This window comes from Lawsonella clevelandensis, assembly GCF_003241315.1.
Lineage (GTDB): Bacteria > Actinomycetota > Actinomycetes > Mycobacteriales > Mycobacteriaceae > Lawsonella > Lawsonella clevelandensis_A.
The window spans coordinates 1-89,200 of sequence record NZ_QFOZ01000011.1; the positions used below are offsets into that span (position 1 = coordinate 1).

73 protein-coding genes, 2 tRNA genes and 2 pseudogenes are annotated in these 89,200 nt (G+C 55.2%); 30 read left to right on the forward strand and 47 right to left on the reverse strand.

What is annotated here, in order from left to right; all coding sequences use genetic code 11:
- Positions 1 to 485: 485 nt before the first annotated feature.
- Positions 486 to 1,580, forward strand: a complete 1,095-nt coding sequence (locus DI579_RS06085) for a triacylglycerol lipase (RefSeq protein ID WP_303678928.1) — start codon at positions 486 to 488, stop codon at positions 1,578 to 1,580.
- Between the two features lie 181 nt (positions 1,581 to 1,761).
- Here the strand turns inward: DI579_RS06085 and DI579_RS06090 are convergent, their stop codons facing one another.
- Both DI579_RS06090 and DI579_RS06095 read right to left on the reverse strand, forming a co-directional pair.
- A complete protein-coding gene (locus DI579_RS06090) occupies positions 1,762 to 2,028 on the reverse strand; it encodes a GlsB/YeaQ/YmgE family stress response membrane protein (protein ID WP_290598875.1) in 267 nt (88 codons plus the stop codon).
- 68 nt (positions 2,029 to 2,096) lie between these two features.
- Positions 2,097 to 3,008 carry a Dyp-type peroxidase gene (locus DI579_RS06095; RefSeq protein WP_290598873.1) on the reverse strand — a complete coding sequence of 304 codons (912 nt, stop codon included), beginning with the start codon at positions 3,006 to 3,008 and terminating at the stop codon, positions 2,097 to 2,099.
- A 69-nt stretch (positions 3,009 to 3,077) separates the two neighbouring features.
- Between DI579_RS06095 and DI579_RS06100 the strand changes: the two genes are divergently transcribed.
- Positions 3,078 to 4,253: a serpin family protein gene (locus DI579_RS06100; RefSeq protein WP_303678929.1), complete on the forward strand. Its 1,176-nt coding sequence runs from the start codon at positions 3,078 to 3,080 to the stop codon at positions 4,251 to 4,253.
- Here DI579_RS06100 and DI579_RS06105 read toward each other — a convergent pair.
- The 5 genes from DI579_RS06105 to DI579_RS06125 form a co-directional block, all read right to left on the reverse strand.
- Positions 4,241 to 4,316, reverse strand: a tRNA-Thr gene (locus DI579_RS06105). The genes DI579_RS06100 and DI579_RS06105 overlap by 13 nt on opposite strands.
- 71 nt (positions 4,317 to 4,387) lie before the next feature.
- Positions 4,388 to 5,692: a DNA polymerase III subunit delta' gene (locus DI579_RS06110; protein WP_303678930.1), complete on the reverse strand. Its 1,305-nt coding sequence runs from the start codon at positions 5,690 to 5,692 to the stop codon at positions 4,388 to 4,390.
- Between the two features lie 62 nt (positions 5,693 to 5,754).
- Positions 5,755 to 7,155: a dicarboxylate/amino acid:cation symporter gene (locus tag DI579_RS06115; RefSeq protein ID WP_303678931.1), complete on the reverse strand. Its 1,401-nt coding sequence runs from the start codon at positions 7,153 to 7,155 to the stop codon at positions 5,755 to 5,757.
- A gap of 129 nt (positions 7,156 to 7,284) precedes the next feature.
- Positions 7,285 to 10,095 carry a type I DNA topoisomerase gene (gene topA, locus DI579_RS06120; RefSeq protein WP_303678932.1) on the reverse strand — a complete coding sequence of 937 codons (2,811 nt, stop codon included), beginning with the start codon at positions 10,093 to 10,095 and terminating at the stop codon, positions 7,285 to 7,287.
- 203 nt (positions 10,096 to 10,298) lie between these two features.
- On the reverse strand, positions 10,299 to 10,913 hold the full coding sequence (locus DI579_RS06125; RefSeq protein WP_290598868.1) for a hypothetical protein: 615 nt from the start codon (positions 10,911 to 10,913) through the stop codon (positions 10,299 to 10,301).
- Positions 10,914 to 10,954: 41 nt separating this feature from the next.
- Here DI579_RS06125 and DI579_RS06130 point away from each other — a divergent pair, with 41 nt between their 5' ends.
- From DI579_RS06130 to DI579_RS06140, 3 genes are all read left to right on the forward strand, one after another.
- Entirely contained in the window at positions 10,955 to 12,238 is a 1,284-nt protein-coding gene (locus DI579_RS06130; RefSeq protein WP_303678933.1) for a dicarboxylate/amino acid:cation symporter, read from the forward strand.
- A gap of 129 nt (positions 12,239 to 12,367) precedes the next feature.
- On the forward strand, positions 12,368 to 12,679 hold the full coding sequence (locus tag DI579_RS06135) for a rhodanese-like domain-containing protein (RefSeq protein ID WP_290598867.1): 312 nt from the start codon (positions 12,368 to 12,370) through the stop codon (positions 12,677 to 12,679).
- 43 nt (positions 12,680 to 12,722) lie between these two features.
- Positions 12,723 to 15,239 carry a DEAD/DEAH box helicase gene (locus tag DI579_RS06140; RefSeq protein WP_303678934.1) on the forward strand — a complete coding sequence of 839 codons (2,517 nt, stop codon included), beginning with the start codon at positions 12,723 to 12,725 and terminating at the stop codon, positions 15,237 to 15,239.
- On the opposite strand, the gene DI579_RS06145 is transcribed toward DI579_RS06140, so the two are convergent.
- Together DI579_RS06145 and DI579_RS06150 are read right to left on the reverse strand one after the other, a co-directional pair.
- The gene (locus tag DI579_RS06145) at positions 15,236 to 15,619 is read right to left on the reverse strand and encodes an Rv3654c family TadE-like protein (protein ID WP_290598866.1); all 384 of its coding nucleotides are present in this window, start codon (positions 15,617 to 15,619) and stop codon (positions 15,236 to 15,238) included. The two genes, DI579_RS06140 and DI579_RS06145, sit on opposite strands and share 4 nt — an antisense overlap.
- 83 nt (positions 15,620 to 15,702) lie before the next feature.
- A complete protein-coding gene (locus DI579_RS06150; RefSeq protein WP_303678935.1) occupies positions 15,703 to 16,119 on the reverse strand; it encodes a TadE family type IV pilus minor pilin in 417 nt (138 codons plus the stop codon).
- Positions 16,120 to 16,407: 288 nt separating this feature from the next.
- On the opposite strand from DI579_RS06150, the gene DI579_RS06155 reads away from it, so the two are divergent.
- The gene (locus DI579_RS06155) at positions 16,408 to 17,271 is read left to right on the forward strand and encodes an ABC transporter ATP-binding protein (RefSeq protein WP_290598864.1); all 864 of its coding nucleotides are present in this window, start codon (positions 16,408 to 16,410) and stop codon (positions 17,269 to 17,271) included.
- Entirely contained in the window at positions 17,268 to 18,086 is an 819-nt protein-coding gene (locus DI579_RS06160; RefSeq protein WP_303678936.1) for an ABC transporter permease, read from the forward strand. The genes DI579_RS06155 and DI579_RS06160 overlap by 4 nt, the downstream gene beginning before the upstream one ends.
- A 238-nt stretch (positions 18,087 to 18,324) precedes the next feature.
- Here DI579_RS06160 and DI579_RS06165 read toward each other — a convergent pair whose 3' ends face one another.
- From DI579_RS06165 to DI579_RS06180, 4 genes are all read right to left on the reverse strand, one after another.
- Positions 18,325 to 19,665: an MFS transporter gene (locus DI579_RS06165; protein ID WP_303678957.1), complete on the reverse strand. Its 1,341-nt coding sequence runs from the start codon at positions 19,663 to 19,665 to the stop codon at positions 18,325 to 18,327.
- A 235-nt stretch (positions 19,666 to 19,900) separates the two neighbouring features.
- Complete coding sequence (locus tag DI579_RS06170; RefSeq protein ID WP_290598882.1) at positions 19,901 to 20,107, reverse strand: DUF4244 domain-containing protein; 207 nt, start codon at positions 20,105 to 20,107, stop codon at positions 19,901 to 19,903.
- A 250-nt stretch (positions 20,108 to 20,357) separates the two neighbouring features.
- A complete protein-coding gene (locus DI579_RS06175; protein ID WP_290598862.1) occupies positions 20,358 to 21,212 on the reverse strand; it encodes a hypothetical protein in 855 nt (284 codons plus the stop codon).
- Complete coding sequence (locus tag DI579_RS06180; RefSeq protein ID WP_290598861.1) at positions 21,205 to 22,371, reverse strand: CpaF family protein; 1,167 nt, start codon at positions 22,369 to 22,371, stop codon at positions 21,205 to 21,207. The genes DI579_RS06175 and DI579_RS06180 overlap by 8 nt, the downstream gene beginning before the upstream one ends.
- 773 nt (positions 22,372 to 23,144) lie before the next feature.
- Here DI579_RS06180 and DI579_RS06185 point away from each other — a divergent pair.
- The 3 genes from DI579_RS06185 to DI579_RS06195 all read left to right on the forward strand — a co-directional run bounded on the left by DI579_RS06185 (position 23,145) and on the right by DI579_RS06195 (position 25,966).
- Positions 23,145 to 24,149, forward strand: coding sequence for a glycoside hydrolase family 25 protein (locus tag DI579_RS06185; protein ID WP_290598860.1), 1,005 nt, complete (start codon positions 23,145 to 23,147; stop codon positions 24,147 to 24,149).
- Between the two features lie 211 nt (positions 24,150 to 24,360).
- Positions 24,361 to 24,876 (forward strand): phage holin family protein, encoded by a 516-nt coding sequence (locus tag DI579_RS06190; protein WP_303678937.1) that lies wholly within the window; start codon positions 24,361 to 24,363, stop codon positions 24,874 to 24,876.
- Between the two features lie 85 nt (positions 24,877 to 24,961).
- The gene (locus tag DI579_RS06195) at positions 24,962 to 25,966 is read left to right on the forward strand and encodes an alpha/beta fold hydrolase (protein WP_290598858.1); all 1,005 of its coding nucleotides are present in this window, start codon (positions 24,962 to 24,964) and stop codon (positions 25,964 to 25,966) included.
- A 67-nt stretch (positions 25,967 to 26,033) separates the two neighbouring features.
- On the opposite strand, the gene DI579_RS06200 is transcribed toward DI579_RS06195, so the two are convergent.
- Positions 26,034 to 27,269 (reverse strand): MarP family serine protease, encoded by a 1,236-nt coding sequence (locus DI579_RS06200; RefSeq protein WP_290598857.1) that lies wholly within the window; start codon positions 27,267 to 27,269, stop codon positions 26,034 to 26,036.
- A 142-nt stretch (positions 27,270 to 27,411) separates the two neighbouring features.
- The gene (gene nth, locus DI579_RS06205; protein WP_290598881.1) at positions 27,412 to 28,104 is read right to left on the reverse strand and encodes an endonuclease III; all 693 of its coding nucleotides are present in this window, start codon (positions 28,102 to 28,104) and stop codon (positions 27,412 to 27,414) included.
- A 162-nt stretch (positions 28,105 to 28,266) separates the two neighbouring features.
- Between nth and DI579_RS06210 the strand changes: the two genes are divergently transcribed.
- The 3 genes from DI579_RS06210 to DI579_RS06220 all read left to right on the forward strand — a co-directional run bounded on the left by DI579_RS06210 (position 28,267) and on the right by DI579_RS06220 (position 29,692).
- Entirely contained in the window at positions 28,267 to 28,536 is a 270-nt protein-coding gene (locus DI579_RS06210) for a hypothetical protein (protein ID WP_303678938.1), read from the forward strand.
- A 175-nt stretch (positions 28,537 to 28,711) separates the two neighbouring features.
- Positions 28,712 to 29,347, forward strand: coding sequence for a Crp/Fnr family transcriptional regulator (locus DI579_RS06215; RefSeq protein WP_290598880.1), 636 nt, complete (start codon positions 28,712 to 28,714; stop codon positions 29,345 to 29,347).
- A 183-nt stretch (positions 29,348 to 29,530) separates the two neighbouring features.
- On the forward strand, positions 29,531 to 29,692 hold the full coding sequence (locus DI579_RS06220) for a hypothetical protein (RefSeq protein WP_303678939.1): 162 nt from the start codon (positions 29,531 to 29,533) through the stop codon (positions 29,690 to 29,692).
- Here DI579_RS06220 and DI579_RS06225 read toward each other — a convergent pair.
- The 4 genes and pseudogenes from DI579_RS06225 to DI579_RS06240 form a co-directional block, all read right to left on the reverse strand.
- Complete coding sequence (locus tag DI579_RS06225; RefSeq protein WP_290598854.1) at positions 29,689 to 30,147, reverse strand: RidA family protein; 459 nt, start codon at positions 30,145 to 30,147, stop codon at positions 29,689 to 29,691. The two genes, DI579_RS06220 and DI579_RS06225, sit on opposite strands and share 4 nt — an antisense overlap.
- Positions 30,148 to 30,303: a DUF4177 domain-containing protein gene (locus DI579_RS06230; protein ID WP_094067051.1), complete on the reverse strand. Its 156-nt coding sequence runs from the start codon at positions 30,301 to 30,303 to the stop codon at positions 30,148 to 30,150.
- A 311-nt stretch (positions 30,304 to 30,614) separates the two neighbouring features.
- Positions 30,615 to 30,935 (reverse strand): annotated as a pseudogene (locus DI579_RS06235) (WhiB family transcriptional regulator); the annotation flags it as partial.
- Between the two features lie 55 nt (positions 30,936 to 30,990).
- A complete protein-coding gene (locus tag DI579_RS06240; protein WP_290598853.1) occupies positions 30,991 to 31,125 on the reverse strand; it encodes a hypothetical protein in 135 nt (44 codons plus the stop codon).
- Positions 31,126 to 31,270: 145 nt separating this feature from the next.
- Between DI579_RS06240 and DI579_RS06245 the strand changes: the two genes are divergently transcribed.
- Both DI579_RS06245 and DI579_RS06250 read left to right on the forward strand, forming a co-directional pair.
- On the forward strand, positions 31,271 to 32,167 hold the full coding sequence (locus tag DI579_RS06245) for a metallophosphoesterase (RefSeq protein WP_290598852.1): 897 nt from the start codon (positions 31,271 to 31,273) through the stop codon (positions 32,165 to 32,167).
- 79 nt (positions 32,168 to 32,246) lie between these two features.
- A tRNA-Pro gene (locus DI579_RS06250) sits at positions 32,247 to 32,323 on the forward strand.
- A gap of 59 nt (positions 32,324 to 32,382) precedes the next feature.
- Here DI579_RS06250 and DI579_RS06255 read toward each other — a convergent pair.
- Positions 32,383 to 34,452 (reverse strand): hypothetical protein, encoded by a 2,070-nt coding sequence (locus tag DI579_RS06255; protein ID WP_290598851.1) that lies wholly within the window; start codon positions 34,450 to 34,452, stop codon positions 32,383 to 32,385.
- Between the two features lie 113 nt (positions 34,453 to 34,565).
- Between DI579_RS06255 and DI579_RS06260 the strand changes: the two genes are divergently transcribed.
- From DI579_RS06260 to DI579_RS06285, 6 genes are all read left to right on the forward strand, one after another.
- Positions 34,566 to 37,754: a DUF4040 family protein gene (locus tag DI579_RS06260; protein WP_290598850.1), complete on the forward strand. Its 3,189-nt coding sequence runs from the start codon at positions 34,566 to 34,568 to the stop codon at positions 37,752 to 37,754.
- Entirely contained in the window at positions 37,751 to 38,086 is a 336-nt protein-coding gene (locus tag DI579_RS06265; RefSeq protein ID WP_303678940.1) for a sodium:proton antiporter, read from the forward strand. Before DI579_RS06260 ends, DI579_RS06265 begins: the two co-directional genes overlap by 4 nt.
- A complete protein-coding gene (locus tag DI579_RS06270) occupies positions 38,083 to 39,618 on the forward strand; it encodes a monovalent cation/H+ antiporter subunit D family protein (RefSeq protein WP_290598847.1) in 1,536 nt (511 codons plus the stop codon). The genes DI579_RS06265 and DI579_RS06270 overlap by 4 nt, the downstream gene beginning before the upstream one ends.
- Positions 39,615 to 39,953 carry a Na+/H+ antiporter subunit E gene (locus DI579_RS06275; protein WP_303678941.1) on the forward strand — a complete coding sequence of 113 codons (339 nt, stop codon included), beginning with the start codon at positions 39,615 to 39,617 and terminating at the stop codon, positions 39,951 to 39,953. The genes DI579_RS06270 and DI579_RS06275 overlap by 4 nt, the downstream gene beginning before the upstream one ends.
- Positions 39,954 to 40,059: 106 nt before the next feature.
- Positions 40,060 to 40,329, forward strand: coding sequence for a monovalent cation/H+ antiporter complex subunit F (locus tag DI579_RS06280; RefSeq protein ID WP_290598845.1), 270 nt, complete (start codon positions 40,060 to 40,062; stop codon positions 40,327 to 40,329).
- Positions 40,326 to 40,865 carry a monovalent cation/H(+) antiporter subunit G gene (locus DI579_RS06285; protein ID WP_290598844.1) on the forward strand — a complete coding sequence of 180 codons (540 nt, stop codon included), beginning with the start codon at positions 40,326 to 40,328 and terminating at the stop codon, positions 40,863 to 40,865. Before DI579_RS06280 ends, DI579_RS06285 begins: the two co-directional genes overlap by 4 nt.
- A 217-nt stretch (positions 40,866 to 41,082) precedes the next feature.
- Here the strand turns inward: DI579_RS06285 and DI579_RS06290 are convergent, their stop codons facing one another.
- The 4 genes from DI579_RS06290 to DI579_RS06305 all read right to left on the reverse strand — a co-directional run bounded on the left by DI579_RS06290 (position 41,083) and on the right by DI579_RS06305 (position 46,478).
- Complete coding sequence (locus tag DI579_RS06290) at positions 41,083 to 42,585, reverse strand: catalase (protein ID WP_303678942.1); 1,503 nt, start codon at positions 42,583 to 42,585, stop codon at positions 41,083 to 41,085.
- 277 nt (positions 42,586 to 42,862) lie between these two features.
- A complete protein-coding gene (locus tag DI579_RS06295) occupies positions 42,863 to 43,915 on the reverse strand; it encodes an aspartate-semialdehyde dehydrogenase (protein ID WP_290598842.1) in 1,053 nt (350 codons plus the stop codon).
- Between the two features lie 68 nt (positions 43,916 to 43,983).
- Positions 43,984 to 45,249, reverse strand: a complete 1,266-nt coding sequence (locus DI579_RS06300; protein ID WP_290598840.1) for an aspartate kinase — start codon at positions 45,247 to 45,249, stop codon at positions 43,984 to 43,986.
- Between the two features lie 206 nt (positions 45,250 to 45,455).
- Positions 45,456 to 46,478: a hypothetical protein gene (locus DI579_RS06305; protein ID WP_303678943.1), complete on the reverse strand. Its 1,023-nt coding sequence runs from the start codon at positions 46,476 to 46,478 to the stop codon at positions 45,456 to 45,458.
- A 225-nt stretch (positions 46,479 to 46,703) separates the two neighbouring features.
- On the opposite strand from DI579_RS06305, the gene DI579_RS06310 reads away from it, so the two are divergent.
- On the forward strand, positions 46,704 to 47,564 hold the full coding sequence (locus DI579_RS06310; protein WP_303678944.1) for a DMT family transporter: 861 nt from the start codon (positions 46,704 to 46,706) through the stop codon (positions 47,562 to 47,564).
- 39 nt (positions 47,565 to 47,603) lie between these two features.
- Here DI579_RS06310 and DI579_RS06315 read toward each other — a convergent pair whose 3' ends face one another.
- Entirely contained in the window at positions 47,604 to 48,698 is a 1,095-nt protein-coding gene (locus tag DI579_RS06315) for a cation diffusion facilitator family transporter (RefSeq protein ID WP_369680258.1), read from the reverse strand.
- Between the two features lie 347 nt (positions 48,699 to 49,045).
- Between DI579_RS06315 and leuA the strand changes: the two genes are divergently transcribed.
- A complete protein-coding gene (gene leuA, locus DI579_RS06320; RefSeq protein WP_303678945.1) occupies positions 49,046 to 50,848 on the forward strand; it encodes a 2-isopropylmalate synthase in 1,803 nt (600 codons plus the stop codon).
- A 42-nt stretch (positions 50,849 to 50,890) separates the two neighbouring features.
- Positions 50,891 to 51,583, forward strand: a complete 693-nt coding sequence (locus DI579_RS06325; protein ID WP_290598835.1) for a trypsin-like serine protease — start codon at positions 50,891 to 50,893, stop codon at positions 51,581 to 51,583.
- A gap of 28 nt (positions 51,584 to 51,611) precedes the next feature.
- On the opposite strand, the gene DI579_RS06330 is transcribed toward DI579_RS06325, so the two are convergent.
- Complete coding sequence (locus DI579_RS06330; RefSeq protein ID WP_303678946.1) at positions 51,612 to 53,363, reverse strand: aspartate:alanine exchanger family transporter; 1,752 nt, start codon at positions 53,361 to 53,363, stop codon at positions 51,612 to 51,614.
- Between the two features lie 200 nt (positions 53,364 to 53,563).
- On the opposite strand from DI579_RS06330, the gene DI579_RS06335 reads away from it, so the two are divergent.
- The gene (locus DI579_RS06335) at positions 53,564 to 54,895 is read left to right on the forward strand and encodes a MurT ligase domain-containing protein (RefSeq protein ID WP_290598833.1); all 1,332 of its coding nucleotides are present in this window, start codon (positions 53,564 to 53,566) and stop codon (positions 54,893 to 54,895) included.
- On the forward strand, positions 54,892 to 55,710 hold the full coding sequence (locus tag DI579_RS06340; protein WP_290598832.1) for a type 1 glutamine amidotransferase: 819 nt from the start codon (positions 54,892 to 54,894) through the stop codon (positions 55,708 to 55,710). Before DI579_RS06335 ends, DI579_RS06340 begins: the two co-directional genes overlap by 4 nt.
- 198 nt (positions 55,711 to 55,908) lie before the next feature.
- Here DI579_RS06340 and DI579_RS06345 read toward each other — a convergent pair whose 3' ends face one another.
- From DI579_RS06345 to DI579_RS06370, 6 genes are all read right to left on the reverse strand, one after another.
- Positions 55,909 to 56,949 carry a triacylglycerol lipase gene (locus DI579_RS06345; RefSeq protein WP_290598831.1) on the reverse strand — a complete coding sequence of 347 codons (1,041 nt, stop codon included), beginning with the start codon at positions 56,947 to 56,949 and terminating at the stop codon, positions 55,909 to 55,911.
- Positions 56,950 to 57,295: 346 nt separating this feature from the next.
- Positions 57,296 to 58,765, reverse strand: a complete 1,470-nt coding sequence (locus DI579_RS06350; RefSeq protein ID WP_290598830.1) for an NAD(P)(+) transhydrogenase (Re/Si-specific) subunit beta — start codon at positions 58,763 to 58,765, stop codon at positions 57,296 to 57,298.
- Positions 58,765 to 59,103, reverse strand: coding sequence for an NAD(P) transhydrogenase subunit alpha (locus DI579_RS06355; protein ID WP_290598829.1), 339 nt, complete (start codon positions 59,101 to 59,103; stop codon positions 58,765 to 58,767). Before DI579_RS06355 ends, DI579_RS06350 begins: the two co-directional genes overlap by 1 nt.
- A 3-nt stretch (positions 59,104 to 59,106) precedes the next feature.
- Entirely contained in the window at positions 59,107 to 60,204 is a 1,098-nt protein-coding gene (locus tag DI579_RS06360; RefSeq protein WP_290598828.1) for a Re/Si-specific NAD(P)(+) transhydrogenase subunit alpha, read from the reverse strand.
- 104 nt (positions 60,205 to 60,308) lie between these two features.
- Complete coding sequence (purT, locus tag DI579_RS06365; protein WP_303678947.1) at positions 60,309 to 61,526, reverse strand: formate-dependent phosphoribosylglycinamide formyltransferase; 1,218 nt, start codon at positions 61,524 to 61,526, stop codon at positions 60,309 to 60,311.
- An 87-nt stretch (positions 61,527 to 61,613) separates the two neighbouring features.
- Positions 61,614 to 63,104 (reverse strand): sodium:alanine symporter family protein, encoded by a 1,491-nt coding sequence (locus tag DI579_RS06370; protein WP_303678948.1) that lies wholly within the window; start codon positions 63,102 to 63,104, stop codon positions 61,614 to 61,616.
- Here DI579_RS06370 and DI579_RS06375 point away from each other — a divergent pair.
- The gene (locus DI579_RS06375) at positions 63,103 to 64,530 is read left to right on the forward strand and encodes a sodium:alanine symporter family protein (protein ID WP_290598822.1); all 1,428 of its coding nucleotides are present in this window, start codon (positions 63,103 to 63,105) and stop codon (positions 64,528 to 64,530) included. The two genes, DI579_RS06370 and DI579_RS06375, sit on opposite strands and share 2 nt — an antisense overlap.
- Before the next feature lie 150 nt (positions 64,531 to 64,680).
- Here DI579_RS06375 and DI579_RS06380 read toward each other — a convergent pair whose 3' ends face one another.
- The 3 genes from DI579_RS06380 to DI579_RS06390 all read right to left on the reverse strand — a co-directional run bounded on the left by DI579_RS06380 (position 64,681) and on the right by DI579_RS06390 (position 68,195).
- The gene (locus tag DI579_RS06380) at positions 64,681 to 65,979 is read right to left on the reverse strand and encodes an adenylosuccinate synthase (RefSeq protein WP_290598821.1); all 1,299 of its coding nucleotides are present in this window, start codon (positions 65,977 to 65,979) and stop codon (positions 64,681 to 64,683) included.
- 187 nt (positions 65,980 to 66,166) lie between these two features.
- Entirely contained in the window at positions 66,167 to 67,306 is a 1,140-nt protein-coding gene (locus DI579_RS06385) for an aromatic acid exporter family protein (RefSeq protein WP_290598820.1), read from the reverse strand.
- Positions 67,299 to 68,195 (reverse strand): DedA family protein, encoded by an 897-nt coding sequence (locus tag DI579_RS06390; RefSeq protein ID WP_290598819.1) that lies wholly within the window; start codon positions 68,193 to 68,195, stop codon positions 67,299 to 67,301. The genes DI579_RS06385 and DI579_RS06390 overlap by 8 nt, the downstream gene beginning before the upstream one ends.
- 250 nt (positions 68,196 to 68,445) lie before the next feature.
- Here DI579_RS06390 and fbaA point away from each other — a divergent pair, with 250 nt between their 5' ends.
- Positions 68,446 to 69,480, forward strand: coding sequence for a class II fructose-bisphosphate aldolase (gene fbaA / locus DI579_RS06395; protein WP_303678949.1), 1,035 nt, complete (start codon positions 68,446 to 68,448; stop codon positions 69,478 to 69,480).
- 147 nt (positions 69,481 to 69,627) lie between these two features.
- On the opposite strand, the gene DI579_RS06400 is transcribed toward fbaA, so the two are convergent.
- From DI579_RS06400 to DI579_RS06430, 7 genes are all read right to left on the reverse strand, one after another.
- Positions 69,628 to 71,064 carry a lipase family protein gene (locus DI579_RS06400; protein WP_290598817.1) on the reverse strand — a complete coding sequence of 479 codons (1,437 nt, stop codon included), beginning with the start codon at positions 71,062 to 71,064 and terminating at the stop codon, positions 69,628 to 69,630.
- Between the two features lie 44 nt (positions 71,065 to 71,108).
- Positions 71,109 to 72,548, reverse strand: a complete 1,440-nt coding sequence (locus tag DI579_RS06405) for a lipase family protein (protein ID WP_303678950.1) — start codon at positions 72,546 to 72,548, stop codon at positions 71,109 to 71,111.
- A gap of 206 nt (positions 72,549 to 72,754) precedes the next feature.
- Positions 72,755 to 73,999: a glycoside hydrolase family 76 protein gene (locus tag DI579_RS06410; protein ID WP_303678951.1), complete on the reverse strand. Its 1,245-nt coding sequence runs from the start codon at positions 73,997 to 73,999 to the stop codon at positions 72,755 to 72,757.
- Between the two features lie 31 nt (positions 74,000 to 74,030).
- Positions 74,031 to 74,681: an RNA methyltransferase gene (locus tag DI579_RS06415; protein WP_303678958.1), complete on the reverse strand. Its 651-nt coding sequence runs from the start codon at positions 74,679 to 74,681 to the stop codon at positions 74,031 to 74,033.
- Positions 74,682 to 74,691: 10 nt separating this feature from the next.
- Positions 74,692 to 75,264 (reverse strand): orotate phosphoribosyltransferase, encoded by a 573-nt coding sequence (pyrE, locus tag DI579_RS06420; protein WP_303678952.1) that lies wholly within the window; start codon positions 75,262 to 75,264, stop codon positions 74,692 to 74,694.
- A gap of 31 nt (positions 75,265 to 75,295) precedes the next feature.
- Positions 75,296 to 77,965 carry a hypothetical protein gene (locus DI579_RS06425; protein ID WP_303678953.1) on the reverse strand — a complete coding sequence of 890 codons (2,670 nt, stop codon included), beginning with the start codon at positions 77,963 to 77,965 and terminating at the stop codon, positions 75,296 to 75,298.
- Positions 77,966 to 78,039: 74 nt separating this feature from the next.
- On the reverse strand, positions 78,040 to 78,885 hold the full coding sequence (locus DI579_RS06430; RefSeq protein ID WP_290599325.1) for a sulfurtransferase: 846 nt from the start codon (positions 78,883 to 78,885) through the stop codon (positions 78,040 to 78,042).
- Positions 78,886 to 79,129: 244 nt separating this feature from the next.
- Between DI579_RS06430 and DI579_RS06435 the strand changes: the two genes are divergently transcribed.
- Entirely contained in the window at positions 79,130 to 80,050 is a 921-nt protein-coding gene (locus tag DI579_RS06435) for a hypothetical protein (RefSeq protein WP_290599322.1), read from the forward strand.
- A 161-nt stretch (positions 80,051 to 80,211) separates the two neighbouring features.
- On the opposite strand, the gene clpB is transcribed toward DI579_RS06435, so the two are convergent.
- Positions 80,212 to 82,797, reverse strand: coding sequence for an ATP-dependent chaperone ClpB (clpB, locus tag DI579_RS06440; protein ID WP_303678954.1), 2,586 nt, complete (start codon positions 82,795 to 82,797; stop codon positions 80,212 to 80,214).
- Between the two features lie 320 nt (positions 82,798 to 83,117).
- Between clpB and DI579_RS06445 the strand changes: the two genes are divergently transcribed.
- Complete coding sequence (locus DI579_RS06445) at positions 83,118 to 84,359, forward strand: FAD-binding oxidoreductase (protein ID WP_290599319.1); 1,242 nt, start codon at positions 83,118 to 83,120, stop codon at positions 84,357 to 84,359.
- Between the two features lie 23 nt (positions 84,360 to 84,382).
- On the opposite strand, the gene DI579_RS06450 is transcribed toward DI579_RS06445, so the two are convergent.
- The 4 genes and pseudogenes from DI579_RS06450 to dnaK form a co-directional block, all read right to left on the reverse strand.
- Entirely contained in the window at positions 84,383 to 84,772 is a 390-nt protein-coding gene (locus DI579_RS06450) for a heat shock protein transcriptional repressor HspR (RefSeq protein ID WP_290599317.1), read from the reverse strand.
- Positions 84,769 to 86,004: a molecular chaperone DnaJ gene (gene dnaJ, locus DI579_RS06455; RefSeq protein ID WP_303678955.1), complete on the reverse strand. Its 1,236-nt coding sequence runs from the start codon at positions 86,002 to 86,004 to the stop codon at positions 84,769 to 84,771. The genes DI579_RS06450 and dnaJ overlap by 4 nt, the downstream gene beginning before the upstream one ends.
- A gap of 231 nt (positions 86,005 to 86,235) precedes the next feature.
- Positions 86,236 to 86,808 (reverse strand): annotated as a pseudogene (gene grpE, locus DI579_RS06460) (nucleotide exchange factor GrpE); the annotation flags it as partial.
- A gap of 79 nt (positions 86,809 to 86,887) precedes the next feature.
- The gene (gene dnaK, locus DI579_RS06465) at positions 86,888 to 88,747 is read right to left on the reverse strand and encodes a molecular chaperone DnaK (protein WP_303678956.1); all 1,860 of its coding nucleotides are present in this window, start codon (positions 88,745 to 88,747) and stop codon (positions 86,888 to 86,890) included.
- Positions 88,748 to 89,200: the final 453 nt, after the last annotated feature.

The window sequence follows — 89,200 nt, forward strand, 5'->3', positions numbered from 1 at the left end:
GTTACCAGTCTTTTTCCTGCAGATACAGGCTTCATCACACCACTAATCTTCTTCTCGATCTTCGTCACCAAAATAATGACCGCGCACAGTAAACCACACTCCTTTCTCCCATGGAGGTCCTACTTCTCCTTGCTTCGCACCACAGAAGCCTATGAAAGTTCCTATTTTTCTGTGCGAACTGCAGAATTTTTCTTTCGCTGATGGTCGATTATTTCTTCAGTAATGGCAGGCCATCCTTTTGGGACTTGCAGACTATTTCCTCAAGGCTGTCAGAATCTGTTTACGACCAGCAGAATGTTCCTTGCCACCAGGGTATTTCTTAGAAAGACCATGTTGAAAAAGGCCTATAGTGTTTGTTCTCTGCGCCATATAATTGCCACTGGTGGTAATAGCGCTTGACCGATTCACAGTATTTGTCAACTATTACTCATATACGTTTATTAATCTGTCCAGACCCGACGGGGTCACGTCCCGAGGATTACCTCATGCACAGCAAGATTATTCGTACTGCGGCTGGTTTCTTTGCTAGCTGCGCTGTTCTTACCGGCACTGTTACTGTTGCCCAGGCGACTCCGCTTACAGACCTACCAACTAACCTGCCAGCTGAACTACCAGCTGCAGGTGAAGGTTTCCTCCGGACCGCCCCCAATGTTCCTGTCCACAAGGCCAGCTACGGTCCTGACACCTCACTTGCGCAGGCCCGCAAAGCGGCTGGCGTTACCACAGGTCAGCCCTGGCCCTATGCCGATCCGCAAAATACTGAGATCCCGGATCCCAGTGTTTACAGCACTGTCCCGGAAATTCGTACCCCGGGTTGTAAACTGACCAAGCAGCACCCGTACCCGGTTGTTCTTGTTCATGGTACGTGGGCCAATGCGCAGAAGTGGGAGGATCTTGCTCCTTTCCTGCAGCAGCAGGGCTACTGCATCTTCGCCATGAACTATGGTTTTGATGCGCGTTCCGCCATCTATCACAACGCTAAGGCCGGCAAGTTCGCCACCAACAATATTTATTCTTCTGCCATTGAGCTGAATAACTACGTCAATAAGGTTCTAAAGCTTACTGGCGCTAAAAAAGTTGACCTCATTGGCCATTCACAGGCTGGTCTAGTCTTCCACCTGTGGATGCATGATTTCCGCGGAAACCTTCGCACTAAGCATTCCATCACCCTTGCCGGTACTAACCACGGCACCACTATGATGGGTCTTTCCGCTTTCCCCGTGTGGCAGTTCCCCACTTTGGCCAGGGATCTTTCCGCTATTCTTTCAAGTGCCGCTATCCAGCAGCTAGTGGGTTCTCCGATGGTGCGTTACATTAATTCGCTTCCGGATTCCATGCCCGGCGTGCGCTACACGGCAATTGCTACGAAGCATGACATGACGTCTACCCCTTACGATGCAACCTTCTTGAAGGCTCTTCCGGGTGCGGTTGTTCATAATGTGACGGTTGAGGATGTGTGTAAGCCTGGTGAGACGCTCAGCCACAATAAGCTCACCACGAATAAGTCCGTGCAGGTTCTTATTCTTCGTGCTCTGCAGGATGCGCAGATAACGTGTGCTGGCACTCAGTGGGCTCGCTAAACCTAGTTATCCCCCACAATTGCATCTGTAATGCGTATACATACTGATAATGCATAAGAGCTGCAGAAAAGTTATGCCCCCGCTACCAATTGAGCGGGGGCATAACTTTATTTGTGTGCCGATATGTATCCGTATTGGCACTTATTTACGTGTTTGTATCGGCGTGTGTTTGTGGTGATGGCTAATTCTTGTGGGTCTTGATGGCCTTGACAATCCAAATGATGAGGCAGGCACCCAGGAAAGCGGTGACGAAACTCCAGAAGAATCCGGCGCTGTCTTTGCCAAGGGCGAAGCCGAGAATAGCTCCGCCGATTAAACCGCCTGCTACGCCGGCGCCAATGTTGGCCCATACGCCCATCTGCTCATCGGTCTTCATGACCTTTGAGGCAAGCCAGCCTGCAAGTCCACCAAAAATAATCCAGCCTAGGAATCCAAAGGCGAGATGCATGAGCTATTCCTTCCGTGAGTTTCTACAGTTATTACGGTCAACACCAGAGCGGTGATGTTTAATCCTCTTTAGTCCTCGTCGTCATCCTCGGGGAGGAATTTCAGCATGGCTTCCACGCTGGGGATGACGAACCAGGCGGAACCGGTGACGTGCATAAAGTTCATGATGGTGTCGTGGACACCGTCGGAGCCTGTCATGCGGTCGATCATGTCTTCTAGTTTCCACTGCTCGTTGGTGAAGCCAACGAAGAGGGTGCCGTGGTGGTGCATGTCTCCGTAGGCGACGTTGCGGCGCCATACTTTTATTTCGCGTTCGTCGGTGTCAATGTTGGTGCGGGCAACGTGAGCGGAGACGGGTTTTACGTCGTCATCGAATTCAATGTTGTCCAGTTTGGTGCGGCCGATTGCTTGTTCTTGTTCCGGCACGCTGGTTTCGTACCAGTTGAATTTTGTGTGCTCGAAGGGTTGGAAGAGGAGGATGGAGGATCCGGCGCCTGGCTGTCCATCTGGTACAGCCACATGCTGCGGGGCTTCTAGACGGCCGGGGTTTTCGGTGCCGTCAACGAAACCGGTAAGGTCCAGGTTTCCGTGGTAGCCCCAGCCGCGATGCTCGGAGGTCATGCGAACATTATTTCCGAAGTTGATAATGATTTCCCGGGCCCAGTCCCAGCATGCGTCCATTCCTGCGGCACTGATCCAGATCCAGAAATCGTGTTGCTCGGCGGGCATGGTGAAACCGTCTTCGCCTTTTGCCTCAGAAAAGTCGTGCACGTTTGCTGGGATGTCCTCTGCATCTGCTATTTCTGCCCAGAGACTGGGGCGGACGCCCACCACCACATTCACCATATCGGTGGTGGCGGGGTTGCCGGCTACGGCGAGAGTTTGTAGTGCTTCTTGCACGTTAGCTCCGGCGGTAAGGTCAAAGGTAAGAAAGAGATGTTCTGTTGCCCCGAAGGCAAATAGTCCAGACTGTGCGTTCATGGCTTACATTCTACCCATCGCACTACGCTCATTCCTGGTATTAGGCTGGCAAAGACGTAGGGTATAAGGGTGAATCAAAACGCTTTTCCCACGTGTAATGGTCCGTTGCGTAGTGCGCTTGCCCCGAAGGCGTACCAGTTAGGCCTTACCGCCGTGCAGTCCATGGCGAAGCAGCCTGGCTCTATAGCCGACCGAGTGGCGGAAAGCCGTAATTTTCTTACGTCTCCTGTGTGTCTCAACATGGCGTTGGTTACCGCTGCGGCGGGTGCCGCCGGGCATACTCTGGACGACATACTAGATGTATTGTGTGTGTCCCATAAGGCTAATCTACGGGAAATTTCTGACACTATTGCTGCTATTTCTGATGGTGTTTCTACCGCCACGCGGGCGGTTTCCCAGCGGGGGCTTCCTCTTCAGCGAGGTTTTGCGGCCACGATGGCAACGCTGGGTGGCACGATGCATCATGTTAACTTTGCTGATACGGAAAAGGCCCGCCATAATCTTGATAATTGGGTGTACCGCAACACAAAAGGACTTATTCCCACGTCTGGTATAACGGTTACTGCCGACACTGTTATTGTGTTGCAAAGTGTTATGGCACTCACTGCGTCCTGGGAGGAGCCCTTCCCCGTCAACAACACGGAGGATACTGATTTCTTCCTGATGAGTGGGGAGCGTAGTCGCTGCCGCATGATGTCCCTTACCCATAATCTTCTCTATGGGGAATATGAGGGCTGGCGTGCCACAACACTTCCCTACGTGGGGGGCGTGAGCTGCGATATTATTGTTCCCCCGGAGGGTGCCAGTCCACTGAAGGCAACCCCGGGAATTATTATTGGTGCTCTTCAGGCGGTGAAGGAGTCCTCACGTTTACCGCTTACGGTGAAACTTCCCCGGATTCATACGAGTTCTTCGGATAGTCTTCGGTCTTCTCTTGGTTGTATGGGGTTGGCGAGTCTTTTTGAGAACGCTGACTTTAGCGCAATGTCGCCGCAGGTAAAAGGCATCGACGATTATGTTCAGCAGGTAATACTTGATGTTGACGAGCACGGTACGCAGGCTGCTGCAGCTGTGGAAATGATGTCATTCACGTCTGCCCGCATTGGGGCGCGCACACCCCACCCGCCGTTGACGTGCGACCACCCGTTCCTTCTTGTTATTCGGGACGAGACAACGGACGTGCCAGTGTATATGGGGGCTATTCACAAGCCAGATAATAACGAGCCAGATAATGGAGCCGCTTAGGAGAATCGAACTCCTGACCTATTCATTACGAGTGAATCGCTCTACCGACTGAGCTAAAGCGGCACGCACTCACGAAGGAGTGCACGTTAACTTTAGCGGAGGATAGCAGTTAAAGAAAAATAATGCCGTCAATTTTACCGTGCGACTAAAGCCAGGCTAATGCGGGCTACCATACCACCCACGGCCACTTCTGGCTTCACATTCTGGCTAATTTCTGCACGTGTCGCCATCACAACATCAATGCAGCGTAGTAGCGCCTCTGGCGAAAACGCACGAGCCATAGCAGCCGTCGCCCGCTGCGCATCCACGTGTACCACCTCTACTGATGCACCTGTGGCCTGCATTAATGCATCGCGGTAGAAGGTTGCCAAATCGGTTAGCGACAAATCTATGGAATCCCGCATCATGCGGGTTTCGCGACGTTTCTGCGCATCCGCTAAATCTTTCAGCGCACCTGCGGAGCCGCGTAAAGCACCAGCCGCACTCTTTCCGGTTCCTCCTGCCCCAAGCGCTGTGCGTAGTTCCTCAGTTTCTTGCTCTGATATGTCCTTATTAGCGGCCACGGCAGCGGCCCGCGCGTCCTGTACCATGCGTACAGCCAGATCGTATCCGTGGCCGGGCCGCATTGTTGCCTGTCCCAACTCTAGGATACGGTGCCGGCGGTTACGCGCCTCCTCCGAGCGGAGAAGAGCCCGCGCCCGCCCAATATGGGCGCCCGATACTGCCGCCGCCCAGCGGGCCTGCTCCGGACTGGCTCCCTCCCGCTCTAGTAACTCTGCTATGGCATCTGTACTGGGCATGCGAATATAGACGTGCCGGGTGCGGGACCGGAGTGTCAACATGATGTCCTGCGGATCATCGGAGGGGGCACAGAGAATAAAAACCGTATGTGAGGGAGGCTCCTCCACCGCTTTTAAAAGCGCATTCCCGGCCTGCTCCGTGAGCCGATCCGCGTCCTCGATAATGACGATCTGCCAGTGTCCGGTGGCGGGGAACGTACTGGCACGCGTCACAATGCCGCGGATTTCTTTTACCGAAATGGTGAGACCTTCGGGGCGCACTACCGTGACATCGGGGTGACGGTCCTCCATTACCGCACGGCAAGAATCGCATGTTCCGCAGCCGGGTTCGTCTGCGTTATCGCATTGGAGTGCCGCCGCGAAACACCGTGCCGCCACGGAACGCCCCGAGCCGGGCGGGCCAGTAAAAAGCCACGCGTGCGTCATCTCCGCACTGGCTTTACCCGTCTTACCAGCAGACGTTAGCGTGGACGTAGGCGCGCCCACAGATGTGGACTCAGATTGTTGAGCCGGTGCGACAGTACCACCGGTTGTGCTGGTACCGTCGGCCGCTACTATCATTGCGCGGGCGGCGCGGGCAGCAGCGCGTAGTTGCGTGACAACATCTTCCTGGCCTGCCAGGCGATCAAAAACACTCACGCGACACTACCTCAACGTCTTCTTGTGCAAGTGCATACTTGCTGTACTTGCCATACTATCCGCTAGTGCTGCGGCTTTTCATCCTCCTGCTGTTTATTTCTCCGTTGCTTATTTCGTCGTACACGGCAAGGTTGTGGCGCAGTCTCTGCAGTCTCAATACCTGCAGCGGCGGCGTCAGAGTGTGCAAGCCCGGTAGCATCGGCGGTGGCTTGCGCATTCGCCATATTTTCCGCCGTGGTAGGCATGTCCAACTGTTTACTGCTCATACCTTCCAGAATTGCGGCGAGAGCACCATCACCGGTCACGTTCGTGGCGGTACCGAAGGAGTCCTGCGCTAAATGCAGGGCAATAATAAGAGCGATCATAGTGGGACTAAAGCCCAGCATGGACTGCAGTGCACCTACCGCGGTCATGACGGCGCCGCCGGGAACACCGGGGGCAGCCACCATCATCACACCCAGAACCAGGATCAGCGGAATCATGGAACTGAATCGGGGAACGTGGCCTTGCACCATGGTGGAGACGGCTGCCGAACAGCTCGTAATAGTAATCATGGAACCGGCCAGGTGAATATTGGCATTTAGAGGAATAGCGAAGTCAGCAATGCGGGAATGCACGCCGGCTTCTTTAGCCGACCGGAGGGTAACGGGAATAGTGGCGGCGGAAGATTGCGTGCCCAGGGCTGTTACATAGGCGGGCATCATGCGTTTCAGGAAGGTAAAGGGATTCCGTTTGCGCACTAGTCCAGCAACACCGTAGAGCAGGAGGAGGAAAACCCAGTGCAGGACCAGAACCATCACAAACACTTTGCCGAACACGCGGAGAATGTGCTGTACTTCCCCGGCATACGTCATGTTGGCGAACACGGAGAGAATGTAGATAGGGAGTAGCGGAATGATGACGTAGCTGAGGAATTTCTCAACAATGGACCGGAAGTCCTCCGCCAGGTCATACATGCGGGTGGAGGACAGCCCCGTCATACCAAGCCCCAGGAGGAACGCGAAAATGAGGGCGGTGGTAACGGACATGATGGGTGGAAGTGTAAACGGTAGATTTTCCGTTCCGTTTGCGTCCACGGTAACGCCATAGGGTTTAACGAGCGAGGCGGAAGGATTGGTGACGGCTGCCGCTGTGGACCCATTGAGGATATGCGGGTACAGGAGGGACGCCACAATAAGTGCCATAAAGCCGGCCAGAATTGTGGACACGTAGGCGATGGCGACGGCTTTGCCAAGCATTTTCCCTGCGCCACGGCCAATGGAGCCAATACCAGGGGCGATGAATCCCAGGATAATGAGCGGAATGGCGAAGCCTAAGAGCTGGTTAAACAGCATGCCAAAAGTGGCGAAAATACGTACTGGTATGTCGGTGTTACCACGGTGGCTTGCCCACCCTACGAGGATGCCTAACAGAATGGCAACAAGGATCCATACCAGTAGCGGAATCTTACGAATTATACGCACGGAAAAACATTACCGCGGAGGGGAAAATTCTCTCCTATAGCGTGAAGCAATATGCTTGTCACGCTATGCGTTATTTTCGTCACGCTTCTATTGTGGCGATATATCTTGTCACACAAGTGAAGCAGAACACTATGCGGTGGTGGCTTTCGCGCTAGCAGCTTTTGTACTGGCAGCTTTCTTTGTTGTAGTCTTCTTCGCCGTGCTCTTCTTGGTGGTCTTCTTCCTGCCACCACCGGCCGCGATACGCGCCCGCCTATCGGACAAGAGTTCACTGGCACGCTCAGCCGTCATAGTTTCCACACTGTCGGCCTTCCGCAGGGACGCATTCACTTCCCCGTCCGTTACGTAGGGGCCAAAGCGGCCAGTTTTCACCTCAATGGGTTTACCTGTGGCCGGGTCCTCACCGAGGGTACGCAGTGGCCCCGTTGCTTTCTGGCCGCGTCGCGTCTTCGGAGCAGCCAGTAGCTTCTTCGCCTCGTCGAGGGTGACGGTGAAAAGATCCTCTTCTTTTTCCAGGCTGCGGGATTCCTTGCCCTTCTTAATGTAGGGACCGTAGCGGCCGTTGAGGGCAACAATTTCTTCGCCGTCGTCATCAGTTCCCAGGAGACGCGGCAGGCTCAGTAGGCGCACTGCTTCATCCAGAGTGACAGTTTTCGCATCCATGGATTTAAAAAGCGAAGCAGTTTTTGGTTTACCGGGGTCCTCCTCCGGCAATACTTCCTGCACGTAGGGGCCGTAGCGACCATCTTTCACAAGGATTTCGTAGCCGGTTTCCGGGTGGCGGTCCAGTTTTCGTCCCTCGGAGGGGACGGCGAAAAGTTCTTCCGCTTTCTCCCGCGTTAGCTCGTCGGGAGTGACGGCGTCGGGAATGTTTGCGCGTTCCACAACTGGGGCGGCTGTGTCGGATTTTATGGTCCGCTCCAGGTAGGGGCCGTAGCGGCCGACACGCACATAGACGGGAACACCATTCTCGTCGTCGAAGAGGTGTAGGGAGTTAATTTCGCGGGCGTCTAGGGATTCCAGATTCTGCTCAATAAGGCCTTTCAGTCCGCCTTTGCCTGGCACGGATTTTTGCAGGGCGGCATCATCGGCACCGAAGTAGAAGGCGCTTAGCCAGCGACTACGGTTTTCTTTACCTTCCGCAATGGCGTCCAGTTCATCTTCCATATCGGAGGTGTAGTTGTAGTCCACAAGGCGTTCAAAACCGCGTTCCATCAGGCCGACAACGGCGAAAGCGACCCAGCTGGGTACCAGTGCGGAACCGCGTTTTACCACGTAGCCGCGGTCGTTGATGGTGCGGATAATGCTGGCGTAGGTGGAGGGGCGGCCGATGCCGAGCTCCTCCATTGCCTTCACTAGGCTTGCCTCCGTGTAGCGGGCTGGCGGGTTGGTGATGTGGCCTTCTGGGGTGGCGGAGGTGACGGCCGCCGTGTCCCCTTCCGCCAGCTGCGGCAGGTGTACGTTCTTCCCGGACTCTGCATCATTCCCACGGTCGTCGCCGCGTTCATTACTAAACCCGGCACCATACACTTTGAGGAAACCGGGGAAAGTAATGGTGCGTCCGGAGGCGGTAAGGGCAACAGGAGTAGCGGGAGCGGTGGGGGCAGTGCCTTCCAACCGCACTGTCATGGTGGTGCCTTTAACATCAGCCATCTGTGACGCTAGAGTACGCTGCCAAATAAGCTGGTAGAGCTTAAATTCTTCGGGGCCGAGAACAGTTTTCAGCGAGTCCGGGGAGGCGAAGTGGTCGCCGGCGGGGCGGATAGCTTCGTGTGCCTCCTGCGCATTCTTCACCTTGCGGTTGTATTGACGCACACTCGGGTAGAGGTATTCCTCGCCGAAGAATTCACGCACCTGCTGCCGGGCAGCATTAATGCCGGCGGTGGACAGGGTGGTGGAGTCCGTACGCATGTAGGTGATGTACCCGTTTTCGTAGAGTTTTTGGGCAATACGCATAGTGCGGTCAGACGAGAAGTGCAGTTTATTAGCAGCGTCCTGCTGCAGCGTGGACGTCATGAAGGGCGCGTAGGGGCGGCGCGTGTAGGGTTTTTCTTCCACGCTGGTGACGGCTAGGCCCTGGCCTGCACCACCCTGCAAGCCCTGCAAGGCTTCTGCCAGACTGTGGGCACCGGCCTCATCAAGCACCATGACATTCTGGGTGGCCTTGCCGGATTTCAGCTGGCCTTTATCGTCAAAATCGCGGCCTTGTGCAATGCGCTGACCATTCACTTCCACCAGTTTGGCGGGGAAGGTGGTTACCGCATGAGTGTCGCTTGCCCGGTCGGGGGCGGATAGTTGGGCGGTAAGGTCCCAGTAGCCGGCGGAGACGAAAGCCATGCGTTCCCGTTCGCGTTCCACAATCATGCGGGTGGCGACGGACTGAACGCGGCCGGCGGAAAGACGCGGCATTACTTTGCGCCAGAGAACAGGAGAAACCTCATAGCCGTAGAGGCGGTCAACGATGCGTCGTGCCTCCTGTGCCTCCACCAGATCGAGGTCCAGGTCGCGGGTGTTGGTGATGGCATCATTAATGGCTTCGGGGGTGATCTCATGGAACACCATGCGTTTAACGGGCACCTTAGGTTTTAAAACTTCCAGTAGGTGCCAGGCGATGGCTTCACCCTCACGGTCGGGGTCTGTGGCGAGAATCAGTTCGTCGGCGTCTTTCAGCAGTTCTTTCAACTCGCGCACTTTAGCTTTGCGGTCGGGATTCACCACGTAGAGGGGGGTGAAATCATCGTCAACATTAACGCCGGTGTGTGCCCATTTTTCTTTCTTGTATTTGGCGGGAACGTCGGCGGCGCCGGAGGGGAGATCGCGAATGTGGCCAATGGATGCGGTCACAATGTAGCCATCACCTAGATAATTCTGAATCTTGTCGGCTTTTGTTGCCGATTCGACAATCACCAGATGGTACTTACCTGCTGCCTGTGCTGCCACTAAACTGCGACCTTTCCTCAAATGGAGTGAGCTGTTATGTCCACTCGCCCCTATGCTTCGCTAGCATAGGCCAAAAATAAAGGCTTTGAAACTACACCTTATATATAAGGGCAGAAAAAAGTGCAACCTTTTGGCATCTAAAACCCACAAACATATTTCTAGGCATCTGTCATGCGCCTTGCTAGGCCCCCACTGGATGTACTTTAGGCGTCCCAGGAGCCGTCTTCTGGGGGCTCCCCCACAATAGTCATAACGTTGGCAAGACGCCGCTGCCCCACTACCCGCAACGCTGGCCCTCCAGCCCGCGGGCCCACATAGCTCGATGCCGCACCCAGTTTCTGCAACGCCTCCGCCGCTCGTTTCCGCAGTTCTTCATGCTGGGCGATATGCGCATCTAGGCCAAAACACATGCCGGATTCATCTAGTACACCCGCCACAAGTGCCCACACTTGCAATGCTCTATCCGAGAGCCTCCACTGTGCGGGAACAGTTTTAACCGCACCTTTTGTCCACTCCTGCGCCACGGGAAGAAGTGCTGGCCCCTCCATACGCACCAGCCAGCTATTGTCATCAGGGGTTTCCTGGGAAACCGTGACGTCTACCATGCTCGCTAGTTCGCAGAGTTGACGCGCTCGCCACTCACTATGCAGCAGCACAGAAAGACGCGCCGACTGCGGAACTGGTTTCCGACGCCGTCCGCGTGTCGTATCCGAATTTCCAAAAAGCAGCTGGCATTGTCCCTGGGCAACAAGCATCGCTCCCAGGTCAGCGGGGGTGACGGGGACAAGACCCGTATCGAAGAAAGTCAGCTGTTTCACGTTCTACAGGATACCTTCCACTCCTAGGGTAGGGTTTTACCATGCGACTAATCCGGAAGATCCCACTACTGGCATGGATCATCATTGCAATCCTTCTAGGAATCCTAGTGGGATGGGCAAGCCGCCAGGGCGGCACTGATGTTCCCGTCCGTGTCTTTGCCACCTTCGGCATGGTGTTCAGCGAACTACTGGGGTTCGCTATCCCACTGATCATTCTGGGGTTTATTGCCCCCGGTATTGGGTCCATTGGCCGTGGTGCAGGAAAACTTCTCGGTAAAGCAGTTGCTATAGCCTACACCTCTACCGTTCTTGCCGGCATTATGGCATTACTGTCGGCACTTGCCCTCTACCCGCATATTCTGAAAGGCGCTACCGCCACCGCTATCTCGGATCCTTCTGCCTCACTTGTTAAACCTTATGGGGTGACGGTGGACGCCAACGGGGTGGAAACGTTGCCGTTTACGTTGCCGCCGATGATGTCTGTTACCACGGCCCTCATTTTTGCGTTCCTTTTGGGGCTGGGAATGGCAGGACTCTCCTCCACCCGCATGTATGACCTGGCGGAGGACTTCCGGTCCATTATTGAGAAATTCCTCAGCTACGTCATCATTCCCCTGCTGCCCATCTATATCCTGTCTGTTTTTGCCAACATGACGTACGCCGGCCAGGTGCAGCATATTCTCCGCGTGTTCGGCAAAGTGTTTGTAATGGTCCTGATCCTGCACTGGGTCTTCCTGCTAATTGTTTATGCCATCGCTGGGCTAGTTCGTAAAGAAAACCCCTTCACCCTGCTTGGGCGCATGATGCCCGCTTATGTGACGGCCCTAGGGACGCAGTCCTCCGCTGCCACTATTCCTGTTACTCTTCGGTCTGCGAAGGAAGCCGGCGTGCACCCCCGCATTGCTGACTTCGCTATTCCTCTGAATGCCAATATTCACCTGGCGGGGTCCATGATTACTATTACCGGTTGTTCCGCCGCGGTCGTGACAATGACGCATGGCCACACTCCCAGTTTCAGCTCCATGCTTCCGCTGATCCTGGTCCTAGGTGTCATGATGGTGGCTGCCCCTGGCGTTCCCGGTGGTGCTGTTATGACGGCGTTGGGCGCGTTACAGTCCATGTTGGGGTTCAACCCCACCATGATCGCCCTCATGATTGCCCTCTACCTTGCCCAAGACTCCTTCGGCACTGCTACGAACGTAACCGGTGACGGCGCCCTAGCCACGATCCTGGAGGGCATGAGCCGTAAGCAGTTAGCCACCACAGCCACAGCGAGTACAAATAGCGTGAACAGTGCAACTCCGATATTGATGCCGCTGGCCTAGAATCCGTGTCCGACGACGCACCCCACGTGAAGAAAACACCACGCAGTAGACGCCGTCAACAGACACACAAGCGCTAACAACACAACACAAGACAACACAAGAAATGGCGGAAAGAGGACAATAATGCCAGTGACGGTAAACACCTTCCGAGATCTTCAGGAGCGTCTCAATAATGGCACCACGCCACCACTTATCCTTGATGTGCGCGAGCCGGACGAATGGGATGAAAGCCATCTCCTGGCCGCCACTAACATTCCCCTCGGGGACATTCCCAGCCGTACCAAAGACATTCCGGCCGGTGAAGTGTGGGTGCATTGCCGCATGGGTGGGCGCGCCGGAAAAGCCTGCGACTACCTCCGTGACAACCGGAGTGACCTCGATATTCATTGGATTAACGAGCCCTACACTAACGCCGCGCTGGCGAACATTCCCGTCAGTTAATATGTAAAGTCCTAAGTAGCCATTCGGTACTGTTGTAACCACTATGACATTTGAGCAAACACCCCACACGTATGGGCGGAGTTTGCTCTCCTACCTCCTACGCGACACTAACCCCACCCACGATCCCAATAAGCACAGTCTCAACAAGCACAGTCCTATCACCCACGTGCGGGATCTTCCCGGCCGCGACCCTCACTATGCACCCTGGCCCACGTGGATACTGCCCGCGGCGAAAGACTGGCTTAACGAGCAGGGTATTGCGGAACTCTATACACACCAGGTTGCTACCGCTAACCTTGCCTGGGAGGGGAACCATGTTGTTGTTGCCACCGGCACGGCCTCCGGCAAAACCCTGGGCTACCACCTTCCCATCATCACCCAGCTAGCCGCGGACCCCAACGCCACAGCCCTCTACCTCTCCCCCACGAAAGCACTGGGGGCGGACCAACTGCGTGCTTTTACAGAATTCCTGGACGGTGCCGCACACATGGCCACTGACCCCACAGTCAGCCAGCGGCTTCGCGACTCCTCCCCCGCCCAATACGATGGCGACACCCCCACCGAAACACGCACCTGGATCCGCGACCACAGTCGCTTCATTCTCACCAACCCAGACATGCTGCACCTCTCCATCTTGGGGAAGCATAAAAGTTGGCTGCGTCTCCTCCGCAATCTCACCTATGTAGTTATTGATGAATGCCACGCCTACCGGGGTGTTTTCGGCAGCAATGTTGCTATTGAAGTACGTCGGCTGCTGCGGCTTGCCGCACACTACGGGGCCACACCCACCATCATTTTGGCGTCCGCCACCACCTCCCACCCGGAGGAGGCCGCCAGCACTCTCATTGGTATGCCCGTCACTGCTGTTACAGAAGATGGGTCACCACAAGGGGAACGCACCATTGTTCTATGGGAACCGCCCATTATTCCCCGCTTGGAGGGAGAAAACGGGGCGCCGGTACGTCGAGCAGCCACAAAAGAAGCCGCCACACTTATGGCAGATTTGGTGACGGAGGGTGCCCGCACGCTAGCGTTTGTGCGAAGCCGACGCGGCGCCGAAGATACCGCATTGGCTGCCCAACATGCTCTTATACGCTGCGGTGAGCAAGGAGAGCTACCCCTCGACCGCGCCACTGACCTAGCGCAGCACATTGGCGCCTACCGGGCTGGATACTTAGCGGAGGACCGCCGCCAACTGGAGCAGGATTTAAACGATGGCACCCTGCTTGCTGCCGCCACCACTAATGCTCTTGAGCTAGGTGTTGATATTGCTGGCGTTGACGCGGTGATTATTGCGGGTTTCCCCGGCACGGTTGCTAGTTTTTGGCAGCAGTCCGGCCGGGCGGGACGCCGCAATCAAGGGTCACTAGTTATTCTTATTGGTCGGTCGGATCCGCTAGATAGTTACCTCCTCCACCACCCGGAGACACTACTTGATAAGCCGGTGGAGGCTACTGTTACAAACCCGGCAAACCCTAATCTTCTCGTCCCACAATTGTGGTGTGCTGCTGCGGAAATGCCGTTGCGTGATGATGAAGTGGTAGCGTGGTCAGCCCGTGATGGGGTGGATGTGGAGGAACTGCTTGGGGAAATGCAGGACCATGGCATGGTGCGTCACCGCAAAGTGTCTGCGGCTACGGGTGCGTGGTATCCGGCGGGCTACTATGATTCGTCCTGGCAGAATGTTTCCTTGCGGGGTGGGTCCGCTGACGAGTTTTCCATTGTTTGTATAGATGACGGGCAGCTTCTTGGCACTGCTGATGCTGCACGTGCATTCGCGCAGCTTCACCCTGGCGCTATCTACTTGCACCAGGGCGATAGTTACCTTGTTACCGAACTCGATTTAGAGAATGGTATTGCCTGTGTCACAAGCGATGTCCCACCGTGGACAACCTATTCCCGCGCGAATACCCAGATACATGTGGAGCGGATTCGGGAGGAACGCCACTTCGGTTCGGGAGCAAGCTCTGTCACTATTGGCTTAGCTGACGTTACAGTGGTCCGCCAGGTGAAAGAGTATGAGCGGAAAGCAGAGACGGGGGAAGTTATTGATGTGGTGGATGTGGACATGCCGCCCACGGAACTATACACGCAGGCTGTCTACTACCATGTGGATCCACTATTCTTCCACCACTTCGGTATTGCGGAGCAGGATGTGCCGGGTGCACTGCATGCGGCGGAGCATGCCGCCATTGGAATGTTGCCCCTCCTGGTGGGGTGTGATCGTGCGGATATTGGGGGTCTGTCAACGCCGCTTCATGAGGATACGGGGGAGGCAACAGTGTTTGTGTATGACGGCTACCAGAGCGGGGCGGGCTATGCGCAGCGTGGGTATAGGGAGATGACCACGTGGCTGCGGACTACCCGGGACGCTATTGTTGCGTGCTCTTGCGAGGATGGCTGCCCTAGCTGTATTCAGTCTCCTAAGTGCGGTAATGGAAATCGTCCTTTATCAAAGTCCGGTGCTGTGGCGCTTCTTGGCGCATTGTCGAGTGTTCTAGGGGATATGCCCGACGCGGCTCCGGATCAGGCTCTCAACCCGACGCCTAGCGTGCGTTAGCCTGGCATGGGCCCGGCGCAGGCTCTTCCCTCCACGGTGAAATGTGCTAGGGGACGGAAAGTGTGAAAGGGGCGTGTGACCACTACTTTTAGAGCCGGCATGTGGGTGTCCGGGTGGGTAATAAGAGTGCAGTTTTGCAGTGTTGATGTGTCATCGTGGTGGGCCAGGTAGGTGGCGGCGGCAGCGCAGGCTGTATTTTCTCCTTCGCGGACGTGGGCGGCGCCGGCTAATGCGGCACCATCTGCCCAGAAAGATACGTGGTGGCGGGTCTGTACTGCGGTAACGAGTAGCAATATAACCCCTAGTAGGGTGATGACGGCAACGCATGCGTATGCTGCCCATACTGTTGCCGCGCCGCGCTCATCCGTCTGCAGGGACACTATGCGGGATGTCGGTATTGCCTCCGGCGCTGTCCTGGGTATTCCCCTGGTGCGACTTCTAGTACAACTTCTAGTACGGAGTGTCATTCGGCGATTCTTTCCAGTGGCATACTTGCTTGCGCATGCAAGGTGAGGGGGAGAACGGTGGCGGGGGCTTCTACTTGTACCTGCGCTAGTGACGTGGTTGTGGTGATGTGAATATGGGCTTCGCTGGGGAGATGAAGTTCCTCTGCTCCCGGCGGTGTTTCACCACGTGAAACACTGCGTGCCACGGTGTGTGCAGCGTCAGTAAGACGCAGTTGGGTAATTCCTGCCCCGAAGCCAGCTAAACACCCCACTAGAACAACCATGAGGGAGATATAAGCTAGTGCTGCTTCCACCGTCACCATGCCAGCATCATCTACTGTTGGCGGCATGGGCGAGTGTGGTGGGTCGTATTGCACAGTTGCTTGTGCGGGGCGGTTGCGGCGTGGGGAAAGTCGTTGCAGCAGCGTATCCATACCCACTAGTGTCCTGCACGGTGGTAGCCGCAGCGACGTCGGAACAGCGTCAACCCCCGATTATCCACATTCCTCACAAACGTGGATAACCAAGCATCTATGCACACATAACAGAAGCGTTTTAGCACTATATATGCTTCAATTCATGCTTGTGCAGAGGATAAACGAGGAAGTAGTCTTAACTCGGAAATCTGGATACATAACTCCATGTTGGTCATAGAAAGCACAAATTAGTGGATAGCAAAAGAAGTGCTCCCCCCCAGAACGGCAATACTGTCTGCTTGTTCTTTGTCTAAAAGCTTCGGAGACGTCCAAGCTTTAAAGAATGTCAGTTTTGATGTTTTCCCCGGTGAACTGGTTGGTGTTCTCGGTGAAAATGGGGCTGGAAAATCGACTCTCTTCTCACTTATCAGTGGTCTTAACAAACCCACTTCTGGAACTGTCACACTTCTCAACCGTAATCCGCGTCTACCCGAGACACGTCGCTATATCGGTGTAACACCCCAGGGAACGGGTGTTGATCCACGTATGAAGGTACGGAACTTCCTCAACTTTGTCGCCTTCCATTTCGGGACTCGTTCCTTGGTAGACGAGATTATGGAAAAGTTCCGCTTGACGGATCATGCTTCCAAAACTATCGGCAATCTTTCTGGTGGGCAGCAGCGTTTAGTGTCCGTAGCATCAGCTTTTCTCGCCGATGCGCCACTCACTATTTTGGATGAGCCCACTACCGGGCTCGACACCATGACCAGATCAGCTATCTGGGAATCAATCAAAACGATCACTGGCGAAAATCGTGCCCTACTAGTGTCGAGTCACTATATCGAAGAAATTGAACAACTTTGTGATCGCGTGATTGTCCTCCACAAGGGGAATCTCATTGCGGACTCGGAAACAAAAGCGCTTCTCGGCTCTGCACAAGCCTCAATTATAAAGATCAGCGATGTTCCGGAAGGAGCCCTATCTGGGGAGGGCAGCGCTTTTGATATTCTTTCCGCAAATAGTACTGATACTCTTTTGCGGACAACGGATATAAAAGCTGCACTTACCTCTCTTGCGAAAGATGGGTGGCCATTCACACAGATTGAGATTTCGCACCCCTCATTGGAGCAAGCTTTCATCACCCTAAGTAGTGAGAAGGAACAGCGATGACTACCAACTGCGAACAGCGCTGCGAACAAAAAAACCTCTTCGCCGTGGATAAACGTGACTTCCCATCAGCTTTTTCAGTAACCAATCTATGGTTAAAAAATGAGATAGTGGCCTGGCTCAAAGAACCCGCAGCAGTTTTGCTCAACATGGCATATCCACTGCTCATGATGGTGTTTCTTTTTGTTATCGGTGGGGCTTCCGTCCGTAACTCTGCAGATATTTCGTCCCCGGCCGTCGCCCTCCTGGCTTTAACAGGTGTGCTGATGGTGGGTATTAACTTACCGGCTAACGGAATTAACCATGTACGAGGTAGCGACTATTACTACTACCTACGCACGTTGCCAACGGGTGTAGGAACACGGCTAGTGGCATGGAGCGGGGCGCCCTTCCTCCTTGCCATACTCAGTGCACTCATTGGGATTGGTGTGGGTGCAGCAGCAAGCGCAGCACACTTCTCAGGGTCCCAAATAGGGTTGCTACTGCTTGTTTTCTGCGTGTTTGGATTGTGCACCACCGCTATTGGGGTGTGCTTCGGTTTTACACTCTCCTCGCGGACATCTCTGGCTGTTTCTCTAGGAGTTTCTTTTATCTTCCTACTTCTTAGCGAGGCACGGGAACTTACCGATCTTCCGCAAGTATTGGACTACATTGCGAAGATTCTTCCCTCAACTGCTGCTATTGAACTCTGTCACTCAATTCTGGACAGTACTCAAGCCAATGGATGGTGGATAGCGTCGCTCTGTATATGGGTTGTGGTGGCGATCCTCGGGGCAGTGGCAGCCATCAAACACGACGAAAATAGCAAGTTTTCTTAATGGTGCCTTCACAGCAACACCTTTTAACAACAACTTATCTCACACCCGAAAAGGAAAAAGTAATGAATAAAAAACTCATTCCCTACGTGTGCGTAGCCGGAACGTTACTCCTCTTCGTCATCATCTACCTGCTGACATAGCACTGCTGTGTTTTAACGCTGTGCTACGCCTTGCCGCAGTGTGTTCCATGTTCTGCAGTTGTCATGTTTTACGTTTTAATGTTTTACATTTTGGTGTTTTACACTGCGGCAAGGTCAACGTCGCTGGTCTCTTGGGAGAGAAGTAACGCGATAATTGTGAGCACGGCAAGGCACCCCATGTAGATGCCTACCCAGAACACTCCATGGGTGCTAACGAGCCAGGTGGCAACGAATGGGGTGAGGGCGGCGCCAAGAATTGAGGCCACATTGTAGGCAATGCCGGAGCCGGTATAGCGCACGTTCGTGGGGAATAGTTCTGGCAGGAGGGCGGACATGGGGCCGAAGCTGAGCCCCATGAGGAACATGCCCACTATCAGCCAGCTCAGAACGTCCCCTTTGGTTGCTGTGGCGGGAATCCATGCGCCGAAAGTAAAGCCGTAGAGAACAATGATCGTCGTGATAATGAGTAATGGTTTCCGACGCCCATATTTGTCTGATAGCCAGTTGGATAAGGGTACTCCCGCAATGAAAAAGAGAATCCCAATAAGCTGCAGTGGGAGGAATTCCCCGTAGGGTATTCCCAGTCCACCATTGTCGGGTTTGGCGATCCCGTAGGAGAGCATCCACGTGGTGGTGATGTAGAAAATGGCGTAGGTACCCACCATGATGAAAGTGGAGAGAATGAGGGGCCGCCAGGCAGTGCGAAATGTTTCCTTGATGGGGGAAGCAACGCGCTTGCCGTGGGTGACGGCATGTTGGAAAACGGGGGTTTCTTCCAGTTTCATACGCACGTAAAGGCCGAGGATAACCATCACAATGGAGAGGAGGAAGGGTATGCGCCATCCCCACACCATGAAATCACCGTCGAGTGCGCCTTCGGTGTGATTGAGCGCATGGACGAGGATAAGGAAAAGGCCGTTTGCGAGGAGGAAACCGAGGGGTGCCCCTAATTGTGGCCACATTCCAGCCCACCCGCGTTTGCCTTTGGGGGCTGTTTCGGTGGCGAGGAGGACAGCGCCGGACCATTCCCCTCCCAGGCCTAGGCCTTGGCAGAACCGCAGGATGGAGAGCATTGCGGGGGCCCACACACCAGCCTGTACATAGGTGGGGAGAAGCCCTATGAGGAAAGTAGCGATACCCATGGTGAGGAGGGACGCTACAAGTGTTGCTTTGCGGCCAACACGGTCCCCGAAATGTCCGAAGATGAGGGAGCCGAGGGGGCGGGCGATAAACGCTAAACCAAATGTTGCGAATGAGGATAGTAGCGCGGCGGTGGCGTCAGCTTTGGGGAAGAAGAGTGCTGGGAAGACGGCGACGGCGGCGGTGGCGTAGACGTAGAAATCGTAGAACTCGATGGTGGTGCCGATCATTGAGGAAAGAATGATGCGGCTACGAGGAATACGTTCTGCGTAGTCGTTGAGGGCGGCGGCTGCGGTCATTTCCGGCGCTGCTGATATTTGGCTGCCGGGTAGTGTCTCTGTGGGGGGAGTAGTCACGGATCCCCTCTTTCTGCTGGTTGTGCGTGTGCTACGGGTAATAGGGAAAGTCTATGGGGCAGAATTTTCGCACAACAAGGTTTTCGTCACTTTTGCTTACCGTGAGAAGAAATACAGCATTCCGAGGGGATTTCCGCTCTCATTCACTACTTAGCTACTACTGCTTAGCGGATACCGTTTAGTGAATGTTGAGTGCTTGCTGAATGATATTCAGCAATGATTGTTGAACACTATCCGATTTCACGACGGCAATAAGAACCGCCCCGAATGCTGCCGCAGCAATAGTGCCGATTGCGTATTCGACGGTGCTCATACCGGATTCATCACTCCACATGCTAACGGTATGCACACGGATAGCCTCATAGGTCCTGTAGAGCCACTGCATAATTCTGTGCAGCATATTCTGCAGTGCACCTCTGCACTGGGCCATGCTACGGCGCACAATACTGTGTTGTTCAGTATTGTTCTGGTCAGTATTGTGCTGTTCAATACTGCGCGGTTCATTACCGTGCTGATTACTGCCGTGCTGGGCAATGGTGCTCTGGCATTGGGTGGACATTAATACTCCTTCATATTCTTTTTCTGTTGGGTCTGAACTGGGCCGCATAGGGATGGACCAGATAGGGACGAGCTAGTTAGGTGAAGTGCTGCATGTAGCTCCCTCCTAGTTCCAGAACGGTGGGGACGACCCCTAGCAGCATGAATGCGGGAAGAAAACAGAGTCCCAGTGGACGGGCGAGAAGGACACTCATTTCTTCTGTTGCTTCTTCACAGTGAGCTAGGGCTTGGGCTTGTTGGTCGCGGGCGAGGGCATCTAGTTGTGCGGCTATGGGTGCGCCTTGCCGGGAAGATAATCGGAGGAGAGTTTCACAACAGGTGGGTATGGGGGAAAGGTGTGCGCACGCGTCATCTACGTGCATACCGGCGCGCAGGAGTGCCGCCAGGAGGGGGAGTTTCAGTGCGGCATCGTTATTGGGTGGGGGAAGGTGGCCGACCATGTGGTGGATCCACCACAATCCGGTTGTTTGCAGTGCCACGCCGGTAAGGAGGGCAAGGCTCCCCCACCCGTGGGTGAGGAAGTGCAGCGGGTGTGCACCAAGGAGATACCCCACGAGAATTCCTACGCCGGGGAGGGCCTCCATAATGAGGGCGGTGGCGCGAACACCGGCGAGGACAGAACGCTGGTGCGAATGGGCATGTAGTTTAGTGCGGAGAGTGTCTTCAGCAGCAGCTAGAACACCATCGAGGGGACTGCCGCGCCGGATAAGGGAGTCAAGAAGTGCGGGTGGAATGCAGTCGGCAGGTATTGCTGCGGATAGTGCGGGGGTGGCATAGTCACCGGCGGCGAGGGTAATACGGGCAGTTTGCAGTGTGTGTAGCTGGTTGTTCCACTGGTTGCGTTCGTGTTCGTGTGTTCCACTCCAGTGGTGGGTGTACCAGCAGCCCGTAGCGAGGAGAGTGAGGGCAAGGAGAACCACAATACTACTCATCACACGCCATCTCTTCCCTACTGTTTTCGCAGGCTTCCCTGTTTTCGCAGGCTTTATTGTTGTCGCTAGCGTCGCTGCTCCTGCTGATGTTTCTGCCAGAGCTATCGGCGTAGTCGTCACCGTATTTGTCGCTCATACACCAGCTACCCACCGTGTGCCAGGTATTACGTGCGTGCCAGATGTCGCTAATATGCCGCTGGCCGGTGTAGGAGTCGCGGGCAAGGTGGACGATAACGTCAAGTGCGGAGGCAATAGTGTGCTGTGCAGCAGCTTCTGGCATTCCTGCGGTAAGGGCCAGAGTGAGCAGGCGATGGGGGACGTCACGGGCACTATTAGCGTGGATGGAGGCAAGGCTTCCCCGGTGGCCGGTGTTGAGTGCGGTAAGGAGGTCAACGGCTTCATTGCCGCGTACTTCTCCGACGATAATACGGTCGGGTCGCATGCGAAGTGCCTGCCACACCAGGACAGACATGGGAATGCCACCGCGTCCTTCCGTATTGTTATCGCGGGTAACGAGTTGGACGAGTTGTGGGTGGTACAGGTTAAGTTCGGCAGTGTCTTCAATGCAGATAAGCCGCTCTTGCGCGGGTAGTGATGTTGCTAGCGCACCAAGGAGAGTTGTTTTTCCTACTCCGGTGGCCCCGGAAATAAGAATGGAGTGGCGGGCTTCAAGGTCCCGTACAAGTTCCGCGCACTGTCGTGAGGTGAGGAACCCGGAGGTGACAAGGCTGGGGAGGGTGTGGGTGGATGTGCGGAGGGCACGTAGGGAGATAGTTGTTCCGGTGGTGGCAAGAGGTGCCAGTACGGCGTGGACGCGCATACGGGTAGTGGGGTTGAGGGGAAGTGTGGCGTCTGCCCAGGGGTGGGCGTCATCAAGACGGCCGCCGGTGCTACGGATAAGCCGTACTGCTAACGATCGGCAGTCTTCTTCGCATAGTGGCGTGTGGGGTAGACGGTGGAGCCCGGGGTCGTGTGCGCAGTCTACCCAGATGGTTCCGCGGGGTCCGACGATGAGGTCAGTGAGGGTGGTGGTGATGGCGGGATCGTTGAGGATACTAGCGAGGGGCCCCCAGAGGTCTGCGTGTGCCATCATGTTTTCTTTCGCTCCTTTCTGGTCTTTCTTGCCCACCCCCAGAGAATGTTTCACAACGTGAATCATGTAGTGGTGGTGCCACCTATAGTGACATGCCTGGAGGGGTGATAGTCTTCCGCAAACCGTATTAATGGGCGTTTCTGTGGATAACTGGGGACCTGTGAATAAGTTGGATCTACATATTGTGTGATCTACGTCATACTTAATGGCAACTTTTTACTATTCCTCTGCCACTACATACGTCCCCCACGCCTTAACCCCTGGAAAATCTGTCAGCACTCTCGAAAAGAAATCACGTTTAGAGCTACTACCTGCACTATCCCTTTCATCGTTCTACCGACACAGCAAAAGACGGTACAGATACACCTGCCATTGTTTTTTTATCCCGTTTCCTACCAGCCAGTTTGTAATAAATCACAATGGCTGTCCCCTACGGTTCGAGTGATGATGAAAGTACGGAAAACGAAGACAGCTAGGGACGAATCAGAAGAGAAGGTTTTTCCTCCTGTCACGGTTTCCTGCACGGCAGTTAAACACCCACGTGCCGCCCGTTTCGGCGGGCATCTACAGGCGGGAGATTGCCGGTCCCACGGAGCTGGAGAGTTTTGTGGGAGCGCCGGCTGAACCTCAGAACCGACCCTACGTTGGCACGAACTGATCGTTTAAATGCCGTGCGGCGGCGGACGATGCGTTCGCCGCTTTTTTATTTCTTATGCCCCCTTCCCGCTTCCCCTGCTTCTTTCACAGTTTCTTCCGCGGGCACGCATCTACAACGCATATCGACAACACGCGTCATAAGTATTGATAATCTCACCAGTAACATTGGTAACATTATTCACATGAGTCATTGGTCTCGCCGCACGACGATGCTGCTTACGTCGGGAATTGCCGCCGTCAGCGTCGCCCTCGCCGCACCCGCTATCGCCCTCCTCCCCGGATCTGACGTCGCCAGCCACCAACACCCTGGCTCCATGGCCATCGACTGGGCTCGCGTGAAAGCCGCCGGACAGCAATTCGCCATCGTCAAAGCCACCGAAGGCCTCAGCTACGTCAACCCGCACTACCAGGAGGATTCCACCTCCATGCGGGCAGCCGGCCTTATCCGCGGCACCTACCACTACGCCCTGCCGCAATACTCCGCCATTCTGCAAACACAGCATTACGCCGCCGTCCTTGCCACTAACACCACCAGCCTGGACCTTCCCCCCGCCCTCGACCTAGAAGAAACAGGTGGATTAAGCCCCGCCGCCCTCCAAATATGGGTGCGAGCCTTCCTCACCACCCTCGATAAGCTCACCGGCCGGCAGACCATTATTTACGTCTCCCCCGGATTCTGGCGTTACCAAATGGGCAACACCACCGAATTCTCCGAACGTCCCCTCTGGATTGCCGACTACAACGGCGGTACCTCCCCCACCATGCCGCTTCCCGGTGGCTGGACAAAATGGACATTCTGGCAATACACCGGCAATGGTTCTGTTGACGGCGTTGCCACCCCCATTGACCTCAACACGTTCAACGGCAGTAAACAGGAACTTCTTGCCCTCACCAGGCTTGGGGCATCCCAGAAAACTATCCTCAGTGACGGTATTGATCCCGACGCCCTTCCCCCGCTGCCGGAATTGCCCGCCATAGACAAGAACGACATTCCCGATATTCGCGCATTCATTCCCCCAGATGTGCAGCGAAAAATCGAGCGAGATGCCCGCAAGCAACTCCGCAATGCCATCCCGAAGAGCGTGCCCACAAAGATACCTGCAAACGTATCTAAAAAGGTGCCTACGAACGTGCCGAAGAACGTACCAAAAAACTTCCCTAAAGGTGTTCCCGCACCACGCCACTAACAGCAACTAACAGCACTTTCCCAACCCCTCAATCGTGTGGAAAAGTGCTTTTAGTCACCCCTATTGCGGGAAACTAGCAGCGTAGAATATAGGTAAGCATTACAGTAGCTGCTACGCACACAATATTGTTTCCTAAAATCTAGGTATAGCTCGACAATTCGTGGCACGATGGACAGTACGGGATTTCCCATACGTTATTTTTGGAGGAACAGTGAGTATCAAAGACCGCTTCGGAGAAAAGTCAGCTGACGATTCAGCCTCCTCCGCTAAGATCTCCGGCATCGCCATGTACGATGCCGTCCCACAGCCCAAGGACGCCAGCATCGGACAGCTTGTTAAGACTGCCACCGAACAAATCTCCACTCTTATCCGCTCAGAATTCGAGCTCGCTAAGACCGAAATTGGCGTCCAGGTAAAGCGCGGCGCCATGGGCAGCATCTTCTTCATTATCGCTGCCGTCTTCGCCCTCATGTCGTTCCTGCCATTCACCATCATGTGGGCCAAGCTCTTTACCCTCTGGCTCGGTACTGTCACCTGGGATTGGTGCGGCTACCTTATTACCTTCCTGCTCCTTCTCGTCTTTGCGGCAGTCTTCGCCGGCATTGGCCTATGGAAGATGAAGCAAGTTGAAAAGCCAGAAAAAACCATTGAGTCCGTCGAAAAGCTGAAAGAAGTTGTTCCCAGCAGCAGCAAGACTGCCCCGAAGGAATACACTTACCTGCAGTAATAGCAGCACTCTGTAGTAGTGCTAAGCAATGCTGCCTTTCACCCCTCACGACACTAACTCTACTGGTTAATTATTTTCTCTAACTATGAACGATAGCCGCCACGGCACCCCTCCTGCACCGCCTGAACCGGACAGTGTATGCCTCCCGGGACCGTGGCGGCATCGTCTTGTCTCCACCAACGGTATCCACCTCCACACCGCTGATCTTCTTCCCCACAACTGGGAAGAAACACACCCCCCAAACGAACTACCACCACTCGTCCTCCTCATACACGGCTATGGAGAAAACTGGTGGACATGGCACAACCAACTTGTCCCCCTCTCCCGCGCCGGCTACCACGCTATGGCCGTTGACCTCCGCGGCTACGGGGACTCCGATAAACCACCACGCGGCTACGACCTCACCACCGCCGCCAACGACATGGCCGGATTAGTACGCGCCACCGGCCACCGCAACGTTACCGTCGTAGGCCACGGGCTAGGCGGAACTGTAGGCTGGACCATGGCCCGCATGTTCCGAAGCGGCGTTACCACACTTATTGCAGTCGATGCGCCACACCCCCTCACCCAGCGAATCGACTACGTGAAACAGGCCTTCACCCACGCCACCACCGTCGGTCCCTTCCTAAGCGCCCAAATACCGCGTCTGCCCGAATGGCGTATGCAGCAACCCCACTGGATTGAGGACTACATTAGCCACCGCACATACAACAATTGGGTCGATACCCCAGAGGGGCAAGAAGCACTCCACATTTTCAGCGACGCGCTTCGCATTAGACACGTATCCTACTGCGCAAACGAATACCTCCGTTGGATGGGACGCTCCCGTCTACGCGCTGACGGAATCCGCTACAACCGAAAAATGACGCGGCGCCTAGCGCTCCCCGTTGTTGCGTTCCGCGGTGAATACGATCCCGTCGTCTCCGAAGACGTCCTTGCCGGGTGCAAACGCTACACCGAAAACTTCACCATTATGACGGTGCCACAGTGCGGCTTCTACCCACAGTTAGAAAATCCGCAGGCTTTTTCTACACTTCTTCTCCAAAGCCTCTCCGGCTCTCCCGCACGCATAAACAGCTCAGACGACTGATCGCACTAGCGCGCGTCGTACACACTAGATACTTGTGCCTGTGCGCGCTAGATGCGGGTGCCCGGCACTAATTAGGCGTCATTGTTGTTGTTACCTCCGCGTCTAGCGGAACACACCGCCCCGTAGACACTCTTTCACGCGTCCTCATTCCCTTTTGAAGCACCGGCTCAATCTCCCGGTAGCTTAATGCGTAGGCAACGTTCTTCTTATCCGTCGCCACACCAAACACCATTCCCGCATAGTGTCCCTGCACATCAAGCAGCGGACCCCCAGAATTACCACTCATCAAATTCGCGAGCAGTGCATACGCCTGCCGCTGCACTGTGGTCGTCCCGTAAATACCGGGACCCTGCAAAATAAAACGCTCCTGCAGACGAGCTGGCGTTACCCGGTAGGGGCCATTGTTGGGGAATCCCGGAATAGCCATCGCCTGGCCCGCCTGCACACTATTGTCACGGACGGGCTGCAACGCCGGCAGCATAAGCCGCTTAGTGGATGAAATAGCCGGCACCCACAGCACCGCAACATCGCGCAGGGCATCAAAAGCAACTGGCTGAGCAGTAAATATCCCCTCCACAGTATGCACATGGATAATACGGGCACCAGCCACCACATGGGCATTAGTAGCAACCAGACCGGGGGCATACACAAACCCCGTACCCTCCAGATCCCGGTGGCACCCCGTAGCCTGCCCCACAATCTTCACAACACTCCGGCGGGCTTTCGCAAGAGACGACGTTTCCACAATGCTCTGGTCTGGAATACCTGCACCAGCAGAACCGCCAGATCGATCCGTCATCTGCTGTAGTGACGCAGTGCGTGCCGCGTCATCGAGCATTTCTGGAATTTTCTGCACAGCATTCGGGGACAGCATGGTGATGGCCGACATCACCCGCGAATCGTGCATTGTTTTACCCAAGCTACTGTCGGGCTGCACAGCAAGCGGCGCAAAGAAAACCCAGGTAAGAATAGCGGCAAGGACAACCTTAACGATGGCCCCCGCGGACCGCGATCCCCGCGTCTCCTGAATTTTCGCATGATTGCGGATATAAAGCCCCACAACTTCCGCACCGGCTGCGCACAAAACAACCAGCACAAAACCGTAAATGAACCCCACAACAAAACGAATCTGAATATTTTCCGTGGCATCAAGAACCGGCTGGAGGGTGAAATACTCAATAATGATGCCAATGATGGCACCACACACGGCACCTAGACTGGGGATAAAACCCGTCACCCAGCCGTAGAAACCAAAAATCGCAAAAACAAGCAAGACGACAATGTCAAAAGCTACCGCAGACACTCGCGCCTCCTTGCCCTTACTTCCCGCGTCCCTGCTTAGTCCCGCTTCCCGTGCTTATCTCCCCAAAATCCTACCGGACGCACCCGTCCGCAAATATTTGGACACGGGACATGCTGGCACAGACCCGCAGGTTAGTTGCGATTTAATTCTCGTCCTCAATACCTGCCATACGCAGTAATTGTTCCCTATTCTCGCCCTTGACGAGAGCCTCAGCAGTACCCGGGTCGACGGGGCCAAGACCATAGCTGGGGCAGTCCGCCGCCAAAAAACATGCACCACAAGCGGGGCGTCGTGAGTGGCACACTCGCCGCCCATGGAAAATAATGCGATGCGATAGCACTGTCCACTCCGGCCGTGGAATAAGCTCCCCCACTTCCTTTTCCACCTGGACAGGATCCTCGCTTTCCGTCCACATCCACCGGCGCGCCAAACGCCCAAAGTGGGTATCAATGGTTAGACCCGGCGTGTCGAAGGCATTCCCCAGCACCACATTGGCAGTTTTCCGCCCCACGCCGGGAAGTGTGACAAGATCCTCCAAGCGGGGCGGTACTTCCCCATCCCACTTCTCCACCAGCTGGGTGGAAAGACCATGAATATTGGAGGCTTTCGCACGGAAGAATCCCGTGGGGCGAATAATCTCCTCAATCTCCTCGATACGGGCGGCGGCCATGGCGTGGGCAGTGGGGAAACGGCCAAAAAGCTGCGGCGTTACCTGATTAACGCGCACGTCGGTACACTGTGCAGACAAAACCGTGGCCACCACAAGTTGGAATGGTGTCTCAAAGTTCAGTTCGCAGTAGGCCTCCGGGTAGGCGACGGCAAGGGTACGCGCCATACGCCGCGCACGCGTCACCAGTCCACGCCGTGTTTCCTTGCCGGTGACGGCTGGGTGTTTCGCACCACGCGGGCGCACATCTGCGGGGGACGGGGTAAGAGAGTGAGAGGCGACCATAGTGACAAGGATACTTTTTTCACGCAGATAGTGTTTACTTAGGGTATGGGTTTATATGCACTAGCTCTTGTCCTTATTCCCTTCGTCGTGGGTGCTTTCGCACTCATCATGGATCGCGTTGAGCGCGCTATCGTAAATCCACCAGCGGATACTGCCACGAAACCCGCCGTTGCTTCCCTCCCCGCCGCACCCCTTCCTACAGAGTCTGCTTCTCCCACCGCAGGCACTTCCGCGCCTTCCGCGTCTTCTGTCCCCTCTGCAGAAACACCAGCGGCAGAATCGCCAGAAGAGAACAACACCTCTACCGCAAAGTAACCGTCAAACTGAAGGAGAAAGTCTCTTTCCACCAATATGTGGGGCATTCCATAGCACGGCCACTGAATATTCAGGAAAGACTGTGCTATGCGCTAAACTTTGCGTAGTAGTTCAAGTTGAGAAGAGGTTACACGTGGACGAGGACATTCTCGCACGCGCCGGCATTTTCCAAGGTATGGATGCAGCTTCTATTTCTGCGCTGCTGAAAGATCTCGTACCGGAAACATTCCGCAAAGGTGACACCATCATTCGTGAAGGTGAGCCGGGCGATAAGCTGTACATTATTGTTGAAGGCAAACTGAAACTCTCCCGAACTGCCCCTGATGGTCGCGAAAACCTCCTTGCTATTCTCGGCCCCTCCGACATGTTTGGCGAACTTTCTATTTTCGATCCGGCACCGCGCACATCATCTGCTATCTGTGTGACCGATGTCCGTACGTACACAATGGACAGGGCCGCCCTCCGCCGTTGGCTCGACGCACAGCCGCAAATCGCAGAGCAACTCCTCCGCGTTTTAGCCCGCCGCCTCCGCCGCACCAACAATAGCCTCGCCGACCTTATCTTCACCGACGTGCCTGGCCGCGTCGCCAAAGCCCTGCTGCAGCTTGCACAGCGCTTCGGCAGCCAAGAAGGCAACACCGTACGCGTCAACCACGACCTCACACAGGAAGAAATCGCCCAGCTAGTGGGCGCTTCCCGCGAAACCGTGAACAAGGCCCTGGCCGAATTCGCACACCGCGGATGGATCCGCCTGGAAGGCAAATCTGTCGTCATCTGCGAAAGCGAGCACCTCGCCCGACGCGCACGCTAAAAACCAATACGCTAAAACTCTGCCGTTAGCAGCTGCCAGCGACATCACCACGCCCATAGCAAGAATTGCACCCCTCAGCCTGCAAGACTGAGGGGTGCAATGGTCACACGGATTCCTACTAGCCGGAAAGGGCAGTACCCGATGGAAAAACTTTCAGCATCGAACCATGTGTACAGCACGCTAGTGGCACTGGCTATTACCGCGGTAGCAATTCTATTCAACCCGGGCATTCCGTGGTTCGCCTGGGTAGGAGCGTTCCTTCTGCTGTTTTTCGTGGCCGAACTTGTCTCCCTGTTCATTAAAACTGGGGGAGCAGAAGGAAAAAAGAAAAAGACGCAGGGCTAGTCGGCTACTTCAACAATGAGTTCCACTTCTACCGCAGCATTAAGGGGAAGTTCTGCTACCCCCACTGCGGAGCGGGCGTGCTGCCCGGACTCACCAAAAATGTCGCCCAATACTTCTGACGCGCCGTTAATAACAGCCGCCTGACCGGTGAAACCTGCTGCGGAATTCACAAATCCCACAACCTTCACAATGGACTTAATGCTGTTAAGGCTACATACCGCATGGACAGCGGCAAGAGCATTCAGAACTGCAGTACGGGCTTGAGCATATGCCTCATCGGGGCTAACACTCTCCCCCACCTTGCCTGTTTTATCGAGTTTCCCGTCCACGAAGGGCAGTTGGCCGGATGTGTAGACAAAATTCCCCACACGTTTCGCCGGCACGTAGGCAGCCACGGGAGCAGCCACCGCAGGCAGTGCAATATGCAGCTCAGTGAGCCGTTCCTCCCACGTCATTTAATCCTCCAAAGGACGCTTCATATAGGCAACGTGCTGCTCCCCAGTGGGGCCCGGCAGCACGGTAACAAGTTCCCATCCATCAGATCCCCACTGGTCAAGGATCTGTTTCGTGGCATGGGTGAGCAAGGGTACGGTGACGTATTCAAATCGCATAACCCAAGTGTAATGGCACTACACGGCGCGGGGTAGCTTCTTTACTCGGACGAGGACTGTTCCTTGAAGTGACGGAGAGTCTCAATAGTTTTAAGAGTCTCCATCTCTGAACTCTCCTCCTCGGAGGAAGTATCCAGCTGGTCCGCAATGTCGTTAAGAACCCGCGTAAACTGCTGCATCTTAGAGGATTTATGGCGTTTGAAGCGGCGTTCAGTATTAACATTCAACGCTTTCAATGCTTCCAACGCACCCTCCGGGTCACCCTCACCTTCTGCTAGGGTGGCGCCTCGTGTCACGGGGTCAAGAAGGTTACGCCAGGAAGGAACATCAGGGAAATGGCGGAGAATGGAACGGCGTTCACGCTCCGTCATACCGCCCCACACACCAAACTCCACGCGGGAATCAAGCGCATCAGCACGGCACTGAATAAGAACAGGGCAATTCAGGCAGCGCAGTGCGGCGTCACGCTGGGCAGCGCCCTTGACGAAAAGAGAATCCCCACCATCATTGCGGCACAATGCGTGAGCTACCCACTCGGAACGATCCCACGAGCTTAAATCGCGGTACGGGCCTGCAGCAGCACCGTCAGTGGCAGAGCTTCCAGCGGCAGAGTGGCCGAGAAGGACTGTTATATCCTCGACGGGAATCGATCGTTGTCATTTGCGGCTCCTCCCAATCGAGATCACGTTATCTGATCGCATCGCGTGCATGCGCGGCGGCAGCCAGTACCGCAGCCAGTACAGTAGCTAATGCAACAGCAGCCGATAGTGTGCCGGCATCGTGCCGGTAGTGCGCGGTGCTATACACAAGTGCTACATGCATTTGCATACACAACGATATTAAAGATGGTACGTGCCCTTACCAGAGATGCAATACCCCTATGGAAATTCTCGGGGTAATTTAAATCTCTTTTCGCTCTTAGAATTGCTCTACGCCAAACATATTCAAAAGCGTGTACGCTTGGTGAGTGTCTCCTAAGTATTCCTCTTCACGTGCCCTGGCCAGCGGAATTATCGCAGGCGTAGCAACTGCTGCATACTCTGCGACGGTTGGCCGTAGACACTTTGTGGTACAACAGGAAACACTTCCCTTGTTGCCAGCTGGAGCCGATCCCATCCGGATACTTCACCTTTCCGATTTCCACATGACGCCGGAAAATAAAGAGCTCCAACGTTTTCTAACCGTGCTGGGAGATCTTAAACCAGACCTCGTTATTGACACTGGAGACAATCTGGCACACCCGAAAGCTGTTCCCTCCGTTATTCAGTCACTGGGGCCACTTCTTGATATTCCTGGCTTTTTTGTCTTCGGTTCAAATGACTACTTCGCGCCGGATTTTAAAAACCCCCTAAGCTATTTATGGGGCGAATCAACCCTCCGCCAACACCGGAAACCACTTCCCTGGACAGGAATGCGCGCCGCCTTCCAAGAACACGGGTGGAAAGACGCTACACACCAAAAACTTGCCATCAATATCAACAACGTCAACATTACGGTTGCGGGCGTCGATGATCCCCACATTAACCGCGACCGCTACGACACAATCGCCGGCGGCCCCCTCCCCGGCAGTGACCTCGCCATCGCCCTCACCCACGCACCCGAGCCACGCGTACTCTCCAATTTCTCCGCAGACGGCTACGATCTAGCTTTCGCCGGGCATACGCACGGTGGACAAGTCTGCTGGCCCAATGGCACAGCCATTGTGACTAACTGCGGTATTGATAGGGAACGCGCCCACGGGCTACACCGCTTCGAACACCTGTGGCTTAACGTTTCTGCAGGGTTGGGGACGTCCCCCTATGCCCCCTTCCGGCTATTCTGCCCACCTGAAGCGACCCTACTGGAACTAACTGCCGCCCGGTAACTGCAGTCTTATGACGCCTTATAGCCACAGCATTTTCAGTATTTACCGTCTGGTGTACTAGAGTTAGTGAAGCACCTACCGGGGTATGGCGCAGCTTGGTAGCGCGCTTCGTTCGGGACGAAGAGGCCGTGGGTTCAAATCCCGCTACCCCGACCATTCAAAGACCGCCCTCCACACGGAGGGTGGTCTTTTTTACTCTTCACGCCTTACGCGCGTTAACGATCCTTACGCGAATGACCGCCATGGCGACGGTGGGATCGTACTGTATTCAACTCCTCCACCGGAATAACGTGCGTGGGATAATCGCCCGCACCAGCATTACTATTATCGCTAGCCTCGCCATTATTGCCGGCAGCATTATTATTGGCGTCGTTGTTATTGGCGACATTATTACTGGTATTGTCGCCGGGAAGATTCGGCGCCACCGCTATATCCGCCAGCGGCCCCATTGCCGACGACTCGTCTTCGGACTCTGTATCTGTACTCGCTGCGGCTGTGTCCTCTACATTGTTCTCTACATTGGCGCGTTTCGCCGGCATAGATTCTGTTTCCGGATACGCTGCCTCAGGGGACACTGCTGGAGCTGCTGCACTACCTGCAGCACCACCTGCCGCTTCTCCAGATTCTTGTCCTTCGACAACCGGCAAGACTGCCGTCAGCTCCGCCTCAGATGCCCCTGCTTCAGACAACTCCGCGTCAGAAGGCGTCCGCACAGCCGTATTCCCCCACACAAGGGGCTGTAAGTCTGCCGGAATACCCGCAGTTGGATTGCGACGCAGCACCGTCACAATTACCAAGATGGCAATGGTCGCAAGAGCCAATAGAGCACCATTGGCCAACCAGGCCATTGCCGGATCACCACCGTTACCAATGGCGGCTAATGCGGAAGTGATATACGAGACCGGCATGAGGGAGTCGAAGAAACGGCTCATGCGCGACGGCCACTCCGTCAGCCACACGAAACCAGACACTGCTGCCTGCACAAACACAAGGAAGATATTAAGAACCAAACCCCATCGACGGCCCAACAATAGGACTATTGCGCCGGAACTCAATAAGAGCGCCGCCGAGCCCACTGCCAGCGTTGACACCATACAGGTACCAACCACCGCATTAAGGCCGGTCATTGTTGTCAAAATAGCTGTTGCGGAAATGACTGTCATCAGCAGCCACACCATGGCAATTTCCTTGCGACCCAACCGCAACCGTGACCACCACGCCACAGCCGCCGCTAACGCCAACAGTGCAGACACAAGATAGGCCTGGGCCAGTGGCAGAGTGGGCTTCTCGCCCTTATCTTGAAGAGCTAACTGCTCTGCCGCCATTTCCGCGGTTTTCTCATCATTGGAGAGCTTCATCAGCTCCAGTACCGCTTTATGAGCTTTCTTCGTATTACGCTCATTCGTGTCGGCAAGTTTCTGTAACTTCGTGGCACCCGTCATCAACTGGGCCATGCCATCATCAAGCTGTACAAGGCCATTCGCTAATTCATGGGAACCAGACTGCGCCTTCATGACGCCCTCGTAGTAGTTACCTCCAGGATTAAGCTGACGCGACAACTCATTCGCACCCGCCTGCAGACGCCGCAGATCACTCACCGCCTGCTGCGTTTGCTGAGTATTATGCAGTGTCCGCGATAACTGTTTCAGCGCTTTGCGGGTCCGTACTGTATCCGGATCATTCCCTATCAATGTCGGAATGGTGGCGTCTACTATTGCGGCGGCAGCTTTCTGATACTGCGCCAATGCCGCCACACCGTTCACAGTCTGAGTCACTCCACCAGCAAGCTGCTTCGCACCGGATCCCAGGCGGCGCGTACCCCCCGCCACACTATCCATACCAGTGGACAACTCGGCAGAACCAGAACGCGCCTTTTGGGAACCATTCCGCAACTGGGCTGCACCGTCACCCAGCTGTTTCACGCCACCCTTCATCAGGCCTGCTGAAGTTTCAGCACCCGCTAACGCGTCATTCGCACGCGAAAGATTGGATTGGGCTTTATCCCCACTGAGCAATTCATGACGTGTCTCCTCATTGGCGGTCTGCCCGGACGCTGCACCCACCTGCCACGAATCGGACAAGTGAATACCCAGACCAGCAACAATAGCCGCAATGATGATGGAGGGCACAAACATGGCAACGAGACGTCCGAAAACGGACAATCCCTTTAGCGCACTGGACTTTTCCCCAGCAGTACTGGTGGTGTTAGTGCCGCGTTTCTTACCGGAGGCTTTCTTTTTCGCTCCATTGTGAGAACTTTTTTGCTTAGTGGGGCGTCGACTCATGCCTCTAGCCTAAGCAATCAACCCGGACTTATCACCTTTAGAGTGCACCATAAAATATGTAGTCTTGTAGAAATAGTAAAAAAACATGAATTTTATTAAAGGAGTCCGGGTCTGTGCTTGCACTGTACAGTTTAGTCACCCTGTTACTGACCATTGCAGCCACCCCACTTCTGACCCGCCTCATGGGTCGTAATGCCGGTTGGGTTATCGCCCTCATAGACCTCATTCTCGCCTGCCTCTACGCACCCCACGGTTCATCACTCCTCAATGGGGAAACACTTACCGCCGACATTCCCTGGATCAGCTACTGGGATATTCACATAAGGCTCCGTCTCGACGCACTGAGCTGGTTCTTCGCCATGCTCGCCCTTGTCATTGGCGCCATCGTCATGGCGTACTCCACACGCTACTTCCACAGCCACGACCACGCCGGCAAACCCCTCCACCACACCAGCTTCTTCCTCCTCATGGTGATCTTCACCTTCTCCATGATTCTGCTGGTCACCGCCGACGACCTTATCCTCCTCTTCATCGGCTGGGAACTCACCAGCCTCATGTCCTTCATGCTCATCGGCCGCTCCGGACACGCCGGTGAAGCCGGTTCCCTCCGCACCCTCTTCCTCACCTTTACCGGAGGGGTATTCTTCCTCATTGCCACCGTCGTCACAATCTCTCTCACCGGCACCACTAACCTCACCCAAGCCCTCGCCTCCGACGCCTGGATAACACGCCCCGGCATGACCACCACCGTGGCCGTCTTCGTCGCTATCGGCGCCTTCACCAAATCCGCCCAATTCCCCTTCCACCTGTGGCTTCCCGAAGCCATGGCGGCAGAATCCCCCGTCTCCGCCTACCTGCACGCCGCCGCCGTCGTAAAAGCCGGCATCTACGTCCTGCTACGCTTCTCCGCCGTCTTCCGCCTGAACCTCACCTGGCAGATACTCCTCGTCGTCATCGGCATGTTCACCGCCGTCATGGGTGCCCTCTTCGCCCTCCAAAAGACAGACCTTAAAAAACTCCTCGCCTACTCCACCGTGTCCCAACTGGGGTGGATCGTTACCACCATCGGCATCGGTACCCACGCCGCCCTCACCGCCGCACTACTGCACACCCTTGCCCACGCCCTCTTCAAATCCGGGCTCTTCATGTCCATCGGTGCCCTCCAACACGCCACCGGCACCCGCGACATTCGCCGCCTCCCACCCATGTGGAAACACACACCCGTCCTTATGGTGGTGACGGTAATCGGCGCCATCGGCATGGCTGGTATCCCCCCCACCTTAGGTTTCGTCTCCAAGGAATCCATGCTGTCCGCCTTCCTCAACGGTTGGGGAGGTAATGCCGGCGCTATTGTGCTCACCATTGTGGGGGTCCTGGGTGCAGCCCTGACCGTGGCCTACAGTTTCCGCATTATTCTGGGCGGTTTCTTTGACGGCGACCGCGCCGTCGCACACGACACCGCAGCTGGAACTACAGCAAGCGCGGCAGCAGACCACAGCACAGCCGCGCACACTGACCACGACGGCTACGAACTAGTCCTCCACAAAATCCCCTGGGTTCTTACTTTCTTCGCAGCACTCCCCGCCATCGCCGGACTCCCCCTCTACTTTGTAGTTCCCAAACTGGGCAACCCCTTCTCCCGCATTGCAGAATGCGCCATCAACACGCACACTGCCAGCTATCGAGACGCCCTCCTCCACCACGGTGCCCAAATACACCCCACACAGCTGCACCTCCTTACCGCTAACTGGGTACTGCTACTGTCCGTCATCGCCATTGTTATTGGTGTGCTTCTGGTGTGGCAGCGGAAGCGCGTAGACGCCCTGCTCCGCCGGGAACTCCTCCCCCACACTGGGGCAGAGAATCTGGCCACCATCTGGAAAGGTATGCACTGGGCTGGCAGTATGGCCGGTGCCCCCACCCGTTCCGACAGCCCCACCCGCCACGTGGGCGCCTTCGTCACCGTGCTCGCACTACTGGCTGCTACCGTGACGGTATCCCGCTACACCGGACACATTCACTTCCCGGAGCGTCTACCCGGCGTCAACCGCCCCATTGACCTAGTCGTTCTCATCATTGTTCTAGCTGGTTCCGCCGCCGCCATTGTTACCCGCTCACGCCTAGCCGCAGTTGTCCTCCTGGGTGTAGTGGGCGTGGGCATTACCCTCCAGATTTTCGCCCTGGGCGCCCCCGACGTTGGCCTCACCCAACTCCTGGTGGAAATCATCAGCACCGTCATGTACATGCTGGTGCTACGCCGTCTCCCCCGCACCTTCCAAAAAGCCTCCCGCCGCCGAAAAATCTCCGCCGGCATTATCGCAGTGCTTTCGGGGCTGGGGGCCTTCGGCGCCGTCATGGTGTTCACAGCCCGGCGCGACCGCAGTAGTCTCTCCCAATACTTCCTTGACCATGGCCCCGATCTGACGACGGGGAAGAACGTCACCAACACCATCATTAATGAGTTCCGTGGTTTTGATACGTTCGGGGAGATGGCGGTGCTGGGTGTGACCGGCCTTGCCATTGCCGCGGTTCTTCTCTCCGTCCACCCCGAGTATCGCCGCACGGGGAGCGCTAGTTTCCACCTGATTCGTAAAGAACTACGCGAGCGGGTGGAGTGCAATGGGCGTGTGGTGTTGCCGACGTCCTACTCGTACCGTGATGGCATCACGAACTCGTATCCGCTGCGCATTTTCACTGCGATACTGTCCCCCGTCCTGGTTGTGACCGCCATAGTGGTCTTCCTACGTGGGCACCAGGAGCCCGGCGGTGGTTTTATTGCCGGTCTCATTCTGGCCACGCTGCTGGTGCTGGTGTGGTTGTCTACGCCGGTGGATCGTCCGCTGACGCGCCGCCGCACACCCCCTATTCTGGTGGCGACCGGTATTAGCATTGCCACCATTACTGGCCTTATCGGCTTCTTCACCACTGAAACACATACGGTAAACGACAGTGTGTCCTCGCATTCCTTCCTGTCCCCACAGCATTGGAACATTCCGGTGCTAGGGTCGGTGCCGTCTGCCACCTTCTTCGATTTCGGTATTACTCTCTGCGTTCTTGGCATGGTGTTGACGGCCCTCAACCTACTGGGGTCGGGGCAGTCCCCCTATGGTGCCCCCAGTGTGGAGGTGTGGCCGCCCTATGATCCCTTGCGGATTGATCCGCTGAAAGAGCGGCCGCTGACGCTGGCGGCGAGCCGTGCGGCAGCCGCTTCCACAGCTCCCCCCGATACTGACGACACAACAACAGCACCACAAACAACACAGCCACAAACAACAGAGCAGACGGGAGGTGAGGAACAATGATTCTTGCGCTTAGCGTTGGTGTTCTTGTTGCCGCAGGTGTGTACCTTATTCTGCAGCGCGACATGATGCGGATTGTCATCGGCTTTGGTCTTATTAGCCACGGCATTAACCTCACCGTGCTCGCTGCTGGTGTGCTCGACCGCCGCCAGGCTCCTCTCCTTCAGCACACTGGTATTGCGGCTGCGGCAGATCCCCTCCCCCAGTCCTTTGTGCTGACGGCCATTGTTATCTCCATGGCTGTTAGCGTTTTCATGCTGGTACTGGCCATTATTGGGACAACTGACGATACGCAGGCAACGCCCGATTCGGGAACGGAGAGTGACGAAGTATGATCCTCGCCCATCTCCTCCCCCTGTGGGTCGCTATCCCCATTGTGACCGCCGTCCTACTGGTGTTCATTAATCCTCTGGCTCTGCGGCGCACTATTTACATGGCGATTCCCATACTGTCCATCATTGGTGGATCGGTGCTACTGAATGCGCATCGCACCCATGCGGTTATCGCCGAGCAGATAGGTGGCTTCGACCGTGGTATCGGTATTGCTTTCGCCTCCGATTCTTTCAGCGCCCTCATGCTCATCGCTACCAGCATCATTATTATGGCCTCCGCCTGGTTCGCCATCTCCATTGGGGAGGATGAACACAACCGCTTCTTCCCCACCCTTGCACTAGTACTGATGGCGGGCGTTGACGGGGCGATTCTTACCGCGGATCTCTTCAACCTGTTCGTGTGGATTGAAGTGATGCTGATGCCCTCCTACGCGCTGCTGGCTATTACCGGTACGTGGCGGCGTATTGGGGTGGACCGCATGTTTGTGGTGGTTAACCTCCTCACCTCATCGGTGTACCTGCTGGGTGTCATCTATGTTTATGGCGCGGTGGGGAAGGTTAATATCGCCGCGTTGGCGGGAGCTGCCGCGAATAATACGCAGGTAGCTATCGCTATTACCGTGTCCCTTATTGCTCTGTGCGTGAAGGCGGGCGTGGTGCCTGTTCACGGCTGGTTGCCGCGCGCCTATCCGGCAACGTCGGCGGCGGTGATGGGTCTTTTCTCCGGCCTGCACACGAAGGTAGCGATTTACGCCATCTACCGCATTGTGTCCACCATTTTCATTTTTGATACCCGCGGCCAGTGGGTGGCGGTAGTGGCACTCTGTTTGACGATGCTGGTGGGCAGCTATGGTTCCCTCGGCGAGCAACGTATTCGTGGATCCCTAGCGTTTCAGATGGTGTGCGGGGTGGGATATATTCTTATTACCCTCCCTCTGGCAGCCAGTACCACCGATATTGAGGCGCGGGCGGTCGCCTTGGGGTCTGGCATCTTCTACCTCATTCACCACATGCTGACCATGGGGTCTCTCATTCTCACCGCTGGTGCTATCGAGGAAACATACGGGTCGGGTCGTTTTGATCGCCTAGATGGTCTGCAGCGCCGCGAGCCGCTCGCAGCCGGCATTATGGCCGGCGGCATGCTGAGCCTAGTGGGCTTCCCACCGTTTTCCGGGGTACTGGCCAAAGTGGGTATTGCCCAGTCTGCGGCAACCACCGGCGGGGCACTGGGCTGGACTGTTATTGCCGTCATCATTGTGTCGTCCATAGGTGCGCTGGTCTCCATGATGTACCTGTGGAAGGGTGTGTTCTGGGGGCCCCGCATGGCCATGTATCGGCCTATTGGGGCAGATAAATTCCAGCCGGTAGAAGATGACCTTGTCATCGCCAAGCACCAACTACTGCCCGGCGCATTCCTGCTGCTATTGAGCGTGGCGGCTTTCTTCGGGGCCGGCTGGCTAGTGGATCAGACCACTCGTGCGGGGTATTCCCTCCTCGACATTTCGGACTATTTGCATGCGGTGCTACACGGATGAGAACACAGAAGAAAAAGCCGCAAAACAAGCAGCGTCGCCCTGCCCAGTCCGCCTGGCGTCGATTTCTCCGCTTCTGGCCTGCTTGTGGCCGTTGGCTAGGCTACGGTGCGTGGTTGCTGGCGGAAGTGGCATTGAATGCTGGCGGTATGGCTCTTGATATGTTCCGCCCTGCCAGCAAAATTTATCCGGCGGTCCTGCGGGTTCCCCTCTCCCACATGACCAGCGCGGAAGTGGCAGTATTCGCCACGTCCATCACCCTCACCCCGGGAACGCTAGTGCTGTCTATTGACCGCGGTACTGTTCCCTCAGAAGCGCACTCAGAAGTGTCATGCTGAATAAAGTTCTGTGGGCAAGCCGCGGACAATCGTATGCGTCTGACGGTACGGGAAAAGCTACGGATGGGGCTGCTGATACAACGACAGATACGGAGGCTGAGACCATATGAAAACGCTAACCATAATGCTGTCTATCGCCTCGGTGATCGTCATTATTGGCATGCTGCTGGGTCTTTACCGCGGTATTAAGGGACCCGATGGGGCAAGCCGAGTGGCCGTTAATGATCTCATTTTTTACGGCATGTTGAGCGTGGTGGGGTTCATTGGGATCCACAACAATTCCTCCATCCTGTTCGACACGCTCATGATCGGTGGCCTTTTCGGGGCAGTCTCCACTATTGCCTTGTCACGTGTTATCAATAGGGGGCACCGATGAGTATTGCCGTACAGATTATCGTGGGCATCATTGCGATACTGGGGGCGCTGTTCTTCCTCACGACCGGTATCGCAATGAACCGAGCTGCGGATGCCGTCACCCGCGCCAATATGGGAAGCCCCGCTATTTATGTGGGATTTCCGCTAGTGGCATGTGCGCTACTTATTGCGGATTCGGCCCTGAATGGTTTCTCCTGGGCGCATTTCATTGAGTTTCTTCTTATAACATTCCTCATGCCGGTGGGATCCTCCATGGGGTCTATGGCCTTGGGGCGTTCCATGATGCTGGCCCAGGTACGTATGGATCCGCGAACTATGCGGGAGGACCTGCGGGAGGGCTCGCAGGATGTCGCAGGCCAAGACAAGAACCATCAGCATACTGGCCACACGGTCCATGCTGGGCATACGGACCATCATGAGCTGGTCTCGCCAGTCCTGGAGGAGACTGTACCGGCGGTGGAGAAGCACCATCCGCATGCCTCTAAGTATGACGTTTCGGAAGAGTATCAAGAATACGAAAACGAGGATCTGGACTAACTAACTTCGCCAGCTAGTTCCACTAACTGCTGCAGGAGATATCTCACCAACGCACTGCATCGGCACTGCACCGGCACACTAAAAGAGCATGGTAAGGAGCCAGCAGCGTAAAAGAATGCATAAAAGAGTGTGGTAAAGGGTGGTGTGCTGTCCGTCTAGGGGCAGCACACCACCCTTTTTGTGTGCATATGTAGTTATGACAACTGTGTCCGGTGGACTACTTCATCATTTCTTTGTAGCCCTTTTCGATGGCGGCGCCTACCTCCGCATCGATGTTCTTCCAGTATTCGAAAACACGGGAGAGAACCGGCTCGGTGACGCCACCGAGGGTACCCACAACGTTGGAGATGAGGCGTTCACGCTGCGGGTCATCCATAACCTCGCGGACGAGGATATGGGGCTGGGTCCAGTAGTCGTCATCGTCGTGGCGGACGGGGACACCGCGGTAGAGGTCGTTGCCGTGGGGCTCCCAGCGACCGAGGTCAGCGGGGGACTTTTCGGGCTGCGCGGTGGGGCCGTTGCCACTGTTCGGAACGTAGGGAGGAACGGAAGGATCGTTGAACTCCATGGCGGCCGGGCCCTGGTGGCTGTAGTTGTTGACGTCTGCCACGGGGCGGTTCGGGGGGAGCTGCTCGAAGTTGGCGCCCAGGCGGTGACGCTGCGTGTCCGGGTAGGAGAAGACGCGGCCTAGCAGCATCTTGTCGGGGCTGAAGCCGATGCCGCGAACGAGGTTGGAGGGGCTGAAGGCGGCCTGTTCAACCTGTACGTGGAAGTTCTTGGGGAGCTGGTTCAGGGTGAGTTTGCCCACGGGAATCAGCGGGTAGTCCTTCTGGCTCCAGGTCTTGGTGATGTCGAAGGGGTTAACCTTGTAGCTTTCGGCCTCGGCTTCCGGCATGATCTGCATCTTGAGGGTCCAGGACGGGTAGTCGCCGTCCTTGATGTACTGGTAGAGGTCACGACGGTGGTATTCGGGGTCGGAGCCGGCCAGGCGGTCAGCTTCTGCCTGGGGGAGGTAGCCAATGCCCTGGTCGGTCTTGAAGTGGTACTTCACCCAGAAACGCTCACCTTTGGCGTTAATCCACTGGTAGGTGTGGGAGGAGAAGCCGTCCATTTCACGGTAGGAGGAGGGCAGACCGCGGTCACCGAACAGCCAGGCTACCTGGTGTGCAGATTCCGGGGTGAGGGTCCAGAAGTCCCAGCGCATTTGGAAGGACTGGAGGTCGGTGTCCGGGGTGCGCTTCTGGGAGTGAATGAAGTCGGGGAACTTGATGGCATCACGGATGAAGAACACGGGGGTGTTGTTGCCCACCATGTCGTAGTTGCCCTCTTCGGTGTAGAACTTGAGGGCGAAACCGCGTGGGTCGCGCTGCGTGTCGGGGGCGCCTTTTTCGCCGGCGACGGTGGAGAAGCGGGCGAGGACGGGGGTCTTCTTGCCGGGCTGGAGGAAGTCGGCGGCGGTGTAGGCGGAAACGTCTTCCGTTACTTCAAAGACACCGAATGCACCGGCGCCTTTAGCGTGGACGACGCGCTCTGGGGTGCGTTCGCGGTCGAAGTGGGCGAGTTTGTCAACGAGTCCCACGTCGTGGAGTCCGATGTAGCCTTGCTCACCTTGTTGGAGGGAGAAGTCATCGGAGGCGATGGGAGCACCGGCGTTAGTAGTGGTGGCAGCATTGTGCGGAACTGGGCGGAGACCGCGCTCAATGGGGTTCTCATTCGTCATGATAGTGTTGCCTTCCTGAATCGGATTGCGAGGTGTGAGGCCAAGATCGGTATCTCACGTGGAGCCTTGTGAGCCCAGTACTCATAGTTTTACTTATTAATTATTGGATGTCAATAATTTTTAAGTATATATAGATACTTCCAATCAACCTGAAATATCTACGTCTACACTACGCTGCAATTCTTATGCTCGCCTACCCTATAAAAAACCGGAAATACCAACGTACATACGGTATTTCCGGTTTTTTATATGAACTTATCAGTAAAAATGTGACCTATTACTCACTCAGCCGCTTGGCGACCAGCTCCGCAATCTGAATAGTGTTGAGAGCGGCACCTTTACGGAGATTATCACCCGACACCACCAAGTTGAGGCCACGATTATCCGCAATGGAAGGATCCTGACGGATACGACCCACCAACGACGGATCAATACCAGCAGCAGCCAACGGGGTAGGAACATCCACAAGCTTCACACCCGGTGCATCAGCAAGAGCAGCTTTAGCTTCCTCCACCGTGATCGGCTTAGCGAACTGGGCGTTAATAACCATAGTGTGAGCAGTAAAGACCGGCACGCGCACGCAGGTACCAGACACCTTCAGATCCGGGATACGCAGAATACGACGGGACTCATTCCGTAGCTTCTGCTCCTCATCAGTTTCTTCCGAACCGTCATCAACAATATTGCCGGCCATGGGCACTACATCGAAGGCGATGGGGGCAACATAGGGACCTAGGTCCTCTGCCTTCAGTACAGAACCATCGTGCGTGAGCTTCTCAATGTCATCAACATTGTCGCGCACCTGCTGTGCCAAGGTCCGCACACCTGCCAGACCAGAACCAGAAACAGCCTGGTAGGAGGAGACGAACATGCGCTCCAAGCCGGCCACATTGTGGAGGGCTTGCATCACGGGCATACATGCCATCGTGGTGCAGTTCGGGTTGGCGATAATGCCCTTCTTGACGTTAGCTACCTCGTCCGGGTTGCACTCGGTAACAATCAGAGGAACATCAAAGTCCTTGCGCCAGGCGGAAGAGTTATCAACAACGATGGCGCCAGCGGCAGCAAAACGCGGAGCCTGTGCCTTGGACGTAGTGGCACCGGCTGAGAAAACAGCAATGTCAATACCCTTGAGGTCCTCGTCAGAGACGGCATTCACGTCCTCTACCACAACGTCTTCGCCACGGAATTGGAGTACCTGGCCTGCGGAGCGTTCGGAGGCGAAGAAACGAACCTTAGTGCAGGGGAAATTACGCTCTTCCAGGATGGTGCGCATCACACGGCCGACCTGGCCGGTAGCGCCGACAACAGCAACAGTAAGATCAGTCATTTTTAGTCCTTTGCGAAAGTGGGGCAATCACTTTGTAGTGGTGCAGCGGGTTGGCGGAGAAAGATTGACTAGCGGCCAGTACCGGCGTAGACGGTCGCTTCTTCGTCTCCACCCAGCCCGAAAGCGTCGTGGAGGGCGCACACAGCAGCCTTCACATCATCCGAGTCAATGAGTACGGAAATACGAATCTCGGAAGTGGAGATAAGGTCAATATTTACATCAGCCTGGGCGAGAGCCTCACAGAACGTGGCAGTCACACCCGGGTGAGACTTCATACCGGCACCCACCAGGGACACCTTGGCTACATGGTCGTCGAAGAGGATCTGGCTGAAACCGATCTCATCTTTCTTCTCATTGAGAATGGCGACGGCCTTGGGGGCATTAGCACCCGAGCAGGTGAAAGTGATGTTGGTTTTGCCGTTATCGACATCGGAGAGGTTCTGCAGCACCATGTCAATGTCAATTTCGGCGTCGGCGATGGTGCGGAACACAGAGGCGGCGAAGCCGGGCTGGTCGGGAATGCCAACAACAGTGATCTTCGATTCGGACAGGTCATGGGCGACGCCGGTGAGAATTGCTTCTTCCACGGGAATATCCTCCATTGATCCGGACACGATAGTGCCGGGCTTGTTGCTGTACGACGAACGCACATGAATGGGAAGGTTACCGCTGCGTGCGTACTCGACACACCGCAGCATCAGGATCTTGGAGCCAACAGCCGACATCTCCAACATTTCTTCAAAGGAGATGTGGTCAAGCTTGCGGGCGTTAGAGACAATGCGCGGATCGGCGGTGTACACACCGTCCACGTCGGAATAGATTTCGCAAACGTCAGCGTTCAGGGCGACGGCGAGGGCGACGGCAGTGGTATCAGAACCGCCGCGTCCCAGTGTGGTGACGTCCTTGGTGTCTTGGGAGACGCCCTGGAAGCCTGCGACTAGGACAATCTTGCCTTCGGAGAGGGCGGTTTCAACACGCCCCGGGGTGACGTTGATAATGCGTGCGTTTCCATGCTTAGCAGTGGTGATAACACCAGCCTGCGAACCGGTCATAGAAACGGCCTCCGCACCCAATGACGCAATCGCCATAGCGACGAGGGCGTTAGAAATACGCTCCCCGGCGGTAAGGAGCATGTCCATTTCACGCTCCGGCGGTATTGGGTTGACGGACGTTGCTAGGTCCACCAGTTCATCAGTGGTGTCACCCATTGCAGAGCACACGACGACAACATCGTTTCCGGCCTTCTTAGTGGCGACGATCCGTTCTGCGACGCGACGGATACGCTCAGCCGATTCTAGAGAAGAACCGCCATACTTCTGTACGACGAGTGCCATGGGTAAATACCTCCATGTGCTGTGAACAATTTCAGGGCTAATCCTACCTGGACAACCGATAAAATGCCTAGTAGTAAGCATAAATTAAGGGTATGTGAGGACTCTTCTCAGTACCCTTCTCAGTACTCTCAGGGAACGGGTCGCCTATGAAGTATTCTGCCACGACCACTAACTAACTGGGATTTTTTGTTCAGATTCTAGGATTTTTAGCGGAGCGCGGCAGCTTTCGCATTCCGCTCAACATGAGTAAAAGCAGCATCATCCGCCAAGAAATAATGCGGCCCCACAAAGAACTGGCGAGCCCGCTGACTGTGATGCACCTGCATATCAGAAAAGGCCAGCACTGCCGCACCAAACACGGAATACCGCCAGTGATCCATCTCCTGCCCATGCGTAGCCCCCCGCACCATACCAATCCATGCGGGAGTCTCCGTCACCGTCTTATAGCGGGACCGAATAGACACATCCGTGCACACAGTATCCTTCTCCCCCGTCAGGTAAAACACTGGCACCGTAATGTATTTCCTCTGCACCATAACCCCCGGACCAGGCTGCATAGGCACCGCCGCAACAACCCGTAACCCCGGATACTGCTTCTCTACCGTAGGAAGCAACCACCCCGCACCGGACTCTGTGGAACCACCGCCCGCAGAATGGCCAGTAAGCACTACATGCCGCTGATCAACATGGCCATGCAGGGGTGACGCCGCATTCTTAGCTTCCGTAAGGAGGCGCGCCGCACCCTGCACATCGGTATAGCCCGTCCAGTTGAAGAACGTGTAGCTCACCACCACGATATAGCCGTGCGACGCCCACAAGTGGTACAGATGATCCGTTAACCCCGGCTCGGCAGCAATACCCGGAGTGTAAATAATGACCGGCAACTTCCCCATTCGGGAAATATTCCGCGGGTACACAAACTGCACGTCTTTCGGACTCTTCATCCCATCCGGGAACGTCCCCCAGCACTTATGCGTCATCTTGTTGTTATGGTGGTCCCTCAGCATCTGGGTATACATCGTGTAGACAGGGCCGCACGGCTGACTCTTCACCGTGGCAACAGTGCTATAAGGACCCATTGCCGCATACTGGTTATAGAGGTAACTCCCCGTCACAACACCCGAGCTATCCGTCTTAATAGGACGTGGAACCGCCTGCGCAACACCACTCGCTAAACCAAAAGCACAGACAGAAGCCGCAGCGATAGCGGTAAACTTCTTAAGTCGCATAGACGATCCTTTTATAGACACGATAGTTATAGACACCAACAGGAACGGAGAAAACCCACACGCCCCAAGCGAAACAATTGTACGTGTAACGATATTCTCTATACATTCCCCATACTATGAAAAGAGGGAGAGTGAAGTACCTCGTTAGGTACTTCCGAGTCTAGACTCTCCCTTGCCCTCCTACCCCACTTCTCGCACTCCTGCGGTAAGACGAATGAGGCCCCTATGACCGCTCAGCTGATAGCCGCCGCACTAGCGCTTTTATCAGCGCTAGTGGTTGCTATTGGCACCGTTATCCGCCACCTTGTTGCCGCCGAACAACCCCTTCCCGAAGAGGGACTGAGCAGCGTCAAAGCCACCCTCACCTCCGGAAAATGGTGGGCCGGGGCCGGAGTGAGCGTTATCGGCTACCTCCTGCAAGCCGCCGCCCTCCGCTTCGCCTCCATCCTCCTCGTCCAACCCATCACCATTCTTTCCCTCTTCTTCGCTCTCCCCCTCTCCGCCCGCTTCACCGGACGCCGTGTTCGCATTCAAGACTGGGTATGGGCAATCCTGCTCACCCTGGGAGTGGGCGTTCTCCTTGTTATCGGCCGCCCCACCAACACCCACGCACACGCCCACCCGCTTGCCTGGGCAGGGTTACTCATCATTGGGATCGCCATCATCATTCTGCTTCTTCGCCTGGCAAAAAAAGGCCTTCGCAAAGAACGCGCCCTCCTTATTGGCCTTGGCTCCGGCATTACCTACGGATACATGTCCTTCTACACCAAAGGTGTGGTGATGGATCTTTCCGCCGGGCACATTGTTACCGTGTTTACTCACCCGGCACTCTATCTTCTTATCACTGCCTCCATTGTGGGAACATGGTTGCAGCAGGAGGCATTTAACGCTGGCGCTATTCAACAGTCTCTCCCCGCCATGACGGTTGCCAGCCCCATCACGTCCTCTATCCTGGGGATAGTTGTCTACCAGGAGCGATTCACCACCCCACCGGCACTGTACTGGCTCGTTATTGCCGCTGCCGTCCTGACAGTGGTGGCCGTAATACAACTCTCCCGCGCTGAAGCACAAGACGACGTTGCCTAAAAAACGGCCACAGCCGCTACTTGTCCGCGCTACCGAGCGCTACTCTTCCCCGCCGCCAACTGTATCTTTTGGAGTTGTGTCTTTTTGCACTGTGCCTTTTTGCTCTGTGTCTTTTTGCGCTGTGTTTTTTGAGGCTGTGTCTTTCCCAGTGGTGTACTTTTGCGCAAGCGTATCCGGGTTGCCAGGCTCATCTAGCGGCCCCAAATCGTCATAGCTCATAGGGTCTTCCCGCGGCTCCACATGCGACTGCACATGCAAATCGGGAATGACCTCCATCAACTTCTCCTCAATTGCGTCTGCCAAATCATGGCTCTTTTGTACAGTCCAGTCCCCCGGCACCAATATATGAAACTCAATAAAGTTGGAGGAACCGCTTTCTCGGCTACGAATAGCGTGGAAGTCCACATCCTGGCTACGGTACGTATCCAACACCTTAAACATGGCTTCCTGGTTAGCGTCACTCATAGCCGCATCCATAAGACCGTCCAGGGACTCTTTCATCACCTTCCAGCCGGTCCATAAAATGTTGATACCCACCGCAATAGCGATCAGCGGATCCATCCAATACCAGTGAGTGAGGGCAACAATACCCACCGCCACCAACACACCCACCGTTGTGTACACATCCGTCATAAGATGCTTACCGTCGGCCTTCAACGTGATGGAGCGATACTTCTTTGCCCCCCGCAGAAGAATAAACGCCGTCCCCCCATTAACGAGCGTGGCCACCACCGAAATAATGAGGCCAATACCTATACTCTCCAGCGGCTTCGGGTGGAAGAACCGCAGTGCCGCCGACACAATAATGACGCCTGCCGCCACGAAAATCATGGCGCCTTCCGTCACCGCAGAAAAATACTCCGCCTTCGTATGCCCATACTGGTGGCCCTTATCCGCTGGACGCGCCGAAATAATGAGGACGGTGAGCGCCACCACAGCCGCTACCAAATTCACAATGGATTCGGCAGCGTCCGAGAACAAGCCCACCGAGCCGGTAATACGCCAGGCAACCATCTTTAACACAATGGTGATAACGGCGGCAGCAATGGACAGCCACGCATATTTCGTGAGCGTGCGGCGGCTAAACTGCTGGTCCATCTCGCCTGACTGAGAGGCGACGAGCGAAGACATCATGAGGAAAACTGTACCTGGTATTCACCAAATGAGCCGCAGAAAACTGTTCACTACGCGCTAAAATTCACCAAACTATCCCCACCCGGGCACTAAACCATATACACTGTGCGTATGCGTTGGGCATCCCTACTACTTGGCTGCCGCGACGGGGCCCGTTAAAGAACTGGCTCCCCGCCGCGGGGTTCTGCGTGCCGGTTCGCCCCCCATTCTTTTCACTGCGCTTTGGCAGTATTGCCGCCAGTGTCGTTTTTTCATCACAGTCTGTGACTACATAGTTTATGGCTAGATAGTGTGCAGCGTAGATGTCAGCATTATTCTCATGACCACCTTTGTAGAGGTTATTTACCATGGCTACCTCCACCACTTTTGTCTCTTCCGCATCCACCATCACCCCACCCGCCACACCCGCACTGGCAAACCAACCCAGCTGGAATAAACAGAAAAACTCCTCCATGCCAGCATTCCGCTACCGCCCCTACGCAGACGAAGTGGAAGCCGTCACCTTGCCGGACCGCACCTGGCCCAACACCGTCATCGACCACGCCCCCCTGTGGTGTGCCGTCGATCTGCGAGACGGTAACCAAGCCCTGGTGGACCCCATGAGCCCCGCCCGCAAACGCCGCATGTTCGACCTCTTAGTACGCATGGGCTACAAGGAAATTGAGGTAGGGTTCCCCTCCGCCTCCCAAACCGACTACACCTTCCTGCGCGAAATTATCGAAGACGACGCCATCCCCGACGACGTCACCATCCAAGTCCTGGTACAGTGCCGCGAGGACCTCATACGCCGCACTTTTGACGCCTGCGCCGGCGCCCCCAACGTCATCGTCCACTTCTACAACTCCACCAGTATCCTGCAGCGCCGCGTCGTCTTCCGGAAAGATAAGTCCGCCATTAAAAAACTCGCCACCGACGCCGCCGCACTGGTCAGCAGTATCGCCAAGGACTACCCCGACACTAACTGGCGCTGGGAATACAGCCCCGAATCCTTCACCGGCACCGAACTGGCCTTCGCCAAAGACGTCTGCGATGCCGTCACCGAAACCGTCGGCGCCACACCCGATAATCCCATCATTATCAACCTGCCAGCCACCGTCGAAATGACCACCCCCAACGTGTACGCCGACCAAATAGAATGGATGAGCCGCAACCTCGCCCACCGGGACGCCACCATCCTCTCCCTGCACCCCCACAATGACCGCGGCACCGGCATCGCCGCCGCCGAACTCGGTTTCATGGCCGGCGCCGACCGCATTGAAGGCTGCCTCTTCGGCAACGGCGAACGCACCGGCAACGTCGACCTGGTCACTTTGGGCCTCAATATGCTGACTCGCGGTGTGGACCCGCAAATCACCTTCAGCGACATCAACGAAATCCGGGAAACCGTCGAATACTGCAACCAGATGCCCGTCACCCCCCGCCAACCCTACGGCGGCGACCTGGTCTTTACCGCCTTCTCCGGCTCCCACCAAGATGCCATCAACAAAGGCTTCGACGACCTCAACGAGGTGGCCGCACGGACTGACAAGAATGTTGACGACGTCACCTGGGAAGTCCCCTACCTGCCCATCGACCCCAAGGATATTGGCCGCACCTACGAGGCCGTTATTCGTGTGAACTCGCAGTCCGGCAAGGGCGGCATTGCCTACATTATGAAAACCGACCACGGTATTCGCCTGCCGCGTCGTATGCAGATCGAATTTTCCAAGACGGTACAGCACGTCACCGACTCCAAGGGTGGCGAAATGAACTCCAAACAGCTGTGGGATCTGTTCTCCTCGGAATACCTGGACCGGGCAGAACCACTGCAGCGCATAGACCACTCACTGGCCACTGCCGATAATGGTGATGACGCCATAACCGCCACCGTTCTCTGGCACGGCAAAGAATGCGAAATCTCCGGCACCGGCAACGGCCCGCTGGCAGCATTTGTGGATGCCCTCCACGAACTGGATATTGACGTCAGCATTATTGACTACCAGGAGCACGCCATCACCGCCGGTTTTGACGCCGATGCCGCCGCCTACGTGGAATGCGAAGTAAACGGTATTCCCGTCCACGGTGCCGGCATTGCCTCCTCCATTAACGTGGCGTCACTGTGTGCTGTTGTCAGCGCCGTCAACCGTGCCCTGACGGAACTGGACGAGTAGCCCACTGTCCGCAATTAACATACGCAAACTTCTAAGGACTCTATGACAAAAACTCTTCCCTCTGTAGCCGCTGCCGCACTCCTTACCCTGGGAATTACCCTGGGAACCACCGTAAGCGTGACGGCAGGTCTGGCGCCCACTGCGTCCGCTATTGACACCACCACTATCGCCCCCAACCTGCCCTACGTTACAAAAGTAATATCCGGTAGAGCCCTCTGCACCGGCACCCTCATCTCCCCCTCATGGGTTCTGACGGCAGCTCACTGCGTGGGCAATGGGGACAAGGTAAAAGGCACTGTTGGCTTCGGCAATAAAGCCACCAACACGGTTGGGTTTACGGGTGCCTACCATTACGGCAGCTGGGACGTAGCCCTCCTGCATCTCAACACAATGCAGGTGGGTCGCCCCTTCGCGCTGCTGTCCCCGCTTCCGGCTAAAGAAAACACTTTCGGCCACACCTACGGTTGGGGAATGGGACGCTACCCTCTCCGGGCGGGGAAGGCGAAGGTCGTGGGGCACTATGAGGCGCGCTACGGGAAGATGTTTGTTACCTACAGCGAGTGGGGTAAGCAGGAGCCTGGCGATTCAGGCGGTCCGTTCCTGCAGGGGCCCGTCCTGGTAGGTGTGCTCTCCTCAGTAAGTGGCGCTACGGCAAAGTCTATTAAAGCCAACTATGTAGAGGTATCTCACCTCTGGCCGTGGATCGCTAAGACTTTTATTACCAAAGCGTTCTAGTGATAGCTACACACTCAGGTAGCTATCGCTACACCCCGATACCCATTTTCACCATGACGACAACAAGGACTTGCGCCACAATAATCTTCGCGATCATCGCCATGGGGAAAACTGTTGAGTAGCCCGTGTTCGGCAGCTCATTATTTGTTTGGTCATTGGCGTAGCCGAGGGTGGCAGGTTGCGTGAAGAGCCCCGCAGCCACTCCCATTGCTGTACCGTAGGGCAGCTTAAAGCCCTTGTAGACAATGATGAGAGTGAGTGACGTCAACACGAACGTCAATACTGCACCTACCGCAATTATCGTCAACGAACTGGGATTCTTGATTGCCTTCAAGAAGTCGCCGCCGGCGTTAGCGCCAATTCCGGCCAGGAAGAAGGTAATGCCTAACTGCCGGATGGTGAGGTTAGAGGAGTAGGGAATACGCCACACAATGGGGCCAGTCCGTCCCAACGCCCCCAGAATGAGGCCAACGATAAGGGGGCCGCCGGCGGAACCTAGCTCCAGGACACCACCGCCGGGAATAGGGAAGGGAATTTTCCCGACGAGAAGCCCCAGCGCAATGCCCACCGAGAAGGTAAGAATGTCGATCTCCGAGAGGCTCTTGTAAGAGTCGCCAACAATGCGGGCAGCTCGTCCCAGGTTTTCTTTATTGGTGACGACGCGAACACGATCCCCCAGTTCAAGGCGGGAATCATCGGTGGCAACCATATCTTTGTCACCACGCCGAATACGGGTGATGAGGATACCGTACTTGCTTTGCAGTCCCAGGTCGCCCAGCCTTACACCAACGACGCTGGGATTAGAGACGAACATGCGGCGTAGCCCGGACGTAACGTCATAGTAGGCAAGATCAATGGCGGATTCTTCTCCCAAATATTCTGTCGCCGCATCGAGTGCTTCTTGTGTGCCGGTAACGCACACGATCATGCCTGCACTGATTGTGTCGTAGATGGACGCTATCTGCATTTTGCTGGCATCAACAGTGATGTTCTCAGCATCTGCCTGGCCCAGGACGAGCTGGCCGTCAACGTCGTAAGCGTCCGGGGGGAGCATACGGGACACAATAACATGCTGGCCAATAGCCTTATTGAGGTCCACGATACGGATATCTCCCGCACGCGTAATAAGAATATTGCGGGTGAAAATGGGAACCGCAGCCACCCCGGCACGTATCGCCTCTTCCTCATGATTAACATGGAAAATCTTTTGGAAGAGCGCAAGCGCCGCAATAGATGCCAGCACACCCATGGGATAGGCCAAGGCGTAGCCAACTGTGGGGATACTCTGGGCAGCATCTAGACTTCCCTGCGCCTTCACAGCCGCCGAGTCTGACAAGATGGGAAGAGCATTGGAGACAGCGGCAAGTGCTGGCGTATTCGTCAACGCACCAGTGAACATACCCGCGGAAATAATGGGTTCCATCTTGAACAATGCCACGATGCCAACGGTGACGGCGGCGCTCACTAAAACCAGGCCGACGGTCAGGAGATTAAGTCCCAAGCCCTCTGTTCGGAGAGCCCGGAAGAAGGACGAGCCGGACGCTAGACCAATGGTGTAGACGAAAAGCGTCAACCCCATCACCCACACAATATGTAGCTGTTGAATGGGGTGCCCGTAGTGGGTGAAGAGCGCCGAAATGATGAGGCCGACGAAAAGAACTGCGGCGACGCCGAGGGAAAAAGACCCAATACGAATACGACCGACGAAGAAGCCCAATGCCATGATGAGCATGAGCACAAGTAAGGGTTGTTCCGCGAGCCAACCGATAACAGCGGACATGTCCCACTCCTAGAAAACTCTGAGGCTATAATCAGGGTCCCAACCAGGGGAAAAGGAATAATCCTTGTGCTCGTCATACTACCGATCTGGGAGGAAAACGCACGCCAGGTTTCTATAAAGTGGCCACAAGACGAGCTGCCCCATAAGCCACGCCATAGCGAGAATTCTTCCCCTCCCCATCTGGCCTTTAGAATAAGTGCATGACAGATGCCTCTCTTGGTTTCCGAGGAACACTCGCACGCTGGGCGTGTTTTGGCGCACGCTGGGCCTCGCGTACCCTCGGCCGCGGAAACGGCGGCATGATCGGCGGCCTTGTAGCACTCAAAGTCGATCCCAACATTATGGCTAAACTTGCTGGCCAACGCATGTCCATGATCGTGACGGGAACAAACGGAAAATCTACCACCACCCGCATGGCTGCAAATGCCCTCCGCACCGCCTACACCGTGGCCACCAATGATGGCGGCGACAATATGGATGCCGGCATTGTCAGTGCCCTCAACCAGGATCTGGACGCGGACGCCATCTGCCTGGAAGTGGACGAAATGCACGTCCCCCACGTGATGGACGCCCTCTCCCCTACTGTCCTCGTCCTCCTCAACCTCTCCCGCGATCAATTGGATCGCGTGGGCGAAATTAACACCATCGAACGGCGCCTCCGCGAGGCCGTCGCCGCCCACCCGGACACTATTGTGGTGGCAAACTGCGACGACATGATGGTGACGTCTGCCGCCTACGACGCCAAGAACGTCATCTGGGTAAGTACCGGCGGCGGGTGGGCCAATGATGCCACCACCAGCCCCCGCAATAATGCGGCCATTATGCACAGTGATGGTGACTGGTGGGCAGTTGAACCACTAGCCGATGGCCGCGAATTCCGCCGCCCCACTCCCGACTGGTGGGTGGATGACACTACTCTGCACGGCCCCGATGGGCTGAACCTTCCCCTGCATTTGCGTGTACCGGGGCGGGCTAACCGCGGTAATGCAGCCCAGGCCGTGGCCGCCGCCGTGGCCATGCAGATTAATCCCACGGCCGCTGTGGAGGCCGCCGAGTCTGTGAATGATGTGGCGGGACGCTACACCACTATCACCCTGGATAATCGCGAAATTCATCTGCTGCTGGCCAAAAATCCGGCTGGCTGGCAGGAGGCCCTCAACATGGTGGATCGCACTGCCGATTCCTTGGTTATTGCCGTCAATGGGCAGGAAGCTGACGGTTTTGACCTCAGCTGGCTGTGGGATGTGCGTTTCGAAAACTTCTCCGACACAAACGTTTTCTGTGCCGGGGAACGCGGCACTGATCTATCCGTACGGCTCACTTATGCAGGGGTGGAACACCAGCTTGTCCACGACCCGCTGCAGGCCATTCGGCAGTGTCCCCCGGGCCGGGTGGAAGTGTTGGCCAATTACACAGCTTTCCGTGATCTCTTCCGCGATCTTCGCCGTCTTACTGGTGCTGGCGCCGGAACTGCCGATGATCCCACCTTCCGCCCTCATAAGGAGCGCCCGCATAAGGAGGATATGCAGTGAGTTCCCTCCACAATCTCCACAACCCCACGCCGGGGAAAGACTCTGTTATCCATATTGGTGCTCTTCTGCCCGACATTATGAGTACCTATGGTGATGACGGTAATGCGCTGGTGCTGCGGGAACGGTTGCGCCGCCGCGGCTACCAGGCGGAGATTATTCGTATTACCCTGCAAGACGATGTTCCCTCCAGCTGCGACATTTATACGATGGGTGGTGGCGAGGACGTTGCCCAGATTCTGGCCTCTAAGCATCTGCGCACGCATCGTGGTTTGTTTACCGCGGTGGAAGCAGGGCGCCCACTGCTGGCTATTTGCGCTGGTCTACAAATGTTGGGTGAGTGGTTCCAGGTGGCTGATGGCTCCCATGCGGAGGGTGTTGGTTTGCTGGACGTAACAACTGTTCCGCAGGCTACCCGCTCTATTGGTGAACTGGTGGGAACGCCACTTACCGAAGGGCTAGCTGAGCCGTTTCTCACAGAGCCTCTTATGGGTTTTGAAAACCACATGGGTGCAACAGTATTAGGGCCGGATGCGCGTCCCTTATCCCGTGTGAAATATGGGGTAGGTAATAGTATTCCTGCCGGCAGCAGTATTCCCGCTACGGGCCTGGTGGATGGTGCGGTGCAGGGCAGTATTATTGCCACCTATATGCATGGCCCGTGCCTTGCCCGTAACCCCCAATTAGCGGATTACCTTATTGCGCAGGTGTTAGGCGTGCCGGCAGCGGAACTAGCCCCCCTCGATATTCCGGCTATTCCATTGTTACGGAAGGAACGCTTGGCGGCGGCTAAACACCCACCCAAGCGCACTGCGTAAGCACCACATAGAACCCTATAAGTGCTTCACACACTGGCGCCCACATATAGAAAAAGAGCAGAGAAGCGGGGGAAGACCACCGAAGTGGCTCTTCCCCCGCTTCCGCTACTCCCTGATACCGTCATGCTTTCGCATGCCGGAGTGTGTGATCCCAATAAAGGGAACTTATGTCAGTGGTGCTGCAACCAGTAGTGCTGGTTAGTCACCGTAGGAACGGAGGAAAGGCAGTGCGACGAGGCACGGAACTTCCTTTACCTGCTGGCCAGCAAGGGCATTGATGGTGAGTGCCCAAATGCGGTGGTTGTATGGCACGGTGAGGTGGTCGGAGCGATCCTTATTGCAGCCATCCTGCAGGGTGATATTGGTGACGGTGGCACCCGGCACAGCCTTCTGGAAGTTGGGGTTGTGCTTGGACATCATGACGAACTCGTCATACTTGGAGGAAATGTTGGTGTAGTTAATACCAGCAACAGTATCCGGGGTGGTCAGCTTGGTGGAGATTTCGGAGCCGGTCATCATCTGGGCGGCAGCAACAGAGAGTCCGTTGAGGATATTACCGATAACGGCAGGCTGGCCATCATCCTTGAAGATGGCTTTCTTATCCTGCAGGGAGAGGGGGTTAATGCCAACGTTAATGCCGGCCATGGTCACAATCTTGTTGATGTGGGCAGAGCCGTAGGTGTGGGCAATGAGGTTGGAGATGGTGCCACCCTCGGAGTAACCAACCAGGTCAACCTTATCCGTGTGGGTGCTCTTCAGCACTTCGTTGATGAATGCGGCGGAGTAGGTTGCGGCAGCTTCAATGTCAGACAGACCACCGAAGTCAAGGCCCACAATGCGCATGGCCTTGGACATAAGGCCATCGGGGTCCTTGGGGAGGTTCATGGCGTAGACGCAGTAGCCCTGTTCCTTGAGCACTGGGCCAAGACCGGCCCATGCACTATTAGCGGTCATGGACATGCCGTGAACAAGAACAACGGGGTTTGGCTTATCTGCACTGGGCTTGCAGTTCCAGTCATTCACACCTTGGGGAGCAACTGGCTTGGTGCCATTCTTCATAATGGCGTCGGTAATGCTGGTAGCAGACTTGCCGGTTCCCTCCGTGGTGGAGCGGACGGTGCTGGAATCCAGTTCCGGAAGTGGTTGGTAGCAGGGGGCTGCGGAAGCAACAGCAGCAGTGCTGGAAATGATGGCTACAGAGGCTACCAGGGTAGCAAGAGTTTTACTGGTCTGGAACACGCCAGATCCTTTCTTCGTTAATTCCCATTTACGCCAAGGGCGCAGGGAGAGATAGGCGAAATAACGGTAAACAGAGAGAGTCTACTATGCCTTATTATTAAGTTTTTGGAAACACTCCGCAATGGAATAATCTCTAAGTTTCCAAAGAAACTGAGAATAGTTGCCATTTTTACTTAGTTTCTACAAAAAGGAGAGACGCTTGTCACTCTTCTTCTTTCTTAAAAAGAGGCTACCTCCAGCAGTTTTACTGTTACTGGAGGTAGCCTCTTACGTCATATTCAGTTTGGTAGTCGTTAACCATAAGACAGCGTTTTAGCGCCGCCCAATGGCAACAATTATGGGGCTGTTACATAGCCTTAAGTTCTTCCACAATGGCATCGACAGAGTCTTTTGCATCACCGAAGAGCATGGAGGTCTGCGGCTGGTAGAACAGCGGATTATCAATGCCAGCGTAGCCAGAGCTCATGGAACGCTTGGAGACGATGACGGAGTGGGCTTCTGCCACATTCAGAACGGGCATGCCATAGATGGGTGAGCCTGGATCGTCCTTCGCCGCCGGGTTAGTGACGTCGTTAGCACCAATCACCAGTGCCACGTCGCAACGGTTGAACTCGCCGTTAATCTCGTCCATTTCCTTCATGGCGTCGTAGTCGATACCGGCTTCAGCCAGAAGAACGTTCATGTGGCCAGGCATACGGCCAGCCACTGGGTGGATAGCGTACTTCACGGGCACGCCACGCTCGGCAAGCAGGGCAGCCATTTCCTTCACAGCGTGCTGCGCCTGGGCAACAGCCATACCGTAACCGGGAACAATAATGACTTCGTTGGCGTATGCCATCTGAATGGCAACGTCTGCAGCAGTGGTGGACTTCACCGGGCCATGTTCTGCAGCAGCACCGGAGGCAGCACTGCTACCTCCACCGAAGCCACCCGCCACAATGTTGGCGACGGAGCGGTTCATAGCTTTCGCCATGAGGTTCGTGAGGATGGTACCGGATGCACCGACGATCATACCGGCGACGATCATGGCGGTGTTGTTAATAGCCAGGCCGGCAGCGGCGGCGGAAAGACCCGTCATGGCGTTCAGCAAGGAGATAACGACCGGCATGTCGGCGCCACCAATGGGGAGCACCAGCATGAGGCCGAGCAGAGCGGACACAATGATAAGGCCAAGCATCCACCAGATATTGCCGAACTCACCGGTGTTGCAGCCAATAACGATAGCGAAAGCGACGGCGGCAATGAACAGGATAGCGTTTACAGCCTGCTGGGCTTTACCGAGGCCAATGGGGCGGCCGGGGAGAATACCCTGCAGTTTGGAGAAGGCAATAATGGATCCCCAGAAGGACACCGAACCGATGATGGCGGCAAGAATGGAGCCAATAACAACGGTGGTGGTGAGGACGGTGGAGGAACCAGCAACGTTTGCTTCCTCAGCGATGAGGTTGCCTTTGAAGCCGCGGTATTCCATGGCTTCGCATAGTGCAATGAGTCCCACGGTGCCGCCACCAAGACCGTTGAAGATAGCCACGAGCTGCGGCATTTCGGTCATCTTGGTTTTACGGGCAACGGGAACAGCAATAGCGGTACCTACAATGAGGCCAACAACAATCAGAATCCAGTTCAGGGTGTAGCTGGCGTCGGTGTCGGCTTCTTTGTCGGCGAGTTTCAAAATGGTGCCAATGAAGGCAATAACCATACCGATGGCAGCAATCTTGTTACCACGGACGGCGGTGGAGGGGCCGGTCAGTCCGGACAGGCCGTAGATGAAGAGGACGAAGGCAATAATGTAGAGCACATTAGCTGTGATGGTCATTAGTCTTGTGCCTCCTCAATGGGTTTGCGCTCTTTGGGTTTGAACATTTCGAGCATGCGGTCGGTAACGACAAAGCCGCCCACAACGTTCAACGTGCCGAAGACAACAGCGACGAACAGGATAATGGCAAGAAGGACATTAATGGCGGTGTTGTCAGAGCTGAGATCGACAGAACCGAGTACCCACATGGCACCCAGGACGACAATGCCGTGAATGGCGTTCGTGCCGGACATGAGGGGGGTGTGGAGAGAATTGGGGACCTTGGAGATCACCGAGAAGCCGACAAAGCCGGCCAGGACGATGAGGGCTATAAGGAGTAGCAGGTCGTTGGCAGACATGGGCTAGGCCTCCTTGTCACGGGTGACGCAGGCGCTGGCCAGAATCTCGTCCTCGAAGTCGGGAGCGAGAGCACCCTCATCGTTGAGCATGAGTTCCAGGAGAGCCTGAATGTTTTTAGCGTAGAGCTCCGAGGAGTGTTCCGGCATGGTGGCGGGAAGATTCAACGGGGAGCAGATGGTAACACTGTTCTTCACAACGGTCTTACCAGGTTCAGTGAGTTCACAGTTGCCGCCAGTTTCACCAGCGAGGTCAACAATGACGGAACCGGGCTTCATGCGGGAAGCAGCATCGGCAGTAACGAGAATGGGGGCACGGCGACCAGGAACAAGTGCAGTAGTAATAACTGCGTCGGCATCACCAATGGCAGCGGCGAGACGCTCCTGCTGGAGAGCCTTTTCTTCCTCCGTAAGTTCACGGGCGTAGCCACCTTCACCAGCGGCTTCAATACCCAGGTCGAGCCACTTAGCGCCCACGGACTTAACCTGCTCGGCAACCTCGGGGCGCACATCGTAGCCAATGGTGCGGGCGCCCAGGCGGCGGGCGGTAGCAAGAGCCTGCAGGCCGGAGACACCAACACCGAGCACCATAACGGTGGCGGGTTTTACAGTGCCGGCGGCGGTGGTGAGCATGGGGAAGAAACGAGTGAGGTTGTCAGCGGCAACTAGCACGGCTTTGTAGCCGGCCACGTTGTTCTGAGAACTCAATGCATCCATCACCTGGGCGCGGGAGATACGCGGAATAGCCTCCATGGCGTAGGCTTCCACACCCTTGGCTTTCAGTTCCCCAATCTGGTTTTCCTGGGAACGTGGATTGAGGAAACCAATAAGCCGTGTACCTGCGGAGAGCTTAGCGATCTCGTCGGTGCTGGGTTCTGCAACCTTGACAACAACGTCACAGTCCCAGGGATTTCCAATAACTGCGCCGGCAGATTCGAATGCACTGTCTGGAAGTAGTGCAGCTTCACCTGCGCCGGATTCGACAATAACGTCTAGTCCTTTTCCAATAAGTTGTGTGATGACCTTCGGGACAAGCGCTACACGACGCTCGCCCGGCGCGGTCTCACGGACCACACCGATGCGTGGCCGTTGTGCCGATACCATTCAATCCTCGTTTCCTGTTGTTATGAAGTAGCTAAGGGTTTGTGACAACTATACGAAATTTTGTCGTGATTGTGGATAAAAAGTTTCTTATTATTAGGAAAATCTTACCGAACGACGTGAATCTTCTGGGCTGCCGATTGTGATTTCTGCAAAGCATCCTCCACATCGACACCTGTTGCCACCACAACCCCCATGCGACGTCCCACATGCGCTTCCGGCTTACCAAAGAGGCGCACATCAGTACCCGGAATAGCTAAAGCATCGGCAACCCCGGTAAAGCCCAGGCCCTCGCCCTCACACGGCGACTTCACTACACTACTGGCCGCCGGGAAAAGCAGCGTCGTATCCACGGGGAGCCCCAATACGGCTCGGGCATGCAGTTCAAACTCGCTAAAACGCTGCGACGCCATGGTGACGAGTCCCGTATCATGCGGGCGGGGTGATACTTCTGAGAAGAGAACATCGTCCCCCTTGACGAAAAGCTCTACCCCAAAAATGCCGCGGCCACCGAGTGCGGACGTCACCTTGTCCGCAATTTTACGAGCGTTTGCCAATGCCGCATCCGTCATAGGCTGGGGCTGCCACGATGCCACATAGTCCCCATTGTCCTGGTGGTGACCAATGGGAGCGCAGAAATAGGTGCTCGTCTCGCCCGTTTGGGGATCCCGTCCCCGCACGGTAAGCAGGGTAATTTCGTAGTCGAAGTCAACAAACCCCTCTACAATGACGCGCCCCTGGTCCACGCGGGAATCGTCGCGGGCGTGGTCCCATGCAGCATCAATATCATCAGCGTGGCGTACCACCGTTTGCCCATGCCCCGACGACGACATAATAGGCTTCACAACGCACGGCATACCCACATTCTGGATAGCCTCTTTCATCTCTTCCCGCGACGATGCGAACTGGTAGGGGGATGTTGGAAGCCCTAATTCTTCCGCGGCGAGCCGGCGGATACCCTCGCGGTTCATTGTGAGCTGCACTGCCCGTGGAGTGGGGATAACCGTGGACGTACCCTCCTCCTGGATAAGCGCGAGCGCGTCCGTGGCAAGAGCTTCAATTTCGGGAATAACATAGTCCGGCCGTTCCTCTCGAATAAGAGGGAGGAGTTCGTCCGGGTTAGCCATATTAATGGTGTAGCTGCGATGTGCTACCTGCTGGGCCGGGGCACCGTAGTAGCGGTCCACGGCAATCACTTCAACGCCGAGCCGCTGGAAGGCAATAGTGACTTCCTTACCGAGCTCACCCGATCCCAGTAGCATAACCCGTGTCGCACCTGGAGTTTGGGCAGTACCAATGCGGGGCAAGACGGGTGGTGTGGTCATGGGAGGCTCCTTCTCAGCGTGGTGTTAGCTCTCATGATAGAGCACGATTACCACACAAACAGCACCATAAGGCGTCTACTACCAGAGTTATTCATTCTCGTGACGAGCAACCCAGGCAGAATCGGGAACCGCCTTGGGGAAAAACCCGGGAGTTTCCACAAATACGGGAGTCTCAATACCGGCCTTGCGCTGCCTATCATAGTCACACAAGCACCGCACACCGTACTTCATAAGAAGCGCTACCGCCACCATATTAATAATGGTCATCAGCGCCAGGGAAAGATCCGCCAGGGACCATGCCAGCGGCAACGCCGCTATAGACCCCAACCCCGTCGCCGCAATCATCACAACATGCAGTATGGTGCTGCCGTGTTTCGTCCACCCCAAATAATTCACGTTAATCTCGGCGAACACGGAATAGCCCAGGGTACTGGAGTAGGCGAAGAGGAAGATAACAATGGACATAAACCACACTGTCCAGCCGGTACCGTAGTCCAGATGGTGTGTCAGTGCAGTCTGTGCCAGGATCCCGTCCTCCAATTCCTGCCCGGGTGTATAAACACTGGGACCAGCCAGCAGGATCATGAAACCCGTCATGGAGCAGACGATGATGGTGTCCACGAAAGTACCAAGGGACTGAATAAGCCCCTGTACCACCGGGTGCGGCACGTCAGCGGTGGCGGCCCCATTGGGCATGGACCCCTGTCCCGCCTCGTTGGAGAAAAGACCACGCTTAGCACCGTTGAACATGGTGGCCCAGAGTCCCCCGCCCACACCGGCTAGGCCTGCTCGTAGACCAAAAGCACCCGCGAAAATATCGGAGAACACACGCGGCAGGTCGGTGATATTCATAAGGATGGTAATAAGCGACACCAGCAGATAAATAATGGCCATAATGGGCACAAGGTGCTCTGTTACCTTCGCAACCCGGCGCAACCCACCCAACATGATGGGGATACTGATAGCCACGAGAACGAGGGCCGTCACCCACACGGGTATGCCGGCGGTGGATTTGAACTGCTGGGCAATAGTATTCGACTGCACCATGGGGAAGATAAGCCCATAGGAAAAGACGAGGAGAGCCGCAAATATAACACCCCACGTGCGGGAGCCCAGACCGCGCTCAATGTAGTAGGCGGGGCCACCGTGGGAGAGTCCGTCCTTCCCCTTCACTTTGAAGATTTGGGCAAGGGTGCTTTCCATGAAGCTGGTCGCCATGCCCAGGAGCGCCACTATCCACATCCAGAAGAGAGCGCCGGGACCGCCCACGATAAGTGCCAGGGAAACACCGGCGATATTACCGGTGCCCACGCGTGAAGCGAGACCCACTGTGAATGCTTGAAAGCTGGAGAGGGAGGTGCCCTTTTGCTTCCGTGAATCGAGCATGAGGTGCCACATGTGCCCGAAGAGGCGGAACTGTACACCTCGAGTGGCAACGGTAAAGACAATGCCGAGGCCAACGAGCACAAAAATGAGGATATGGGAGGATATAAATCCTTCTATTTGGGTGACCAGGTCTGTGAGCACTAGAACGACACTACCATTATTCGCGTTATCTCCCATTAAACTATTGCCCATGAAGAATGCCACCGAACTACTGGGCAGCATTAACAACATATATGGGTATGTGTTAATGGCGTTATTGGCTATTGCTGGTCTTTACTTTTCCATCCGGACTGTTGTGGTACAAATACGCCACCTGCCGGAGATGATGCGTACCCTCGTGGAGCAGCCGGAAAAGCAAGAGGGCGGAAAGAAGGGCATTAGCGCATTCCGCGCATTCACAGTATCGGCGGCAAGCCGCGTTGGTACCGGCAATATTGTGGGTGTGGCTGTGGCTATTGCCTTGGGTGGTCCAGGCGCTCTCTTCTGGATGTGGCTTTTCGCCATTGTGGGTGGGGCGACGGCTTTTGTCGAGTCCACGTTGGGGCAGCTTTATAAGGTGAAAGATAAAGCGACAGGAGCATTTCGAGGTGGTCCCGCCTACTATATTGAAAAAGGTTTAGAGAAACGGTGGCTGGCTATCCTCTTCGTTATCGCCATTACGTTTACCTATGGTTTTGTCTTTAATATGGTGCAGGCCAACTCTATTACCGAAACAACATCGCAAGCGTTGAAGCCCCTCATCCACAATTCAGACAATATGAAGTGGGTTAATCTTGCTCTTGCCCTTGTTATCTCAGCGTTAACAGCGGCAGTTATTTTTGGTGGAATTTGGCGAATCAGTGCCGTCTCACAAGTGCTAGTTCCCATTATGGCGGTGGTGTACATCGTCCTCGGGCTTTACGTATGCATTGTCAACGGGGCCAAAATTCCCGGCGCCATCTCCCTCATTTTCCAGTGCGCTTTCGGGGCAAAACAGGTAGCCGGAGCCGGTATTGGTGCAGCCATGATGATTGGTATTCGCCGTGGTCTCTTCTCCAACGAGGCCGGTATGGGGTCTGTTCCTAATGCTTCCGCCACGGCGGCAGTGTCACACCCGGTAAAACAGGGCTTTGTACAAACCCTGGGTGTCTACTTCGATACCCTTATTATTTGCTCGGTGACGGCCTTCATCATTCTGCTTAATAACCCCGACTATGGGGTGGATGATGGCGCCGTAGCTACTCAACATGCGCTTGCCCACCAGCTAGGAAGTTGGGCTAATCCGGTTTTGGCTGTGGTGTTGTTCTTCCTGGCGTACAGTTCCATTATTGGTAATTACTACTACGGGGAGTGCAATATCCAATTCCTCACAGAATCGAAGAAGGCCCTTATGTGGTTCCGTATTCTGGTGGTGCTGTGTGTGTTTGGGGGATCCTTGGCCGCATTGGACTTTGTGTGGGCCTTGGCGGATATCTCCATGAGTATTATGGCCACTATTAACCTGGTGGCAGTTATTCCGCTTGGTGGGCTAGCTATTGAGCTTCTCCGCGACTACAACAGTCAAAAGGACAGTGGCCACAACCCTGTGTTTCATAAGGATTCCCTCCCTCAGGCCCGCAATGTCGAGTGCTGGGATTAACACCAGTGCTGGATAGCAGAACGCCCGCCGGAAGATCCTTTGCGGATCCTCCCGTGCGGGCGTTCTCCTGTTTATTGAGTTTTCTTTAGTGAGCTTTTAGTGGGCTCTCTCTTAATGGACTCTAGCTAAGCCCTATCGAGCTACCCTGTATTAGCCCTCGATTTCGGCCACGAGGTCGTTAATGACGACATTCTCGTCACGGCCGGGGCCAACACCAATGTAGGAGATGCGGGTACCACAGAGTTCTTCCAGACGCTTCATGTACTTCTGGGCATTCTCGGGCAGATCATCGAACGTGCGCGCGGTGGTGATGTCTTCAGTCCAGCCAGGCAGCATTTCGTAGATGGGCTTCGCGTGGTGGAAATCGCTTTGGCTTTCCGGCATGTGGTCAAAACGCTTGCCGTCTGCTTCGTAGGCAACGCAGACGGGGATTTCTTTCAGACCGGTGAGGACGTCGAGCTTCGTCACGAACATGTCGGTGAAACCGTTAATGCGGGACGCGTACTCGGCAACAACACCATCGAACCAGCCACAGCGGCGGGGACGCTTGGTAACAACACCGTACTCGTGGCCGGTTTCGCGGAGGAACTCACCGGATTCGTCGAAGAGCTCGGTGGGGAATGGGCCAGCGCCAACGCGGGTGGTGTAAGCCTTAATAATTCCGACGGCATGGGTGATGCGGGTGGGGCCAATACCGGAGCCCACGCAGGCACCACCTGCGGACGGGTTGGAGGAGGTAACGAAGGGGTATGTGCCGTGGTCCACGTCCAGCATGGTGGCCTGGCCGCCTTCCATAAGGACGGATTTACCCTCGTCAAGAGCCTTATTCAGGAGGAGGCTGGTGTCGCATACCATGGGGGCCAGGCGGTCGCGGTACTGCAGGAAGTAGTTCACAATTTCGTCCACGTCGAATGCGGGGCGGTTGTAGACTTTCACCAGCATTTCGTTCTTAGCACGCAGGGTGCCTTCCACTTTTTGACGGAGGATGGATTCGTCAAAAATGTCTTGGACGCGGATACCAATGCGGTTAACTTTGTCGGCGTAGCAGGGGCCAATACCGCGGCCAGTGGTGCCAATGGCGCGCTTACCGAGGAAGCGTTCGGTGGTTTTATCGATGGTTTGGTGGTAGGGCCCTACGAGGTGGGCATTAGAGCTGATGCGGAGACGTGAGCAGTCAGCACCGCGGGATTCCAGGCCATCGATTTCCTGGAAGAGAGCCTCAAGGTTGACGACCACACCATTACCAATGACGGGAGTGACATTGGGGGTGAGGATACCGGCGGGGAGCAGTTTCAGCTCATACTTTTCGCCGCTGACCACGACAGTGTGGCCGGCGTTGTTGCCGCCATTGGGTTTGCAGACGAAGTCGACGTGACCGCCGAGAATGTCGGTGGCCTTACCTTTGCCTTCATCGCCCCACTGGGCTCCGTTGATGACGATCGCTGCCATATTCTCGTTCTTTCTTTGACCGAGCCGGCAGGGGTGGGAACATCACGTAACCTATGCTGTCGGTCTTTCCGGACAGTGGTGGCACAGGAGCAATGTGGGCACAAAATGAAAAACCCGGGCCTACCCTGCAGACCCGTTACCTAATTCTACCTCGTTACGAGAGAAGAGTGAAAACTTTTTACGCCGGTTACGCTGGGTGGTGACCAGTATCACCCACTGCAGGAACAGCCTGCACAGCTTCCTCCCGCGTCATACCGCACACCTGCAAAAGGTCAATAAGAGTGGAACGAATCTGGGCTTGCATAACCAGCCCATGCATTCCAGACGGATCATCGGGTTCCAGCTGAAAACCGGTGCGGACGGCCACCGACATCAGTGCCTGCGTGGCCTCATGTTCTGTGGTTCGCCACTTAGCGTGTTCGGCAAGCATGGACTGCACTACCCCGGTTGCGTCACTCAACTGCGAAATAGCATCCAGGAGACGCTCATCAAGCTGGACATTATCGTCGAGGATAACAACTGCTCGCCGCGCCAGTACGCGCGTATTACGCACCGTATTGTCCAGTGGCTCAATAAACTTTTCCCACTTTTCAAGATCTTTGCGGGCGTACCACAGCAGTGGGGATATACGGACCACTTCAGCACCGTTGTAGAGGGTATCGCGAATATCATTCAACGCTGGCTGGGTGGCGCGAATATGGACAAGAGCATTCGTCACCAGCTCTGTATTGTGCGTACGGAGGCCAATGGCAACGTCACCCAACACGTCGCGTTCGGTTTGCACAACTGCGGCAAGACGACGGCGAATATCGCGGATGGGGTTAGCGGGGATCAACGCCATCACAATAATGCCGATGAGGGTACCAATTATGGCGTGCCATACGCGTTGCAAACCACCCGGCCCATGCGGCGGAATAAGGGTAGCAATGAGGATAGCGGAGGAGGCTGCCTGTACAGAGACCAGCATGCCGGACCCCAGGAAGAGAGCCATCACCATCGCCAGAAAAACAACGAAGCCAATCTGCCACACACCGGAACCAATGCGGGCAATAATCAGTTCACCAATAAGAACGCCGGCAATAGTGCCGGCACCAATTTCGACGGATCGTTTAATGCGACGGCCGGGCACTGGGGCTAGGGCAATGATGGCGGAGACCGGCGCGAAGAAGGGTTTTGTGTCGGGGAAGATAAGGGTGGCTACCCACCATGCTACAGATGCTGCGACGGCAGCCTGGGTGATGGGGATAAGGCTGCGGTAGACGCGGTGGCATCGGCGTTTAAGACTGTCCTGAAAAATGTGCGCCCGAGTTTTCACCCAGTTACGCATGTGCTGCTGCATCCTCATTGCGGGAGAAGTCGAGTAGTTCGGAGCAGACAAGTTCCTTTATTGCGGCGGCGTCGAGCCCTTCATGGTCTTGCTCCGACTGGAATGCTGTAACAAGGCGTTTACGCACGTCCGTATCGTTCTCATCACTGGTTCCGGCAAGAATTTGGGTAGCGGCATCTTCCGGGTTGATGGATTGGGGCAGGTCGCTGTTCCGGGAGTCTATAGCGCCTTTAATGGCGGTAATAATGGCGGGGAGGAGCGAAAGGAGGATGACGAAGAGGAAGATCAGCTCAATATTTTCTTGGACGAATGTGAAGTTACCGAGTGCGGCACCCAGGAGGGTAACACCGGTGCCCCACAGGAGTCCGCCGAGAATATCGAAGGAGAGGAACACGCGGTAGCGGAAGCCCGACATACCCGCCACCACCGGGGCATACGTTCGTACGATGGGGACGAAGCGGCAGATGATGACGGTAACGGCACCGTGTTTTTCGAAGAATCGGTGTGCTTGTACCAGGTGTTCTTTTTTAAAGACGGCATTGTCTTTGTGGGTGCGGAGCGCTTCCCCGCTTTTCCTGCCGATCCAGTAGGCGCATTGATCGCCGAGTACCGCTACTAGCGAGGCGGAGAGGCAGACAAGCCAGATGGGGGCGAAACCGTTGGGTTGGATGGAGAGGAATCCGGCGGTGAAGAGGAGGGAGTCGCCGGGGAGGAGGGGGAAGAGGAGTCCGGTTTCAATGAAGATAATGAGCAGCATGCCAGGCAGCACGAATGCACCGAAGGGGCCATTGTTCCCTAGCAGGTAGGTAGGGTCTAGCCACTGGGGTCCAAGTGCGAGGGTAGTGGATACCGTCGCATGTGTTGCTGCCAGCGATGCGGGAATAATCACCTGGTTAGTATAGGCGAGAAATGGTTATTTGTGCTTTTCGCAGATTATTGCGGAACAGTACTACAGAACAGTGCTGATGAACCTGGGCTCACCATTAAATTTTCTATGGTAAACCTAAATTCTCCCTGTCACTGCAGAATGTATCGGTTCAGACGGGTCCATTTTCCACATTTGTTTCTGGCTATAAAGGTGCATAATGGTAGGTGAATACGGAAACACCGACAGCCCCTATCTCTGCGAAGGAAACCTTATGGCTATTGCAACCCCCGAGTCTTATGCCGAGATGTTAAAGAAGGCCAAGGAAGGTGGCTACGCTTTCCCCGCCATCAACTGCACCTCTACTGAGACAATCAACGCTGTTCTCAAAGGCCTTGCCGACGCCGAATCCGACGGCATTGTTCAGTTCAGTACAGGCGGCTCAAAGTTCGGCTCTGGCCTCCACGTCCAGAGCATGGAAGCTGGTGCCGTAGCCCTAGCCGAGTACACCACCCGCATGGCGAAGTACTACGGAGTTACCGTTGCTCTACACACCGATCACTGCCCCAAGAACGCTCTTGACGGTTTCGTTCGTCCCCTCCTGGCAGTATCCGCTGAGCGCGTAAAGCGTGGCGAAGATCCCCTCTTCCAATCCCACATGTGGGACGGCTCCGCTATCCCCATGCCCGAAAACATGGAAATTGCTAAGGAACTCTACGCCCAGACCACCGCTAACCACCAGCTTCTCGAAATCGAGATTGGTGTTGTGGGCGGCGAAGAAGACGGTGTGAAGGCTCAGCACGGCGCCAAGCTCTACACCGACGAGCACGACTTCGCCACCGTCATCGATTCTCTTGGTGACGGCTCCACTGCTCCCTATCTCCTTGCCGCTACCTTCGGTAACGTTCACGGTGTCTATAAGCCGGGCAACGTTGTCTTGAAGCCCGAGGTTCTTAACATGGGCCAGGAGGTTGCCGCCAAGAAGCTAGGACTTCCCGAGGGCGAAAAGTTCTTCAACTTTGTTTTCCACGGCGGCTCCGGCTCCGAGAAGGAAAAGATTCAAGAAGCCCTGGGCTACGGCGTCGTCAAGATGAATGTCGATACCGATACTCAGTACGCTTTCACCCGCCCCGTAGTGGATCACATGTTCACCAACTACTCGGGCGTGCTGAAGATTGAGGGCGAGGTTGGAGACAAGTCCGTCTACGACCCCCGCTCCTACCTGAAGAAGGCTGAAGCTGCCATGGCAGAGCGCGTTGTTGAGGCCTGCCAGGATCTTCACTCTGTTGGCAAGAGCATCTGCAAGTAGTCTTCTACTCTGCAAGTAGTCTTACTACTAGTTGGTGCCCCGTCCGAATGTTCGGACGGGGCACCACTGCTATTTAGCTATTTAGTATCAGCCACCAGCGCCAGTTATTGGTTACCAGCTATTGGCGAGCCGCCGGGGAATAGTTCCCTAGATAATGACCGGAACAAGACAATTCCGCAATTGTTTCACACCGTGAAGCGATAGTACTGTGCGGAGGAACATACGGGTTGTTGACACACCCGGAGTCATCATGTGGCCAGTAAACGGTATCTTTTCATAAACCGCATTAGCACCAGCATTACAGTAGCGCTGCCAAAGAACTTCATCTTGTTCAGCCTGATAGAGAATTCCATCAAACTTACCGTGAACTAACAAAATGGGGGACGTTGGGATAGTGGGGTTGTAGAAGGATGAGGAATCTTTAGCAATTCTCAAAGCGGTCTTAAACGTCTTTGAACGGAAGAATCCATCCTTCACCAAATATTTGAAAATACCTCCCCCACCTGCGGCAAGAGTGAAAGGCATACATAAATTGCGGTTAGCCTTAATGAGCTTTTTACCGTAGGGGGTTAGCCACTGTTCCATATGGGGAAGAAGATCCCCATACTCACGCATCATGCCAATGAGAAAACTCACCAAGAATCCGCCCCACGCACTAGGAACGTTTGATACTTGTCCGTACAACCCCATACTGTGGGCTAGTTTAATGAAGTCCGGTGCGCCTTCATTAACAATGTATTGCTCAATGTAGGGCGCTAATTCTGGTGCATAATTGGGCTGCTCTACCGCAGTGTACCCAGTTTGTAGACCACCATGGGAGATACCCATGGAGACGAAGTGGGACTGCTGCAGAGGGAAATCATGCTGCTGATGCACCATCCGCATAGAGTCCAACATGACGTGCGCGGACAAACGGTTAATAGCGTAGGAGTTACGCGGTCCTTCCGCGTCTGTGAAAAGAACTGGGTATCCCAATGCAAGTGCAGCACTCATCAACTCAATGGGGCTATTGATAATACCCCACGAATTAGGCTGATTAAGCTGGGTAGTGACCTTACATTTTGTGCCGGAGGAGTTAATGTACTCATTCCACTGCACAATGCCGGCATTACGCTTCACAATAGGTGGAACCACCAGTGTGGCGGTGGCCGTCATGGGATATCCGCGGGAATCGTAGGACACAAATGCATACTGCATGGAGTGCGAGCCGGGGAAGTACACCTGCGACCATAACGATTTACGTTTACGGATAATCTGGCCTTGCTTATAGCCCTTGTCCACATAGTGCCAGGCGTCGTCTTCCATGAAGGGATCATCTTTAAAATCCGATTTCACCCATTCTGGAACAGCGGGATGGGGTCCCCTCCGCAACTTAATTTTTCCCGGTACCGGAGGTAGCTGCTTCGCTATATGCTGCGATTCCGCAACCGTCATCATAAGCTGGGGATCACCCAGATCAATTGGCTTTTCAGCAGCATCGAAACCGTGTGCCGACGCCACTCCCGCGCTTCCTCCCACCGCCATAACAGCGGTAAGGCAAAGGGACAGAGCCACTTTACTGAAACGTCTCCGCGGATGAGACATATATAAACCTTCCTTCGTGCCAGTCCTTCACACCAGCACAGGCATTAAAGAATAACTGGGTTACTACAGTTCGGAGTTTGGTGATTCCCCTCAAGTGACTTGACGGACTGTATCACCATACGTGGGAAGGACACAGCTGGAGTAATGAAATGCCCAGTCCCAGGAACCTGCTCGTAAACCACATTGGAACCAGCCTTACAGTAACGCTGCCACAAGGCTTTATCTTGATCAGCCTGGAAAAGAATTTCATCTAGCGTGCCATGGATCAGCAGCGTTGGTACTTTCGGTGTACCCGGGTAGTAGAACGAAGAAGAGTACTTCGCAATCTGCAACATGTTCTTAAATGTTTGCGAAGCGAAGAAGCCTTCTTTCACAATATTTTTAATAGGAACACCGGGGCCCACTGCGAACGTCAACGGCGTACATATACTACGGTTTCCCTTCACAACAGCTTTCCCATACGGAGTAAACCACTGGTACAGGTGCGGTAAGAGATCGGGGTACTCACGCGCAGCTCCGACAACGAAGCTCATCAAGAAACTACCGTAAACGCTTGGCGCATTCTGTAGCTCCCCATAAAGACCAAAGCTATGGGCCAACTTAATAAGATCTGGCGCACCCTCATTGACAACAAATTGATTGACGTAAGCCGTGAGATCGGGAGCATAATACGGCTGCTCGGCAGCTGTGTAGCCCGTCATCATTCCGCCATGAGACGCACCTAGCGAAACAAAATGCGACTTTGCCAGCGGGAAATCATGCTGTTCATGCACCATACGCATGGAATCCAGAATGACGTGGGACGCTACCCGGTTAATGGCGTAAATATTATTGGCACCATCACCATCGGGAAGAAGAACGGGATACCCCAGTGCGAGGGCTGCACCCACCATCTGAATGGTGCTCGTCATCATTCCCCAGGAGAACAACTGATTCATCTGCGTGGTTACGCTACAGTTCGGCCCCGACGAGTTAATGAACTGGTTATATTCCATCACACTCGCATTGGGTTTCAGATGGTGTGGAATAACCAACGTAGCCGTAGCCGTCATGGGGTAGCCGCGGGAATCGTAGGAAACGTACGCATACTGCACTCCGCGTGCAGCAATGGGGAAATATCCCTTCACCCAACGGGCTTTACGCTGTCGCATAACCTGGCCGGGCTTATAGCCTTTACGGACATAACGCCAAGCATCATTGTCGAAGAACGGGTTAGGCTTAATACTCGATTTGGCCCACTCTGGGATAGGGCGACGAGGCCCCTTCTTCAGGGTAACTTTAAGCGGTACAGGTTTGAGCTGACGCGCTATATATTGCGACTGCTCGATCGTCATTCCGACTTGAGTCTGGCCTAAATCAATTGGTTGTGCCGCCGCATCAAAACTTGTTGCTGACGCAACACCGCACCCCACTCCAACAGTGAGGGCAGTAGTAACACACAATGACAGAGCCGCTTTACCGATCCGTCGACCCGCATAAGACATAAATAAGCCTTCTTTTCACCTAGCTCCACTAGCTCCACTAGTTTTTACTAGCTTCACGCAACAACACAAATGGTGTTCTTCCAATGGAAACGCTAAAACTCCTTTAAGAATACGCGTTTCCCCCACAAAGCGGGATATGGGGCAAGATGAATATGGGTAAGGTACGCAACCGGAAAAGTATGCTTATTGTGTTACCGTACGGCCATTCAGTAACCGAATGAACAATCCATGCGAACAAGACGGGCAGCAGATTCTACCGTCATCCAACCAGATAATTGAGTGGACATATCTCGTTCTGCCACAGCTGAAATATCTACTTCCACACCAACTTTAGTGGATTTATTATCATCATTGCTGGTTTTGGAGACGTATAGTGGTAACCGTGCTGGTTTATCCCACTTCGCGGAGAAAAGCACCCCTTCTGGCAGCCACGCGGCTGTTTTCCACAGAGATTGCGCATTCTGCATAACCATACGGGCGGCAGACTCTTGCACAGCGTGTAAACGTCCATCCCACAACGGTTTACCAGGATCTGTCTCTATTCCCGGCATGCGGCGTGCCACATCCGCCATATAGCGCATCAAAATACCTTTGAAAAGGCCACCATCGCCGCTACCACCAGCAAGAAGTATTCCCTCGGAGGACAGCAATGTGCGCTCACAGGCCTCCACGATCTCGCAGACACGACGGAGATGCTCCTCCTGCTGACCTTCCTCCGACCGCAGCGCCAACTCTAACTCGGCGCCCATCGCCACACCTTGGCAGTACGTGTAAATTGCGTCTTCCCGCTTCTTACAGCCTTCAACAAGACGAATACCGTCTGCGTAAAGACCGGCGTTTGGACCATCTTTAACCTGGAGATTCTTATACATCCAGTCGCAAATACGTTCCGCTAATTGGACTGCTTTTTTATCCCCACAACGAGCGAGGAAAATAGCTGCCGCCCCATTAGTGGGGGTATTCCAGTAATCCTTATCCGTACACCACGGAATGGCGTACTTCGGATTGTAGGCATCCTCAAACCTGCGGCGGACGTCACGCAGGACTTTTTCGTAGCCGGTAAGGTAGCCGCGGCGTTCTGCCCGCTGCACGGCGACCGCCGCCCATGCGAGGTCATCGTAATACTTATTATGCCGCCAGCGTCGCCCATTAACGCGATAGTGTGTTCGTGCAAGACGCTTCAAGACACGCTGATTGTGTGCTGTTTCCGCACGATCCATGGCGTCCGTCATGCAGCCAATAAGGTGCGCTTGCCACCAGAAGTTCCACTTCACCGTAAAGCGATCACGCCAGCAGTAGGGCCACACAGTCATACCTGTAGCAGTGAAGGGGAGGAAAAATGACCGTACAAGGTGACGTTCAAGTACACTACGTTCCGCAATGGCAGCACGTTCCTGCCAATCTGTAGTGCGCGCCCATGCTGGGGCTGTATGAAGTCCAGAGGTGGCCACTAGAGCGTCCTTTCAACAACAGCTATATCAGTCAGCCAAATAACATGACAATACCTGCCGCAACACCCACATTGATGCTACGGGTAGAACCAAACTGAGCAATAGACACCACCATATCAGCTCGCTGCTCAGAAGCATCAGAAATACCCGGCCCTTCCTGCCCAAAAAGAAGAAGTGACCGCTCGGGTAGCGTCGCCGTTTCAATAGGTGTGGAACCAGGAACATTATCGACAGCAACAACGGTAAGACCATTCTCATGCGCCCAGTCGATGAGTTCCTCCACCGTGTCATGATGCTGCAAATGCTGGTAGCGGTCCGTCACCATAGCACCGCGCCGATTCCACCGCCGGCGACCCACAATATGCACCGTCTCGGCAAGAAAAGCATTCGCAGTACGCACTACCGTGCCAATGTTGGCATCATGCTCAAAGTTCTCAATAGCAACATGGAAGGGGTGACGGTGGGTGTCCAAATCCGCCACAATTGCCTCCCGCGTCCAATAGCGGTAGGCGTCCACAACATTGCGACGATCCCCCTCCGCAAGTAGTTGCGGATCGTAGCGGGGATCGGTAGGAAGAGGTTCCCCGGGGTGTTCCTCACGCCAGGGACCGACGCCATGGCGCCCCTCACCCCACTCGGTGGGGCCAGGGGCGGAGGCAGCATCGTCCGGCGTTAACGGCATAGTTGAAGTTTTAGGCGAGTCCGACATCTTCCAAACTCAACAAGTAGCGGTACTCTAGGCCTTCAGCATTAATGGCAGCCTCAGCACCAGTAGCGCGATCCACAATAGTGGCCACACCAACAACCTCAGCACCCAGGTCGCGTAATACACGTACTGCTGTCAGTGGGGAATTTCCAGTGGTAGTAGTGTCCTCAACAACAAGAACCTTTTTACCCACCACATCGGGGCCTTCAACCTGACGCTGCATGCCGTGCTTTTTCTTTTCCTTACGGACAGTAAAAGCGTTAATCTCGCGGCCGTCCGCATGCATGATGGCGGTACCCACCGGGTCAGCGCCTAAAGTGAGGCCACCCGCGGCCACATAATCCCAATCTGCGGTAAGTTCACGCAGCAGGGAGCCAATAAGACGGGACGCGCGGCTATGCATGGTCACACGACGCAAGTCAACGTAATAGTCCGCTTCTTTACCGGAGGAGAGAATAACTTTCCCGCGCACAACCGCTAACTCTTTAACAAGTTCAGCAAGTTCAGCTTTATCACGTGCATTAACAGGGTGTTCAGCAGGCTTAAATGCTGCAACCATGAAGAGTATGCCTTTCTGTAGGGAACAATCGTTAGTTCTCGTCATCCGGTATCTCACCGGTAGTCTCATTATCTTTCGCACGGGAACGGCTACCCGTTTTTCCAGGTACGAACCATGCCGGTCGCGCTTCTGCGTCCGCACTGTCATCTTTCCGTACATGACGACCAGATCCAGTTGTTTCACTGGGGCGAATAATGGGGAATTGGCCTGTCTGCATGGTGGAGGGTTCGCCCTCGCGCACCGCGTGTGATCCTGTGGAAACAGATTCCTGTGGCTGCGGAACAGTGATGTCAGAGGTCTGCTGTTTCTCGTCGTTAGTGTCGTCTGCCTGCGGATAGTAGGTTTCTACCGGGGTGACGACAGGTAGCGGCCCAGTTTCCTCCGGGCTAAATGGCTTCACGAACGCTATCCGCGGGCGTGTATCGGATGAGGTGGCAGCCACCGGAGGAACAGCAGAGCGTTCTCCTAAGGTTGCGGCAGCGGCATTATCACCGTCGCCTACCTCGAATTCTACTTCGCGGCTGGGGAACCCGGCAGTAGGAGGATCCGACGTGAACCCCGTTGGACGTTCCGGCTCGTCAATTTCATTAATAGCCTCGTCGGGATCGTCGAGCTCGTCGGGAATTTCGTCAGTTTCGCCCTCATTAGTCTCGTTCTCGTTGATACCCTCGTCGGTAGTTTCCTCACTACTGTCTGCGTCATCGAACGTGTCGTAGAGATCTGCTTGGGTAGTGTCCTCCCCAAAGTCCTTGTCGGTGTAGGCGACATCGTCAGGGTCGTCGTAGGAGTCCTCGTCGGCAATGTATTCTTCTTCGTCGTCTTCGTAGGGACGCAAAACATCAACGGCATGAGCTTCGTCATCGGAAAGATCATCGCTGGCAGCGGCGGCAAGGTCAGCATCAGTAATGACGTCGAAGGGGCCAGTATGCTCGGGGGCACCCAGAGCATCTATATCAAGCTCCGTATCCTGGCCTTCAAAATGCAGGGGTTCGGAGATTTCGTGGTAGTTGGCTCCCATATCGGGTGCTTCATCGTCTGCACCGGATTGTTCTGCCTGCTCATCATCGTCGGTAGCGATGAGGTCATCTTCGCTAAGTCCGTCTTCGGCAAGATCGTCCGCAGAGAAATCCTCTGTCGCAATATCGCTTTCAGAGTCTTGCGGTTCTTTACTGTCAATAACTGCTAATGTGGCTGCTTCTTCATCAGTGCCTGGAATAACATCAAATTCTGCGGTGGTGGGGGTAATCCACTCATCATCAGCGGGAACATTCTCCACCCGGGTTTCCCCCGGGAACTCATCGACAGCCTCGACGGCCTCTGCTTCCGCATAGGCGGCTAAAGCATCCTCCGCGGCTTCAATATCCTCGCTATCGGCCTGCTGCTCATCGCTATTAGACTGTTCAGCCTGCTCAGACTGTTCAGTGTGTTCAGCCTGTTCAGTAGCGTTATCGTCAGTAAAGATATCGTCAGTGCGCGCGAAAGAGTCAGTCTCGTCTATTTCCGTGTACTCCCCCATCAGACGGTCAGCTTCCGCAAAATCGGCTTCCGTCACGAAGTCATCGTCAGCACTCCGGTCATCGTCATCGGAAAGATCAGCGCAGGGAACAGGCTCCTGCGGTTCCCATGAATTCTCAACGAAAGCACTTTCGTCCACGTGGTCAGCTGCTGGCTCATCTGCAGACTGTGCAGCGTTATCGGGTTCCGGCACCACAGTTAACCCGGCAGGATTATTAGCGGATGGTGACGCATTCGTACTACCAGCGGGGGCAAAGGGAATAACGTTGTCGGGAATCAAAAGATCGTCGGTGCCGTCAATACCGTCATCGACATCATCCTCATCATCGCCTTCAGCAAAGTCCCCCTCCCAGATGGGGGCAACAGGCTGATCCCCCACTACGGTGAAGGGGACGTCCTGGTCATCGTCCATAAAAGAGGAGTCAGACGGGAGAAAACCGGCTTCTTCTGGCTCAATGGCGTCGGCATCAACGGGCAGGGAATCATCATCTGTACGGTCAGCCAATGGCCGCGTAGGGCCCACACCCTGCAAACTGAGGGATTCCTCTTCACCCTCGCGCGGAGGTAGCACGCGGAGCGCATCATTCAACCGAGACAACCAGTGAAGAACTGTAGGGAGTTCCTCATTAATCTTGTCGTCTGGGTTAAGTTCAGTGTCGAAGCCGTCATCCTCCAACGGCATAAGGGCAGCAGACCAGTAGCCTTCCGACCATGCCATCGCAAGATCATCAGGGTGATTATCGAGAACCTCCACCAGTCGGTCGTCAGTGGCACGAATCATGGCATCAACATCGGAGGCATACACCTGTAGGTCTGTTGCCTTACCGGAATTGTCCTGCTCGTCTTCTTCCACGGGGTGGATCTCAACGACAACGGAGGAAGCTGTATCGCGTTGTACAGCAACAATCCAGCCATCATCTTCGGCAAAAATAAGAGCGGGATGCCCCTCATATTCACCCATTGCCGAGTGCCGCAACTCATGCAAACCGCCATCTGTGGCGGGACCATGCTCCCACTGGGAAACCGCCGCAGCAACCCCCGCACTGTCCGGTGTAAACCCCAGGCTATCCCCCCAGCGAGCATGCGCACGCGCCGCCGCGTCCGCATCAGCAGAAGACTGCTTGTGGGAACGAACGGCAGCAATAATACCGAAAACAATGCCAACAACCGCTATAACAGCGGCCACGATCAATATGATCACGGGAACTGACAACATACATTTCCCCTATCTGCGGGCACTACTCAGTATTAACCGTACCACTATGGCAAAAGACCCCGCGAAGCTGGCCGTTTCGGATCCAAACACCATTGCGACCATCCTCCCATGTAGAGAGAAGCACCAGGTAAACCAGCTACTTCAAGCGCAGCAATAGTGTGGGTAGCAAGGTTACCGGAACCGCAATACACAGCCACTTCAGAGCCAGTTGTAATACCCAGTGCCTCGAATCGATCCAAAAGACTTTCAAAGTCCAAGAACTGGTGATTCGGCCCATAATTTCCGTATGTTGGAAGATTATAGGCACCCGGGATGTGTCCCAGTCGAGCATCGTTATATTCAAAATGCCCCTGGTAGCGACGCTCAGAACGAGCGTCCAACAAAATACCGTGCTGCGGCCACTCCGCTACTTCTTCAACATCAACAGTGGGCATGCACGGCTCATCAGAAACCTTAAAATTACCGTCCAGCGGAATAATGCCTGGCCCCGTCAACGTCGGCATACCAGCGTGTTCCCACCGCTGCAGCCCCCCATCAAGGAAGAAAACATCTTTCACACCGGCATTGCGAAGGATCCACCATACGCGAGCCGCGGAGGTACCTTCTACAGAGTCGTACACCACTACATAGGAGTCCTTATCGATACCCCACCGACGGGTGAGCTCTTGGACTTTTTCTTTAGTGGGGAAAGGACGACGGCCTCGCGCCGGATTATGTGCACCAGTAAGATCCTGTTCCAGATCTACATAGATGGCATTGGGAATGTGGTGTTCTAGGTAGTGGTCATAACCACCAAGGTGATCGCGATACCATCGCACATCCAGGATCACTGGTGCTCGATTAGAGTCAATACGCGCCATCAACCACTGCGGGTTTACGAGGATACTCATACATCTATCCTACTAATCACCAGATTTTTATTCACCTTCTTCACCATGACACGAGACGGAAAATCCCTCCCACTCCCCACCCGGCAGGACCAAACATGACGGCATCAAATACCCAGTAAATGGACACTAGTTATACATACCCACTCACTACTGTTAGAATTGGTAATTTGACAGTTAAATGGTTTTAGCCATCCCTCCCCAGATACGAGAATGCATACGAAACGGCATACGAAACGGAGAGTCCATGAAATTCTCGTCAGGAATTAAAGCAGTTGCTGGCGCAGTCGCAGCCTCTCTTCTTCTCGTGACAGCACACCCTGCCCAGGCAGACCCTGTAACTACCCCTTACACAAGGGATATCAACACCATTGCAGAACAGACCACTGCCTACGTAGAAAATAATCACCTTATCCCCGATAAGGACGCTCTACAGCGTAAAGCTGCCACAGCAGAGGCCACCATTGCTGACATTCGCGACGGCGGCAACACCCTAGTCCTTGGAAAAGGCCACTTCTTACGACACGGCGACAAGCTCGCCATCATCGGTGAATCCGGTGCTACCGTCACCAACACACCACTCCAAGCATTGCTCGGAAACACTGTGGTAGACCTTAACGTCATCGTGAAAGAAGGCGGACGGGCTGCCACATTTTTCCCCGTCTCCAAGCCCGTTCACTCCACCAATGCCTACGCACTACAGAAAGACGACAAGGGTGGAATGATCGGCTACGGTACCCGCCAACGCGATTTCTATAACGCTTGGGGGAAATACCTTAACCGTATTGAGGTAGAAAACTACTCCGCAGTTATTGTCAGTAGCGCCTACGGCGGCTATATTGGCACAAAGTGCGGCTGGGCTATTGGTTTCCTCTCCGCCGCACTAGTAGCGACGAACATGAACCTTTTCGCCAAACTCGTACCGAGCCCTATCGCGAAAACTCTTATCTACCTCTCTGTTATTCCAGTTGCTATAGCCGTCTACCACGCGGTAGGAATTCCAGCGTCAGCACTTGGTAAAGTCGCAGGTTCACACTTGAGCACCATAGCTATTGGTTTCCTCTCCTCCAATCCGGAAACCCGCGATCTCGCACTGCAAGCTCTTAGCGCAGCCCTGGGACTCGTCTTCCTATGGTGGCTACCGCCCTCAGCCACAGCAAACAAATAAGGTAGCGACTACATAGAGTCAGTGCACGTGTAACGCGCTTACTGCTCACACGTTGACTCCATAACTCATAACTACACAGAAGAAGGGGTCGCCGTTGTATCTGCAACGGCGACCTCTTCTCTTAAAAGCACGTCCTGTGCTTATGCACTCTTGTTCAGGACTTACTGCGTGGGCTTTACCGTGCGCTGGCCAGTGATCTGCAGACTCTCCTTATCCGGGGCGACGGTCACATGCACAATGTCACCATCGAAGATCTCCCCTGCCAGCAATTCTTTAGCAAGAGCATCACCAATAGACTGCTGAATAAGACGACGCAGAGGGCGCGCACCGTAGGCAGGCTCATAGCCTCGTTCGGCCAGCCAGGTGCGGGCGTCATCATCCACGTCAAGGGTAAGACGACGCGCGGACAAACGCTGCGATAGCTCACGCAACTGAATATCCACAATGCCCTTCAACTGCTCCGGTTGTAGCGGCGAGAAGATAATAATGTCATCCAAGCGGTTGACGAACTCCGGTTTGAAGTTCATCTTTACTGCCTGCATAATCTCCTCATTTGTGCCACCCGCGCCCAGGTTAGAGGTGAGGATAAGGACGGTATTGCGGAAGTCCACGGTGCGGCCTTGCCCGTCAGTGAGACGTCCCTCATCCAGTACCTGCAGTAGTACGTCGAAAACATCCGGGTGCGCCTTTTCTACCTCGTCAAAAAGAATGACGGAGTAGGGGCGGCGGCGGATAGCTTCCGTCAGCTGACCGCCGGATTCGTAGCCGACGTATCCCGGAGGGGCACCGATAAGGCGCGCCACCGAGTGCTTCTCCCCGTATTCGGACATGTCGATGCGAGTGATCGCGTGCTTGTCATCGAAGAGGAACTGCGCCAATGCTTTCGCAAGCTCAGTTTTACCAACACCGGTGGGGCCTAGGAAGAGGAAGGAACCCAGCGGACGGTTGGGGTCTGCGACGCCTGCCCGAGCCCGGCGCACAGCGTCGGAGACGGCCTTCACGGCGTCTTCTTGCCCAACTACGTTGTGGGCGAGTTCTTCTTCCATGCGGAGGAGTTTTTGTCCTTCGCTTTCCAGCATGCGGCCGGCGGGAATACCGGTCCAGGCTTCCACAACTTCTGCGACATCGTCGGGGCCTACTTCTTCTTTCAGCATCATCTGCGAGTATTCGCTGGTGGATGCTTGGGAGCTTTCCGCTTCGGCGAGTTTCTTTTCCGCTTCGGGGATACGCCCGTAGCGTAGTTCGGCGGCTTTGCCGAGGTCGCCGTCTCGTTCGGCGCGTTCAGCCTGTCCACGGAGTTGTTCCAGGGTTTCCTTGAGGTCGCGGACGGCGTCGATGGCGTTCTTCTCGTTTTGCCAGCGGGAGGTTAGCTGGGCGAGTTTTTCGCGTTCATCAGCGAGTTCCTTGCGGAGAGTGGCGAGTCGTTCGCGGGAGGCGGCGTCCTCTTCTTTCTCCAGCGCCAGTTCTTCCACTTCCAGCCGGCAGACGATGCGCTGGGCGGTGTCGATTTCCTCGGGTGAGGAGTCGATTTCCATGCGCATGCGGGAGGCGGCCTCATCCATCAGGTCGATGGCTTTATCGGGGAGGAAGCGGTTAGTGATGTAGCGGTCGGACAGTGTTGCGGCAGCTACCAGCGCGGAGTCCTTAATGCGGACACCGTGGTGCACTTCGTAGCGTTCCTTTAGCCCACGCAGGATACCGATGGTGTCTTCGACGGTTGGTTCGCCCACGTAGACTTGCTGGAAGCGGCGTTCCAGGGCGGCATCTTTTTCAATGTATTTGCGGTACTCGTCCAAGGTGGTGGCGCCGACGAGGCGGAGCTCACCGCGTGCCAGCATCGGTTTGATGAGGTTGCCGGCATCCATTCCGGAGTCGCCGGTGGCGCCTGCCCCGACAATGGTGTGGATTTCGTCGATGAAGGTAACAATCTCGCCGTTGGCGTCTTTGATTTCTTGGAGGACGCTCTTTAAGCGTTCCTCGAATTCGCCGCGGTATTTAGCGCCGGCGATCATGGATCCTAGGTCGAGGGCGATAAGTTTCTTACCGCGCAACGATTCTGGTACGTCGCCGGAGACAATGCGGCGAGCGAGCCCTTCCACAATGGCGGTTTTACCAACGCCCGGTTCACCAATGAGAACGGGGTTGTTTTTGGTGCGGCGGCTGAGAACCTGTACGACACGGCGGATTTCGGCATCGCGCCCAATGACGGGGTCAATTTTTCCTTCGCGGGCACGCGCAGTGAGGTCCGTGGAGTACTTTTCAAGAGCCTGGTAAGTATCCTCCGGATTTTCAGAGGTGATGCGTCCGGAACCGCGTACTGCGGTAAAGGCGGCCTTGAGGTTTTCGGGAGTGGCTCCCAAAGATTGCATGGCGGCGGCCACTGGGTGACGACCGGTAGCGAGCCCCACCATGAGGTGTTCGGTGGAGGTGTATTCGTCACCCATGGAGCTGGCGAGCTCTTGGGCGGTATTAATAACGGTAAGCCCGTCGCGGGACAGGTTGGGGTTAGCAAGCCCTCCACCGCTGGCGGCGGGGAGATTCTCGACAAGGGAGTGAGCTTGTTGGAGTAATGCTCCGGGGTCTACTCCTGCGCTGCGGAGTAGTGGGCCAGCTATGCCGTCTTCTTGTTCGAGGAGCGCGACAAGGAGGTGTGCGGGTTCAACACTGGGGTTGCCTTTGGCTGCGGCGGATTGGAGGGCAGCGGAGATAGCCTCTTGTGATTTAGTGGTGAAGTTTTGAGTGCTCATAATCTATTCTCTCTTTTATTTCGACGGCGTGTAAAGGGTCAAAAAATTTTTTTAAATATGGTTTGTCCTGCATGTTTGATGTCATATAAACGACTAGTTAACACGCTAGTTAATACTAAGTTGAGTCTATATGACTCATGTTTATTTTCACTGTAGCAAAGTTGAGTCCTTTTAGCTAAGGATTTTTTGCAAAAAGGCTTGTTTTTTTTGTCACACTAAACGCTATGATGGGCACATATAGGCACACACGTATAAGCACACAGACATACGCCCTCATCATCCCCGCCCTCTATCCACAATGGACCTGGAAGGACACGCCAATGAGCCGCCACCGCGACCATGCACCACAAGCATCGGGCCGGCATTTGCGCGCTTCAGAAAACTCCCCCGTCAACAACACCTACCCCACCTACTACACCGTCCTCGGGCCCGCCATCACACTGCTCCGCGAGCACCCCGAAGACTTCATGCGACACTTCCTTGCCGCCGCCCTCACCTACGACTTCCACTTCCACACATTCTTCCCCTCCGTCAACGACCATCACGCCAGTCGCTACACCCACGCTCTCCGCTACATTCTGGAAGCACTGGATCAATCCACCAACGATCCTGACTGCCTTGACGACGTTATAGACTTCCTCTCCCAACTTGGGTGCGACCAGCGAAAATACCAACTTACAGCCGAGCAATATCAGTCCCTCGCCGCAGCCCTACGAGACACCTTCGCACTCCTCCTCCCCTACCAGTGGAGCACTGAACTCAACGATGCTCTACTGACATCGTTTGAACACGCCATCAACGTCATGCAAAGTGCCGCCGCGACGAAAACAACTCCCCCCGTCTACACGGGCACCGTCATGGAAGTCCTCCGCTTCACCCGCGACATCGCCATCGTTCGTCTACAGGCAAACCCTGCTATTGATTACCTCCCCGGACAATACCTCTCCGTCACTACCCCACAATGCCCCGGCACATGGCGTTATCTTTCTCCAGCTATCCCTGCCAACAGTGACGGATACATTGAATTCCACATCCGTGCAGTTGACCACGGCTACTTCAGCAACCAGATTGTGCACAACACACACCCCGGCGACCAGTGGACACTCTCCAACCCCCACGGCAACCTTCACATTTCTGGAGAACGCCCCGTCTGCATGATCGCCCGCGACATGGCACTAGCACCCATGCGGTGCATTCTGCTGGATATGGTGCAGGACAGTGGACACCACCCACTAGTCGACATTTACTACAGCACTCACTATCCAGGGGAGCTTATTGACGCCGCTACCCTCGCTAATCTGCAAGCCGCGAACCCCTGGCTTATTGCCCACATTTGCGCAGACGAAAAAACCGACCCCTGGTGGCTTCACAATGCCCCCGAGCTTCCCCCGAATCTTCTTCTCCGCCACGGTAATCCGCTAGAAATAGCGTTAGCTGACGGCTGTATTCACGATCGTGAAATCCTTGTAGGTGGCAGCCCCCAAATAGTGCAGCAGGCCATGGAGAATCTGCCCCGCCTCGGAGTATCCCGGGCAGATATCCACCATGACCCACTGGACTAGCATTAGCTAGCCTATTGTTTGTATTACTGTCCGCGCTGGCGCACTTCCGGAGTCCACACGACAACAGCCTGGCTACGCGGAACATGCACAAGCGCCCGCGAATTCCGTTGTTGCTTGCGTACCAGGTCGAGAGTATTTTCCAGCTGCTCAACTTCTTCTTCTAGCTCGTTAACGCGCTGCGTTAACTCCAGAATGCGCTTAATCCCGGCAAGGTTAACGCCTTCGTCTTGGCTGAGGTGCTGGATTTCTCGCAGCAGTTCCACATCTTCATCGGAGTAGCGGCGTCCACCGCCTTGTGCACGCGCCGGCGTCACCAGGCCAAGCCTGTCATACTGTCGCAGAGTTTGTGCATGCATACCAGCAAGTTCTGCAGCTACCGAAATAACAAAGAAGTGTTCCTCTCGATTACTCATTGCGCACCTGCCCATCCAGCTCGCGGGTGGAATCCGGAGCTTTTTTCAGCTTGCTCATAGTCTTTCAATGCTTTCACCGCAGCATCATTCAAGGTGGTGGGAACCTGCAGTTTCAAGGTGGCAAGGAGATCTCCCGCTGCACCATGCGCAGGTTTAATACCGCGTCCACGCACACGCATCACCTGATCTGGCTCGCTCCCTGCCGGAATACGAATAGACACAGTTCCACTAAGTGTGGGAACAGTGACGGTAGTTCCCAGCGTCAATTCTGCAAACGATACTGGCACGTTCACCAGCAGGTTATTTCCATCCTGCTGGAATACCTCATCCGGGGTAACAGTGATTTTTACCAGCAAATCCCCTGGAGGAGCACCGCGCAGTCCAGCTTCACCTTTCCCTTTAAGACGAATCTTCTGACCATTTTTAACACCTGCCGGTACACGTACTTTAAGCGTACGAGTCCGGGTAACAACTCCAGTACCACCGCATTCGGGGCAGGGGTCATCGATAATAGTGCCAGTACCACCGCAGGTACTACAGGGTTGTGCGAACTCAAACGAGCCCTGCGCAGAACGACGATAACCCGAACCATTGCAGTCTGGGCACGTACGGGGGGCAGTTCCCGGGCGTGCACCGGAACCGTGGCAGGTAGGGCATGCGGTCTTAGAGGTAATGCGGATGGGGACAGTGGCACCCTTGGCGGCGTCCCGGAAGCTAATAGTGATGGCGGTACTAATATCGGCACCGCCGGTAGGTTGCTGGGCTGCTTCCTGTCGGCGTCCACCACCACGGCGTTGATTGAAAAGTCCACCTAAAATGTCGCCGAGGCCACCGCCAGCACTGCCTTGAGAACCGGCGCCAAAAATATCGCCGAGGTCACCAAGGTTGAACCCCTCCGTGCTATATGTGAAGTTTTGTCCACCACCCGGGGCGAATCCTCGTGCGAATCCGCCAGGTGATCCAAAACCTCCCCGTCCTGCTTGCCCCCCGAACCCGGAGGACATCATGGCGCGGAGTTCATCGTATTCTTTACGTTCTTTTGGATCGGAGAGAACAGCGTTCGCTTCGCTAACACGCTTGAAGCGTTCCTCCGCAGCTTTATCTCCGGGGTTGGCGTCGGGATGGAGACTACGGGCGAGTTTACGGTACGCCTTTTTAATCTCCTCTTGAGTAGCGTCTTTGCTGACGCCGAGTTCCTTATAGAAGTCTTTATCAGCCCATTCTCGCTGCATGGCGTCTCCTCCTCTCTAAGCTAAAACTCTATTATTCATACTAACTAACATTGAGTCTAAACTACTCAACTTTAACTGTCTGTACTATATCTTTAACTATCTAATTTGATATACCCACATAACGCTGTAGCCACATAATGTAGTGGCGGCCCCCCTGAGGAAAGCCGCCACTACGTTGTTATGTACTTACTGTGTGTATCACTCTGTGTATCTACTGTGGAGTAGCCTGTGCTAACTCTTCTCGCTATCTGCTGTTGCTGAATCACCACTATTGGTGGTGTCTGCGGATGAGTCAGTGGACTTTTCCGCAGTGCTAGCAGTGCCGTCAGCACCGTCAGAGTCATGGGCAGCTGAGGCATCCGAGCCTTCGTCCCCGCGGACGATCACCATGGCTTCGCGGAGGACACGATCGCCCAAGTTGAAGCCTTTCCGGAGGACAGTACTCAGTACCTTTTCGCCGTCGCCACCCTCATCTTGGATGGCGGAGTGGCGGTTCGCGTCGAATGGTTCGCCGACTTCGCCGAACTGGGTAACGCCCTGTCCTTTGAGAATGTCATTGAACTTGTCGGTGAAGGCCTTGAGAGGACTGCCGTCGGTAATGTCTCCGTGCTGGCGGGCTCGCTCAACATTGTCAGCGAGTGTGAGCATGGAAGATACAACACCAACTTTGCCGCTCTCGCGGGCGGTACCGATTTCACGTTCGACACGCTTCCGGTAGTTAGCAAATTCAGCTGTGACACGCTGCAGGTCTTCGGTAAGTTCTTGTACCTTCGCCAGCAGTTTGTCTTCTACAGTGAGGTCCTCGTCTTCTGCGTGGGCGGCTTGGCCGGCAGTGTCAGAGGTTCTGAGATGCGTCCGTCATGTCTATCAATCCTTACGTGCCTTACTTGTTGTTGTCGTCCTCGACAACTTCAGCGTCTACCACATCGTCGTCGCCACCATTGTCGGAGGCGTTGGAGTCGGCGGCACCACCGTCAGCGGCGGTTGCACCTTCTGCGGCAGTCTGCTCATACATGGCTTGACCCATGGCGGCAGACTCCGTCTTAATCTCTTCGATGGCAGTGCGCAGTGCGGCAATGTCATCACCCTTGAGGGCTTCCTTGGCCTTGTCGATAGCAGCCTGTACTTTGTCCTTGCCGTCGGAAGGAATCTTCTCAGCGTTGTCAGTGAGGAACTTCTCGGTCTGGTAGACGAGGGTTTCAGCCTCGTTGCGGACGGAAACCTCTTCGCGACGCTTACGGTCTTCCTCAGCGTGCTCTTCCGCATCCTTAATCATGCGGTCGATCTCTTCCTGGGAAAGGCCGGAGCCGTCCTGAATAGTGACGGTGTTTTCCTTGCCGGTGCCCTTGTCCTTAGCGGTGACATGGACAATGCCGTTGGCGTCGATGTCGAAGGTGACCTCAATCTGCGGAATACCACGGGGGGCCGGGGCAATGCCGGACAGTTCGAAGGATCCGAGCAGTTTATTCTGCGAAGCCATCTCGCGTTCGCCCTGGTAAACCTGGATCTGTACGGAGGGCTGGTTGTCCTCAGCAGTGGTGAAGGTTTCGGAGCGCTTGGTGGGGATGGTGGTGTTGCGTTCGATGAGTTTGGTCATCACGCCGCCCTTGGTTTCAATACCGAGGGAGAGCGGGGTGACGTCGAGGAGCAGCACGTCTTTAACTTCACCGCGGAGCACGCCGGCCTGCAGGGCAGCGCCGACAGCAACGACCTCGTCCGGGTTTACACCCTTGTTGGGTTCGCGGCCACCGGTGAGTTCCTTCACCAGGTCGGTGACGGCGGGCATACGGGTGGAGCCACCAACCAGAACAACGTGGTCAATCTCGGAGACGGAGATGCCAGCATCCTTGATGACTGCCTGGAATGGCTTGCGGCAGCGGTCGAGGAGATCCTGGGTGATGCGCTGGAATTCGGCGCGGGACAGGGTTTCGTCAAGGAACAGCGGGTTCTTGTCTGCGTCAACCGTAATGTAGGGCAGGTTGATGGTGGCGTTCTGGGAGGCGGAAAGCTCAATCTTGGCTTTCTCGGCGGCTTCGCGGAGACGCTGCATTGCCATACGGTCCTTGGACAGGTCCATACCGGAGGAGGTCTTGAACTTGTCGACGAGCCAGTCCACGATGCGGTTGTCCCAGTCGTCACCACCGAGGTGGTTGTCGCCGGAAGTGGCGCGAACTTCTACAACACCGTCGCCGATCTCCAGGAGGGAGACGTCGAAGGTACCGCCGCCAAGGTCGAAGACCAGAATGGTCTGTTCCTTGTCGGCCTTTTCGAGGCCGTAGGCGAGGGCAGCTGCGGTGGGCTCGTTCACAATGCGGAGCACGTTGAGGCCAGCGATCTGGCCAGCGTCCTTAGTGGCCTGGCGCTGTGCGTCATTGAAGTAGGCCGGAACGGTGATGACGGCATCGGTGACGGGTTCACTCAGGTAGGCTTCTGCATCGCGCTTCAGTTTCATGAGCACGTGAGCAGAGATTTCCTGCGGAGTGTACTGCTTTCCGTCAATATCATTGGACTTCCAGTCGGAGCCAATGTGGCGCTTCACAGAGCGAATAGTGCGGTCAACGTTAGTAACTGCCTGGTTCTTAGCAGGCTGCCCGACGAGAACTTCACCATTCTTGGCGAAAGCAACGACGGACGGGGTGGTGCGGGATCCCTCAGAGTTGGGGATAACCTTCGCTTCTCCGCCTTCTAGGACGGAGACGCAGGAGTTAGTAGTACCAAGGTCAATACCTACTGCGCGTCCCATAATGGGTACCTCCATGTTTCTGTAATGCTTGTATGTTTGTGATGTTGTGTGTATTTACGTGTATTTACATGCGCCTATAGAGCAATTTAACACCCTATTGAGCGTTACGCACTCAAGTATTACACATGAGTTTTTATTACGCAATAGTTCTTGAGTGAATTAGACTCAACTTTATTTTTTATTACACAAACACCCAGGTCAACAGCAACAAGAGGCTGCAATTCTTTAGATAGACAAAGTTGTAATGAGATGACGACTAATACCTATTTGTCGAGGAATAAAGATCCGAATAGCCATGCTCAGGCCTGCGATGAACTCATTGATCTTATTGATATGGTCTCACCGCAAAAGTAGGACTCCTACGGAAGCAGAGAGTGTGGTTTACTGTGCTCACTAAAATTTTTTAGAGATGTATTTCAGTTGAAAGGTCAGTACGTGATGAAGCCTGTATCT

Coding starts and splice junctions, on each gene's coding strand:
- DI579_RS06085 (WP_303678928.1), top strand. CDS start 486: ATGCACAGCAAGATTATTCGTACTGCGGCTGGTTTCTTTGCTAGCTGC.
- DI579_RS06090 (WP_290598875.1), bottom strand. CDS start 2,028: ATGCATCTCGCCTTTGGATTCCTAGGCTGGATTATTTTTGGTGGACTT.
- DI579_RS06095 (WP_290598873.1), bottom strand. CDS start 3,008: ATGAACGCACAGTCTGGACTATTTGCCTTCGGGGCAACAGAACATCTC.
- DI579_RS06130 (WP_303678933.1), top strand. CDS start 10,955: ATGCGACTAATCCGGAAGATCCCACTACTGGCATGGATCATCATTGCA.
- DI579_RS06140 (WP_303678934.1), top strand. CDS start 12,723: ATGACATTTGAGCAAACACCCCACACGTATGGGCGGAGTTTGCTCTCC.
- DI579_RS06150 (WP_303678935.1), bottom strand. CDS start 16,119: ATGGATACGCTGCTGCAACGACTTTCCCCACGCCGCAACCGCCCCGCA.
- DI579_RS06160 (WP_303678936.1), top strand. CDS start 17,268: ATGACTACCAACTGCGAACAGCGCTGCGAACAAAAAAACCTCTTCGCC.
- DI579_RS06165 (WP_303678957.1), bottom strand. CDS start 19,665: ATGACCGCAGCCGCCGCCCTCAACGACTACGCAGAACGTATTCCTCGT.
- DI579_RS06170 (WP_290598882.1), bottom strand. CDS start 20,107: ATGCAGTGGCTCTACAGGACCTATGAGGCTATCCGTGTGCATACCGTT.
- DI579_RS06175 (WP_290598862.1), bottom strand. CDS start 21,212: ATGAGTAGTATTGTGGTTCTCCTTGCCCTCACTCTCCTCGCTACGGGC.
- DI579_RS06180 (WP_290598861.1), bottom strand. CDS start 22,371: ATGATTCACGTTGTGAAACATTCTCTGGGGGTGGGCAAGAAAGACCAG.
- DI579_RS06185 (WP_290598860.1), top strand. CDS start 23,145: ATGAGTCATTGGTCTCGCCGCACGACGATGCTGCTTACGTCGGGAATT.
- DI579_RS06195 (WP_290598858.1), top strand. CDS start 24,962: ATGAACGATAGCCGCCACGGCACCCCTCCTGCACCGCCTGAACCGGAC.
- nth (WP_290598881.1), bottom strand. CDS start 28,104: ATGGCGCGTACCCTTGCCGTCGCCTACCCGGAGGCCTACTGCGAACTG.
- DI579_RS06210 (WP_303678938.1), top strand. CDS start 28,267: ATGGGTTTATATGCACTAGCTCTTGTCCTTATTCCCTTCGTCGTGGGT.
- DI579_RS06215 (WP_290598880.1), top strand. CDS start 28,712: ATGGATGCAGCTTCTATTTCTGCGCTGCTGAAAGATCTCGTACCGGAA.
- DI579_RS06225 (WP_290598854.1), bottom strand. CDS start 30,147: ATGACGTGGGAGGAACGGCTCACTGAGCTGCATATTGCACTGCCTGCG.
- DI579_RS06230 (WP_094067051.1), bottom strand. CDS start 30,303: ATGCGATTTGAATACGTCACCGTACCCTTGCTCACCCATGCCACGAAA.
- DI579_RS06240 (WP_290598853.1), bottom strand. CDS start 31,125: ATGCATGTAGCACTTGTGTATAGCACCGCGCACTACCGGCACGATGCC.
- DI579_RS06255 (WP_290598851.1), bottom strand. CDS start 34,452: ATGAGTCGACGCCCCACTAAGCAAAAAAGTTCTCACAATGGAGCGAAA.
- DI579_RS06265 (WP_303678940.1), top strand. CDS start 37,751: ATGATTCTTGCGCTTAGCGTTGGTGTTCTTGTTGCCGCAGGTGTGTAC.
- DI579_RS06270 (WP_290598847.1), top strand. CDS start 38,083: ATGATCCTCGCCCATCTCCTCCCCCTGTGGGTCGCTATCCCCATTGTG.
- DI579_RS06275 (WP_303678941.1), top strand. CDS start 39,615: ATGAGAACACAGAAGAAAAAGCCGCAAAACAAGCAGCGTCGCCCTGCC.
- DI579_RS06280 (WP_290598845.1), top strand. CDS start 40,060: ATGAAAACGCTAACCATAATGCTGTCTATCGCCTCGGTGATCGTCATT.
- DI579_RS06285 (WP_290598844.1), top strand. CDS start 40,326: ATGAGTATTGCCGTACAGATTATCGTGGGCATCATTGCGATACTGGGG.
- DI579_RS06290 (WP_303678942.1), bottom strand. CDS start 42,585: ATGACGAATGAGAACCCCATTGAGCGCGGTCTCCGCCCAGTTCCGCAC.
- DI579_RS06295 (WP_290598842.1), bottom strand. CDS start 43,915: ATGACTGATCTTACTGTTGCTGTTGTCGGCGCTACCGGCCAGGTCGGC.
- DI579_RS06300 (WP_290598840.1), bottom strand. CDS start 45,249: ATGGCACTCGTCGTACAGAAGTATGGCGGTTCTTCTCTAGAATCGGCT.
- DI579_RS06305 (WP_303678943.1), bottom strand. CDS start 46,478: ATGCGACTTAAGAAGTTTACCGCTATCGCTGCGGCTTCTGTCTGTGCT.
- DI579_RS06310 (WP_303678944.1), top strand. CDS start 46,704: ATGACCGCTCAGCTGATAGCCGCCGCACTAGCGCTTTTATCAGCGCTA.
- DI579_RS06315 (WP_369680258.1), bottom strand. CDS start 48,698: ATGATGTCTTCGCTCGTCGCCTCTCAGTCAGGCGAGATGGACCAGCAG.
- leuA (WP_303678945.1), top strand. CDS start 49,046: ATGGCTACCTCCACCACTTTTGTCTCTTCCGCATCCACCATCACCCCA.
- DI579_RS06325 (WP_290598835.1), top strand. CDS start 50,891: ATGACAAAAACTCTTCCCTCTGTAGCCGCTGCCGCACTCCTTACCCTG.
- DI579_RS06330 (WP_303678946.1), bottom strand. CDS start 53,363: ATGTCCGCTGTTATCGGTTGGCTCGCGGAACAACCCTTACTTGTGCTC.
- DI579_RS06335 (WP_290598833.1), top strand. CDS start 53,564: ATGACAGATGCCTCTCTTGGTTTCCGAGGAACACTCGCACGCTGGGCG.
- DI579_RS06350 (WP_290598830.1), bottom strand. CDS start 58,765: ATGACCATCACAGCTAATGTGCTCTACATTATTGCCTTCGTCCTCTTC.
- DI579_RS06355 (WP_290598829.1), bottom strand. CDS start 59,103: ATGTCTGCCAACGACCTGCTACTCCTTATAGCCCTCATCGTCCTGGCC.
- DI579_RS06360 (WP_290598828.1), bottom strand. CDS start 60,204: ATGGTATCGGCACAACGGCCACGCATCGGTGTGGTCCGTGAGACCGCG.
- purT (WP_303678947.1), bottom strand. CDS start 61,526: ATGACCACACCACCCGTCTTGCCCCGCATTGGTACTGCCCAAACTCCA.
- DI579_RS06375 (WP_290598822.1), top strand. CDS start 63,103: ATGAAGAATGCCACCGAACTACTGGGCAGCATTAACAACATATATGGG.
- DI579_RS06370 (WP_303678948.1), bottom strand. CDS start 63,104: ATGGGCAATAGTTTAATGGGAGATAACGCGAATAATGGTAGTGTCGTT.
- DI579_RS06380 (WP_290598821.1), bottom strand. CDS start 65,979: ATGGCAGCGATCGTCATCAACGGAGCCCAGTGGGGCGATGAAGGCAAA.
- DI579_RS06385 (WP_290598820.1), bottom strand. CDS start 67,306: ATGCGTAACTGGGTGAAAACTCGGGCGCACATTTTTCAGGACAGTCTT.
- fbaA (WP_303678949.1), top strand. CDS start 68,446: ATGGCTATTGCAACCCCCGAGTCTTATGCCGAGATGTTAAAGAAGGCC.
- DI579_RS06400 (WP_290598817.1), bottom strand. CDS start 71,064: ATGTCTCATCCGCGGAGACGTTTCAGTAAAGTGGCTCTGTCCCTTTGC.
- DI579_RS06405 (WP_303678950.1), bottom strand. CDS start 72,548: ATGTCTTATGCGGGTCGACGGATCGGTAAAGCGGCTCTGTCATTGTGT.
- DI579_RS06415 (WP_303678958.1), bottom strand. CDS start 74,681: ATGCCGTTAACGCCGGACGATGCTGCCTCCGCCCCTGGCCCCACCGAG.
- pyrE (WP_303678952.1), bottom strand. CDS start 75,264: ATGGTTGCAGCATTTAAGCCTGCTGAACACCCTGTTAATGCACGTGAT.
- DI579_RS06430 (WP_290599325.1), bottom strand. CDS start 78,885: ATGAGTATCCTCGTAAACCCGCAGTGGTTGATGGCGCGTATTGACTCT.
- DI579_RS06435 (WP_290599322.1), top strand. CDS start 79,130: ATGAAATTCTCGTCAGGAATTAAAGCAGTTGCTGGCGCAGTCGCAGCC.
- clpB (WP_303678954.1), bottom strand. CDS start 82,797: ATGAGCACTCAAAACTTCACCACTAAATCACAAGAGGCTATCTCCGCT.
- DI579_RS06445 (WP_290599319.1), top strand. CDS start 83,118: ATGAGCCGCCACCGCGACCATGCACCACAAGCATCGGGCCGGCATTTG.
- DI579_RS06450 (WP_290599317.1), bottom strand. CDS start 84,772: ATGAGTAATCGAGAGGAACACTTCTTTGTTATTTCGGTAGCTGCAGAA.
- dnaJ (WP_303678955.1), bottom strand. CDS start 86,004: ATGCAGCGAGAATGGGCTGATAAAGACTTCTATAAGGAACTCGGCGTC.
- dnaK (WP_303678956.1), bottom strand. CDS start 88,747: ATGGGACGCGCAGTAGGTATTGACCTTGGTACTACTAACTCCTGCGTC.